Below are 115,343 nucleotides of genomic sequence, written 5' to 3' on the forward strand. Positions count from 1 at the left end.
CCGACATGTTCCTAGACAAAGAATTCTACCAGGATGTCCTTCGCAGGATTCCATTGGGGAAACTCGCCCAACCCTCCGATGTGACAGGAGCAGTCTTGTTTCTTGCATCTGACATGGCAAACTTTATAACAGGTGAAACCATTAAGGTGGATGGTGGTTGGACGTCTATCTAAAATTTTCAAAAAAGGAGGTATGTAACATGACGAAAACAGAAGAGCGATCAAAAGAAGAAGTGAAAAGTCCATTTCATCAGCCAACACATCATGATAAGGTTTTTTACGGTGATTCAAACCTCGTCAACTCTGTAGGATATGCTGATTACAACGAATACTCTAAGCATACAGCCCGAAAGCAAAGAATGAATGGTTTTGACGATGAATATCTTGATTTTGTGGATTATATCATTAAAATTACCCACCGAATTTGGGAAGAAAAAGGCATAGGTGTCATCTATCAAACGTATCATAACGACGTCACGATGCACACGGGGACAGACCACATTAAGGGAGTGAATGCGGTTGTATCCGGGACATTGCAGGCATTGCACGCGTTTCCAGACCGAAGGCTCATCGGTGAGAATGTGATTTGGTCCGGAAATGATGAGGAGGGGTTCCTATCTTCGCACCGTGTGGCTTCTAATGCGACCAACCTAGGAGATTCAGCGTTCGGACCGGCCACAGGGAAGAAGGTCTTCTTTAGAACGATGGTGGATTGCTTCGTTCATTCTAACCGAATTGTAGAGGAGTGGCTTGTGAGGGACAATCTTTCACTGGTGAAGCAGCTGGGCTTTAATCCTGTTGAGGTGGCAAAGAAGTTGGGACGATCCCCTGTCACCCAAACCCACTTTGGATTAAGCGAAACGATGAACGGCCAGTTGATGCCGACGGTGTATTCGCCTAAGTCAAAAGACTTTGAAATCGGTGATTTCATTCTGGAGATGTACAACAAACTGTGGGAATGGAGATTGTTTAATCACGTGAAGGACTTTTATTCTGATCATGCCGTCGTCCACTACATTTGCAACCAGGATCTGATTGGATCGAGTCAGATTCAAGGGATGCTCGTCAGTTTGTTCGCCTCCTTCCCGAGTGCCAAGTTCATCGTTGAAAGAGTTACGTGTAACGAGGGTATCCAGCATAATGGATGGGATGTTGCTGTTAGATGGAGACTACAGGGCATTCATGAAGGCATCGGATATTTTGGGAGCCCGAGCGGAAAGCCGGTTGAGATTTTGGGTATTAACCACCTAAAGGTGAGAAATAGAAAAATAATTGAAGAGTGGATCACATTTGACGGATTGGATGTGCTGAGACAGATTTATCTCGGAGAACAACATGAAGAGGAAAAAAATTATAAAACTTTTTGAATGCGCATTCAAAAACAGAGGAGTGAAACTGATGTCAACAAGTACAACGTTAGAAAATCGTTCAATTATAAGCTTTCAAGATTTTCAAATGCCCGGAAATGTACGTTTCGGAATGGATACCTTTTACTCTCTTCCAGACGAAATCAACAAATTAAACGTGAAAAAAGTGGTCATCATTAGCGATAAGGGACTGGAGCGAGAAGGGCTCGTTCAGCGCGCCCTGGAATTAGTTGAATCCTCTGGTGTTGAGCCGGACGTGTTCTCCGATATCGAGGGGGAACCTACATTTTCACTCGTCAAAAAAGCGGTTGCGTATGTGAAGCAGGTAGAAGGCGAGCTCGTTATAGGCATTGGAGGTGGCAGCGCACTTGATGTGGCTAAAGCAACGGCGGCTCTTGTAGATAAAGAGGATATTAATCCTTATTTAAGTGGTGTGTCCTCCATTGAATCGAGGTCAGTGAAATGCATCTTGCTTCCAACTACGTCAGGAACAGGATCAGAAGTCACGATGAACGCCATTTTCGGGGATGAAGAAAAGGAATTGAAACGAGGGATTGTCAGCAAATACCTTCTTCCAGACGTGGCCATCATCGACCCAGCTCTGACACTTTCATGCCCGCCAAGGGTGACCGCTGCTTCTGGAGTGGATGCCTTCACGCACGCAATTGAATCGTATGTCGCCTCAAAAGCAACCCCTCTTACGAGAATGTATGCAGAGAAGGCGATGAAGTTGTTCGTTCCGTCGATTACGAAGGCCGTTCATAATGGCAAGGATTTAGAGGGACGCATCGGTATGAGTTGGGTCAGCGTATTGGCCGGTGTGTCGCTCGCTAACGCTGGAGTGGGAGCCGTTCATGCACTGGCTTATCCACTCGGCGGAAGATATCAGATTGAACATGGTGTAGCAAATGCCTTACTCATGCCATATGTGTTCAAAGTGACTGGAGTAACGTGCACGAAAGAGATGGTCGAGGTAGCACGCTATCTAAATCTCGGGGATTACACGGACCGGCCGCATCAGGCCCTCCAGGCAGTCGTAGGATACTTGTTTGATTTGCTTAAAACACTGGAGCTTCCTATATCGCTCTGTGAACTTGGGGTGAGAGAAGAGGACTTACCAACCCTTGCCAAACAATCGTCGCAAATCGATCGACTCTTATCCAATACACCGTATCAACTCACCGAATCAAAAATTCTTGAGATTTACCAACATGCATGGAAGGGAGTTGAAGCATGATGTTAAAGCAATCTTCTAAAAAGAACCTTTTTATAAATGGCAAGTGGCAAGAAGCAGGAGATTACTACCAATTGACATCCCCTTATAACGGAAAGTTCCTCGCCAGTGTCCCACTGGCGAACAAAAGGGAAGTGGAAGATGCATTAGCAAGTGCTGAAATCGGTGCTATGAAAATGAAAGAGCTGACCTCGTTGGAACGGTCAAATGTCCTTGAACGCGTTTCTAAGCTTTTTGAAGAACGATCAGAAGAAGCAGCGGAGATTCTAGCTCTTGAATGTGCAAAACCTATCAAAGCGGCACGTGCAGAAATTGCAAGAACCATAGAAACGTATAAGTTCGCTAGTGAAGAGGCGAAGCGCATCCATGGCGAAACGATTCCGATGGATGCGGCCAAAAGTGGGAAGGGTCGCTTCGCCTACACCATCCGTGAGCCATTAGGGGTAATTGCCGCGATTACACCGTTTAATTTTCCATTCAACTTGGTCGCTCATAAGCTTGGACCGGCTTTTGCAGCGGGGAATTCAATCGTTCTAAAGCCTGCGAATCAAACACCACTCAGTACCCTATTTACAGCGGAATTATTTGAGCAAGCAGGCTTGCCGGATGGAGCATTGAACGTTGTGACGGGTAGAGGAAGCGTCATAGGAGATCAGCTCGTGAGGGATCCCAGAGTCAAAATGGTGACATTTACAGGAAGCGTGGAGGTCGGTCTTGGCATTAAAGAAAAAGCTGGACTGAAAAAAATCACCCTTGAACTCGGATCGAACTCAGCTGTCATCATCGATGGGACAGATGATCTTGACGCTGTCGTCGACCGATGTGTGGAAGGCGCTTACGCATTTTCCGGTCAAGTCTGCATCTCCGTTCAACGAATTTATGTCCAAGAAGAACTCTATGAAACATTTGTAGAACGCTTCGCCGAAAAAGTAAAGCAGCTTGTTATAGGGGATCCTCTATCTGAAGGAACTGACCTCTCAGCGATGATCAACGAAACCGAAGCAGAGAGAGTCGAGCGCTGGATTGAGGAAGCAGCAGAGTCAGGTGCCAACATCACACTTGGTGGAAAACGAATAGGAGCGATTTTTGAGCCTACCATCATCACAGGTGCTTCGTCCACATTATCCATCAGCTGTAAAGAAGCCTTTGCCCCGGTCGTTACAATTACACCTTACGATTTTTTGAAAGATGTGGTTACCTGTGTGAATGACTCTCAATATGGATTGCAGGCAGGCGTTTATACGACCTCCATTCATAAAGCGTTTGACGCGATAGCCGCCCTACAGGTTGGAGGCGTTATGGTCAACGATGTTCCGACATTCCGTGTCGATCACATGCCCTATGGCGGCGTGAAAAACAGCGGGACCGGTAGAGAAGGCATCAAATATTCAATCGAAGAAATGACCGAACTGAAGCTCGTCACCATCAAATTTTAAAGATAGAAAGGGAGATTATCTATGCCTACTCAACAACCGAAAGTTAAAAGACACGTTTCAAATGAAAAGATGGAGGAAAACTGGATTGTCCGTTTCAATGACCTAAAGTCAAAAGCCATTCCACTCATGTTCATAGACAGTATCATCCCCGGGCACCAACGTCTTAATTATGCACTCATTGGGGACACGGCAAGTGAAAACGACAAATATTCCCCTGAGATAACAGAGCCTCACGGCTTTCAAATTGGAATGGTCAAGGCACCTCCAGGCAACGGCCCGGCCTACCATACACATGATTATATTGAAGTGTTCCTTCCGCTTTCTGGGAAATGGAGATTCTATTGGGGGAATAGCGAAGATGAAATTGAAGGAGAAACCATTATTGAAGAATGGGATCTGATTTCTCTCCCACCCGGCCTATGGAGAGGGTTTGAAAACATTAGCGATGAGGATGCGTGGATATTTGCTGTATTAGAGCAGCATGAAGTATTTGATGGAAAAGATCCATACTGGTCGCCTCAGGTCGTTAAAAAAGCGGCAGAGCACGGTTTTCATGCAGATGAGTTTGGAAAAATGGTTAAACCAGACAACTTTGCGAGCCTTGAGAAACAAATGGCTGAGAAACTCAGAGCAGGAGAAAAATAGATGGAAAAGGAAGCACTCGTCTTACTGCCTGGTACGTTATGCGACGAGAAACTGTGGAAACATCAGTTAGAACATCTAACTGATGTTTCCAACCCCATAGTATGTGTTCTGAACAAAGAAGCAACGATTGAAGAAATGGCTGAGAGGGTCTTAGACGAAGCCCCACACCGCTTTGCCCTCGCTGGATTGTCACTCGGTGGAATTGTGGCGATGGAAATCATACGCCAGCAACCGGAAAGAGTAACAAGGCTAGGACTCTTAGACTCTAACCCCACCAGACCGAGACCGGAACAAAGGAAAAGTTGGGCAGAACTCCGTGCAATGGTTGAGGCGGGACACTTTCAACAAGTGGTACAACAACGTCTGCTGCCGAACCTCATCCATCCGAGCAGACAAGGAGATCATATGCTCGTATCAACAATCATGGATATGGCAGAAACGATAGGTCCAAACTACTATCTTAAGCAGCTACATGCTGTAGCATTGCGGTCAGATTATCGGGAAGGTTTACGGGATATTACTGTTCCCACGCTATTATTGGTAGGGAAAGACGACACCGTTTGTCCCCCGTATCTGCATGAAGAAATGAGTGCGCTCATTAAAAAATCACAATTAGTAGTGGTGGATGAATGTGGACATTTAAGTACCCTAGAGCAGCCTGAAGCCGTTACGGATGCCCTTCAAAATTGGCTGAGGAGGAAATGCCATGCATAATCGTGTAAAGGAAAAACTTAAGAGCGGAAAAAAAGTCCTTGGTAGTTTCATAGGATTCTATTCTCCAAATCTAGTCGAAATCATGGGCTATGCTGGATTCGACTTCATCGTCATAGACGACGAGCATGGCGCATTCAGCCAAACCGAACTGGAGAACTTGATTAGGACTGCCGAATCAGTTGACCTGGTCCCCATCGTCCGCGTCTCATATGACCCATCCAGTATCCAGAAAGCACTGGACCGTGGAGCGAAGGGAGTGCAAATTCCGATGGTCAACACAAAGGAAGATGCCATCACCGCTGTCAAACGGGCCAAATTTCCGCCATTGGGAACGAGGGGCGTCGCATACTCACACAGAGCCGCCCACTATGGACATCAAGGAGGGGAGTCATTCCTGAATCAATCAGACGAAAACATCCTAGTCATCCCTCATATCGAAACCCATCATGCAGTGGAAAACATCGAGGATATCATGAGTGTCGACGGCATCGATGCCATCTTTATCGGAACTACAGACCTATCTGTCGACATGGGCTACAAACAACAAGGCGCCCAACACCCAAACGTTCAACAAACATTGCAACACCTATACCAAAAAGTTCTAGTCAAAGGAATGCCCATCGGAACGGTAGCTGCCGATAGCAAAGGAACACAGCAAGCCTTTGAAAAAGGTAACACCTATGTTTGCGTAGTGGGGAACAACGTGATATTGAATGCATTTAAGGGAGTTGTTGAACGGAAAGAAGTACTTCGTTAAAAAACAGACTACTAAAAATCACCCATCCATTTTTGGTAAGAAATATGGATAGGTGATTTTTTTACTTTATACCGAAGCTTTCTCTAAGTCTGACTTTATTTCTTGAAGCCATTTTAGGTTTACTAAATGGTGAGAACGAGAATTTTCGTTCATACGGTGAAAATAATCAATCTTGCCAGGTGATTCCTTATGGTTCGCTAAGTATTCATCAAGAAGGGCAATTCTGGCTTCAGTTTGTTCAATCTGAGATTGGATACATTGCAATAATTTATTTTTATCGAATACATCTGCAAATAATAACGTCCCATAGATTGGTAATTTTACATATTCGGTTTTCGTTCCATATTTGGTCATTAACTTATTAAATTCTTCTAAGCCCAATGACGTGATTTTAAAGGTATGAATGTCACGACCGTTGTTTGGACGTATGTGTTGTGTTTGTTCAATCCAACCTTTTTCTTCAAGTTGTTGCAAATTGTAATAAAAGGATCCTTTCGTAAAGTTAACGATATATTGATAATGTCGTTTTTCCATTAAACTTAAGAGTTCATATCCATGAGCGCCAGGTTTTTGTATAAGTAATCCAAGGATTAGTAAGGGAATCAAGATTGCATCACCACCGCCATATTTGCTTCAAATTCAGCGTATGTGATTTTACCTAGAGCTAAATCCATACTATGAATATACATTTGTTCGGTTTTCGAATAGTTATTGTTTATTTTTAGGGATTGATCCTCATCCTTTAGGGGCTCTAAGATATGACACTTTTTCGAAAATGCGGCGTAATAACGAAAGCCAAATTTTCGTTGTGAAACAGCGTTCAAATGAATACCATCCGGATTAGAAGTTAAACCTTTTGCCGATACAAAATAACAATTCTGCTGCTCATGAGCGAATCGCCGTAATTGTTTGTTGATCTCCTGAAACTCTGATGAGTACTTTCCGAAGCCTGTTTTTCCTAAGAAATCCCCTAGCTCACCAATCATTAATGGGACATGCTGAAGTTTTAATTCTTTACGTAAAGTTTCAATGATCAGAGATAGCTTTTCGTAGTACGTTTCATGTAGAGAATTTTGGCTATCACTTTCTCCTTGATGCCAAAGTAAGCCACAAATTTGACTGCTTTCAAGAGCAAATTGAGCTTCTGACAAAGCATGTTGAAAAAGAGTACCTTGTGGATGCCAATCGTCCAAGGAACTGCCACCTTCCGCACATGGTATCAAACCAATTTGTTCATCCTGGTTGGCTTTTGCAAATGCCTCTGCAAAGGATGCTGCTAGACTTACACCAGCAACAGGACGGTCATAATTAATGGGTTCTGTCATCATTTGCCACTGTCCGTTGCGCAACATTTTTATTTTTTCATCATAGATCGGTTCTACTTCATGCAAGAAGCCACGACCTGCCATATTTGATTGCCCTAACATTAAAAAAGATTTAATCATTTCATCTTCATTCCTTTACCTAAATAGTCTAATTAGACTTGTTTATTATAATAAAGTCTAATTAGACTATCGTCAACTTGCTATTGCTTGTCATTTTTTAATATAGAATTTCAGTGAGTATATTAATATCTACCAGTCAATACTTTTGTTATTACCTTATAAGCTAGTAGCAATTAATTTACATGAGTATAATTTTTTGAGAAAGTAGAGTTACTATGTAGAGGATTATAAAAATAATGAGGTAGGATAAAAATATGATTGCAAAAACAGAAGAAGATTTTAATGGTTTGAAGGAAATTGGCAGAATTATTGCCTCAATTAGAGATGAATTAGTACAAAGAACAATTCCTGGCATAACGACGAAAGAACTTGATGAAATAGCCGGAGAACTTTTAGAAAAAGCAGGTGCAGTTTCAGCTCCTAAAGGTGAATATGACTTTCCAGGGTTTACGTGCATCAGTATCAATGATGAAGTGGCTCATGGTATTCCCGGTCATCGGGTTATTCAAGAAGGCGATCTTGTAAATATCGATGTATCTGCTTCAAAGAACGGTTATTTCGCTGATACTGGAATCTCATTTGTAGTAGGACAAGGAAATGAAGTATTAACGAGATTATGCGATGTTGCGAAAAAGGCATTTGAAGCAGGTCTGAAGAAAGCAAAACCCGGTTCCAAAAAAAGTAGAATCGGAAAAGCAGTATATGAAACAGCGAAACAGCATGGATTCACGGTTATCAAAAACCTTACAGGACATGGTGTGGGACGTAGAATACATGAAGAACCAGACCATATTTTAAACTATAACGATCCATGGGATCATGAATTATTAAAAGATGGAATGGTTATCGCATTCGAACCATTTATATCAACCTTGGAAGAAGAAGTTTTCCAAAAAGAAGACGGTTGGACTTATGCTACCGAAAAAAGCTATGTGGCACAAGTAGAACATACAATTATCCTTACTAAAGAAGGCCCGATCATTATCACACTTTAATTCAGCCATGAAGTTTTAAATTTAAAACTTTCGTGTGCAGGAAACATGTTAGTTAAATTTTAAAAATCCACCATCAACACACTGTTATTTTTAAGTAATCAGTGTGTTTTCTTATGGGAAAGGTAAAACTTTTTCATACTTTAGCGAGATTGTGGAATAAGAAAGGATTTGAATTTGTGCATCTAGAACTTATTAAGTTATTCAGCAATCGTATGAGAAAATAGATATCGACAGTACAGAATCAAAGAACGATACAAAAAATTAGACTTTGAAAAACAGATAGCAAACAAAAAAATATATTGTTGTTATAGGAACAATTAGTACGTAAAATGATGTTTGGAAGAAAGACAGGGGATATTTTCGTGTTAGTATTTTCACTTCATATTTTGATAAGTTTCATGGTGTTAGGGATAACATTGGTTCCAGCTCAAATAGTAGAATTTAAAAGAATTGGTTTAAATAACATGGTTGCGATAATTGGATTATCAGGCATTTTTTTAGTGGGTACAGGGATTTTCATTGGGATAGGAGAGTCTTTACATACTTATATTTATATAACGTTGTTTTTACAATTACTTATCCTATGTCTTTTCTATATACTCTATCGCCTTTTTAAAAAAGTGGGGTATTCAAGTTTAATAAATAGCTGTTCCATTAGCTTAACTATAATTAGTTATTTAACTTATGTTTACTATATTATAGGGAGCTTTTTATATTAATTGTTGTTTTTATGGAGCCTATACAACGGAAGTTATCGTACATAATACTAACGCCACTTATTCGACGTAATCGGCAAGTAAAATGTCGTCCTTTGCTAGTTACAGAGCGACATTGGATAGGTAATGTTATAACTGTACCTTAGTCAAAGCGAAAAATAGTGTAGAAAGCAATAGGAAGGACCTATATGAATGACGTCTCATTCTCGAGTAAAAATTCCAGCAGGATTTTGGATTGGATTAAAACAACTGGGGATTGCCGCCCAGGATGTGGTTAGAAAAGCACGACTTCCGCTCACCATTATTACTGAACCAGATGTCACCTCTGCTCAATATTTGGCGATCTGGCAAGCTTATTCCGATCTCATTGATGATAATGCAAAAGGAATTATCAAGCTTACGACTGGTTTTGAAACAGCGCATTACCCTCCTAGTATTTTAGCTACTTACCACGCTCGTGACTACCGTGATGCTCTAAAGCGAATGGCCAGGTACAAACAACTTTGCCCACCTGAAAGTTTACGTATCATCGAGGAAGGTGAGCACTGTACAATCGAACTGGATTGGTTGGATCTTGATCAACCCGTTCCGCCTCTGCTGGTTGGTATTACGCTAGCATTTCTTCTGGAACTTGGCCGCAGGGGCACAGGTCAACCTTTGACGGCGAGGTCCGTCGAATTTTCACACGTTATAGGCGATGTACAGTTACTTGAAGCTTACTTTGGCTGTCGTATCCGGTTAGGTGCAAATTGTAACAGGTTGACCTTATATAGAGGAGATCTGGATCGCCCCTTTGTTTCGTACAACGCGGAGTTACTGGAGATTCTGACTCCCGTACTAGACCAATCGTTGAATGAGCAGAAACGCAGTCACTCAACCACCGATATGGTTAAGTGGATTACGAAACGGAACTTAACAGGAGGGCGTCCCGATATTCAGGCTGTCGCTAGCGAGTTGGGGATGAGTGATCGTACCTTACAGCGCAGACTGTCTGAAGAAGGGACGAACTTCAAGCATCTGTTGACACAAGTGCGACACGAGCAGGCACGAGAGTACTTGGCAGATCCCTCGCTCGATATTAAGGAAGTGGCTTTCCTGATTGGCTATGAAGACCAGAACTCATTCTACCGCGCCTTTCGCCTTTGGGAAGGTGATACTCCTTCAAATTGGCGTAATGAACATTTGGCGATAAATTAATTCTAGTATTAGCACGAAGTAAGTAAGAGGAGAAATATATCATGGATATGAAATTGAAAAATAAAACAGCATTAGTTACTGGGTCGACGAAAGGTATAGGTAAAGCAATTGCTATTGAACTTGCTAAAGAAGGTGTTAATGTTCTAATTAATGGACGAACTTATGAAGAGGTAGAACGAGTTGTAAATGAAATTAAATCAGATTTCCCAGCTACCTCTCCTCAAAATGCTGCAGCCGATCTAGTTGATATTCAACAGAGAGAAGCTTTATTTGAGAGATACCCCAATATTGATATTTTAGTTAACAGTATGGGGATATATGAAATCATGCAATATGAGGACGTAGACGATGAAGTATGGGAAAGATATTTCCGCACTAATTTTCTTGCTGCAAATGGATTATCTAAATTTTATTTACCTAGAATGCTGAACAATGATTATGGCCGCATTATCTTCATTGCGAGTGAAGAAGCAATGATGCCTTCAGGACAAATGCCTCAGTATTGTACAACCAAATCAATGTTATTATCATTATCAAAAAGCTTATCTAAATTAACAAAAGGAACAGAAGTTACAGTTAATACAATCCTACCAGGACCAACGCTCTCTGAAAATGTATATCAAATCATTGAGGGGATCTACCCAAACGAAGACATGAATTTTTCAGAGAAAGAGAAAGAATTTATGGCTACAAACCTACCTCAATCTGAAATTCAGCGATTTATCAGACCTTCTGAAATAGGTAGATTAACTACATTTGTATGCAGTCCCTATGCATCCGCGTTTAAAGGAGCTCCCATACGTATGGATGGGGGAATGGTACCAACTATTTTTTAATTTCTATAACTAAAAGTAATTCTGTGAGTTTGCAGACACCTATATGTCTGCAAACTCTTCTTTATTATTAAGCTCTGTTAAAGGTATATTGCTAATCTTAATAATGTAAAAATCACATTTAAAAAGAACACTAAATACAGAAAATATCCTTTTGTTATGAGCTATACTAGAAATTGTATATATAGAATATGATTTAAATAGAAGTGGAGTTTTCTTATGCCTAAAATTGACAATATGCTAGCCGTTTTATGGATGCTTCGGTCAAGTGAAAAAGTCACTGCCAAACAGATCTCAGAGAAGTTAGAGCTCAATATTAGGACGGTGTATCGGTATATCGATACCCTTTCAACAAGTGGTGTACCTATCATTTCAGATTCTGGACATAATGGTGGATACTCTCTATTGAACCATTTTATAGAGGCTCCTCTTTTCTTTGATATTGAAGAGCAAACGTCACTGTTTCACGCAGCCGTTTTTGCAAGTGAAGCGGGCTATTATGGAGGGGAAGCACTCAATAGAGCGGTATCCAAACTAGGTAGATACTCAAATCCAGAGCAGGAAACACAGAGAAACCAACATTTATCAAGTCTTGAAGTAATCAGTCGATTACATTCATCCTCTGTAGAATCTACATTAAAAGAGCTGGAGACTTCAGTAGCTGAAGGGAACTCCGTAAAGATTACTTACCAAAATAATAAAGAGAACCAAACAAGTGATAGATTGATCGATCCGTACAGAATCATCTATTGGAATAGGAAATGGTATGTGATTGGCTTTTGTCATCTTAGGAAGGAAGTACGGAGTTTTAGAATAGATCGCATCGAAAGGCTAATTCAAACCGAAGACAAGTTTATTCGGCCAGAAGACTTTTCAGCTTCTGACTTTTTTTTGAAGAACCTACTGCCAACTCTTGAAGATAAAGATAAAAGCACAACTTTAGTTATTAATGGGAGTACAACAGCCTTGGTAGATATTTGCCAACATTGGTTTTTAGGACATTATTTACAGAGTCAATCATCAAATCAAGCAACATTTCTTCTGGAAAAAGATATATTACATACATATGTTCCTCACATGCTTTTCCCATACGGTACATCTATTCAAGTGATTGAGCCTATAAGTCTTAAGAAAAGGATTATTGAGGTCCTGTCAGATCTAATAAACTTTCATCAAGTATGATAACTTCCCTGACGTTAGCTGTCAGGGAAGTTATTTTATAATTGTCTATATTACATGTGATGAGGAGTGTTATTGGATGGAAACAAGAAGAGTGTATCTATATGTATTTAATACAATGTCAGACTGGGAGTATGGTTATTTGATTGCTGAGTTACATACAAGGAGGTACTTTAAAAAAGATACAGCACCTTTAAAAGTAGTAACTGTAGGGGCTGATAAAGAAATGGTCACTTCGATGGGTGGATTAAGTATACAACCAGATATATCAATAGAGGAGTGCAGCCTGAAGAGTAAAGATCTTTTAATTTTACCTGGGGGAAATACATGGAGAGAAGATATTCATCAACCCATTATGGAAAAAACAGGCGACGCTTTACAGCAGGGTACGATTGTTGCGGCAATTTGTGGTGCAACAATAGCACTTGCGAATAGGGGATACCTAGATAAGAGAATGCATACGAGTAATAACTTAGATTACTTGAAAATGGTCTGTCCGAATTATAAAGGAGAAAAGTTATATGAGGAGGGACCTGCGGTTGCTGACGAGAATTTGGTTACGGCATCAGGAGTAGCTCCTCTCGAATTTGCGAGGGAAGTGATTAAAAGATTAGATGTATTTGCACCAGATACTTTACATTCATGGTACAAGCTCAATAAGACTCAAGAGCCTGAACACTTTTTTCACTTAATGAACTCTATGGAATAGATGAGTTTGAGAGATTACTGTAGGATAGGACTGCTTGAAAACGTAAAAGTGCATAACTTTTATAAAGGAATACGGTAAGACCTAGAGATACGTCTTATTTAGGAGTGTCGTTCTAAATGAATCCATGTGTATAGGTGATTGATTCTCTACTTTTTCTTTCCTGTGACTTTTTAATTCTCATGACCCATTCACTGCTGTAGTGAAATCAAGTATGATGGTTTTCAGGAATCACGGGGGTGTCATCTTGGTTATATACACAAATAAAGTCTATGAAAATAAGAAAGGATACCTGTACATACCAGTTATCTGGAGAGAAGAGTTTAACATTCATAATGGTTTAGAGATAGGAATCGACTGTTATCATGATTCTATCATTGTCATTGATAAGTCTTTAAAAAGAGAATATAAACAGATAATTTCCAATAAAGGATATCTTACCATTCCTTACGTGTTAAGGCAGAAGTTGATCTGTAATACCTTTCAGATCATTATTGAACAGAAAGATGAAAGAATTATATTGGCTCCAAAATAAAAAAAAACCTCCATCAAAAAAATCTCTGCAATCAAGTGCATTTCTTTAACTAAAGGAATGCGCTCTTTTTTATTGAAATATATAAAGGCTTCATCTTAACTCATTAAGGAGAACACAATATGTTAACAAAACAACAACTTCAAGACATAAAAAAATTACAAAAAGAGTGTGAGGTTCATGATGATATTCAGCTGAAACTGAACTGGAGTATGCTGGAGAATCGTGACTCTGATCAACTCGACTTTTTTTACTATGAAAATGATAAACTAGTGGCGTTTCTAGGCTTGTATCCTTTTGGTTCTACAGTAGAAGTTTGTGGGATGGTGAATCCGAGCAAACGACGTAAGAGGCATTTTCACCGTTTGTTTCAGCAAGGAATGGAAGCAGTTAAACAATACAAATACAATAAAATTTTGTTAAACACTCCAGCTGAATCAAGTGCAGCAAAAGAGTTCTTATTTAAGATAGGAGCTAATTATTCATTTTCAGAACATCAAATGGTTTGTCAAAAAAGTTTAGTAGTACCAGTAGAAGGTATAACACTCCGACAGGCAAAAGTAGATGATGTAGACATGTCTATTCGTATATCTATTGAAGCATTCGGAATGACAAGAGAAGAAGCTACGTCTATGGAACGTTCGTTTCATAAAGAAAGACAAACGGATATGTTAATGATCGATGTGAACGGAAAAACAGTAGGGAAAATTCGTGTTTCACGAAAGGAAGGGGAAGTGTGGATTTATGGCTTTTCCATCTTGCCAGAACATCAAGGTCAAGGATTTGGAAGGAAAGTGCTGGGTCAGGTCATTAAGGAGCAAAGTTCAGCTGGATATTCGGTGTATCTTGAGGTTGAAACTAAGAATGACCAAGCACTTGGATTATATAAAGCAGTTGGGTTTAAAGTAGTACATTCGCAGGATTATTACACATATCTACTTTGAATATTTAGTATGTCATCATTTTGTAATTTGCAATTTGCATAACCTCATGTACTTTCACTAACAAACTACCTTTATGCATCAGAAGGTTGTTTTTATTATGCTAAAAAATCATTCATGGGTAAATTTGATTACGTTAAATAAAAATTTACTTTATTTACTAAATAAGGACTTTCGGTGCAGGTACTAAGAATTATTATTAACTAAATATAAAAAATATTCTGAAAATGAATTGTAATTCTATTTAAAGTAACTATAATCAAATATAGAATAGATGAGAGGAATGATCTTCATGAAAAGTAAAATTATGGCCAGTGCACTTGCCCTAACGCTTGGAGCATCTGTCGTATTAGGTGGTAGCCCGTTCTCTGCTAAGGCGGAAGTTGGTAAGGAAAAGAAATACATAGTTATTTTCAAAGATCAAGCAAAGTTACCTACAGATTTCGGTAGGGAAATTTCAAAAGCTGGTGGTCAAATCGAAGCAAAATTGGACAAGTTAGGTGCGGTTGAGGTCGTTTCTACTAATCCAAACTTCCTATCTCAAATAAAAAAATCGAGCACAGTACTAGATGCAGGAATTCAAAACATCGTGCAGCCTGATACAGCTGCAATCGAAGCTGAGGCACTCGTGACCAATGCTGGTCCTTCTGCAGATTTGTACAATAGTTTACAATGGGACATAAAGCAAGTGACAAATAATGGAGCGTCTTGGAACCTCCCCGGAGGCACTGGAAAGTCAGTCGACGGAAATGACATCGTAGTGGGAGTTATTGATACAGGTATCGATTATACGCATCCTGATTTAAAAGATAACTACGCTTACGGCAAATCATTTGTACCAGGATATCCAGATGCGATGGACCAGAACTCTCATGGTACACACGTTGCAGGATCGATTGCTGCTAAAGGTCGTACGATGGGTGTAGGTCCAGATTTGAAAGTAGCAGCTTATCGCGTATTTGGCCCTACAGGCGGAGCGGAAACTTCTCATATTGCAGAAGCATTAATGACAGCAGCAGACGACAATGTGGATGTTGTAAACATGTCTCTTGGTGGTTATGACTGGTTCCAAAATCCAGATTATGCAACAAAAGATACGGTAGCGGATGTTCGTTTGTTTAACAGAGCCATTCAATATGCGATCAAAAAAGGTGTAACAGTAGTAGGATCTGCTGGAAACAATGCACTAGACATTAGCTCTCCAGGCAAATTATCAGGAGATGATAATGGTGCAACACACCGCAGTCCTAGCAGCCAATCAATGATAAGAGTTTCTGCTGGTGGACAACTGAAGAATCTGGCATTCTACTCTAACTATGGAGTAGGGAAGATTGATGTAATAGCGCCAGGTGGCGATCTTGGTCCTAATTATGACCCTACAACTGGGACAGGTCGAGACAATACGTATCTCTGCTTAGCTACTGTTCCTGGTGGCTATGGTTATAAAGCGGGTACCTCAATGGCAGCTCCAAAAACTGCTGCTCTTGCAGGAGTTATTATCGCACAGCATGGTAAAGATAACCTTTCACCATCACAAGTCAAACATATTATTCAATCTTCATCTGACGATATTTTCAAACGTGGTTATGATGGTGAAGCAGGATTTGGTTTGATTAATGCGGTTAATGCTTTGAAATAAAAGTTGATTTATGAAAAATGGAGCTATCCCGATAGTTCCATTTTTCTTTTTGTTTAGGAAATACTAACGAATCTTATGAGTTGAGGTAAAGATGAGTACATTCAGTTTGTTGTTGCTTGATTTAGATGACACTTTGTTAAAAAATTCTTCATGGTTTGATGATGGATTCACTATTTCATAAGGAATCATCCACTTACGAATTATTTACATGCACCGAAGCTCTTAGAATTATTTAAACAACCACCAAGAAACTTAATAGAAAAGTTGATATCTAATGAGTACAGTCCATCAGCCTTTAAGAGAGCAAGATGGGAGTATGTACTGAAGCATTTTAACTTATCAATGGATATGGAATCATTAGATGGTTTGGACAATCTTTTTCTGAAAACGAGCATGGATTTTATAACAGTTAATGATGCAATAACGAGTTTAATAATAGATTTGAGTAGAAATTTTGAGCTAGGTATTGTCACGAATGGTCTATATGATCCAAAGCAAAAGCTGATCAATATGGGATTAGGAGAAATATTTAGTGACGATAAAGTTTTTCACGCAGAGCAATTAGGTTATAGAAAACCTAACCCTAATATCTATTTGAAAGCTCTAGAATATTTTGATAGAAAACCAAGTGAAACTTTATTTATTGGGGATTCATGGACACATGACGTAATCGCTCCGATGGAAGTGGGTATGGAAGCCATATGGGTAAATGTTAATAATGTATTACCGCCAACTTCACATAAGCCATTTGCGATTGTTTCGTATATAGCGGAGATTCGAGATGTGCTTTTAAGTAAATAAGTTTAGCGCTAGAAATTGAAAATATTGTCAAATAGGTGTGCTATTTCTGTTACTTGGAGAATTCTGCGCGGTGCTTTGTTAGCACTACTGAAGATTAAAGGTTATACAAAAAAATATTAGCATCCTGTCGATTATACAGATTCTTAATCGTTATAGTAGTGGATACAAAATTTAGTAATCGAGGAGAGATGATCATGATATTTTTATGTATGGGCTATTACAACCCTGAAAAAATGGATGCCCGTCCAAGGGCGGAGATTGAAGCCATCATGAGTGAATGTCAGCCGCACATTGAGAATTTTTATGATAGCGGTGAGGTTTTGCTTGATGCAGGTCTCGAAACAGAGTCCAAAAGTTTGCGCCGTGTAGACGGAAGGGTAATCGTAACAGATGGACCGTTCACAGAAACTAAAGAAATGATAGGGAGCATTTTTATGTTTGAAGCAGAAAACATGAATGAGGCGATCAAACTTGCTTCTTTACATCCAACAACACAAGTTAACCGAGGGGAAGAATTTGACTGGCGCATAGAAGTTCGTCCTGTGCATTACTTGATTAACAATAAATGAATAGGGTAGAATATCATATTCAAGTGAGACACGATAACACAGTTGATTTGCTCAACAAATAATTATAAGGTTTCTTTTAGCAAACTAAGGTATAGTATATAAGATGATTGAAGAAGAAAAAGTAGGTGAACATTTTGGGGAAATATCAATTGGATGACAAAGCTCAGGTAGCCGTGACAAAGTTTCATGAGAAACAGACGCCTGCCAGATTTGATAAAAAGAAGCATCTTGAAAAACTACGTATGGAGTTTTTGAAAAAGAAGCAAAAACAAACAGATAAATAATAAGAATGAAAACATAGGAAGAGCGAATGCTTCCTATGTTTTTTTATTCGATTAAACAGGTTATGCTATTCTGTTTTTCTAATTATGACTGGAAGCTTGAAGCTGTTCTTTCTCAGAATAATACTCTTTTTTAGTCGGTTGCGTATTAAAGATAAATAATATCAATGTTACTGCAAACATCGACATAGTTCCTAATATGACCACAAACCGAATGGATATTAACTCTGCTAAGATTCCGAAAATCATAGTTCCAATAATAATGAAAAACGCTTCGATGAAACCATATAAACTACCAACCCGACCCATTACTTCGACAGGAACATTATTTTGATAAAATGTGTAAAATCCTGTGTTAATAAAAGCCATCGAAAATGATAGAACGAAAAAACCAACTGCGGCCATTAAAAAAGTACTTGAAAATGCATAGATTAGATAACCGCTGGAAACCAATATGGAACCAAGACCAATTAGCCAAGAGGTAGCTACTTTTTCAACAACTATCAAGTTTATTGAGGCTCCTACAATGATTCCAACACCAGCAATACTTACAAGTAATCCATAATCTCCCTCGGATAACGACAGAACTTCTGTAGCAAACGCTGCTTCCAATGAATCTACAGCAGTTGCCAAAACCATTACTGCGCTAAATAGTAAATAAATGATCATAACATAAATATGTTTACGACTAAAATCAACAACTAATCTCCAGTCTTTTTTCAATACTTGTAAGGTTATTCTTTCATATTCTGTTTCAATAGCATCATTCTTTTCGATATTGGGCATGAACAATAAAATCATTGCTGATAAAAAGAGAGCGATGGCATTTAGGTATATCGCGAAATTTGGAGTGCCAATCATAAAAATCATTCCAGCCATTGCGGGTCCAGTAACAAATGCTCCAGAATCAATTAAGCTACGGAGAGAATTAAATCGTTTTCTTTTATCAACGGGAATTAGCTTCGTAATGTAAGACATTGATGTCGGCTCATAAATAGAACTAGCCACACTGATGAAAAAGACAATACCATACGTTCCCCAAAGAGAGGATAGTAAAGGCAATAAGCCAATAAGCACCGCCTGGAATAGAGTTAGCCCAATCATGAGATGTTTTTTGTTCATGCGATCAATTATGCTGCCACACCAAATGTTAGTAAATAATGTCGATAGAGCTCTAAGTATATAGAGTCCTGAAACAGCAAGGACACCCATCCTATCAAGAACGATTAAATTGAGTGCTATAAAATACACCCACGCTCCAATACTCGAAATACCAATACTGAACAATAAAATGGTAGGATATTTCCACGACCTAATAGACTTGTTTATACGCATTTTTATTTTCACTCCTCAATGATCTAAACTTGGACAATAAAAAAAACTCACCCCCAAGACATTTGTCTTGAGGACGAGTTATTGCGCGTCGTGGTGCCACCTCAGTTTGGAAATATGTCACCATATTCCCCTTTTTAGGTACATTAAAAATTCCATACAAATACCCTAGCTCTATAACAGGAGCTCCTGTCACACTATCACCTTCAAGGATCCAATGCGCTGCTCAGAGGCTTGCTTCCAATCATTAATTCTTACTCCTTTTCACCAACTGGAGCTCTCTTTGAAGAATTGCTGATTATACTCTTCTCTTCATAGCATTTCATTTAATTGTGGATAATGTTACCAAATTCTTACTGGTAAAGTAAAGACATTTTAAATTAAGTTGTTGGAAATTAAATATAGAGAGGATTTAAAATGACAGGTTGCTACTTTTCTTTAATGACTTATACGGGAATATAAAAAAGATGATCTGGATGTAACCAAATCATCTTAAAACATGCAAAATCATTCTTTCTACTTTAATTATACTCCGAATGCTAGATAAATAATAGACTACTCTTTCTTGGATTTTACTCATATACTGTTGTAAACAAATCAAAAAAAGTTAGAGGTGTCTATGGATGAATGATAAAAAAGAAGTCTTAGATAAAGGTCCTTTCTTTCATGGTACAAAAGCTGAATTGAAAATTGGAGACCTGTTAGAACCATTATACCTATCAAATTATCAAGACAAAAAATCTAACTTTATCTACTTCACTGCTACATTAGATGCTGCTAAATGGGGTGCTGAATTGGCACGATCTCAATCGAAAGAGAGAATCTATATCGTAGAGCCTCTAGGTGAATTTGAAAACGACCCGAACTTGACCGATAAAAGATTCCCCGGAAACCCAACAAGATCATACAGATCCAAATCCCCTTTAAAAATCATAGCTGAATTAAAATCATGGGAAAGGCATTCAGAGCAAGAAATCAATCAAATGCTTACACACTTGAAAACTTTAACAGAACAAGGTAAGAATGTAATATACGATTAACCACTGTTTAAATGTATTAATTAGATACAGTAATTTCCCTATAAAATCTTAGACAACCTCATTTCAATTCTAATTGAAATGGGGTTTGTCTTACACTCTGGCATCCTAACCGATAAAGTTAGGGTGTTTGTTTTAAAGGTTTAAAATGTAAAAGTTGACATAATTTTAAGGTTTATGTAATATATAAATTGCATATGTAAACTATATCTAACATCCAGCTGGGGTGAGAAATGAAGAATAACGTTAAAATGACAAGAATGAATGCCTCCATTACTCAGGAACAATTAGCTATAAAAGTTGGTGTGACTAGACAAACGATCGGTCTTATAGAAAAGGGCGAATTTAATCCTAGTCTTCAATTGTGTATTGCAATAGCTAAAGAACTGCAGAAAACGTTGGATGAATTATTTTGGGAGGTCGATGCGAAATGAAATCTTGGATGTCCTTTTTACTACCGGATGATGAATACAAAGAAAGAAAGATGTTATATTTTTTCTCTGAGGGTGCAATCCTTCTTTTTCTTTCCCTTTTTGTCATGCTTATTGGCAACAAGTCTTTACATCTGGATGCACAAACAATCTTACTAGTAGCTATGGGTATCTTCCTTTTTTATGTGTCAGGCAGATATATCTTATCTGGCATTGAATACACAGATATTTCAACAGAGAGAGCCTATAAAAAAGAGTTAAAAGCAACAATCATGAAAACGGTTGGTTTTATTATTATCTTTTTAACAATCTATCTAATAATTATTGGTGTACCTACGAGTCTGAACAAATGGCTAGAAATATCAGGGTTGTTAGTAAGTGTTAGTGTAGTAAAGTTTTTATCTACATATATTTCATTAAAGCGATCTTATCAGAAGAATAAGGAACTAATGTAAATTTCTTTTGTACTAACAAATGCAATGATTACGGATTTCCAAACCTTATGAGATCATGGTTTCGTAAGGTTTTTTCTTGTTGTGTTACTAATTATAAGCAGGAAATTTCTAATTATTTCCTTCAGTGATTATAATCTGAGTTAGAGAGATAGAAGGGGGAAATATCGTGCATAAATATATTTGTAAGACGTGTGGGGTTCAATATGAAGCAACTTTACATGAACCAACGTCATGTTCCATTTGTAAGGAAGAAAGACAGTATGTGAGCTCAAAAGGGCAATCGTGGACAACATTAGAAGCGATGGTGGAAAGCGGCAACTATAAAACAGAAGTTAGTGTTGAAGAAGAGAATCTGTATCGGGTTCAGACGAGTCCAAGTTTTGGAATTGGCCAGACGGCATACCTTGTAAAGGGTATTGGATATAACGTGTTATGGGATTGTGTAAGTTACATAGATGAAGATACGATTGAAGCCATTCAGCAGCTCGGTGGTATTGATGCGATCGCGTTATCACATCCTCATTATTATTCCACTCAAGTGGAATGGGCTGAAACATTTGACGCTGCACTTTATATTCACGAAGATGATAAGAAGTGGGTAACGAGAATGAGTGAAAGAATCGTGTTCTGGTCGGGGGACACGCTCGAACTCAGTGAAGGCATCGTCCTTCAAAGAATCGGTGGTCATTTTAAGGGAGGCACCATCCTTGAATGGAAAGATGGGAACCAGAAACAAGGTGTTCTTCTTTGTGGTGATATTGTACGTATTGTAGCGGACCGGGATTGGGTCAGTTTTATGTATAGTTATCCTAACTTTATTCCTTTACCAGGTGCCACGGTTGAGAGGATCGCACGGCGTATGGAAGAACTAAACTTTAATCGTATCTATGATGCTTTTAACCGAGTTATAAAAGAAGATGCTGCAGAGACCGTTCAACAATCAGCGAAGAGGTACGTTGATGCGCTGAATGGGGTGTTGTTCCAAACTTAATTTTTTACAATACCGTTCTCAGTAAGTTGAACGATGCCTGTACATTATCGGCTAACAAAAAGATAGGTTTCCAAATTTGTTATAAATTGAATCAAATAATTCTACTAGGCAAGTCATCCGCTAGGAAAAAAGGTGGAAAATGTTAAAATAAATAGACTTTGGAAGCTCAGGTTGATGAAAATTTTGCTTTTAATGTATTTTTTTTGCATTAAATTATTCTTTATTTCTTTCAGTTTATTAATAAATTGGTTCAAAAACGTCTAACAGGTCGTTGTACAATTTGTTAGACGTTTAAGCTTGCATTATTAGTGTTTGCGATAGGTAGCGTAACATTTTATTGTAGGGGACATTTTATGCCGGGTTTTGCCCAGGTCTCTGTGATCTCATGGTGAAAACATTAATTGGAATCCTTTTCTATAACCACATCACCATTTTCGTCTAATAATGGTGTAAGGGAAGTTCCCTGTGCAGACCAGGTATGCAGGTAATGGACATTTGTTGCTGTATCGACGAGTACTAAGATCATTCCGTACTGATAATGTTGCACGGATTTTTCAACAAACCTTTTATCATTGTCATTTTTTTTTCCGAACATTATTATCACTCCCTGAATTAATTATCCGATACTCACCTGTCACGTGCGTTCAGTAAACTAGCAAAAGCAGTCAAATTCGTTTAGACCGTTAATACTTCATATACCCGCTGTTACCTTTTACAACTCCTATTTTTTCATAGATACTTTTTTCAGAACACCTCCATTAAATTGAGTTGTACCAACCTTACAATGGATTAATCATTAATTCAGTCATAACAAGCTCTAATGTACATATTTAGAGCTGAATTGTACTGATATGAACTTAAATGTATGAATAACGATAACCAGCCAAACTTACCCGATTAGTCATCCGTCATGACTTTTCGAAAACAAACATACGTAAACAATGCTGCTCCGATTATCCATATAGCGATTATACATAATGGTAGCCAAAAGCTTTTTTGGTACAATTCGATTGCTTGCATGATGGGAAACGTATTAGTGACTCTAACTATCATACTGTCTTCCGCAAACTGAAATGTAGCAATCATTGGCGTGAAACCAAACAGGAACATGACTGGCATCAGATAACCGGATGTGGCAGCAAGCGATTTTGAAAATAGTCCAATTCCGATACCTAACAAAAGAAAGAATAGGAACAACAAGATTAGTCCAATGATCGCCCTGAAGTTCAAAAACGGTTCAATGCCCACGATCATTAGTGAAATCATTAGTGAAATAACTGTGATGATCCCTGTAACAAGACTTTTCCCAATAATGATATCTAATAGCGAAGCAGGAGATTGTATCAAACCTCTCATTGTGTTCTTCTCATTTTCTTCGGCTATCATGCTCATCATGATGCCTGAAGTAACCATTGATAAAGTTGCCCCAATAATTACATATAGAAGTTTAATTGGAAGTTCTCCGTCAAAAGTTAGGGAGTAAATTAATGCGAGTAACGCATTACTTACTGGCAACATCAACAGCGCCATATTTTTTGGAAAATCTTTTATGTCTTTTTCAAAAATTGCAAGTATTCGTTGAACACTCATTATTCTAACTCCTTTCCAGTAACTTTTAGAAAGATCTGACCAAGTGTCGGATTATCCGTATGCATGGTTTTAATTTCTCCATTTGCGATCAGTTCCCTGATTTGCTCTGCCTTATCTGGTTGATTACTGATGACCAACCGATTGCCTTTAAAGGTTTCCACATGAAATGCGTGCGTGGAATATTTATAGCGGAGTGAATTCGGGCTGTCTAATTCCTGCAGTTCTCCATTATGCAAAAACGCAACCCGGTCACATAACTCTGTCGCTTCCTCCATATTATGAGTAGTCAAGAAAATGGTTGTACCTGCTTCATTCAGCTTTTGAAGTCCACGGTGAATATGTGCCATATTTCCAGGATCCAGAGCAGATGTTGGTTCATCTAGAAATACTAATTTTGGATTGTGAATAAGCGCTTTGGCCAGCAGTACACGCTGTTTCATTCCTTTTGACAACATCGAAACTGTTTTGGATCGTTCATCATGCAAATTAACTTCTCGCAGTACCACATCGATTTGCTTCAGTGGTGCACGATATAATTTACAAAATAATCTCAGATTATCGTAGATCGTCAGTCGCTCATATAACGAGCTGTTATCTGATAATATTCCGACCTGGGATTTGAACTCTGCCGTTCCAAAATTTGCTGAATCAATACCAAGTACTTTAACATCACCAACAGTTTGTTTCAGCTCTCCGGTCAATACTTTAACAGTCGTTGTTTTACCGGATCCACTTGGACCAAGAAATCCGAAAATCTCCCCTTGCTTCACATTAAAACTCACTTTTTTAATGGCGGTATGTGCGCCAAAAATTTTCTTCATTCCTTTTACTTCAATGACATGTTCCAACTAAAACACTCCTTTCAACGATTTCCTTCATCGTAATGGAGTGAATTACTGAGTGCAGTCATATCAAGCTGAAATGTACGAAAAGGAGATTGAACTGTACCTATATCAAGTTAAAGTATTTTTAAAAAGACCTTCAAGGTATGGTGAACTGTGTTTATTTGAGGATTAATTTTTCCTGGATATCTTGAATTTTAGAACGAGACAGGGGAATAGTTGACTGAACCTTATTGCTAATTCTGAGTGAATACGTGTTTTTTGACCATGTAATAATCTCACGTACCTTTTGCAGATTTACTATATAGGACCGGTGACAACGATAAAAACCGAAAACCTCTAATTTCTTGTCTACTTCAGCCAGTGTGTATTCCATCGCAAAAGATTCCTCATTAATAATAATCATTGTCTTTCCATCCTGACTTTCAATATAATCGATCTCTGTCGGATCAAATAGAATAATTTTATCTCCTACCCGTGCAGAAATTTTGAATAGATTTGCAACAACTGGTTCTCTGGAACTTTCCATTTCAGGCTGTAATGTGGCCATTTCATCAACTTCAACTTCTTGCAACCCATTTTGTTGAAGCTTGTACACACTATCTCCAAGTAAAACTGCATGTTCCATGCCGGATACTAAAATAAGCACAGGTATCTTTAGATGCTTTATTTTTTGAAGCATATTAATAAACGTATTAACTGTTATAACATCAACACCGTGTATCGGCTCCAGGAATGCCATTTTCTTGTATCCGCTTATATAATATTTAGCAAAGTAGACTCGTCGAATTTCAGATTCGGAGCATTTGTCCAAAGCTTTCTTTGCACATGTATGCAGTTCAAACTCCACCAGAATTTGAGGTAATGGCATTTTACATTCGAACCATTTTTTAAAAAAAGCGATATTGTCTTCTACTGACAGGCGCATGTATAATCCCTCCTGTAGATCAAGAACTGGGATGCTAGTATTGCTGCGTAGGATTTTCACCAACTTAGCCTGCACATCAGCATCACTGTAAACTGATGTTACCTGCGAATCGTTTACGGTAAGGGAAAATAAGGGAAGCGACTCGCCATTAATCACTTGTTCATCGATTGTAAAACATGCCATTTTTCTCATCCTTTCTATTACTTTTAATTACATTTTCGTAAGATGGTTTAAACATTATCATTCCCTCATAACATTATCATTTAGAAGTTTGGTAATATAGAAGGAATTAGCACATAGATTACATTTTTTAGCTTCATAGCAGTCATGATTGCCGCATCTCTTAATTCTACTCTCTGGAAATTAAATACTCAATCTATTTCAAAAGGAAAGCCTTTTCTTCATATTTACTTACCGACCTTTCTGAAAAAGACACCTTATAATCCGAAACCTAGGCTAATATATTTCTGCGTGTCAATTGGGTCATATAAGACGGTTCTTCATGGTAAGGTATTGTTCAGTGAGGTGAATGACCTTTTTGGTCTCCACCTGAGTGATGAAGATGTAGATACGATTGGTGGATGAATTCTATCAGAAAACCTGGACATTGCAATAGGAGACGAGGCAGTCGTAGAAAATTACTGCTTTAAGATCCTGGAACTTGAAGGCTATCATGTTAAATCACTAGAGGGCATTAAAATGCTCCTTGGACAAGATAGATAAACAAGATAGTGTTAGTTAAAAGGTTGTGGTTAAATAAACCACAGCCTTTTTTCGTTGTTGTGGGTAATTAATCAACATCTATTTCAACATACGGCAAATGAAGTTAGGCGTACTTTATATGGATACATGGGAAATCAATATATAACTTAATGTACTAATGTTTCTTTCAGGGTTTTTATAATAGAGATTTTCATTAAAATCAAAGTAATTTGAATAAAAATAAAAGTAATTTAAAACAAAGTATAAGTTTACTTTACTTTTTGTAAGAAATTAGTTTATAATTAAATAGAAGAGGTGATGTCATGAAGAAAGACTTTGGTGATTCCATTTCAAATAAGGTTTATGAATATCGCGTACTTGCCAGATTGTCGCAGCAAGAATTAGCAGAAAAAGTCGGGGTCTCCAAACAAACCATTTTTGTAATGGAAAAGGGAAATTATGTACCCACTCTGTTGTTAGCTTTTCGAATTGCCGAATTCTTTAAAGTTGATGTAAACGATGTTTTTACTTATATGAAAGGAAATGATGAAAATGGAAATTAAGTCGATCTCAGATATCCCTGGTGCAGCTTTTTACCCTTTGAAGTCATGGGCGGAACAGTCTACTGATAATTGGAACATCCTCTTAGGAATTGGTTTTTTATTGTTGATGGCTAGTATCGTATTAGCTTATGTGTTCTATAAAAAGATGGGTAATGAAGATGAACGTACAAAAAATATTCATTTGAAGAGCAGTTACTTTATGCTGATGACGATCATTCTATGTGACATTGTTTTTCCTACAGAATATATGGCGAACATATTCTTCTTATACAAATACGCCTTAGCCATTTTAGCAAGTGGTATATATTTAGCGGTTCAATATAAGAGAGATTTTCTGTGAGTTTGATAGTTTAATGACTTCGCAACGTAAATCGTTGCGTTTTTTTTTTTTTTTTTATGAATCTAAATCTCCCATTCTACAATTTGTCCAGATTATGGAATTAATGGTATCGTAAATTTATGTTAATTATTAATATTGGAATGGAGAGACAGAGTGACATTGTTAAATAAATGTATACATCTAATCATAATGATACTACTTCTGATATTGTTTCCTTTAGCTTCCTTTTTGCATATGTTGTACGGTGAGGGACTTCCAACGAATATAGAGATAAATGTTTTTATTGGAATTGCAATACTAATTGTTGTCCTTTCCTTTGCAAAGAGGTTATTGGGTGGAACGAATTCTATGGTTTTTGTTTGTTCATACTCTTTTTTATTTCTAATCTTTTGGATTGGCACTCTAGCAGATTCGGTCAATTATGAAAGATCACAAACGCTTGATCATATTAGATTTATTGGATTTACCACGTCATTACTCTCTACTCTTTTTCTTTTAAAGATCAATCAATTTAGACTTAGCGATCACCATAAATAATATGATTTCTAAGTATAAAACAGCAATTAGGATTTAAGTATCTCTTATTCAGCTGTTTGTGTTCATTTCTTTAAATAGAAATGGGGGAGTAGATATTATAGTCAAAGGAGATTTCTTTATGTTCGTTGTAAATGTAGAAGGTGCTATCCACCGAAACGGTAAATGGCTGTTAATCCTTAGAAATGAAAAGGAGTACGCTGGTGGATCACTTTCACTAGTTGGTGGAAAGTGTGAAATTGAAGGTGTTTCTTCTGATATTCTTGAAAGGACTTTAAGACGAGAAATTCTCGAAGAAGTAGGTATCGAAGTTGAAGATCTAAGATATGTGAATAGTTCTTCCTTTGTTACTGAATCAGGGATAAATGTCATTGATATTGTTTTCCTTTGTCAACATAAATTGGGTGAACCTTATGCAAAAAGCAAAGAAGAGGTAGACGAAGTTATTTGGATGACTACTGATGAAATTTTAGCACACACAAACTTACCAGCATTTTTAAAGGAAAACATCAGACTAGCTGATAAAATGCTACAAGATAATATGAATTTGAAACATTAGTAGTACATAATCATTGATGGGTGTATGTATTGAAGTAAGTTAAGGGATGTAGAGTAGGTTCTTATTCAACTACCGGGTTATTTTTTTAACATTTTTTAAACAAAGGGGGTTGAATCAAATAAAAATACTTTTAAGAAGTCTTATTTTTTCAACTGGTTTATATTGTGTAGTACATATAATATTCGGCTTAAGATTTAACTTCATCATTAACTTGGCTACTAATATGATTCAAGCTTTATTTTTCGGATTTTCTTTTTTATACGTAAGTTTATATTGGAAAGAAGCTAAAAAAGAAAACTAATTTGTAGCTGCCTCACTGTTTTATGTGTTTATTCTTCAACAATTGAGTGGCTTAAAGGAAGAATATGTTTAACTTAACAAGGAGTATACCAATGAATGATTATATTAAACGTATCAAAGCAGTCTATCCTGAACTTATGATTGAAGATGTTTATCCTAATGATAATGGTCAAAATAACGATGTTTTAATAATAAACAATTCTCTTGTATTCAGATTTCCAAAGTACAACAAAGGAATTGTAAGTTTAATAGAAGAAACTAAAATCTTAGAACATATTAGGGGCACAATATCCATCCCAATTCCATGTCCAACATATAAGTCATTTGAACGGTTAGAACCTGGTAAAGTATTTACCGGTTATAAAAGAATTGAAGGCAAACCTTTTTGGAATGAACATTTAATAAAGAGGATTCCATAAAACTTGCAAAACAACTCGTAACATTTTTAATCGAAATTCATTCCATATCAAAAGAGCAGTTGGATAAGTATCTAGAATTAAAAGATCGTAACCCTTATAAAGAAATGAAAGAACTATTTAATAATATACAGGACAAGCTCTTTCCATTTATCAATGAGACAGCTCAAAAGGATATTATTTATTCATTTGAGAGTTTCCTTAATAATGATGAACATTTAAAAACAACCCTCATACATGGAGATTTTGGAGCTTCGAATATCTTATGGAACCCCCAAAAATGTGATATTTCAGGAATTATAGACTTTGGTGGTACTCGTATTGGTGATCCGGCCTATGATTTTGCAGGAATACTATCGAGTTACGGTGAGGATTTCTTTAACAAATGTATTGATCTTTATCCAAATGGTTCAGAAATAGCTAAGCGTGTTACATTTTATAAAAGCACATTTGCTTTACAAGCATTGCATGGTTTAATAAATAACGACACTCGTGCATTTGAAAACGGAATTATAGTGTATCGCTAGGATATCAAACTAATAACCTCTATTCAGCTCTATTATCCGTTCGACTTGATACCCATCCCTTACCAGAGTATCCTAACTTAGCCTGGTTGTTTGAACACCCAACTAGGGATTCTCAAAAACCATCTTGTTTAAAGCCTTTATGAAATGTGTTTATTAAAAGAAATACGCCTTTAGACTTAGAACAATTAGCGCTGAGGCCAGAGTTCATTTAACAACATAAACGGTATGCTGAGAGTACAAAACAAGAAGGCGGCGTTATAAGTGATAAAGAAACGATGGTGGGTTGTTCTTTGTACAATAATAGGGATTGGTGTTTATTTGAATTATGGAAAACCTAATGTGGTATTTAAAGAACCCTCAAAAATAAATGAGTTAACGTTCTATCAACCTAAAGTGCTTTGGCCGAACAAAAAAGAGTCAGTAGAAGCTGGAGAAGGAAGTGGAATAGCTGTTAGTTCAGAAGGGGACATCTACTATCTCCACCGAGCAAGTGGGAAATATAGCGGTGACAACATTATCAAAGAGTCGACGATCGTTGTATTGGACGGTAAAACGAGAACAGTTAAAAAAACGTGGGGAGCAGGGCTGTTCAAATCTCCCCATGGACTTGAAATCGACCATGAAGATAAAATCTGGATCACAGATATCTCAATGAATAAGATTTTTAAGTTTAATCAGGATGGAACTCTTCTTAAAACGTACGGTGAGGATTATCCTAAGGGTTTAGAGTTTCGTTTACGCATTCGAAACGTACTACCGAATTTCCCGACCTTTATCAATGAGAATACGTTTGCTCGACCTACAGATCTTACAGTCTTAAAGGATGGTTCTTTTGTGGTTGCTGATGGTTATAGAAATCATCGGATAGCAAAGTTTAATCCAGACGGAAAGTTAGAGTGGCAAGTCAATAAGTTAGGAAACGACTTAGGAGAATTTAACCTTCCCCATGGAATCAGTAGTGATAGTAAAGGGAATATTTATGTTGCAGACCGAAATAATGCTAGGATTCAAATATTTGATCATCGTGGAAAACCGATTTCGGTTTGGAATCACAAAGATATAGGAAGACCATACGGCATTGAAGTGGGGATTGATCAAAAGATATATGTCGTAGATGGTGGTGATTATTTAAACGGTAATAGGGGAAAACTTACAAGTCAGGTTTTAGTTTTGAATAAGAAGGGTGAGATCTTAGAACGCTTCGGTTCATGGGGGAACGGTGAGGGACAATTGAAAATTCCACATGACATCGCTGTCGATAACAAGGGAACAATTTATGTCGCAGAACTTTTGAATAAAAGACTGCAATCTTTTGATAGGAATCGATAAATTATAGTTTATTCAAAAAAAAGAGTTAAACTTTAACTCATTAATTATAAAGTTTGCTGCTTTAATTCTGTTTTCGTTAGGGTCCAAAGAAAAGAGCTTGTTGTAACAACAATAAGCTCTTTTTTTATGTCGTTCTAAAAACCCTTAGTAAATTCTCCGGATAATCAAATCATTGGTAGATTATTATTCCTCATGACATTTACGATAGTTAAGGTTGTTTAAGCTTTGTTTGGTTTAGTTTTTTATCTTACTTTGTAAAATTATACTTAAAAGTCGTAAGATGATAAAACGACAATGTTGTCTTTTTTATTGACTACGAAAAATTTATGGTTTACATTAATAACGACAATGTTGTCGTTTATATTTTAATTATTTGGAGGGACCATAAATGTTAATAACCATGCTATCAACAGGTACACGAGGAGATACTCAACCGTTTATTGCTTTAGGTATAGAATTAAAAAAGAAAGGGTATCGAGTGCGAATTGCAGCTTCTCAATCATATCGACAACTTGTCGAAGAGTATGGGTTTGAGTTTGCACCAATGCGAGGTGATGTCACCAAGATTTTAGAGAGTGGGCTTGTAAGGGATGCTGACAGCCCTTTGAAATTTTTTACGAGCTTAAACTTTAAAAATGATGATCTTACTGAGTTGATGATTGCTGGTCAACATGATATGCATAAAGCCTGTGAGGGTGCGGATGCAATTGTTTACCATCCAGGTGCAACCCTGGGCTATTATGTAGCAAAAGAAATGCGTATTCCAAGCATCCTTGCTTCACCTTTTCCTATGACACCAACAAAAGAATACCCTGCAATCATTTTTTATGACCGAATTCGACTCGGTAAGACTGTTAATAAACTAACTCATCACATCTTTGAAAAAGGGTTTTGGAAGATGGCAAACATGGGTGTTAAGAAATTTTATGTTCAGCGGTATGGCATGCTCCCAAAAGGTTTTGCGAATCCCTACCCGAAACAACGTACAGTCAGTCACCCTACAATAACATCACTCAGTCCGAGCGTATTTCCTGTTCCTGAAGATTGGCCACAAAATGTTTACGCTTTTGGTTATTGGTTTATTGAAGATCAATCAGATTATAAACCTTCAACAGAGGTGGAAGCGTTCCTATCAGCGGGAGAACGACCTGTATATATTGGTTTTGGAAGTGTGGGAGATAAAGCAAATGCTGCTGAATCCACAGAAATGGTATTACAAGCATTGAAAAAGAGCGGAAAACGCGGAATCATTAACGCAGGTTCAGGCATGCAGGAAAGAGAGAATACGGAAGACGTACTTTTTATAAAAAGTGTTCCACACGAATGGCTTTTTCCTCAGTTGACTGCCGTTGTCCATCATGGAGGAGCAGGAACTACCGCTGCTGCACTCCGATCAGGTGTACCTCAGGTTGTTATTCCGTATGGAAACGACCAATTCGCTTGGGGGAGAAGGATGGTAGAGCTTGGTGTTAGTGGAGGTTCGATTCCACGTAAAGAATTGACGACTGATAAGCTGGCAGATGCTATTAAATTAACGCGATCTAGTGCAGTTAGAGAGAAGGCGAAGGAATTAGGTGTGAAGGTAAGAGCAGAAAAGGGTGCTCAGAAGAGTGCAGAACTTATTCATAAAACAATTGAAAGCTTCTATAGAAAAGAGAGGAATTGATAAGTATGCCAAAAGTAAGTGAAAATCACGCTCTATTGAAAAGGCAAGAAATATTAGATGCAGCTAAAAGAGTCTGCATCCGAAAACCAATCTTTGAAGTTTCGATGAGAGATATTGTTTTAGAAGCAGGTATGAGTCAGGGTGGAGTGTATAAATATTTCTCTAATATTGATGAAGTGTTTGGAGCATTAATTAACGAAGAAAGCGTAAAGGGAGAAGTAAAAGAGGAAATCAACGCCATATTTAGTGGCAGTGATGAATCACTTCACAAGCTTGAAATGATTCTTATGTATATTTCTGAATATATGCAAAAATCTTTAGTAGACAAAGGGCCAGTCTACTACAACTTAATGGCACTCTACTCTAGAGACCCTGAACGGTATGCGAAGGTACAAAGTATTGTTAATGACGTCTCGAATCTTCAATACCTTCATGAAAAATTCTGTTCATTTCTAGAAGAGCAGATCAATCTTAAAAATTTTAATCCTACCCTACCAACGGCAGATATCATCATGTTCATTGAAACTTATATGTCCGGTATCACGAATCAGGTGAGTATCGAAAATGAATCGAAGCAAGAACTATTAAATATGATTCAAAAGAAATTAAAAATCTTATTTGTTACCCTTAAAAGTGTACTGGTGAATTAACCATGAGAGGCTTTAACCATGATTTTAAAATATTGGTATTCGGTCAGAATATATCAATCATCGGCGGGTATGTCTTACGTTTTTGCTCTGTCTTTTTATGAGTAGCTTCTCTTCATCCTACAACACAAATAAGTAGAGCAGAAGAGATTGGATGAGTATCGAGATCCCCGTCCTGTTAATTTCTTTAAAAATGATAAATTTTAAATGACAAATGAGCTAAAGAGTAAACTTGAGTTTTTTTAGTTTCTATTCGTATAATTTAATATAGTAGGAAGTAAGAGCGTAGATACTTTTTAACATGGAATTTAAGGGAGAGTTAGTGGTTTTAAAATAAACGACTTTTATAAAGGAGATGTTAATATGATGACTGCAATTAGTAAAGTTCAAGACGTTCTTGAAAATTACAAATCTGCTGTATATGAAAAAGATGTTGATCAATTTTTATCTACCTATGCTACTGATGTACATATCTATGATTGCTGGGGAAACTGGGAGTGTAAAGGTATTTCTTCATGGAGAGAGAATGTGGTGATGTGGTTTAATAGTTTGAGTGAAGACAGAAACTTACTAAAAGTAGGTTTTAATGATGTAACCATTGAGGAAAATACGAGTGTTGCATTTGTTCATTGTGCCGTTTCGTTCGTCGCCTACAGCGAACAATCTGGTGAGAAACTACGTCAAATGACAAACCGTTTTACATTCGGCTTAAAAAAAGTAAATGAGTCTTGGGTCATAACACACGAACATTCATCGTTGCCAATAGATATGAATACGGGAAAAGGTATCTTTAACCTAAGATAAATAACTGAGAATAGTAACCAAGAGCGTACAAATGATTGCGCAGCTCCTACCGTCTTAGATCAAGTAGCTCATCAGAATACAACACAGTCTTATATTCTTAAACCGAAGAGTTAGACGAGACAATCATTACTCCAAGGAGGTACCTAATGAATTTTATTGGAGAAAATAATAAATGGATCTCTAAACCTAATAAATTTGAGATTCAAGATAACGATATAACCATTACAACAGAACCTCATACGGATTTATGGCAACGGACTTATTATGGTTTTCAAAATGATAATGCTCCTGCTTTACTATTACCCGTTCAAGATAGGTATTTTACATTCACAGTGCGTACTGAATTTGATACTAAAAGGCGTTTTGATCAATGTGGCGTTATTATATATCAATCGAGTGATAACTGGTTCAAAGCTTCTATAGAATATGAAAATGAAGAATTTCAACGTCTTGGTAGTGTCGTAACAAACAATGGATATTCCGATTGGGCAACCACTGATATTCCTGCAAAACAAAAACACATGTATTATAGATTAAGCCGTCGTGAGAGTGATTTTTGCATTGAATGTTCCAATGATGGTAAACACTATAAGCAAATGCGAATCTTTCATCTATTCTCTGCAGATCACACAGTAAATATTGGTATTTATGCATGTAGTCCTGAACAATCTAGCTTTACAGCTGAATTTTCTAATATAAAAATATCGGAGTGTTTATGGCAAAAGCATGAATAGCAAAGCAAATCATTTAATAAGAATCTTCAGCGGTTGCCTGGGACTTTTATTTATTCACTCAATATGCTTTAGCGTTATGTTTAAGAGTAAAATTGATGCGAATCTCACAGCTATTTTTAAAACCGTACTTAACTGATTAAAGAAGAATATGACAAAGCAGAAAGTGGAGCATAACAGAGAAATTTGAAAGTCAAATGAACTCTTCTATTCGTACAACACAGTTTAAAAGGCAAAGAAAAATGCAAGATAAAAGTTATCCTGCATTTTATATAGCGCTTATCTACTTCATCTATTGGACGTAACCTTTATTATTTATTGCCTTTGAGAATCTTTATTACTTGTTTAGTTGCTTCAGCAATAAGCTTGTCGTTATAATCAGCATCTTTTTGATCACGACTGGAAAGTACAGCAAGAACTATAGGGTCTCTTTTTGGCGTCCAAATGATCGCAATGTCATTTCGCGTACCATACGATCCTGCCCCAGTCTTATCAGCTACTTCCCAACCTTTTGGCACTCCTGCACGAATTAAGGCATCTCCAGTAGTATTTCTCTTCATCCAATCAATTAATAGTTCGCGTTTTTCAATCGGGAGTATCTCTCCTAGTGTGAAGGCTTGAAGACTGGTAGCAAGTGCTCTTGGTGTGCTAGTATCATGAATTTCACCTGGATTAACTTCATTTAAATCTGGCTCATATCGCTCTGGAGTGGTAACATAATCACCAATTTCCTCCAGTGATTCTTTAAAACCGACCGGTCCTCCCAGTTGTTTAAGAATAAGGTTTCCAGCAGTATTGTCACTGTAACGAAGAGAAGCATCCGCTATCTCACTAAGAGTCATCCCCGTATCAACATGCTTTTCTGTAATCGGACTATAAGTGACAAGATCGTCGCGTGTATAGGTAATTGTTTGATTAAGATCTTCTATTGAAATTTGTTGTAAAAGCGCTCCTACAGCTAGAGCCTTATGAGTAGATGTATAAGCAAAACGCTCATCTGATTGATAGTTTACTGTTTGGTTTGTACCAGTATCCAAAGCATAGATTCCGAGTTTAGCATCATATTTCTCCTCAAGTTTGGAAAAAACATGATGATTCGCAGTTCCTTGTTCATTGGGTCTTGTTACTTTAGCATCAACATGACTGATTGAACCTACAAGAGTTGCACTAGACAGAAAAAGCACAGGCACAATTTTTCTAAAAGCAGATGAACGAAAAATGTTGCTCAACGATCTCATTATAATTCAACCTCTTTCTTTGATGTATTTTCTTTCAAATAACAAATCTATGATACCTAATATACCAACAATGAACATTAAATGAATCAAACTTATGTAGTATATAGTTAAATAAGAATTCATAGGTTTTTTGTCGGACGAGGGACTCTAAAAGTTTATGTCTGGCAAGTTTTTAAACCAACGCCAGCATTCATCTAAAAAGGATTAACACTCATTTTATCGAAATAAATTATACGAAGAGTATGAATTCTTGCTGGATTTATATATTTAAAGACAAATGAAATATATGGAGAGAATTTTTTTTACCAAACATCATAAATGAAGGCTGTAACTACAATTATGTTCATTTGACATTACATTTAAAGTAGGTGAACTACATTTTATTATTTTTTGTAATGTTTGTTTTCAACATCATTTTTGGATATTTACTTCACTATTTGTTCGTTTTGTTTGTGTTACTTTATCTGTATGTTGCAGAAGCACTTGGGAGGACTTTAGATTCTACATTAGATGAAGGATTATTAATTCCAGTGCTATTTATTACTATAGCTGCAAGTGTAGTTTACTTCTCAATAATCGTTTTAACAAACAAATATATATGGAAGAAAACTAAAATAAAAAAATTCTACTTCATATTAATAATCTTCCTTTCATTTCATTCGGAATCATTTCCAATCAAAAGCGGATTGATATCCTTTTTAATTAAAATAGTAAAAGTGAAGGATTTGAACGATGAACATGACAAAAAGCGTAATCTTTCTAGCAACACTGATTCTTGCACCTTTTTTATTAACAGGCTGTATAGGCGAAGAATATTACGAAAGTCCACCAGAAGCGTTTCTTCAGGTTGGCGATGAGTTATACAAACTTAAAGAAGGAAACCGAAAGTGGAATTTTACTGACGAAGATTATGATAAAGAATATATTGATCTAAAAGAACTTGCTGCTAAGGAAAAGCAAATTACCGTTAAACCTGGAAGTAGCGGTTTTTTAATTATTGAACAAGATGAGATCGAAGGAATGAATCCATACTCGGGAGTTCGCATTGGTGTGGTAGCTCGAAAAGGGGACGATCTTAACATGCTAAGTGAAGCTGACAAAACTTTCTTTTTTCCAAAAGAAAAAGGTAATTATGTGCTAGAGATAGACTTCGATTCTGATCAAGGAGATACAGAGTTCGTTGCTAACATCCAGGTAAAATAATTAGAGAATTCCATGCTCAATACAGGTGCAGCATTCCGTTTGTGAGGGCTATATCGCTAGTATATTAAAAAATATCCGTGTATTCAGTAAAAATTCCAAGTGGATTAACGTAGAGGGTTTGTTATAATGGTCAGCATAATCTACTAAAAGCGAGTGATTGATTTGAATTCTACAGAACGCGAATTATTGCAACTCATTGAAAAAAATGGACGTCTTGAAACAGGTACGATCGCAAAGTTAATGGGAATAACAGAGGATGAAACTAAACAAATACTAGAAAAGCTTGAAAAAGAAAAAGTGATTCTAGGCTATTCAGCCATAATTGACTGGACAAAAGGTACCGAAGACGGTGCTGTAACAGCTATGATCGATGTAAAGGTCACACCAAAACGAGGTGTTGGCTTTGATAAAGTGGCAGAGCGCATTTACCGGTTCCCAGAAGTTAAAGCAGTATATCTCATGTCTGGCGTTTACGATTTGTCGGTATCGATCGAAGGTAAAACGATGGCAGAAGTGGGACGTTTTGTATCGGAAAAACTCTCAACTATAGATTCAGTCATCTCAACAACAACTCATTTTATCTTAAAAAAATACAAGCATGACGGTCTTGTGTTTAGTGATAATGATGAAGATAAACGAATTGTGGTGTCACCATGATTACTGAACCGACTTCAAAATATTTATCTAATACCGTGCAATCGATTAAGCCGTCTGGTATCCGTCGTTTCTTTGACCTCGCTTCCTCGATGGAAAACGTCATTTCTCTAGGAGTCGGGGAGCCGGATTTTGTTACACCTTGGAATGTGATCGAAGCGAGTTATCATTCATTGGAACAAGGCTATACGGCTTATACAGCCAATGCCGGTTTATTTGAGCTCCGAAAAGAGATCTCTCGCTATATGAAACGACGGTTCGGTGTTACGTATAGTGCTGAAGATGAAATGGTGGTTACAGTTGGTGCTTCACAGGCGATTGATATTGCTTTGCGTGCGGTCCTTAATCCTGGGGAAGAAGTTATTGTTGTTGAGCCAAGCTTTGTTTCCTATGCACCAACAGTAACACTGGCTGGCGGAGTTCCTGTTCCGGTAAATACGTATAGCGAGGATGATTTCAAGCTTCAGCCTGAACAAATAGAAGCGGCGATCACTGACAAAACGAAAGTGCTTATGTTATGCAGTCCAAATAATCCAACAGGCACTGTGCTGTCAAAAGGCGATTTGGAACGTATAGCGGAGGTAGTAGAGAAGCATGACTTGCTCGTGATTTCAGATGAAATTTATGCTGAACTAACATACGATGAACCGTATACGAGTTTTCCTGCAGTGAAGAATATGCGTGACCGCACGATTTTGATTTCTGGATTTTCAAAAGCATTTGCCATGACAGGCTGGCGATTAGGCTTTGCTTGTGGACCAAAAGCCATTTTGCAAGCTATGCTAAAAATCCATCAATATACGATGATGTGCGCTCCTACAATGGCTCAGCACGCTGCCCTGGAAGCGCTCGTTAACGGGCAGAAGGATGTAGTGAAAATGAAGGAAAGCTATCGGCAGCGCCGTAGTTTAGTCATTCATGCTCTTGAGGAGATGGGCTTATCGTGCCATGTTCCAGGCGGCGCTTTTTATGTATTTCCTTCAATCGAAAAGACTGGATTGTCATCTGAAGAGTTTGCAGAACAGCTTCTGATGAAAGAACAGGTTGCGGTTGTACCGGGTAGTGTTTTTGGTGAGAGTGGAGAGGGACATGTCCGTTGCTCGTATGCAACCTCTGTTCAGAAGCTGGAAGAGGCTATGCGCCGGATTGACCGGTTTTTACAAACGTTATAAGCATTTCTTTATTGAAGATGCATTCCTAGCACAAGGAATGCATCTTTTTTTAAAATAGTTTAAGGATGAATATTTTTATACCATACAAGAAGGAAATCTTCTTAAAGATGGGGAAGTATTCGTGAGTTCAAAAAGGAGATGAGAGTATGAAGTTGTTCAGAACTCAGTATGATTGGGTACGTCTAACGAGAGAGACTCTTTTTCAATATTGCGAGACATTATCCCCAACCGACTATGCAAAGAAACTTGAAGGTTTCAGTGGTGAATCTATTCTAAGCTTACATGCTCATGTAGCGGGTTGTTACCAAGGATGGCTCGGTAATCGTGCTCTTGGAAAGTCACTTCCTGATATTACTCCTGAGTCCATACATAACGTTCAAGAGATGCGTGAGCTTTTCAGAAAAACAGATGAGTTGGTTTATGAATTTCTCGATAAATTTGAAAACAATTGGGATCACACGGTAGAAGTGACGTTTAGAAATGGAAGTCAAGCAGACTTTACGGCTTTGTGGTTATTTACACACACCATGACTCATGAATTTCATCACAAAGGACAGATTGTGAAGATCGGCAGGCAATTAGGATATGCTCCGCCAGATACAGATCTCATAGAGCCGATGATAAAGAATCCGACAAACCATTAGGAGGGTTAGTAACATGAGCCGAGCCGAATTCTTACTAAAAGTGTTAGACTCCACGTTTGATAAAGAGAGCTGGTACGCGCCGCTCAAACCAGCTATAGAAGGATTAACGGCTAAGCAAGCAAGCTTTAGACCACCGGGCGATGCAACGAAATCCATCTGGGAGAACGTCAATCATCTCACTTATTACAAAGAACGACTTGTTGCCACTTTAGAAGGACAAGAGTGGACGCGAATTGATGGAAACGATACCTTCTTTATCACCAAACAAACAGAAGATGACGATGACTGGTATCTTACCATCGATCGCGCAGAAAACGTACACAACAAACTAAAAGGATTACTAAGTGAGATGAGTTCTGAAGAAATAAATGAGAGCGGATTAGAAAGTGATCTTATTGATATCTTTCTTCATGATGCCTATCATACCGGTCAGATTATTATGTTAAGAAAAATACAGGGATCTTGGCCATCTCATCGTTAAATCAGAAGAATATTCCTTAAAGCAAGCACATTTATTTAACTAATAAATGTGCTTATTTTTATTGAACACATTTTACTAAAATGATTGACACAAATGGAAAATAAACATATTATGTAATTAGATAGTTAGACACTTATCTAAATATCTAATTATGGAAATCATCCTGAGGTGACAAAATGTCTCTTAATGAAGCGTTTAAAGCATTATCTGATCCGACTCGAAGACAAATCTTAACGCTGTTAAAAGAAGATGAACTAACAGCAGGAGAGATCGCTTCACATTTTGACATGCAAAAACCGAGTGTGTCTCATCATCTAAAAATTTTAAAGCATGCTTCGCTAATCGATGATGAGAGAAGAGGACAGCATATTTATTATTCTTTGAACACAACGGTGTTTCATGAACTAATGAGCTGGTATTTTACATTTACAACGAAGGAGGAAAAATGATGAAAAAGTATGGATGGAGTTATCTTCTTATTGCACTTAGTGTACTGATCGGTGTATTTGCTTATCCTTACCTGCCTGATCAAATGCCGATGCATTGGAACATCCACGGTAAAGTGGATAGGTATTGGGATAAACAATATGCTGCATTCTTTCCACCAATGTTAATGATTGTTTTGATGGTGTTGTTTATCTTCATGCCAAGAATTGATCCAAAGAAAGAGAACTACAAGAAATTTTCTGGCAGTTATACGATTTTTATTACGATTATGAACGTTTTCTTCTTACTTCTACAATCCATGACTATTAGCTATGGTTTAGGTGTTAATATAAACATCTCACTAATCGTTAATTTAGGAATCGGTTTACTTTTTATCGTACTCGGAAACTACTTGCCGCGAATCAAACACAACTACTTTATCGGAGTGCGCACACCGTGGACGCTTGCGAACGAAAAGACTTGGAGAAAGACACATCAGCTTAGCGGAAAGCTCTTTGTAATGGCAGGAATTTTGCTTGTTGCAATATCATTCTTGCCAGGCATTTATAAATTTACGGGCATGCTCGTTGTGGTTCTATCAACCGTTCTCATCGCAACCATTGCTTCTTATGTTTTTTTCAATCGGTATAAGAATGTAGATAACAACTAAAAATTTTGATCGGACACCTCACGTAGGTGTCCTTTTTTGTCACCCAAACAAGCCAAGAGGTACATGCATAGACTATACCAATATATGTACGGATTTATAATCGTTATAAAAGGAGAAGAAAGATGGATTACCATGAAAATCAAGATGATTGTACATGCGGTATATTCGAACAATTAAAGGCTGGTAAGGTGATTTCCATCCTTCTGAAAAATACAGCGGTACCAATTCAGTTAACTTTTCAAACGTTTGATAAAAATTCAGGATGTATCTCTGGATTTTTACGAGATGGAAGAGTATTCGTCGTCAGCTGTGATTGTGTAGCTGGTGTTTTCCTAAGTCCTGTTCCGCCACTTGCTTGCCGTGTGCTAGCTTATGTAACCAATACCGGGGACAATACCGTTTCTGTTGTAGATACAGCAACAAATACAACAATTGACACAATTTCAGTGGGGGAATTTCCTGTCTTTGTTGCATTGACACCTAATGGGAGAAGAGCTTATGTAACGAATTTAAATAGTAACACGGTTTCAGTTATTGATACACTCACGAATAATGTGATCCAAACGATAAATGTACCAAGTCCATCAGGAGTCGCCGTTACTCCGGATGGTACTACGGCATATGTAACGAATGTAAATGATGGAACACTAACCGCAATCAATACCTTAACGAACACGATAACTAATGTCTTCCCAGTTGGAAACCTCGCTAGCACACCTGTTAACATCGCTATATCTCCAGATGGCTTAACGGCTTATGTAACAGATCAAACTCAAGGAACACTCTCTATCGTTGACCTTGTGACTACCACACAGACAGTACTTACTCTTGGTAATACACCGCCTGCGGGTGCTTTTGGTGTAGCAGTGACTCCAGATGGTACAGAAGTCTATGTTACGAATAGTTTTGAGGGTACTGTTTCGGCAGTTAACACAACCACACTTAATGAAATCATCATCCCGGTTGGATTAGTGCCAGGTACTAGTTTTCCTTTTGGAGTAGCGATTACCCCTGATGGAACCAGTGCTTATGTTGTTAATTTAAGTGATCCATCCGTTTCAGTTATTGATACAGCTCTGAAAATTGAAACAACTATTATCACTAGTCCACTATTGGATGTTTCTGCAAATATCGCGATTACTCCGGACGGAAGGTTTGGTTACGTGACGAATAACCAAGCTGGAAGTAACACTGTTTCTATTATTGATATTACGACAGATACAGTGATTGGTAACGTAACAGTAGGATTAGAACCATTTGGCATTGCAATTGGTACGGTATGTCCAAATCAACTTTAAAAGAAAGCCTGAGATAACTACTCAGGCTTTAACTATGCAGATGTCCCTGCAGTCTCGGGTGTGGCCGATAGTATCCGATCGGTATTTGGAGTAAGCTGGTTCTACCCATTTGTTGCAGGTTGAATAGTTCATCATAATAAGGGACATCAAAGCCTAAAATTGGGTGACCGTTCATATGCAGTGCTGATGCAGCTAATAAAAGTTTGTGAGACAGTATGCCGACCTCCATGTGCTGTATGCGATGACCTCTATAACCAAACATTTTCCTATAGTGGTCCTTACTTCCGCTGATGTTAAAGGAAAGTGGAATCTGTGGCATGTTAACAAAATCAGATAACAGTCCATCTTGAAGAGCAGTGCGAAAATCACCTAGTTTTATTTGTTTTAATTGAAAGCAGGAACTGTCCATTTCATACATACCATTCTGTAATCCTACTACAGAATTAGTGGCGAATCGGATTGAAATACGAGAAGTTAAACTCTTCTTATTTTGATCGAGATCATTTCGATAGAAACTAGTTGCAGCTGTTTCGTTCAGTAGGTAAGCAAGCGGTTCAGTCGTTAATGGTTTCAAGGCAAAATCTAGTCCTGGGGAATAACGCTTCTCGCAGGCAGTATTGAAAGGATAAGTTAGTGGTTCCACTAATGGTAACGTTAGTACAGGCCCATCAACATCTTTTTGAACATCTTCATTGTAGACGTTTATTGAAGAAAAAGATCGTAATTTACATGCGGAGTTTAAATTCAGAAGCATATGATAGGGACGTATTTCCTTAGAGCGAACGTAATGCTTGTGATGAAGAGATTTGAGCTCACTACTTAATTGTTCCGTTGTCAGGGACTGATCAGCTATAGTATCGAACCACTTCATGTTTTGATCTTTTGCTAGTGGCATAATTGCATAAACACTTTCTTCGCTCTCATTTAAACCTAGCAGATGATTAATGGCAGAATCTAAAAAGTGATAGTAGACGCACGTTTCAAAACCATTACGCTTGCCAACTTCCAACATTTGACCGATTAAAAAGCCTGCGTCAAGGCTCTGCAGCCGATAAGAGAAGTTATTGTACTTAAAGAAGTTCTTCCAAAAGAAGGTAGAAACAAAGACAGCAGCAAAACAAGAAGTGATGTCGCAACGTTCACCTAAAGAGCGCTCCAAGTAAGAATCAAAATTCCCCTCTCGTAAACAAACAAGACGATGATGAGCAGCGTCATAATGATAAATGCCTGTGGGGAAATCCTCCAACCTTACATACAGATATAGTTCGTTAGGATAAAGGGCACCGCCTGACGGAACAAACCGACGATATGTTGTCCATGATTCCGAAGTTTCCATCGAAGGAAACGTCTGACTGACTTGTGTAATTCGATAGGAATACGAAAGAAAATGGCTAAGATCGGTTAGTGTCGGTTTATTTTTTTGTGAAAATGAGACTGGCAGCCCAGAATCTAAATGAATCACAGGCAATCCTTCGTACAATTTATAGGGAAGCGGGGCATCTTCCCAGTTCACCTGCCAGTCGGGTGGCGTAATCTGGTCGGTCTCGTAATGAAGTTTGTATAAAAACTCATCGAGGTTCATCAACAATGCCCCTTTCATACTTCTTTTTTAAGGAAACGGATGAGGATGTGGGTTCAGGTCTTTCGGTGATAAAGGTTGTTTGACATATCCGAGCTTCATCGGAACAGTGAACACCCGATTCAATCCTTGCAAGCGTGTCAGGTGATGCCCGAACGTCATTGGCAGCATGCCAGGTATGATTACTTTTACACAATGTAGACCGTTCCGTTTTAATTCTGGTCCGGTTTGATCAACAACGATCACTTCAAGATTTAGTTTCTTAAAGATATCTAGCACACCATTTAGGTCCTCTAACAAATCGGCAGTATGGTGAATTGGCTTGAATTCTTCTTCAAAGTCTCTAACTTTCCGCTTATCTAACAAAAAGTACAACCGTTTCTCTGCATCTTTTAAGCCGTAAACCATTGAGTGATCTTCCATATGACGCACTAGGTTAGAATCTCTATACATTTTTTCGTATTTTTTGCGGTCTTTAACAAAACTTTCTTCCATATTAAGAAGCATGCCAGATAGCTCCTGAACCGCACCTTTAGCTGCTCTAAGTGGATCAAGATGTGCACCTGCTGCAGAAAGCAGATTCAAACCATCTTCTTTTGTATTCTTTGCCATCGCCCAAATACTTGGAATTCCGTTTTCCATTGTTGCATTGAATAAATGAATCTCAAAACCTGTCACATGCTGGATGCGCTGAACCATTAGCTGAAGCTCCGAATCATCTATCGATTTCATGTCAATCCGGGGGATAGGCAGTTCACCATACCAAGTCATGAGGAAAGCGTCGCGTTCCACAATCTCAAAAATCCCGTATAGAATGGCTTCTTCTAAACTTCCACCTACTGCACATCCGTTTGAGGTTTCATAAACGAATCCCTCTCCGCCACCCATGCTGTAATAGGCGAACGTTTCAGGAACTAAGATCGGCCGGTCCTCAGATAAGGAATAGCCCCACACCCAATGGATCGGTCGGTCTGGATCAAACGGTTGAAAAGGATAATGTGGCTGGTGATATTGTTCATGTGAATGAGTTCCAATCGATAGAGGATTGATCGCTACATTTTTCACTTTGTTGTAAGGTTCGTAGACGATCGTCCGTTTGCCTCGTGGCGCGTAACCGCAATAACGCTCAAGACCTTCTAAAATGCCTGATTGCTCGCTATGCAGGTATGAATGTGTCCTTCCTGCATTCAGTTCGTTACCAGAGAGCAGTGGAAGATTGACGACCGTGTCTGCGAAAGGAGAGATTAAGTCATATCTTTTAAAATTAAGAAGACCTGTGCGGTTATCTAAATAATCACGGCTTAACACGTTTTGTAGTTCGTCTATCGAACGGCAACGATAGTTATCCCTTGAAATCTTTGGACTGGGTTGGAGCGAGATCTTGGCATGATCATCGGTATCAAGCGTTATGTCGCCGCATGTTTCACAATACGGATCTGGTAAAAAGAAGTGCTTTGTAACTTTAAATGTTCGTAGATGCATCATAAAGACGTGTTCAATTGCAAGTGCTGTACCATGGTTCATGAAACGCTCTACCACATCACAAACTAGAGTAGCTGTTTGACAGAGTGCTAGATTTGTTGCCCAAGGATCTCGTGATAATCCTTGCTGTGACTTCTGATAGTCTTTCATATGAAAATGCTCTCTACGATCTTGGCCGGTCATGAAAAAGCGAAGGTCTGCACATTGCGTGCATCCCGGTTGATCTGGACGAACGAAAGGTCCAACATGAGCTTCACCGAAAAAAACAAAACCACGCAGCCATGGAATGTTGCTGGCACGAAAAAAATCTTCTGCCTTCCCATGTTGATCTGGATTCCAGCTATCATGAAGAACTAACGCTAGCTTTTCATGATTCGCAACTACATCTTCTACTGTTTTGTACCGAGAGATATTATACGTTTCATTTAGTTGTTGGTAGACATCGCTTGCAAGACTACCATTTCCTATAAGAATAATTTTTTGAGTCATGATTGGACCTCCGAAGAGAGTGTGATTCCGAATAGGCCAGAGGTGTTGTCGTTTAAAATTGATTCTGCACTAAGGGTATAGAATTTTACGTTGGTCTTGTTGTTTTTTAATGTTTCTAGTGCTGATATTAGTGTTTCTATTGGTGGTACTTCTTCTGGTTCTGGAAGATTAATCGCTTTTAGTCTGCTGTGCGGGAGGATAGTAGATGCGATTACGCAGTTCATGCTAGAAACGTTTTCGTTATTTTGTCGGTGCATAAGAACTCCTTGGAGTGCATACTGTAATGCTAGTTTCTCATTAAGACCGACACTTCCGTAGAACTTTTCATTTTGCTTCACCCAAACAACAGGAAAACCCCGAACTTTTCCTCCAAGATAGAGTGTAACTTCATCACCTAATGTTGAGAGAGATTGAATCATAAACAAGGAATACGAGTCTTTTATTGAAGAAAGATCAATTTTCGCAGTAACTTGATAATTGTTTTGAGATTGCATGAAAATTTCTTGCAGCCTGTTTTGAAGTGCTCTACTCAATCCTTCTGCTGCAGTACGTCCTGTTCCAACATTCATAGCTTCTGGTGTTTCTTGAAATAATCTTTTCACATATGTTTCGATTCCAGATAGACCGGCTTCTAGACGAGCATCTTCGTGTGTTCTGCCAGAGCATGTGATGATTGTTGGCGTGCTTTCCCCGAAAGGATCGGCCACTTTTACTTTGCATTGTGACAATGGTAGTTGGATTAAGTCTTGTTCTTCAAATATGTGAAAAATCCCAGTCTCACTAGAGGTAATTTGATAGAACAACGAATGAAGGTCAAGCTCTCGGTTTGCTGACTCTTTTAAAAACGAAAGAGGGTTATCCATATGCTCAACCTTCATTTTTTTGTTCACTAGAGGATGAGGAGAAACGTGATGCCAGCTTCCTTCCAACGTCTTCACGTTCAGATGATAGATGGCGTTTTCGTGATTTTCCTCCACACCGGTTATCTTCTTAAATAGCTCGAAAACAGCGACGTTCGCGAGCAACATAGAAACTGTACTTGAAGATGATGACGCAGAATTCTCACTGTTATCTCTATTCCTTAACCGTAAGAAAGCGGATCTCCAGCAGGCTGCAGAATCAGATATGATGAAAGGACCGACAAAAGCTTGATTGTTACGTAACGTTACGGGTAAAAACGATTTTGATTGGCTGCTGCAGATGTTTTGTATCATGGAAAGCTGTTCTGAATCTTCATTTTCATGGCCGTACAATACGTAATCAAAGTTCTTCAGATCATTTAAACATGTGTCAGGTTTTAACGGTGCGAGAGTAATGTTAGTTTCCGGATTTCTAGTTGTTGCGGTTTTTATAAAATCCTGAAGTTTCTTGATTTCACTTTGTTTCAAGTTCGTGTGAAGTATGGTGAACGCAGGAACCCCTGATTGTATGAGTGATTGTGTGAGTGAATAAAGAAGTGGACCGCAACCAATTACAGCGATCTTGGACTCCCGATAGTTTTGAAATCGGTGCGCACCCGAATGACTGAGATGGTCAATAAACTCAATCTGTGAAGCATATTTTTCTAAGACTGCAGTAGAAAGCTGGTGTGGAAGGTCCTGGCTCGTATCGCGAACAAAACCATTCGTGTATAACACCTCAGCAATCTTAAAGACTTGTTCTTTATAAGGATCTGGCAGGCCGTCCGTAATTTCCTCCAGAGATCGGTTGCCATCTAGCATGGGAATTAATTTTTCAAGCCATTGCTCTATCGTATTACCTTCCATTTGAATAGAAGTGATGTTATTACGGAGATATACGCCTCCATTATTTTGCGGATACACGAACGTGTCTCTGTTCATTTTCAAACACATTGAGAGAGTGACGCCTGGCATGATACCCCTCCTTAACCTAATGCTCATCATCTATGTCTATGGATTTTGCTTGTTCATTATGTCAATTCATCAATAGAGGATTGAATTCATGTGAATAAAAATGGACCTACCGTGAATATAAAACAAATTACCGTGAATATATTTTGGTTTACCGTGAAATTAATCGCAGTTACCGTGAATATAATTCGATATGTATTTATTGAAAATACATATTGCTATAGTTGTACGCTAGGGAGAAACGTTCGTATTTCCAACTGCTAGCAGAAACAACAAAATAGAGGACTGATGCTCAAAAACTTGAGCAAAGCCCCCTGAAATTTCTTCGAACAATGCATTAATCTGATTATCTGCCTCCGCAACGTCCGCCGCATCCACCGCAACGTCCAGCACAACCGCCGCAACCGCCACAACGTCCAGCGCAGCCTCCACAACCGCCACAGCCTCCGCAACGACCAGCACAACCACCGCATCCGCCACAACCTGCGCAACCTCCACAAAAGTTAAAACAAATTCCGATTACACAGCCTGGAACGATAAGGCGAGGGTCTTGTGCTTGCTGTTCTTGGGGATGATGTGGCTGACCGCCACTAACTTGAAAGTCTCCAGTACTTAATCCATCCAAATTCCATTGGTGTTTATTGTCCAATACAAACACCTCCTTGTTTTTTGTCAGATCTAGAACGAGTAGAGAGTCTCTGCTCAAATTCCTCATAATAAAATATGGATACAGTTTGTCCGCCGTTACAGGATTGGGTGCTGGAAATAGAAACAGCCTGTGTTTGAGGTTAAACACAAGCTGAGAGCGAAGATATATGATTATAATGTGATGGTGAACGACTATTTTTGAGAAAAAGAGTTGCAGAAAGTCATTTTTTGCGTTTGAAAGAGAACAGTGAGTTGTAACTAGAAGAAAATGTGTAATTATGCTCCATTTTAGTGGCTTGTTCTTATCAACAATACATACCGTATAGGGTATTCAACCACTTTATTCAAAAAATTTATAGCGTGAATCCATAAATTTCGTCAATAATTCCACGAGTTTGAATAATAATTCCACAAATTTCTATCGTTTATCGACGAGTTGCTATATCTCGACAAATTCTGCATGGGATATACCCCTTAGCTAAACCACTTAGTCACTCTATTCCCAACCTTTGCGATTGGAGAAAGTTTCATAATCACAACCAGTTTCATATTCGAACTCTTTACCAGTGCGAAGCTCATACGCTTCAGAAGCTAGATCCAATATGGGTTCACATGTATCGTTCCCAGGCATATGAATAGGGTTCTGTAATACCAATTCATAAAAGTCTCTACCATTAGTAATGACAGCGCATCGAAAGTATAAAAATAAATCAACCGAAAAATGCTTATTTTCGTCCTTATAGGAATAAACTCCAATGTTTCGTGCGTGTTCTTCTGTATCTAATTGAAAGAGTTTATAAGACAAGGTTTCTTCAAACTGCTTAATATTCCGTACACCTAGTCCTGCTAACTTCTGAATGGCAGCTTCTATATCTTCATCATCTACTAAAGAGATGATAGACCAAAACATTTCTTCACTCATCATTTTCTTAGGTACTTGAACTTTAGCGAGTGATTCTCTCGCCATTCGTTCTTCATCTTCCTGCATCTCTTTTTCAAAGTTTTCTCGATCATGTTCCCAGCGCCATTCATAATAAGCTTCTATTCCAGTTTCTTTATCCCAAACGCCACTATAACTGGGAAAGCGGCGTTCTTCTTTCATCTGAATATTACCAATAAAAATTAACTCTTTAGGTGGTTTACCATCAACGATAGATCCCGCCTTTTGCCCATCAAAGAAAAATCGATTTTGGACTAGCGTTTGTTTTAATTTTTCATCATCAATGTTAGGAAGTCTATCACTAATATAAGGAGTGGTTACGAGAGTTGTAGATGGATTCTGTTTATCAATAATTCTGATTGCTCCATAGCGGCTATCAGGCAACTTGACGGCATACACATTGCCAACAGTCATCGGAATATTTTTATTAGATTTAAACATACAAACCTCCTAATTAAACACATTTTATGGTTAAGCCTATTATATATTCATTTCTTCAATTTTGTGGGGGCCATGATTTGTAAAATCTCTCAATCATTACTCTCACATAACATTTACAACTCAATCACACTACCTAAAAATTCTCTTGCTACTCTTAATCTTGTAACAATTCAACATACAGAAATAACGGAGGGGTAGCAAAATGAGCTCTAAACAAGTAAATCGTCGCGATTTTATTAAGATTGGAGGAGCGAGCACGTTGGCATTAACACTAGGTTCGCTCGGTGATACATCCAACTTATTTACCGAAAAAGTGCATGCAGATCGAAAGGAAGAGAAGGTGTTAAAGTTTCATTCCGATGGCACTTTCAAGGTCGTGCAGTTTAATGATACGCAAGACGATGAGCGCATTGACCGTCGTACGATTGAGTTAATGGAAAAAGTGCTAGATGCTGAGAAGCCTGACTTTGTGGTACTGAACGGAGACGTAATTACGGGTGGATGTGATTCGGAACTCGAAATGAAACAGGCGATGAACAATGTTGCTGGGCCGATGGAAAAGAGAGGCATTAAGTGGGCCATTACATTCGGAAATCATGATGAAGATTCTACCCCAAAAAGCGGTGTGGATGAGAGTAAGATGCTAGCTTTCTACCAATCTTACAAACACAATGTGAACGATAAGGGAGCGAAACACATTACAGGAACTGGGAACATGAACCTTCTTGTTTGGGACACGAAAGGGAAGAAGCCCGCTTTTAATTTCTGGTTGATGGATAGTGGAAGATACGCACCAAAAGAGATTGCGGGTCAAAATTTTGAGGGTTATCCAACATGGGACTGGGTTCGTTTTGATCAAGTCAGCTGGTACAATGAAACGTCTCAAAAGATCGAAAATCGTTTTGGATTTAAGGTGCCTTCTCTTATGTTCATACATATCCCGTTATGGGAGCACCGTTATATGTGGTATTCGAGTGTAGATGGGCGAACAGAAGCTGATCATGCACGTGCTAAAAACAAACATCAGATTACAGGTGAGAGAAACGAAGATGAATGTCCGGGTCCGATCAATTCTGGCTTATTCTCAGCCATGCAGCATCGAGGCGATGTAAAAGGAGTCTTCTGTGGACATGACCACATTAACACGTATGCAGGAAACTATTATGGCATTATGCTCGGATATGGCGGAAGTGCTGGATTTGGAGCGTACGGACTTCCTGGTGACGAGAAGAATCGACTTCGTGGAGCTCGTGTTTTTAACTTGGACCTAAACCACGAAAATGTTTTAAAAGAAACACATATGGTGTTTGCGAAAGATTATGGCATCGATCTATCACCAAACGATCAAAGCATGGATCCTGCTCCTCTCCCAGGAGAAAAACAGCCTGTGAAGCAATAGTAGAGTCACAAAAACAAATAATTATATTGTACTATAATGGTTTTCGAGAAGGAATTTAGACTTAAAAAACTAGACTATCCACCTATATCAATGGTCTAGATTATGTTTAATTACTAAATTGGTAATGCCAATCCGTAAAGACATGTTATAAAATTATAACGATTCAAAAAACTACATATTGGAGGATTTAAGCATGTTGAAGAAATCGATGTTGTGTTCGTTTGTTTTTACTCTGGTAATATCTTTTGTCGTCGTTTCATCTGATGATAACCAAAAGGCATGGGCGCTACCGCCAGGAACCCCTACTAAATCTGCTGCACAATCTCAGTTGAACGCATTAGTGGTTAAGACAGAAGGTACAATGACAGGCTATTCTCGCGATCTATTTCCACACTGGTCTAGTCAAGGCGGAGGATGTGATACACGTCAAGTTGTTCTTAAGCGTGATGCAGATTCGTTTAGCGGAAATTGTCCTGTGACATCAGGTAATTGGTACAGCTATTATGACGGTGTAACGATTACAAATCCATCTGATCTTGATATTGATCATGTCGTGCCATTAGCTGAAGCTTGGCGTTCTGGAGCAAGCAGTTGGACGACTACAAAGCGTGAGGCTTTTGCAAACGACCTTACAGGACCACAACTTATTGCCGTAACGGCAAGTTCGAATCGATCAAAGGGGGACCAAGATCCATCGACTTGGAAGCCTACTCGTACTGCAGCTAATTGTGGATATGCAAAATGGTGGATTCAAACAAAGTACAACTGGGGTTTAAATCTTCAATCAGCGGAAAAAACACAACTTCAAAGCATGCTTAACACTTGCACGTATTAATAGAATTAGAGTATAAACATTGTATGAACTTGTTTAAAAGAAGGGAGCTGCTCCAATGGAAGAGAAATCAACGGTCTTTACGGCAACTCATGGTGTAATGACTACAGAGGTAGGCGTGATCAGCGGGGAGCTCGAGCTTAAGACAAGTTGTAATGAAGAAGGTATTTTGAAGCTTGCTATCACTTATGCTGGAGCGGCAGAGTGGTATACGCTTCCTGGTGAAGAATATCGATTGCACGATCCACGCGATCACGAGGTTATTCACCATATGCTGGCCAAAGTATTGGAACGCGCTTAACACATTTAATAGACAACAGTGGACCGTCTGAAAACAGGCGGTTCTTTTTTATTGATAGCGAGAATGGTATATTAATATTTTGAAAAGTAATATGACGTACTTAAAGGATAAAAAAGGGAGGTTAGAGATGGTCACGAGAGAAGGTCTTGAAAATCAACAAATATGGATTTACTGTATCTCTTTGCTATTAGGTGGCTTTATCGGCCTCACGTTTGGAAGTTTAGGACCTAGACTCCAATTTACGATTTCTCCGCTAATCGCTATCCTTCTGTATGGAATGTTTGCACAAATTCCTTTTTTAAAGCTCAGAGAAGCTGCTTCAAACATAAGATTCATGCTCGCTTTATTAATCGGTAATTTTGTATGTGTTCCCATTGTTGTATGGATCCTTACTTCTATTTTTCCGCAGTCCCCACCAATACTATTAGGAATATGCTTAGTTCTTCTCACTCCGTGTATTGATTATGTAATTATTTTTACTCAGTTGGGAAAAGGAAATGAAAAATTGATGCTTGCGGCAACGCCACTTTTATTTGTAGTTCAAATGGTCTTGCTTCCTCTATATTTGTGGTTATTCATTGGGGAAGAGATGATAACGGTCGTGCATATACAACCATTTTTAGAAGCATTCTTTCTTTTGATTGTAATTCCCTTACTACTAGCAGTCCTAACACAATTGTGGGCGAAAAAACATCCGCTAGGTGTTCAAACATTAGAACTTACAGCTTGGTTACCTGTTCCGTTCATGGCTTTCGTCTTGATTGTAGTCGTTGCTTCGCAAATTGGAAAGGTCTACAGTGATTTTGATATCATCATTAACGTTGTTCCGATCTACGTCTTATTCTTAATCGTTATGCCAATTGTTTCTCGCTTGATCGCACGGGCATTTTCTTTAGATAATCGTGCAGGAAGAGCATTGATTTTTAGTATGGGAACAAGAAATTCACTAGTCGTTCTCCCACTAGCCCTTGCATTACCAGAGTCTTGGCGAACATTAGCTGCAGCGGTAATCGTAACGCAGACGATAGTTGAATTGATTGGTGAATTAATCTATATAAAAGTAGTGCCAAAAATGGATATTTAAAGATTCTTAGTAAAATGAGCACAGAAAAAAGGCAGGGAGTATATCCCTGCCTTTTTCACGGTTTCATCTTGCTAACAATTAGGGGTTAAGGTCTTGCATTATAAGTTTCGCGCGTTGAATGATAAAAGTGTATGTAGCTCTGCATTCTTTTTTTAGTTAGAAGTAAGTATGAGCAGGCGGTTGTACAAGCGGATTGGGAGCGAACGAATAAGATATGAAAGGCATGTCATGTAAATAGAAAAGGTGATCGTAAAAAATGAGTAAAGCAATAAGTCCTTTTTTCTTTAATTCGTTTCCTAAGAGCGGAACACATTTAATGTTTCAAATATTAACAGGAATTCATTCCATCACATTTGATCAAAATCTGCATCTTTATGAAGGTGTCTCAACACAGTTAGCAGAACATCAGCGTGAGTTAGAGAAGCTAAAAGAGAGCGAATTTTTGTCTGGACATATTTATTATTCCACATCATGGGAGAAGCTTCTTCAAGATCTCGATATGAAGCAAATCTTCCTCTACCGGGATTTGCGTGATGTGGTAGTTTCTTATAACTACTATATTGAGAAAGTAGATGCACCACTTCATCAATATTATCAAAAAAAGCAACTGTCTAAAAAAGAACGAATGTTATCAATCATAAGAGGGATTCCTGAATTAGGTCATCAAGATATTCATGATTGGTTTTCGGAATTTAAAGGGTGGTTAACGGCACCTAACGTGCTTTCGGTTAAATTTGAAGATTTATTAAGAAGTGAAGAATCTCTAGACCAATCGGTTCAGAAGATTGTAAAGTTTATTACAGAAGAGGAATCCGAAAACCTCGATCAAAATGTAATCGAACGTGCGAAAGAAAACATTTCGACTAAAGGCTCAGCTACTTTCAGAAAAGGTACGATCGGCAACTGGAAAGAAGAGTTCGACGATGAGATTACCACAGCTTTTAAAGAGACAGCTGGACCATTGCTTATTGAGTTAGGATATGAGAAGGATTTACTTTGGTAAAAAAGTATTTCTGCTATAACTTTAAAAAAATCGTAACGAAATTTGTTGCGGTTTTTTCTTTTTTTAAAAAACGAGAGTACTTACTTAAGTTATAAAACAGTTTTAAATACAAAATTTTTTATACCATCTATTTTTTAAGTGGTACAATAGTACAAAAGTAGGTAAAAATTTCAAAAAGGAGTGAACACGATGGGTTTAGTCTTGGAAAAGGATTATATAGAATACTTTACTAATAACAGAGAAGAGTTCCAAGAATCTTTATTAGCTGAAGCCCGAAATGTTCGTGGGAAAATCGAAGAAATATTGTTGGTAGGTAATATCGATTTATTGTCAAATGCTCATAAACTTGTGATGTACACCATCCAAGGTAAAGACCGTGAATTAGAAGAATTTGCAAAATTTGAAGGTGTATCGTGGGCATCCCATAGCCTGACGCTTGCATTTAAACTAGAATGGGTTCAAGCGATTCGAAGAACGGTCTGGAAGTACTTGCAAGAATTTAATAAATTGAACCAAATTGATTTAGAGGCTGAAAGTTTTTTTAATACGGAAAGACAAATTAATGACCGCATTGATAAATTTTTAAATGAACTATTCTTAAGTTATTCAGAGTACAAAGATAAGCTGATCGAGTCTCAGAAAACACTCGTTGATAATCTTTCTGTTCCAATTATTCCGATCACATCGAAGGTATGTGTGCTCCCGCTAATAGGAAATATTGATACATATCGATCAGATACGATTGAAGAGAAAGTTCTTTCGGAAATCAGCAGACTTCGCATTGGAACGTTAATTATAGATTTATCTGGTATTGCTCAAATGGAGACGGATGCGATTGAACGGATCATGAAAGTTATGGAAGGTGCGAACATGATGGGGTGTGAATCTGTAATTACTGGTCTGCGTCCAGAAGTTGTAAGCAAAATAACAAATATCGGATTATCTTTCGAAAGCAAAGCTCAGACAAAAGCTACACTTCAGCAAGCTTTAGAAGATTATTTAAGATAGAAAATTATTAGATGCATAGTTGTAAAGAGTGTACATTAGTGTACACCCTTTTTTGTATTATCTATTTTGATAGCGGGACTAGCTCTTTACGAAAATGAATGTCAGCAGCATCAGGAGTAGGTAATCCTTCCCAACGGAACAGTTCTTGGTATCCGTGACGTTCATAGAAGCCTGGTGCTTGAAAGGTGAAAGACGTAGTGAAGACGTGTGTGCAACCTCGTGTCAGAGCTTCAACTTCGAAATCTTGGAGTAGTTGTGAACCTAGTCCGTCTTTTCTAACATCTTCACGAACCCATGTCATTGCAATACCAGCAGCTACGCCCCAAGTCCAACCACTCATACCGGCAGCGAGTTCACCATGTTTATCTAAAATTTGCACTGTCAATTCTCGGGCAGCTGGAGTGCCAATCGTCGCTGCATGGTTCACCTTGTCTAATTCATCAGAAAGTCGCTGATCTAACTCGGCATTTCCTTCACCAATTAACACCTCGTAATGATTTTTCATTTGTATCCTCAACTCCTCGATTAGGTTTGATATAAGAGAACGTTTATGTATGTAAACAGTATATCAAATGGATAAATCAAGTGGTTGATTAGATACGTTTTGTGAAAAAGGAGATTGGGTTAGACAGTCTAATCATACTGTTAGCCATATTTATGCTCATTTTAAGTAAAATGTACGACCAGCGGTAGTTATTTTCAAATTTTAGGTGGTGCAACTTCATTTATCGGTGGAAAATCATTAAACATAGGTGGTAAACATATCTTTACAGGTGGAAATCACTTATTTAGCGGCGAACGTGTAAGAAATATAAAAACACGTACCGTGAATAAACATATCAAGTCTTAAAACAATAGCAAAACCCCCGATCACGATGGTCGGGGGTTCATATAAAAAGAGTAATTATCCTTTGAAATTACTTCTTTTTGCTTTTTTTCTTAGATTTCTTGTGCTTTTTATTGCAATCACATTTAGTTGGAGCACCAGGATCAATCACTTCTTTGATTACTTTCTCCTCATACACGTCACGGCGAACATATTTAATGTGTTCACGTTTTACACGAATGATCGGATGAACGAATGTGACTTCTTTCTCTGTGTATTTATCCTCAATGATATATACAGGATCACAACAGATTACTTTTTTCTTCTTTTTCTTACAATGCTTGTCTTTACCCAAGATAGCACCTCCTACATTTCATACTTTAGTAGATGCAGATAGAGGGTAAAATGATCTAGACAAGTCACTATTTTTATAAATTATAAGGGTAAAGTCCTATTTTTAAACATCCCAAAAATCACTTAATTTCGCTGTGTCTTCTTTCTTTTTTACGATACTTAATACAATTCTCATTGTTGTGCCATCAGGTTTATAGGAAGGATCATCTAGCAGTTTCTGAACTTGGTAGGAAGGAAACTTACTGGCTTCTTGCAGCCATTGTAAATCTAAATTGTGTTTTTGAATCCACGTATTTAATTTTGTGTTCATCATTTTCTCTCCCATAGAATCTTTCTGTTTATAATATACCATTCCTTTAATTAAACTTCTACATATTTTGTACACAAGTTGAACAATTGATATTTAACTCTGTCTAGAGAGGTTTTAAACGTATTAAGTTGAATTTCTAATAAGGAATTTACCGAGTGTGGAGGACAAGTAACGATGAAGAATATTTATATTAAACTTCTAGAGAGACGTGATCTGCAAACATTATTTGATATTGAAATAAGAAACAAGGCGTTTTTTCAGCAATATGCACCTGAGAGAGATTCGGATTTTTATTCTTTAGATGGTCAAGCAAGAAGATTGAAAGAGATAGAAGAGCGAAAAGAAAAAGGGTTAGGATACTCTTTTGGTATTTATCTTCATGACACACATGAATTAATCGGACAGATTGGTCTGTTCAAGATCGAAAGAGGACCGGCACAAAAAGGGATGGTTGGTTATTCTCTAGACAAAGACTATAAAGGCAAAGGATATATGACCGAAGCTCTTCCCCTAATAATAGAGTTTGCGTTCAATGAGCTTAAACTTCATCGAATCGAAGCAGAAGTAATGCCTCATAATATCGGATCTATAAAATTATTAATAAAAGCTGGATTTCATAAAGAAGGAATTTCAAAGAAAAATGTGAAGATCAATGGCAGGTGGGAAGATCATCAGGTTCTTGCCATTCTTAATGAAGAGGATATAGATATTTAAAATGTAAGAAGAGCAGGCTGTAATCGTCGTTCGTTATAGCCTGCGTCATACTTAATTATTGAGATGCTTGAGAATCGTTACGTTTATTCATTTCAATTTCGCCATTTTCGGCCATCATTAACTTATTTACATATGCGGCGTGCGCTAGTTCATATCTTACTCGTTTGCTTGCATCCACAAAATGAGCTTCTCTTACGATTCCTGAGACAGAATACCTGTGTCCTTTGTAATCGACGTTTAATTCGGTAATTTGATTAAATTTAAAACTTTCCACAGGCTTACCGTCTAGATCTGTTAAGAGGTACCCACTATATTTCTCGTTGCACGTTTTCGCCACTTCCTCCATAACTTTAAACGCCTCGTCGGGGTTTTGTCTGTAGTTAAGGATAAGACTTTCGTTCACTCGCCGCATCCCACGGTTTCCGTTTTGAAGCTCGTTGATGCTTCCATAAGAAACAGTGTATAGATAACCGTCGTATTGACGAATCTTCAGGTGACGCACACTTATTTCCTCAATTTTCCCCTGCTTGTTACCGTTGATAATTACATAATCACCGAGGTTGATCTGCCGTTCAAACAAGTAGGCTAGTCCCATAATATAATCACGAATGATATGTTGGAAGATCAATGCGAGCGCACCGGCTACAACAACTGAACCTGTAACAAGTCTTGTTAGATCGAAGAAATGGCTTAATACGTAAATGAAGAAGAACACCAAACCGAGCACCTTGAGAACTTGATCTGTAAAATGCATCAACGTCTCTTCACGATTTTCATCTAGAAAACTTGTCTTATCAAAGAAAAGCTGAACAGATTTTCTAATAAAATACACGGTGACTACAATTAATAAAGCTACGATTAAAATTTTTACAGGTAATTTGTTAAATAATTCTAAGTTAAACATTCTTTCAACTCCCACTCTTACTATACCAATAGAATACGAAAAATAAGCAAATTTATTTTATAATATCCAATGGATTTTAAAAGGTTAGGGGAGAAAGGTCAAACAAGGAATTTATGAAGTCAACAATGTGTATACAAAAAGACTTCAAGCGGGAAGTCTTTTTGCTGGTTAAATATTTATTTCTAAGCAGGAGTTAAAATAAATTGTTCGGTTTCTTGGATTGCGATTAATTGATAGATATGGCTTTTCAATTCTTGTCTGATTTCAATGGGAATAGTTAGTCTTCCTTTTACACCTATAATGGGAGTAAATTGTCTTTCGCGCATCTTATCAATGATGATTATTCCATCTTTAACATCAACGCCTACTTTTTCTCCAACCTGAAACTGAAATTCTTCTCGCCATACAACAGGGATGTGAAAATATCCTTTCTTGTTGTCATAAAATTTATTTAGTACAACTGACATCATGTCACCCCAATAATAAATTCCAAATTATGTATACTTATACTAACTTGTTTATTTTTATAAATATTACCATAATATCTCTGTAATCTTCAATATTTTTTGATTTAACAGAATATGTTTAGGGAGGGGGTAGAGAGATAGCAGGGAGTATTTTAATATGCAAAAAGTGGATGATTATGATGTCCATCCACTTTCCTAGAATAGAGTAGAAATAATAAAAATCCAAAATATTTAAATATCTTTTAAAGAAGTTACAACATCACCTTGTATCGGTTCATAATCACCATGAAAACGAATACGAATAGATTTTCCGTTGTAGTGGTTGGGTGAATTCATGACTTGAAAATGAATATGTGGCTCAGATGAATTTCCTGAATTTCCACAGTATCCTACTAACTGACTTTGTTTGATCATTTGGCCATCCTTTACAACAATTGAATTTTGCTTGAAGTGAGCAATGAGGCTATACTCGTCGTTTGCATGTTGAATGATTACATAGTTACCTTCTGGATTAGAAACATTCGTTGATCCAAATTCGTTATCCACGATAGAATTTACAACTTTTACGACTCTTCCGTCACATGGAGCTACTACTTCTTTATTAAACGCGTAAAAATCTTCATTTAATGTTGGAGTGCCTCTATAGGATTGTCCATCCTTTACAATTACAAGATCATAAGCATATCGCTGCTCTTCGATCTCATAGTGATAATTGATGAAATGATTGGCACCTCCCCAAAATACAAACCATTCATCTTGTATTGGCATCATGTAAGTATTCTTCGAAAGCTGATTGTCTGTTTCAGGATAGGTTTCAAATGGGGCAAGTAAGAGGCTTTGAATAACATCTTCTGAATCGAAAGTGACACTGATTGCTTTTATCTTTTCGTTATCTAGCCATAAATAATGTCTTAAATGATCTGTAAGCCGTGTTTCCGATTCCAACGAATAATGCTGAACGCCAGAATTAAAGGAAGAAGATAACTCCATAAATTGTTCGATCGTAATCATATCTTTAAAATTACTCGCAGTGTGATTATAAATCGCTTGAAATTCTCCTTTTAAGAATTTAGCACCAAACGTTTCCCCTGTTATACACCGTTGTAAGTTGTTCACTGAACCATCCTTTCAGTAAATGAATACTTTTGTTAATAGTAGTACATTTATTTTAACACTTAATACCAATTAATGTTAATTTAGAGAAGGATCTACAAAAACTTTCAACCGATAAAGGAGAGGGAAATTTGAAGAATATTCATAAGGGAAGACATGTGGCAGCGGTTGAGGGAGACTTTGTTGTTTTTGTAATTGGTATGCGAGTGAATAAGCTGCTTTCATTTTCTAAGTGGATACCTGTTTTTAAAGCTATGGGTCCCATGATAAGAGAACTTTATCAAAACCATGAGATCGGCTTTTTACATACAGAATTTCATTTTAGTTGGAGAAGAGTAACACTGATTCAATATTGGAAAAGCTTTGATCAACTCGAAGCGTATGCACACGGTAGAACTCACTTGGTAGCTTGGAAAGCTTTCAACAAGAATATAGGTGACGATGGAAGTGTTGGTATCTTTCATGAAAGCTACAAAATTGAAAAAAGGAGTGCAGAAGCCATTTATAACAATATGCCAAGAATTGGACTTGGAAAAGCTTATTCGTTGGCCTCCGTAACGAAAAACACTCAAAGTGCTAGAGAAAGAATGAACAGTTAATAGTGTAGATCTATCCATACAGGGTAGATCTTTTTTTATTTTTCTAATAAACACTTGAAACTGACGTTACGTCATTTTGTATACTTTTAATTAATGACTTATACGTAGAGGATGATGAGATGAAACGTGAGGATGTTGTGATCTATGGGTGTGTTATCATCGGAGCAGGTGTTGGTTTGATGATGGATCAAGCATTGATAGGTGTGCTTATCGGTCTAGGAACTGGATACTTGCTGAGTTTATTTTCCAATAAATAAAAAATGTTAGTTGTAGATATGTATCTTGAAAGGAGGGAGATTCATTGCTTCATATTCATAAGGTAAGTGAAATGACTGGTGTTACTGTAAGAACACTTCGTCACTATGATCACATCGGCTTATTGCAATCATCATCCAAAACAGAAGGTGGTCACCGTTTATATAACCATACTGACTTGAAGAAGCTACAGCAAATTCAATTCATGAAGAAAATCGGTTTTCGTTTGAACGAGATTAAGAATATGTTGAATTCTAGTGACTGGGATTGGTCAGATAGTTTAAAGAAGCAACTCTCTTATGTAAAAAAAGAACAAGAAAGTTTAAGTAAGATAGAGAGTACTCTAAGAGAATTGATTCACGGAATGGCGATGGAAGATGAGAGTAATGAAATCGCCATCCAAAAAGTCATGCAATTAGCTAATAATGATAAAGAACTACAAGAAAGATATAGAAAATCTATGTTTGAAGAAAGAGAATTAAAGCTTTGGAAGAAGGTCCCGAATATGACTAGCGACCAACCAGATACTTTAGAATGGATTGCTCTTATTGGACAGTTGAAGCGGTTTATTCATGAGGATCCAGGCTGTTCAAATGTTCAAAATATCATTAGAAGAATGGATGAAAAAAGAGCAGAAACATTTGGTGGTGAAACAGAGTTTCTAGATAAGCTGTGGGACGTGCGTATGTCTGAAAAACAGTCAGAACAATTAGGCTTATACCCCATTGATCAAGATGTACTGGAATATATGAACGCTGCTTATGAGATCTTTATAGGGAAAAAGGGGTAAGCTCAATCTGAATAGAGGGGGAATTTGGTGACTGTAGATCTACTTCTTTTAATTGGCGGATTGGCTGTATTAGATATGCTAAGTCCTGCGACAATAGGGGTTACGGTTTATCTCCTGTTAAACGAGAAAGAGAAACGAACATCCCGTATTTTCTTCTACTTATTAACCGTTGCTGGTTTTTATTTTATAGTGGGTGTTTCACTTATGTTAGGAATATCAACTTTGCTTGAAAGTGTATCTAACATTTTTCAAAATCAAACCATAAGCTGGATCATTTTTATCATTGGGGCCATTTTGTTTATTGCTAGTTTCTATGTTCCTACAAAGAAAAATGCGGATTTGCCTTCTCCAAAGTCTAAAAGTTTAATTTCAATCATAATCCTTGGATTGTCAACATCTCTTATTGAAGTAGGAACCGCTTTTCCTTACTTTGCAGCGATCGGTATTTTATCTACTAGTGATCTTTCAAGCATGGAATGGGTTTCTATATTAGCTGGATACAATTTAATCATGGTATTGCCACCGGTCTTGTTGTATTTCATTTATCTTTTATTAGGTAGATGGATGGATAAACCTTTAATAAATCTACGTGAAAGAATGGTTAAGAATTCAGATTCAGCTCTTTCATGGATCATGTGTATCGTTGGAATCATACTGATTTTTAATAGTTTGGATTATTTGTAAGTAATTTTAGATATCTGGATGTATTAACCGTTGTGTGCAAATTGCTATTTTGGGAGTGTGTTCTACAAATGATAAAAGCTGTTATGTTTGATTTAGATGGGACCCTATTAGATCGGGATCAGTCTGTGAAACTATTTATTGATGAACAATACAACAGATTTGCGCAGCTAAAGGATAATGTAACGAAGGAGATTATGTTAAACGATATATGGAATTAGATAACCGAGGATATGTTTGGAAGGATAAAGTATATCAACAAATTGTTAATGAGTTTTCATTACCTGAACCTTCGTGGGAAGACCTTTTTGCTGATTACATAAATGAATTTAAGAACTACTGCATTCCTTTTCCTCATCTTATTGAAATGTTAGAGGACTTAAAAAGTAAAAACTACAAACTTGGAATCATTTCAAACGGATTTGGACAATTTCAGATTGATAATATTCATGCTTTAGGTATTAAAGAATATTTCGATGTTATATTCATTTCTGAATGGGAAGGAATAAAGAAACCAGATCGTCGCATTTTCAATAGAGCATTAAAGCAACTCCAAGTTGCTCCTTATGAGTGTATTTTTGTAGGGGATCATCCTGAGAATGACGTAAAAGCTGCCCAAAATGTTGGAATGAGAGGGATTTGGAAGAGAGATGCCCATTGGGAAGCTGTTAAAGCAGATTATATTGTGGATGATTTATTGGAGATTCCTTTAATCATTGAAAAAATGAATAGAACATGTGTTACTTAAAGCGATTTTCCATACAGGAAAATCGTTTTTGTTTAGATGGTGTTTTCTACATTCACCTCTAATTCGTAAAGTACTATTTACTCCTTTATAATAATGCTAATAAGGTTCTTTATAGGAGGAACAACCATGAGCGCTGAAAAAATTCTAATTGTTGAAGATGAGAAGAAGATAGCAAGAATCATCCAACTGGAACTAGAACATGAAGGATACGAAACGGAGACAGCTACTACGGGTACGGATGGATTAGAAAAGTTTAAATCTGGTAAGTGGGATCTCATTCTGCTAGATGTGATGCTGCCTGAATTAAGCGGGCTAGAGGTGTTAAGACGAATCAGAGCGACAGGTAGTCATATTCCAATCATTTTATTAACGGCCAGAGATGCTTTGCCAGATAAAGTGAGCGGGCTTGATCTTGGGGCAAACGATTATGTGACTAAACCGTTTGAAATTGAAGAACTGTTAGCTAGAATTCGGGCATTTCTTCGCATGAATCAACACTTCACAGAAGATCAAGATAGCGAAATTTATGAACTAGGTGATCTGACAGTTAATTTAAAAACGAGGGATGTTAAGCGTGACTCTACTCTAATTGAATTAACACCGAGGGAATTTGATCTTCTTGTTTACTTGATACGAAATAAAAACCAGGTATTGAACCGTGATCAAATATTATCAAAGGTATGGGGTTACGATTATTATGGCGATACCAATGTTGTAGATGTCTACATACGTTATCTGCGTAAAAAGATAGATTCCACTTTTTCGCACCCCTATATTCATACGATTCGTGGAGTAGGCTACACGATGAAGGAGTAACCCATGAACATAAAAAATCGGATAACTTTGTTTTCAACGGTATGGCTTCTAATCATTTTACTTGTCACGAATAGTGGCATTTATCTTCTGTTTCAGAAGAATCTACATGATAATGCTCTTGAAGGTACAGAGACAAGGATGGAAAGTTTGACCGAAGCTGTAAAAACATCTACTGAGACAAAAATGAATATGACACAACTTTTGCGCGCCTACCTTCCTGGAGATTCAATGATTCGAATTATCACTGTTGATAACCGTGTAGCTGCTACCTCGTCGAGAATTACAGAGGATGATATGCTCCATGAAATCAAACCGATCTTTAGAACCAATCAATACAGTGAGATTAAGACGCTAGACGGAATGGTTTACACTGTTTCTCAACACCCGGTTATTTGGACGGATGGGGAGGTTGTGTCTTTACAGTTGATTGAAAAAGAATCTTCTATTCCAAACACGTTGCAGATTTTAAGAATCGTCTTAATTATAGCAACCTTACTCATTTTAATTCCTTCTTACATGGGAGGGCGATTCTTGAGCCGGTTGATCTTAGTACCCATCAGCAACTTAACGAAAACAATGGAAGAAAACCAGAGACGTGGGACGTATAAGCGGATTACGATTAATAAGAAATCGAATGATGAACTGAATAAGATGGCAAGAACGTTTAACCATATGATGGACTTGCTTGAAAACAACTACAAAAAGCAAGAACAGTTCGTATCTGATGCTTCCCATGAACTGAGAACACCGCTTACTGTTATTGAAAGCTATGCAAAAATGCTTAAACGGTGGGGAGGTAATCGACCAGAAATTTTAGAAGAAGCTGTAGAAGCGATCCACTCAGAATCCATTAGAATGAAAGAATTAACACAACAAATGCTCATTCTAGCAAGGGATGAATCGCAAGTAGATCTTCAACTCGAACAATCCGATTTGGTTGAAATGGCTAAAAATGCCGCTAAGAATATGAACAAGGCATACGACCGTGACATTCAAGTTCATTCCAACTTAGACAAAATTCATGTTGAGTGTGATTTATTAAAAATAAAGCAAGTTCTAATCATCCTTTTAGATAACGCCATTAAGTATAGTTCGGCAGCTATTAATGTGGAGTTAACTAAACAAGGAAACTCTGTCAGATTTTCCGTAACAGACTATGGAATCGGAATTCCAAAGGAAAATCTAGATAAAGTCTATGATCGATTCTTTCGTGTAGACCAAGCTAGGAGCCGTGATACGGGAGGAGCAGGTTTAGGACTGTCCATCGCAAAACAAATCGTTTCTGCTCACCAAGGGAAGCTTCATTTGGTGAGTGAAGAAGGAAAGGGAACAACGGTTACAATGGAGATTCCTGTGAAACAGAGTTAATTCTCATCATTTTCTCATCTGATTCTTATGGAGCTTTCATTCTAACATGAGAAAATCCATGTAAAGGGGGAATACGTATGAACAAAAAAACAGCTGTGATTTCTGGAATAATAGTCGTTATTCTCCTTCTTGTCTTCGGATCAAGAGAGTGGGTGAACGGAAACCAAGGCCGTACATTAGAAAAAGAGAAAATGAACAGAATCGTAAGCGCAAAATATCCAGGAGAGATTCTATCTACAGAACTAACGAATAGAGAAGATAAACAACAATACAAAACAGTGTTGAAAAGTGAACAAGGTGTTTATGTAATATGGTCTGATGCGGTTTCTGGAGAAATTCTCGACATGAATCGAACAGAAAATGAACAAGTTCAAGAGGTGGGTATTACAAAAGATGAAGCTGAAAAAATAGCTGCCAAACACGGAAAAGTAAAATCTGCCGAAATTAATGAAGAGAACAAAGTCTATCTTGTTCATGTCAGTAGCGAAGGTAAAACATATCGTTTAGAAATTAACAGTGCCACTGGGACCATCAATAGTAAAAACGAGGTTGAATCTGTAGATGAACCTGCTCAGCCAAACACAAAAATTACACAAGATGAAGCCAAACAAATCGCACTAAATGAAGTAAAAGGTACCGTTACGGATATTGAGTTAGATGATGAAGACGGTGTGATCGTTTATGAAGTTGAGATTGAAACGAAAACGAAAGAAGCACAAGTGATCATAAATGCGTTTTCTGGCGAAGTAAACTCCGTAACGATGGAGACAAAAGATAGTGACTAAGAATGCTCTAATTTAGAGCGTTCTTATTTTTTTGAGAAAAATCACCAAAGCTTCTCATCGTTTTCTAATCTTCTCTTCCCTTTGTTCTCATTTTACCTGTCTATTATAAGGATATAGTTAAAAACAAGGAGGAAACAACAAATGAAAAAACTAACAAAAATTATTGCAGGTACAGTATTAGTCTGTGGTATTGGAGTAGGAACATATACTTATGTAGAAAACACACCTAGCGCGTTTGCAGCTAAGAATGTAATTTCAGAAAAACAAGCAAAAGACATTGCATTGGAAAAAACAAAAGGCGGAACTGTTACTGAGATGGAACTAGATCGCGATGGTCTAAAGGACAAATATGAAATTGAGGTTCTTAACGGAGATAAAGAATATGATCTTGATATCGTTGCAGAAACTGGTAAGGTTTCCAAAGTGGAAGAAGGTATGAAAGATCAAGATGATAATGACAACGACGATGACAATGATAATGGTGTTGACGAAAAAGAAAGTTCAGAGCGCGATGATCAGATAGATCCTTCAAAGATTAAGATCACGGCTGAACAAGCTCAGTCTATCGCACTAAAAAAGGTTTCAGGAACAGTAAAAGAGATGAGTCTAGATGATGATTATGTGTATGAATTCGAAATTCAAAAAAACGGAAAAGATATTGATGTTAACGTAGATGCAGTGACAGGTGAGGTGATCGTTGATCAGAATGATAACGACTAATCAGTCTTAAACAATAAGAAATGAGGTCTCCAAACGATGGAGCCTCGTTTCTTTTTAAATTAAGGATTTATTTTATATTCCTTTTCACTACCGTCCTCAAATTGAACTTCCAAATCAAATGCTGTAAAGTCTTCATCTAAGTTAAATTTATCAATAATCTGTTTCGTAACTTCACCATCTTTTAACTCCGCTTGATTGGAATTGTTTTCTTTCGGGCATCTTTTGGAGGGTTTTTCACTTCTTCTTTGTTGCCGCAACCTGAAAGTGCAAGTACAAAAGTCAATGCAGAAGAGCAAATCATTAGATGATTTTTGTACAAGGTAGACCTCTCCTTTAATGTATTTTCTAGTGTAATACCTCATTAAAATGGATTTGAACCTTCACTTAGAAAGAGTATATAAACCCTTTAAATATCTAACTTTGTTAAGTTTTAAATGATATTAAATAAGGTAAAAATCTAAAAAATAATATATAATCTTGTAAGTATAGAGTCGTTCATCATAGTGCAAGTAACTTTTTGAAGAGTATCTTGCGGCTAAAATGGTCATTCTATGGATATTACATATTATTTTTATGAGATTTGAAAGGAGATTCATGGATGGATTCAATTTGGTTAGAGTACGGGTGGGCATTATTAATTCTAATTGGTCTTGAAGGTTTGTTATCCGCTGACAATGCCCTAGTACTAGCGGTTATCGCAAAACATTTACCTGAGGATCAGAAAAAACGAGCGATCAGCTATGGAATTATAATGGCATTCGTTTTCCGCTTCGGTGCACTTTTTGCCATTTCATTTATTGCGAATGTTTGGCAGATTCAGGCGATCGGAGCAGCGTATCTGTTATACCTTGGATTGAAACATGTGATTCAAGCAAAATTCGGTAAAGAAAATGAGAAGATTCAAGAAGAAGTTGAAGAAGAAGCAAAAGGAAAAGGATTTTGGCCGACAGTTGGTAAGATTGCTATCGCTGACTTAGCGTTTGCAATCGATTCGATTCTAGCTGCAGTTGCTCTTGCTCTAGGTCTTCCAGATTCACCACTTGGTGACTTTGGAGGGATGGACGGTGGACAATTCATCGTAGTTGTTCTTGGAGGGGTTGCGGGTCTGATCTTGATCAAGTTTGCAGCAACTTGGTTTGTTCAGTTGTTAGATCAAAGACCTGCTTTAGAAACAACTGCTTATGCAATCGTTGCTTGGGTAGGTGTGAAGCTTGCGGTCATTACACTTGCTCATAATGATATTGGAGTGTTAGATCACGATTTTCCACATAGTACGGTTTGGACAATCATCTTCTATGGTGTGTTAGTTGGTATTGCGGTAATCGGATGGTTTGCACCGGCTAAATCGAAGAAAAATGAAACATCTTTATAAACAAACAAAATGGAGTCAGCAGAAAATGATCTGCTGACTTTTTTGTTGCTTTTTTACTTTAATTACATAGAAGGTTTATTCCGATTTTTTAAATTGGTATACAAATGATATATAGTAAGTATGAAACAAATAATTAATCCAAATCCAAGTCCGAGAAATCCCTGCATCCTTACCCATCCAATTGTAAAAGACATGAAAATCCAAAGGTACCAAAAGCCCCCCAATAGAATGAAAATAGGTCCAGCGAACACCTGTAATCTTTTGTGTAATTTGAAAGCTAAAAAAGATGCACTAATCATTAGGAAAGTGAAAATGGGTTGAACATGTAGTTCAAATCGAGATTGCGCATCTTCCGGTGTCTCATACGGTTGATTTAATTCTATAAACGTAAAAGCAATGGTTATTAGTGATAGGATTGCATAGCTCCATATAGCTCCTCTATTTATCGAATGCATATAAAAACTCCTCTCAAATATACGTTTTATTTCTTAATCTCAATTCCATTATATGTTAAATTTATCAATGAAAGTTAAAGAAAGTCTCACTTAATAATTTCTTTTATTCACATTGATTCTTAAGAGTCAAGAAGGATTAACGTGATTGAATATGGAAATATGGCTCTTACTCAAAATTAATTACTGTCTGCCAACTGTGAAAAATATGGTCATAAGGACGTGGAACTTGTGGAAGCAACTGAAATTTTAAAAATGAATAAACAAAGGTGGGAGGTATCAGCCGAACGCTTTTTTGGTAGAACGGCACTTCCTGAATACGGACCTTTTGCTTTTAATGAAGAGCAACTAAAGTTATTTGGTTCAATAAGAGGTAATAAGGTTTTGGATATCGGGTGTGGTAGTGGTCATTCTTTGCAGTATATGGGTAGAGAAGGTGCTAAAGAATTATGGGGATTAGATCTCTGCACGAAGCAGATTGAGACTGCGAGAAACGTTTTACAAGATCAACAAGTAGAGGTTACATTAGTTGAATCACCTATGGAGGAGAACCCAGGATTACCAAGCAGTTATTTTGATATTGTTTATTCAATTTATGCTTTGGGTTGGACAACAAATTTAAATCTTACGTTCTCAAATATATATAGTTATCTCAAACCAGGCGGCGTTTTTATTTTCAGCTGGGAGCATCCTCTTCATGATCGGTTGAAATACGAACAAGAACAGTCTAGGTTCATTTTTAACAAGTCTTATGTGAATGAAGGTCCGGAATATAACGAAGGTTGGCAGAATTTAGCCGTCATTCATCATAGAAAATTAAGCACTTACATAAACGCTTTAATCGAAGAAGGTTTTGTGATAGAAAAAGTAATAGATGATGTTTGCCTACCGGATGAACAATCGGAGAATCCCGCGAGATGGTATTCCACTCAAAAAGCAAACTTTGTTCCAGCCACATTTATTATAAAAGCATCAAAAAAGTAAAAAACGATTCAAAGGAGTTCAATAATGAGTAGTTGGAAACCTCAAGAATTTACTAGAGATGACAGATTATATGTTGCAAATGTTTGGAACCCTGATTGGGAAATTTCAGATTGAAAAAGTAAATGTTGAATGAAGAAATAAAATGAATGTGACATCTTGGAAAGGAGAACGCATATGACTAGTTTTGTAGATATCCCCAACGGTGTTTTTCCATCGGTTTGTTCTTTAGACTGTCCGGATCAATGTGGATTACTTATCAAAAAAGAAAACGGAAAAATTGTAAAAGTGGAAGGTGATCCGGATCATCCGGTCACGAAGGGCTTTATTTGTAATAAAGTTCGAAACATGACTGAACGTCTATATGATGAAAAGCGTTTAAAATATCCGATGAAGCGTGTTGGTGCGAAAGGTGAAGGGCATTTTGAACAAATAAGCTGGGATGAAGCAATTAAGACCATCACTGCGAATTGGAAGGATTTGCTTCAAAACGACGGCGCCGAGAGCATTCTACCTTATAGCTTTTATGGAAATATGGGTAATCTTGCTGCTGAAGGAATGGACCGTCGTTTTTTTCATAGACTAGGAGCTTCCAAGCTGGATCGAAGCATCTGTAACTCTGCAGGTGCAGCGGGCTACAAATATACGATGGGTGCGAGTTTCGGAATCGATCCTGAAGATACGATTCACTCCAAACTGTTCATTTTCTGGGGGATCAATGCAGTTAGTACGAATATGCATCAAGTATCACTTGCACAACAAGCACGTAAACAAAATGGAGCGAAGATCGTCGTTATTGACGTTCATAAAAATCAGACTGCTAAATTTGCAGACTGGTTCATTCCTATCTTACCAGGAACAGATACAGCTCTAGCTTTAGGATTGATGCATATTTTATTTGCTGAAAACATGGTGGATCATTCATTTTTGGAACAGTACACCGTTGGATTTGAACAGCTCCGTGAACATGTTGAACAATATGACCCTATTACGGTTTCAAGCATTACTGGTATTCCGGTAGAGGATATACTGAAGCTTGCTCGGATGTATGGCCAAACGTCTCCTGCGTTTCTCCGGATTGGGAACGGTCCACAGCATCACGATAATGGTGGTATGTTTGTGAGAACGGTTTCTTGTTTGCCAGCATTAACCGGACAATGGGCTGTAAAAGGTGGAGGAGCGATCAAAGGGAATTCCGCTTATCTTGCGTTTAATACTGCTAACCTACAACGGCCTGATCTGCAGCAAAATAAGAATACACGTGTGATAAACATGAATCTACTTGGAGAAGCGTTGCTTACTTTAGATCCTCCCATCAAATCTCTTTTTGTATATGGGACGAATCCAGCTGTTGTAGCACCTGCAGGGAATAAGGTTCGTAAAGGCTTGGAGCGAGAAGACCTCTTTACAGTCGTACATGATTTGTTTTTAACAGAGACGGCATTGTATGCAGACATTGTATTACCAGCTACGTCTTCTTTTGAGAACACAGATTTTTATACGTCGTACTGGCATCATTACATTCAGATTCAACAGCCCGTGATTGAAGCTTACGGAGAATCGAAGTCTAATGTAGAGGTGTTTCGATTACTTGCTAAAGGTATGAATTTTTCAGAGACGGCATTTGATGATACAGAAGCAGAATTAATTGATCAGGCACTAGAAACTCCAACAAATCCATATATTCATGAGATTAATTTTGACGTATTGAGTAAAAAACAATATGTAAAGGCTGAGGTGGAATTTCCAACTAAGCTCCCAACACCGAGCGGAAAAATAGAATTGTATTCTGAGAAGATGAAGCAGGATGGCTATCCAGCACTGCCTATATACATCCCTTTGATTAATGATTCTGACCATCCTCTTAGATTTATCGCAGGACCGAACCATAACTTTCTAAACTCAACGTTTGCGAATCAAAACAAACATGTTGAACTTGAAAAAGAACCGGTAATTGTTTTGAATCAGTTTGACGCTGATCTAGCCGGAGTGGAAGATGGTGAAAAGGTACGGGTGTGGAATGAGCAAGGAGAATGTGTACTAAAAGCGAGCGTTGGTGAGAATGTTCTACGTGGGGTAGCCGTCACTCAAGGTCTTTGGGGAGCAGATGATGATACGAAACATCTAGTCAATTCTCTTACCCCAGATCGCATAGCCGACATGGGTGGGGGCGCAACCTTCTTTTCTGGAAGAGTTAGCGTTAATAAACTCTGATAATAAGACTGTCTAAAATTAAGAAAGCTTTCGACTTTATTAAAGAGTGAATTTAATCATCACAATCTTCAATCTCTGTTTCTGATGAAATACCGGATGTAAAGGTAGTACTGAAGGAATCACCTGCTTGATTGGTAGCAAGAATATTCCACGTTGCTGTGCTGCCAGAGCGAGTAAAACCAATGAACACGTCAAAGAGACCTTGAATGGTAGACGAACCTGTAGCATTAGCTGTTCCTTCCAATGTAGCACCTCTTTCACCGATACAAGAGAAACGAATTCTTCTGCCCTGAGCTAAATTGAAGGTAAACGTTGCGCCTGAGAATGAGATACTAAAGTTGTCAACCGTCGGATCACATCTCTCACCTCTGCCATAACATTGGTTCGCTGTAACATTTATGTTACCGGACACTGTAGAAGGAACGCCTTGATTCACTACATTTGCAGTGGCCGGAGCGCTAGATCCTCGTACACCAAGTCTAAATTTACATGGACAAGTTGTTGCCCGGCAGCTGAAGTCAATGTCAATTGATGATGAAACGGTTTGGCCACCAACAATTGCTGTTCCGCTGACTACAGTTGATGTTAAAGCAGTACCAGCTGGAACGGTAATGTTGGTCGTGAAATTGCCGGTAGCGTCTGTAGTTGCCGCTGGAATTGTGGCAACAGCTTCAGGGAATTGCGTAAAGGTAACAGTTAAACCAGACTGAGGCTGACCGCCGCATACTATTCTACCAGATAGTACACCAGAACAATCAATCTCAGATGCAGCTGCTAAAGTTAGAGAACAAGTATTCGCACATTGGCCGCTAACTAATAATGTTGTACTTAATGTTTGAGTGCCTATAGTTGCTGAAGCTGTAATATTTGCATCTTGGGTAGGAGTATTAGGTGCGATATTTAAGCCGGCTGCCACATCACCTTGTGAATCAGTAACGTCAGATGTTGGGTTGAGAGTAAAGTTTGGATTATCACTATTAAAGTCAACCGTTACACCTTCGACAGGTACACCACCACATGTAACTACTGCAAAGACGTTTCCAGTACAATCAATGCTTTCACCAGATGAAGTTAATTCGATCGAACATTGTGAAGAAGGACACATGACCATGCAAGTATCGACAGCTGAAACGGTCTCACCATTTATAACAGTTGTACCAATAATATTGGCGGGAATTTCAGGTGTACCTTCTGGAATATTAACTTCTACAAGAATTCTTCCAGATGAGTCTGTAATTGCTGGATTTGGGGTATATGTTAAGCCAGCAGCGACATCATCGGTAAAAGTAACTGGAGCTCCGGCTACTGGGATGCCATTGCATGTTACCGTCCCATTAATAAAACCATTACAAACAATAACTGCTTCAGATTGAAGAGTTAAGTTACCGCCTGCACTTGGTCTAAGATCAATACCTGCTATACAATCACAATCTATTATTATGGGTCTTCCTAACGGATCAATTCCTCTAACGCAATGATCAATAACTTCTATAAAAGTTAAATTTAAAAGACCTCCTCGATCTGTAACAACAATTATGTTTCGTCCACTAGGAATCTCTTTTAAACACGCACATATGCAATGTCCTTTGTTTGTCTTCAGAATATTCCTTTCGAATTTATTAGCATTTTAGTATATGAAGGGAAATTTTTCATGTATAGGTGAATATCTCAAAATGCTGCCAAGTGAAAAACTCTTTCTAGGTTGGGAAAAACAACAAGTGACACCTATCTTTACAAGGCCTTTTTGACTACAATTTTCCCAAGTTCACAATCAAAAATTATAGGTATAATTAACCATATAAGGGTGATTTGTATAGTCCTTTTTTATTACTTGATTTGTATTTACAGAGAAAGGGTTGAAGAGTTTGAAGCAATTGTTATTACCGGATAAGCTATTATCACAATGGCATCCTACAAAAAATCAGGGTATTGAACCGTGCCAGACTAGTTTTGGCAGTTATGAATACATATGGTGGGTCTGTTCAAAAGGGCATGAATGGGGAGCGACTATTCGGGAGCGCTATAAGAAGAACCTGGAATGTTCGGATTGTGTAAGAGAAGAAAGAGCGTTAAAACGATCGTATCAGTTTGAAGAGGTAAAAAGTGAAACGTTAGCGGAGGCAGATCCTGAGCTATGTCTGCAATGGCATCCCTCGCGTAACAAAAATCTTGCCCCTGCTGATGTAAACAGTAAGGAGGATTGGCCACAAAGATGGTGGGTGTGTCAAAGGGGACATGAGTGGGAAGAAACCGTGAAAGATCGCGTACATAACCTTAAAAGTGTATGTGTATATTGCTCGGACAAAAAAGCATACGAAAAGAACAGTTTGGCTGCAGTTTATCCCGAACTAGTAAATGAATGGTCTACCGTTAATAATGATAAAAGTCCACATGATGTGGTTTACAACTCTAATGAAGAAGTGGCATGGGTGTGTGAAAAAGGACATGTATGGCGGGAAAGAATTCGAAAAAGGATTAAGAACAATTCTCGTTGTCCCGAGTGTATAAAATTTGAGCAATCCCTATTCAGTATGTATCCAGAAATTGCAGCAGAATGGCATCCCGATCGCAATGGTACATTGTTCGGGATTCATAAAACACCTAAAGATGTTTCCGTTACTTCATACAATAATGTTTGGTGGCTGTGTAGAAATTGCGGAGAAGAATACACCGCTAGGGTGAAGGATCGTGTGAAGGGAGTAGGCTGCATTTCTTGTTCTTCTTAAAAATACCTAATATTAGTGATACTAACTATCGAAAACAGTTAACCAACAGTGTGATTTACTAGAATGGAATCTTCATATAAACTGATAAGTAATGAGACTCTGTAAATTTTATCAGTGATAAGGAGATACAATATGGAAATCTTTTCGCAATACCTAGCTGGCATTGATAACCCCCATCACAGACATCGAATGGAGGAAGTTTTGGAATGGATCGCACAAAAATATCCTAATCTAGAACCGCAATTCAAGTGGAACACACCGATGTATACTGATCACGGTACATTTATCATCGGTATTTCAATGGCTAAGCAACACATGAGCATTGCTCCTGAAGAAATTGCAATGGTAAGGTTTGCTGAAAGTATTGAAGAGGCTGGTTATAGCTCAACAAAAGGCTTGTTCCGTATTCGTTGGAAAGATGAAGTGAATTATGAACTGCTTGAGAATATAATTGAATTTAATATACAGGATAAAGCAGAATACACGAAATTTTGGCGTGAGTAATGATCGTAAGCATGATGTAGAAAAAACATTCTGAATTACATCTTTAACCTTCGTAAACCTGAACGGAACATCCAAAAGAAGGATATATGTTTCTTTTGGATGTCGTTTGTCATAGAAGGATATTTGAAATGAATAGTCACGGTGGGAAGCTCCAACAGGAAAAAGTATTTCTGAGCAACCAAACGCAAATATTCATAGTCTTCTTGAAGCATAGATTAAAGGTGAAATTAAGTTAGAAGATTATATTTCACAGATTAATAACCTCGCTAATGCAAAGTATCAAGAAGCTAAGAAAGCCATTGAATAAGGAAGAATACTTTTATTCTTGCTTTGATGCATTTCATGTAGCAGGGAAATGCATCTTTTTTGTTGAAAATATAGCTGTGCAAAAAGTAATCAAATGTTGATCAACGGAAAGGTGGTTTATTTTATGGAAACAAGTAATAATGTAATTATCACGGTGGAAACAACCGTAAACAAACCGATTGAAGAAGTTTGGAAATGTTGGACGGAACCACAGCATATTACAGGGTGGAGCTTTGCTTCTGACGAGTGGCACGCACCGAAAGCGGAAAATGATTTGAGAGATGGCGGAAGGTTTCTTACAAGGATGGAAGCGAAAGATGGCAGCTTTGGATTTGATTTTAGCGGGACATATGATGAAGTCAAAACAAATGAATACATCGCTTATACGTTAGATGATGAAAGAAAAGTAACGATTACTTTCTTCAGCTTAGAAAATGAAACGAGAATTGTAGAAACGTTTGAAGCAGAAGCGTCGAATCCAGTTGAAATGCAAGAAGCGGGATGGCAAGCGTTCATGGATAATTTTAAAAAGTACTGTGAATCTCAAAACTAATACTGTTTTAAAAGAGAGTGTATTTCTTTAAGTAGAAATGCACTTTTTTGTTTGCCTATATTTTCAGCTACGAAACTTAAGAAAGTCTTAAGATTTTTGCTAACTAAATGTAAAGGATTGCTGTGTAGAATAAAGATAATTTCAAATATATGCCATGCTATAATGCAGAAGGGAGTGTGAGAAAATGAATGAATTTAACGTACTTGTTGTAGATGATGAAAAAGAAATTCGAGATGCGATAGAGATCTATCTGAAAAATGAAGGAATCACAGTTGTTCAAGCTGGAGATGGCATTGAAGCAATAGAGAAATTAGACGAACATCCGATCTATCTAATTGTCATGGATATTATGATGCCAAAATTAGATGGTATCTCGACCACCTTTAAAATACGAGAACAAAAAAACATACCGATTATTATCTTAAGCGCGAAGAGTGAAGATACCGATAAAGTTCTAGGATTGCAGATCGGAGCGGATGATTATGTGACGAAGCCATTCAATCCTTTGGAGTTGATTGCACGGGTTAAATCTCAGCTAAGGCGTTACGTGACTCTGGGTACATATGAGGGAAAGACAAATCTAATCGATCTGAACGGTCTGACACTTGATAAGGAAGCAAAGGAAGTCGCGATAAACGGGGACTCTGTAAAATTAACACCTATCGAATACAAGATCGTGGAGTTGCTCATGTCTTACCCTGGAAGAGTTTTTTCCATTAATGATATATATGAGCGAGTTTGGAAAGAACCCAGTTACAATGCTGAAAACACAGTGGCTGTTCATATCCGAAAGATTAGAGAGAAGATTGAGATTGATCCGAAAAATCCTAGATATTTAAAGGTGGTATGGGGAATTGGATACAAAATGGAAAAATAGAAGCAAGTGGATTGTTTGGGTCATGCTGTTGACCTTTGGAATCAGTGGAATCGTTTCAATACTCGAAAATGGTCATTGGTATTTTAAAAAGGACTACTTTCATACAGAAGAATTCAACTCACAATTTGAGGAATTTATCAATTATATAAGTATTTCTGAAATCAATTATCTTTCTGAAGATGAGCTTAAGGACAATATAAAAGTTTCTAAAGAAGAGATTGAAGAACATCGCACGCGCTATGGAAGTCTATCAGAGCAAATAGCCGATATCAAAAGTCAGTATGACGGCCAGATTGATGAAGCGAAGGCTGCTAAGAACGATGATGTTGTTAAACTTTATGAAGAACAAAGAGATGCAAAAGTTAAAGATATCATGGAGAACTTCAAAAGTGACGATCATATCAAAGCTAAGATCGTGAAGGAAAAAGAAAAAGAAGTAGAGACACTTGTTAAAGAAAGACAAAGTTATATTTCTGATTATGATCCTGACCTTTTGGGTTTCAACTACTATTTGGTGGATATGAACTCAAAAGAGGTATTTACTAATCTTTCTTCAGCAGAAAGCCCTGAAGATCTTAAGAATAAAACAAATTTGTTCTCTAGAGAGTATTCATCGTCATCTGAAAACGGCAACTTACGTATTAGTGGACCAAATCCTTTCATAGAATATCATTACGAATATTTTCCTCAAAAGTCAAATACACTTCAGGGCATAATTACTCTACCTGAACAAGGAAGTTGGCTACAAAAACAAGTAGATGATTTTGAAAAAAGACAAACGGTGTTTTACATTATTTCGATTTGCAGTATTGTGATTCTAATCCTTGTCTTTTTATGGGGCAGAAGACTTCATCCACTACAGATGACCTCTTCTTCAGACAAAGTAAAGATCTATCGTAGAATACCTATTGATATTCGATTGGGATTCTTATTGATCAGTTTGTTTTTTGCAATCATGGCAATTGTAATGAACGCACAAAACTACGATAACTTGGTATTTTCATTCACGTATAGTGACGGTCTATTCGAATTTCTGATCACAACGCTTATGGTGAGTATTACTCTTATTCAAACCACTTGGATCTACCGTGATGTGAGAAACAAACAGTTATATCGAGATGCGTTTATCTCTAAGTCAGCCCAATGGTTTTACATGTTAGTTTCTGATGCATTCTACAATAGAAGTGTTGCTATACAAATCATGCTGCTCCTTATCGTTATTTTCTTATCAGGTTTCGGGGCTGCAGTCGTATTCTTTCATCCCATGGCTTTCGTCGTTTATTTCATTCTGTTTTTATTCTTTACTGTACCGGTATTCCTCTACCTTTTTAAAAGAATAGGGTACTTTAATAGAATTATCCAGCACACGAACGAACTTGCGGCGGGACAGATGGAACAAGATCTTCCTCACAAAGGAAAATCGGCACTAGCCATGTTAGCTGGAAATCTGAACGTATTAAAACATGGTGTGAAAACGTCTAAGCGTGCTGAAGCAAAAAGTGAGAGGCTTAAAACGGAGTTGATCACCAATGTCAGTCATGATTTACGAACTCCTTTGACATCGATCATTACGTATACGGAACTCTTAAAGTCACAAGAAGTAACAAAAGAGGATCAGAATGCTTATTTAGAAATTATAGATCGCAAGTCCAAGCGTCTAAAGGTTCTGATTGATGATCTGTTCGAAGTATCTAAGATGGCAAGCGGGAATCTGGAGCTGATTAAACATAAAGTCGATATCGTCCAGTTGCTTCAACAAGCCATGGCTGAATACAACGAAACCATCAAAGAATCTTCACTTACTTTCAGGGTAGCAACGCCAAATGCTCCAATCCTTGCTAATGTGGACGGACAAAAGATGTGGCGCGTCTTTGATAACTTGATCGGCAATGCATTAAAGTATTCTATGGAGAATACTAGAGTATATGTGTCGGTTACAGAAGAAAATCGAAAGGTCATCGTTTCTTTTAAAAATGTCTCGAAGTATGAACTAGGTGGAAACTTTGAAGAACTATTTGAACGGTTTAAACGCGGAGACACATCACGTCATACTGATGGTTCTGGCCTCGGTCTCGCCATCGCAAAATCCATTGTAGATCTTCATGAGGGCAGCATGGACATCGATGTTGACGGCGATCTGTTTAAAGCTACAATTGAACTGGACTCGGTGAAATGATGAAAATAAACAAGAAATTCTTACTTGGTATGACGATTGTATTGTTTAGTATTTTCGGATTTGCGGATAACGCAGGAAGTCCTAAATTGAAGGAATCAGTTAATGTAACTAAGATACTTCAAACGAGTGAATAGATTGTGTTAGTTAGCACTTCTTCTAATGAGAGGAGTGCTTTTTATCTGTTTGCACATTGGAGTGGGGGTATGTTGAGGTGGTGTAAGTTAAGCAACTGATTGTTGATTTATAATAATTGAAAATGGACAGATTAATGAGGGAAATGGACAGATTAAGAACAAGATTGGACAGATTATGATCCCAAACGGACAGATTATGATTCCAAACGGACAGATTATGATCCCAAACGGACAGATTATGATTCCAAACGGACAGATTATGATCCCAAACGGACAGATTAACTGAAAACACCATTAAAAAACTCCATTGAAAAAAACAACGACCAGATTATTATCCGGTCGTTTTCCCAATTATTACGTTCATCTTCACCTTATTTACTGATCAATCTCAAACATATATCGATTCGTCTGCACACTTACTCCGAGTACAATCCCCATTAACATCATATTAGACAAAAGTGAGCTGCCTCCATAACTCAAAAAAGGGAGCGTAACCCCTGTTACCGGCAACAAACCAATATTCATGCCTACATTCTGAAAAATCTGGAACGAAAGAAGTCCGATTATGCCAGAACACATATACCCGCCAAACGAGTAATTAGACTTTACGCCTAATATTACGATTTTATAGATTAATAAGAAGAATAGACTTACTACGATGGATGTACCGAGAAAACCTGTGTCTTCACCAATAATGGAAAAGATAAAATCAGTGTGAGCTTCAGGTACATACATGATTCCTTCCATCCATCCCTTACCGGAATACCAACCTGAACCGATCGCTGTAATCGCTTGTTTCGTTTGGTATCCTTGGTCGGTGTATTCAAACGGATTTAACCAGCCGTTTATCCTACTTCGTTGGTGAGGAAGAAGTAAGACGAGCAGTTTCGTCTGAAAAAAGTCATTGAATTTAAAATAGATGACGATTAATGCTGTCAAGACGATAGATGGCAGTGAGATGACAGCCAAAATGATCTTCCAGCTTACTCCTGATATGAATATGATGGACAGAATGATGGAAAGGTAGAGCATGATCATTCCTGAATCTGGCTGTATGGCAACAAAGATAATAGGAGCTAAACTAGCTAGTCCCATTTTGTAAATTAGATATAGATCCGATTTTATCGTTCGTTGAATATATTGGTAATTGTGAGATTCAACGATATTACTAAGAACTAAGATTAAAGCGATCTTCATGAATTCTGATGGCTGAAAAGAGCCAAGGAAAGGTAATTGATACCACGCTTTTGAACCGTTGATCGGCTTTGCAATACTTTCTGGTGCAAAAATTAACATCACAATAAAAAATAAAACAATGCCATAAAAATACCAAGACATTCTTTTAAGTTGCTCAAAATCAAGCCTCGCTATAGCTAACATCAAAATGGTACTTAATGTGTACCAAAATATCTGCTTTGGAACAAAATTATCATTATACTGACCTGATTGTTGGCCGCTATAGATGAACATTAAGCTAATAATTGATAATAAGAAGAGTATAAATAGAATTCCGTAATCCAATTTATCTATAAATGTTTTACTGTTGGGAGTCTCCATGTACCGCACTCATTCCTGTTTTTCATTATTTTACCAAAAATAATGATACCACATTTTGGCACCCATGAGGCAAGTTTAAACCGTTACGAAAAATTGACTTTATAAAATAGTGTGATATGATTAACTAACGACCGTTCGGAAGGTGGTTTACTAATGACTTATGATCAATTAAAACAAACAGCGCTCGTCCAGTTTGCACAACTCGGTTATGAGGGTGCTTCTTTGGCAATAATCGCAAATGAGGTAGGGATTAAAAAGCAATCGATCTACACGCACTTTAAGAGTAAGGACGATCTTTATATACAAATATTTAAAGATGCAACAGATTGTGAAATAGATTTTATTAAACAATTTGTACAAGATCAGCAATCTCAAACACTGAAAGATGTTTTATTTAGATTTTTAACAGAGTATCTAAATCGATTCGAACAAAACAACAACATGAAGTTTTTTATGCGAACGTCTTTTTACCCGCCAGTGCAGCATGAAGAAGTGATAAAAGCGGGAAGTAACAAATTTGTTGATCATTTGGAGCATTTATTTACGTCATTTAACGAACAACATTTGGATGAATTACGACCGGATGTTACACCCGAATCAGCAGCTCTTGCGTTTCTTACGATGTTAGACGGACTTCTTGTTGAGTTAATCTATGGAATTCCAGAAAGACTGCAAAAAAGATCGAAACAGTCATGGTCCGTTTTCTGGCGGGGTATTAGTAGTGAAAGTGGTGAATAGTAATGAATCGTGCGTGGGCTTATGTTTTATTAGGATCAGTGTTTGAAGTGTGTTGGGTAATTGGTTTAAAGCATTCATATAATTTCTTGACGTGGACAGGAACCACAATTGCCATCATCTTTTCCTTTGCACTTCTTATTTTGGCTACGAATAAACTTCCTGTGGGTACAGTTTATGCCGTATTTACTGGATTAGGAGCAAGTGGGACAGTTTTGATGGAAATGCTTGTTTTCGGTGAGCCTTTTAAAATGTTAAAAATTATACTCATTCTTGTTCTTCTTGCAGGAGTTATGGGACTTAAATTAGTAACAGGAAAACCAAAATCAGAAGGAGGGGTTCACTAATGGGCTGGATCTTTCTGGTGTTTGCAGGTCTGTTTGAGGTAGTGGGTGTTACAGGAATGAACCTTGTTGCAAAAAGAAGAAACATTCTTTCATTTCTTGTTCTTGTTATAGGATTTAGTAGCAGCTTTCTTTTGTTGAGTTTTGCAATGCAATCATTACCGATGGGTACCGCTTATGCGATCTGGACAGGTATCGGTACTGTAGGTTCGGGACTTGTAGGAATCTTATTTTATGGTGAATCAAAAAATGGTCTAAGAATTCTGTTCATGGCAATGGTGCTTAGTGCTGCAGTTGGACTTAAACTGATTAGCTAAGAAGGAGAACTTTGTTGTTAAGTAGAATTAACCTCACTATACAATATTAGTAGAAGAGGGATTCATTTGACGATTCATGATACGTTTCGATTTGGTTCTCATGCCATGATATTTAACGCAGAGAATAAGGTGCTATTGTTAAAACGAACTTACGGAAACAAAGGTTGGAGTTTGCCTGGAGGTGCTGTGGATTCAGGCGAAACGATTCATCAGGCATTGTCTCGCGAATGTAGAGAAGAACTTGGTATTGATGTGATAGATCCTGTTTTAACGGGATTTTATTTTCACAGTACAATTAACACTCAAGCAGCGATATTCCGATGTATGATCTCAGAAGATGCTGGAATTGTTCTCAGCTCAGAACACTCAGACTACAAATGGGTCGATATAGGTGAATTGAGTGAGAGTCAGCGTATTCGAGCACAGGATGCTTTACGTTTTCGAGGACAAGTTTTTAGTAGAGCTTTCTAATATTAATCTGAATTAGGTAAAAAACGTGCATTTCTTCCAAATGGGAGAAGTGCATTTTTTTATAAAAATTATAGATAGTAATACCTAGAAAATTCGTCGTTTTGACAAGGATATGCTTAGAAGTTGTCGAAAATCATGTAAGGTAGGTAATCAAGGAAGTAGGGAACTGTATGTTAGAGTCGATACAAAGCATGTGCTTACACGTGGTCTTTATCCTTTTTACAATCCTTATTTATCAAGTGTTCTTTAATGAAAGAGATGAAGAACGGAAGAAAGTTACTTCGAGATTCTTTTTGCTCATGCTTATCATTTTAGTTTTCACGATGAGCCAGCCAGTCGTTTATTCTGAAATCTATAAATATGATTTTAAATCGGTTGCCATCATATTGTCGTTCTTATACGGTGGGAAAAGGGTAGGGTATTTAAGCTTATTTGTCCTACTGGTGATGGGTTACTGTACAGATCAGAACTTAGCCGTTTTGCTAGGAAATTACATGGTCCTCTGTTTATTGTTATTGCCCATAACAAAGCTCTTTCATCGTTACGGCATTAAAGGCAAGATTACCGTTATTAGTTTGTTCTTTTCACTGATTCCCATAACAAGAGGAATCTCACTTTTAATAATAGGAGATGAGAAGGAACTCATTTTTGAATTAAGTTCTTCGTTAATCGTATTGGCAACGTTAATTGCAGTCGTGCATTTAATCGAGAACATGAACGAGCAGATGGAAATGAGACAAGAGCTTCTTCGAACGGAAAAGATGAACGTGGTCAGTCAGCTTGCGGCTTCTGTAGCACACGAAATTCGAAACCCTATGACGTCAGTAAGAGGGTTTATGCAGTTGATGCAAAAAGAAGATCTAACAAAGGAACAGCAAATGTACATAAGTATTTCGATTGAAGAACTTGATCGAGCACAGGAGATCATTAATCAATATTTAGCGCTGGCTAAACCACAAACAGATCAATACGAAATTATCGATCTCTCATCTACCATTCAACAATCAATAGATGTGATGCACTCTTATGCCATTTTGAATAGTATACATATTTCGCAACACGTAGAACCTTCTCTAAAAATTGAGGGGCTAAAACTGGAAATTCAACAAGTATTGATTAATATTATCAAGAACGCCATTGAAGCGATCAAGGAAAAAGGTGAAATTAGGGTATTAGCATTCAAGAATATCAACGGTTATGTATGTATCGAAATTAAAGATAACGGTATGGGCATGTCTAAGGAACAGCTGAAAAAACTAGGCAGTCCGTATTATTCTACTAAAGAAAAAGGAACGGGACTCGGTTTAACCGTATGCCACCAAATAATAAAACAGATGGGTGGACGAATTACGATTGATAGCGAGTTGAAGAAGGGGACATCTTTTACGATTAAACTTCCTTCTAAGTGAGGGTATGGATACGAGTTGGTAGGAACAGGAGTGAAATTTATTTTATCAAGAAAAATAGTAGCGGCTTCTTTGTCTGGCACAATTTTTGCCATCATTTTAGGCTTCTTTATACCCGATCCTTTTGGAGATGAATCTTTCAATTCATTTCTAAGCTATGTATTTGCCAGTATTGGAATAATCCCTGTTTATATGATGTATAGCTTTCCAGCAATATTAATCTATGGTGTATTAACATCAGTAGTTAGTGATAAAGTTGGAGAATTTATTTCTATTAAATCTTCAAATAAAAACGCAGAAATCATTATTTCTGCCGCATTACATATGATTTTCGGGTTAATCTTGCTTTGGTTTAGTCTAGGGGCCGCTGTCTTGTATTTTATAACTGATAGGATATTGAAAAGAAGAAATGAAAAAATAAAGTGGTATAATGCGTTAAATAGTCTAGCCATACCTTTTCTCACATGGATCGTTACAATGGGAATGAGTTGGTTAAAAGATCTATAAAAACAGTTAAAATTTCACGATATTAGATTAGAGTACGTTAATGGAAAGTAATTTAAATTAATAAATATTATTTATACTATAGTAAATATATTTTATGGGGGATAGCTAGTGAATAAGTATGGTAAACTTTCACTTTTGATGGTGGGTATATGTATCATTCTATCTTTTTTTATAAATGAAAATATCAAATACCCAGGGATCTTTTTACTGGTATTTGGAGTTTTATATCTATCAGGTGTAATATTCGCTATATTATCAAAAAAGTGGACCAATATTGTCCTAGGTATTTCGTTAAACAGCATCACATTTGTCTTCTTCTTTTTTTTGTTGCTAGCAATGAATATTGGAGAAGCATAAAGTAACCTATAAATTTAAGCACAAAAAAACGATCAGAAAATCTCTGATCGTTTTTTGTGCTAACAACCTGTATTATAATTTTTGAGAAAGGGAGAACGTTCTACCATGCTCAGCTTGCTCAACTGATTTTGTTGATAGTCCAACAAACACAGCCGTTAGTGCTAGTGAAGTGATGATGATACCTGCAGCGAATTTTTTCATTTTAGTGCCTCCTTTTTTTGTAAAGCGCGTTTTGCTTCGTAAGACTCTTTAAAATAATAACTAGCTTTATTGTGGTTCTCTTTGTTGAAAAAGACCTGTGCAAGTTCTCCAGCATAATCTTCTACGAAACCAAAGAGTTCGTGTTGTTTAAAATAGTCGTTTCCTTCTTTAACAATACGTTCAAGCTCGTTAATATCTGTTGCCTGATTTAAGGCGTTCAGAATTTTGAAGTGATGAAGATATTCTTCATTCGCGAGCTGGATTCCTTTATTGAAGAACGGTATTGCTTTTTCTTCATTATTCAATCGATAGAATTCTCGAGACAATAAGAAGTGTGTCTTATAAAAGGCTTCTTCTTCCTCAAATACCTCTAACAAATAGCGTACTGCCAGTTCGGACATGTTTTGTTCAGCATACAGATAACCGATGTTGTATTTGATCAGTGAGGTATATGACTGATCGATACGCTTGGCGAGATCAAGTGCGCACAGAAAATGTTCTTCTGCTTTTCCATATTGTTTTAAAGATAGAGAAGCGAGACCCAGAATATTTTCACAACCGGATTGAAGCAGTTCATAATCTTCCGCTTCGGATAACGTTTTCAAAGCTTCGTTCGCATAATCCAGTGCTGTGAGTGGCTGACGGATATGATAATACAACACAGCAGCTTTATGATAAAAGTCTGCTCGCACAATATCATCCGTCATGTTGTTCAATACGTTTAATAGGTTAAACGCCCGGATAAAACGCAATTCTGCTATTTCATAATTTCCTTCAGCTGTTAACAGCATTCCAGTAATTAAGTTCATATAGTACCCAAAAATATCTGTTCGATTAAGATGAACATCATTTAATGTATCTAGAATGGCGTGTGCAGAAGTTAGTTCTTTCTTCAAAATCAAGTAACGGCTGTTTAACAATTGATAATACAACTGTGTAGACGGGTCTTTAATCTGTGTAATTTCACTCTTAATCTCGTTATGTATACTCTCTGATTGTTGTATGTGATTTGTCCGGATGGCAGTATGCCACCGCTCGAGTGACTGTGTGATGGGCTCTCTAGTTCCGACGTTCATGGAAAACTCCTTTCTATAAGACTTGTAATTTAAATCTAACATAAAATGGAAAAATAATACTTGGGAAAATCCTATGCTAGAGGGCAGCATAAAGTGACAAGATCCTCATCAATTTTCCCAATAATCTGACACTGTTGGGGATACCTTATTATTTCGATTAATGAAAACATGATTATGAGGGTGGAAGGAGTATACTGGCTTTTATGGAATTAAAGTTCTTAGAGTCTAAATAGTAACGAAACAAAAAGAGAGAAGTGGGGAGTGAGAAAGCTGTGTTTTTGAAGAAAACCTCTCAGTATGGAGAAAAGCAGAATGTTTCTTACTTAAATGGAAAGATCCGTTTTCAAGGTGTCTCACTAAATGTTTACAGTTATCTCGTGGATGGTGTATTAATCGATACCGGTGCGCAGTCTTTACATCAGCATTTCAAACCATTTATTGATCAAGCAGATTTTGACCAAGTCTTTATAACGCACTTTCACGAAGATCATACAGGGTGTGCGAATTATATAGAGAAAACAAAAAAAGTCCCCATCTATTTAGATGAAAAAACAATTGATTATTGTGCGAAACGAGCACATTATCCCTTGTACAGACAGTTCTTTTGGGGAAGAAGAAAACCATTTCTTGCGCAAAAAATGCCAAGTGAATTTCGGTCTAGGAATGCGAGTTGGGATGCCATACCTACTCCAGGTCATGCACTGGATCATCATGCATTTCTAAATCGAGAAACAGGTCAGCTGTTCACAGGTGATCTATATGTAATGGAAAGGACGAAAGTGGTCCTCGAGGAAGAGAGCATTCCTACTATTATTCAATCATTGAAACGGGTTTTAACGTATGACTTTCAAGAAGTGTTTTGCAATCATGCGGGGTTTGTTAAAGATGGAAGGAAGGCACTTGAACGAAAACTAAATTATCTACTAGGTATACAGCATGAAGTATTGTTCTTACAAAAGCAAGGTAATACCCCTGAAGCCATTTGTGAGAAGCTTTTTCCAAAGCGATTCCCCATCATCAAATTTTCTCGTGGTGAGTGGGATTCAATTCATATTGTTCAATCCATCATGAAAGAGAATCATGTCATCAACTCATAACTATTTATGAAAAAGAGGTTAGACAATGTCGAGTAAACAAGATCATAAAGTAAGCATTCGTACGATTCGTGTTGAGGATGCAGAAGCTATTCTACAGATACAGCGTGAAGTGATTTCTGAACACGATTATTTTATTGCGGTTTCAAAAGAATTTAACAAGACCACAGAAGATCATCAAGAATGGATACGAAATATTCTAAAGCATGAACGTGAGACGATGCTTGTGGCCGAGTTTGACGGAAATGTAGTGGGATGGATCGTTTTTCGGTCACAAGAAAGGATGAGAATGCACCATACAGGATCGTTTGCCATCATGTTACAGAAAGAATGGAGAAATAAAGGGATAGGAAAATTAATGATTCACGAGCTCTTATCTTGGGCTGAAAAGCATCCGGTCATTGAAAAAGTTACGTTAGGTACGTTCTCTACCAATACTAGAGCAATAGAATTATATAAGAAACTAGGATTCATAGAGGAAGGTCGAAAAGTAAGAGAATTTAAGTTTGGCAACGGCGAGTATGTTGATGATGTGTTGATGTATAAGTGGGTAAATTAAAATTCAGTGAAGAGGGGGAACTTGCTTATAACGAAGTTCCCCTATGTTCGTCTAAATATTTCTCTCATTCACAAGCTTCCTTTTTGCTAATGCTAAAAGAATCATACCTCCTACAAGGATCGACGTATAAAGTATGAGCTTGCTATTTGTTATTGAAAAATCTTTTACGAGAAGTACAGAAAACGCAAGAGTCGTTGTTGTGAACAGTTTAGAGATTGCAGCAACGGTTAAGAATCTACTGAACCTGACTCCGCTTAATCCCGCTCCGATACAAATGATTTCATCAGGGAGAACTGGAATAACAAACATGAAGACTAAAAAGAGGACTTCGTTTCTTCGCACATAATTTTGGTACTTCGCGAGTTGTTCCTTTTTAATGAGTCGCGCGCAAATTCGTTGACCGCCAACTCGTGCAATAAAGTACATGACTACTATACCTGAAAGTGTTCCTATAAATCCCAAACAAATGGCAGTCATAGGTCCGAAAACGCTGCTAGCACCAGCAACGGTTAACACTTCAGGAAGCGGAAGAATAATTGGTTGTGCAAAACAGATCGCTATATAGATCCATGCTGTAGATTCATGAAGTTGTAACAATTTTTCAACGCCATACATGTCTGTTAATACCAACAACTTGGTAATATAGAAGGTTGCGAGTAGTAACATGCTTCCTGCAAATAGATAGATAAGTAATAGTCTAGTGATTTTTAAGAATTGCATGTTCATTTTAATTAAAAAAAGACAGTCAATCATGGCAAGGAACAAAACAAGTGCTAATCCAAACCATTGAAAGACTGGTGTAAGGGTTGGCAGCAACTTTAAGAGTATGACAAGTGTTAATGATGTTAATAATACGTGTGAAGTAATTTCAAGAGTTAATTGTTTTTTTGAAAGACTGTCAGTCATGGTTGGTTCTCCATTTTAATGTATTCTATAACGTAAGTTTAAACACTTGGAAAATGATGAGACAGTTTCTACAGATGTAAAAGGATTAAGCCTTAAGACGTATTTGGTATAAAAACACAAAATATTTCGACAAATTCCAAAGTATATATAGATGGTTTTATGTTTGAATGGTAAAATATTACTATGCAGTATAGATATTAGGGACATTTGTACTGTTGTTCATTTCCATGGGGTAAAAAATTTGGAGGAGGTTATGAATGAAGCGTAGAATTGTGCACGAAAAATTGGATAAGTATTTAATAACGAATAAGACCATTGCCATTCATCCTTTTATTAATCAATGGGGAAGAGTTTGTGCTGAAATTTATGAAAAAGACGCCGTCATCCTTGTTGAGAAAAAGCCTTTTCGAATCATCAAAGATTCCTGTCCGTACTATGGAAGTACATACGATGGCAAGAAAGATGCAACACAAATAATTTTGGGGAGGATGTGCTTTCCTCCGATTATGATTGATACGAAGCTTGATATATTCTTTTTTCCCACGAAATCACCACGAAAAGACTCCTGCATTTGGCTTTCACAGCCACACATTGACGATATTATATCCGTTGACCGGAAAAAGGTTAGAGTAATCTTCTCAAACGGAATGGACCTACCTATTGAAAGTACCTCCCGAGCCCTTAAAGGCAAACTCCATCGTGCAGCTCATTATAGAAGTGTACTAATCAATCGAACAAATCGAAGTCTAGAAAATGATAGAGAAGAAAGTTTAGAAAGCAGTGATTTAATTTTTACGTGAATCATTTTTTCGAACAGGAGCGCCTGATGAAGAATTACAGGCGTTTTTGTTGTGCAAATTTAGTTAGAAATACATATATACTTGTGCATTCTTCTGTAAAAAACTTTAACTAACACCTTTGTAAATACTGATGTCGAAAGAGTTTGGGCACACTATTCATATAATTATCACTTTTTATCGGCTTTCAAATAATTTATAATTATCATATAATAAAGATATTAAAGACTTAAATATTAGTAATACTAGTTGATACGGTTTTCATGAAAACAGGAAAAGCAGCTACCAAGTTGTCTCTATATGTATGAGACAATGGCTTTTTACTGTAAATTTTAGGTGAAAAGGTTGATAATGATGAGCAACAGAGAAACGAACACAGACGTCCTTTTAATCGGCGCTGGAATCATGAGTGCTACATTAGGGACGATCTTAAAAGAAATAGCTCCAGAAATGAAAATTAAGGTATTTGAGAAACTTGATAAAGCAGGAGAGGAAAGTTCAAACGAGTGGAACAATGCTGGAACAGGGCATGCTGCACTTTGTGAACTGAATTACACATCGGAAAAACCAGATGGCTCTATAGATATATCGAAAGCGATTGAAATTAACGAACAGTTTCAAGTGTCTATGCAGTTTTGGTCTTATCTTGTAGATCAAAAGTTGATTCGTAACCCAGAAGACTTCATCATGCCTTTGCCACATATGAGTATGGTTCAAGGGGAAAACAATGTAGCCTTTTTAAAGAAACGTATGGAAGCGCTAACAGAGAATCCTCTTTTCCAAGGGATGGAATTCTCAGATTCTCCAGAGAAATTGATGGAATGGATTCCTTTAATCATGGAAGGCCGTTCGTTAAACGAAAGTATCGCAGCTACTAAGATCGATTCAGGAACTGATGTGAATTTCGGCTCACTCACTCGCATGTTATTTAGTCATCTTCAAAGTAAGAATGTAGATGTTAAATACAAACATAGCGTGGAAAACTTAAAGCGTACTTCCGACGGCTTATGGGAACTAAAGGTGAAAAACCATAACTCAGGTTCTATTGAGCGCCACACAGCGAAGTTTGTTTTTATCGGCGGTGGAGGGGGAAGCCTTCATTTGCTTCAAAAATCCGGTATTCCTGAAGGAAAACATATCGGTGGATTCCCAGTAAGCGGAATCTTTATGGTATGTAAGAATCCTGAAGTGATTGACCAGCAGCACGCGAAAGTATACGGAAAAGCTAAAGTAGGGGCACCACCAATGTCTGTTCCTCACTTGGATACACGGTATATTGACAATAAGAAATCGTTATTGTTTGGACCATTTGCGGGATTCTCACCAAAGTTCTTAAAAACGGGATCTATGCTTGATCTCGTGACTTCTGTAAAACCTAATAACGTTTTAACGATGTTAGCTGCAGGTGCTAAAGAAATGTCACTAACGAAATACTTGATTCAACAAGTGTTGTTGTCAAAAGAACAGCGCATGGAAGAACTGCGAGAGTTTATCCCGACTGCCAAGAGTGAAGATTGGGATCTTGTTGTAGCTGGGCAACGTGTTCAGGTTATCAAGGATACAGAAACAGGTGGAAAAGGAACGCTTCAGTTCGGTACAGAAGTGATTACTTCCGCTGATGGTTCGATCGCTGCCTTGCTTGGTGCATCACCTGGTGCGTCCACTGCTGTTCACGTTATGCTTGAAGTGTTGAACAAATGTTTCCCAAAAGAGATCGGAAAATGGGAACCAAAGATTAAAGAGATGATTCCTTCTTATGGTCAGCGATTGATGAACAACCCTGATTTATTAAAGAAAGTACACGCTACTACAGCCAGAACTCTAAAACTTGATGCGAATGAACCTACTTTAGCTGATTTTTCTGAAATAGAACATACCGTTTTACATGAAAAGATTTAGCGTTACTGTTCAATAGAGCCTTAATTAAGGCTCTTTTTTGCTGTTCTTTTATCTATGACGAAGGGGTTACCTACCTTGTTATCGAATGTAAATAAGACTAAATTATGACTAGGAGTTTTAGAGATGAATACGGTTAAACACAATAGTAAGGCTTGGGATAAAAAGGTTGAAGATGGTGTGAGCTATACGAAGGCTGTCTCGAATGATGTAATTGAAAAAAGTAAATTAGGAGATTGGCGTATTACCGTTACAACAGAAAAACCAGTTCCTAGAGGTTGGTTTCCAGAGTTATTAAACGGGGTGAAGATTCTTTGTCTTGCTTCTGGAGGAGGTCAACAAGGTCCTGTGTTAGCTGCTGCTGGGGCAGATGTTACTGTTATCGATATATCTAAGAAACAGTTAGAAAATGATCAATTGGTAGCAGAAGCAAACAATTTGAGTTTAAGAGTAATACAAGGAGATATGTGTGATCTCTCCATGTTTGATGATGGGGAGTTCGACTTGATCGTTCATCCTGTGGCGAATGTGTTTGTGGAGGATATTTCTCCCGTATGGAAAGAAGCATCCCGTGTTTTAAAAGATAGAGGCGTACTTATCTCTGGTTTTACGAATCCATTGCTGTTTATTTTTGATGATGAAGAAGATCAAAAGGGAAATTTAGTGGTAAGTAACAGCATTCCTTATTCCACTCTCGATTCTATGACTGAAGAAGAGAAGTCTGCGTATCTTAAGGCTGATGAAACGATTGAATTCGGGCATACGTTAGAGGACCAAATACAAGGACAGATTGAAGCAGGTTTCGTGATTACAGGATTATATGAAGATGATTTTGGTGGAATCAGAGCGATTGATACCTATATTAAAAGTTTTGTAGCAACACGCGCGGTTAAAATGAAACTTAAGTAAAGAGGGGAGAAACTAGCCTAGAGGTATAAACTCAACTAAGCTAGTTTTTTTCTTTATTTTTGGATAGATAATTCTTGGCAAAAAAGTAGGCACTTACGGTAAACAATTGTGTGATTTTTTTGTCTTCTATTAGTTCTTCTATAGCATCAAAAGGGAAAATCTTAACCGTTACGTCTTCGTTATCATCTAAGTTTGGAGATGATGACTGGAAGGCATCTAAGATTAGAAACGTTATTACCTTGTTAGTTTGGGTAGCAGGGTTTACCGTAAATTCTCCAAGTAGGATTGGTTTTTTTAGAGAAGTGTAGCCTGTTTCCTCTTGAACCTCTCTTATGATCCCCTCCTCATAGGATTCACCTTCTTCAACTTTTCCAGCCGGAACTTCTAAAAAGAAGTCGTTGCCAGGATGACGGTATTGTTCAACAAGTATGATCTGTTTATCTTTAGTTAAGACGATTGCATTCACCCAGTCAGGATATTCATGAACATAATAGTCAATGGGTTCCTCTTTATTTTGCAGCTCGAAGCTGTCTTTTCTTAGATGACCGAAGGGAGTTTTGTAGATGTATTCTGATGTTATGGTGCTCCGTCTTGCCAAGAGATCATTCCTCCTCATGCTTTTCTGATTGGTTGCGTAACAGTTCAAACTCGTTTTTTATTGTAGATAGTTCATTCTTTATATGTGTAAGGTTTTTAGAGTCATTAATTCCGGTTCTCACCGCTAGATATATCACGAAGAATAAAATGACATAACCTGATAGTGCTAATAGAATCTCCATGCTCTTATCCTCCTAATGTGGATGATTTCCACTCTTCTCGAAGAATCCCCATCCTGATGGAATCATAATATTCTCCGTTGTAATAGCGGCATTTTCTCATTCTTCCTTCCATTTTCATGCCGATTTTTTCACCAACTTTAATCATCCGTTCATTTCCTGACCATGTTGTATATCCAACTCGGACGAGCGGAAGCGTGTTGAACAAGTGATTGATCCACAGAATAAATGCTCTAGTTCCATATCCACCGCTCCAATACTTGGGATTGTAGATTCCAATTCCCATCTCTAACCAGCGAGAAGGCTCGTGCTCCCAATAATAGCTCACGGTTCCAACCAACTCACCAGCGACTTCTATTGCCCACCGTTGATCATGATTCACATAGTGATCTTTGTTCCACATAAATTCATCAAAAGGAATTTGTTTGTGTTCAAAATATGGCGCATCCCATAGTTTCCATTCTGGTTCCTTCTCTTTATAAATGAGTTCCCAAAGCTTGGGGAGGTCTCCTTCTATGATGGGTCGAATACGTAATTCCTTATCGTGATATGACATTCTTTTCCTCCGTATTTTTTGAACATTTACTTTAATTTTATGATACCATTATTTGTAAAGGTAATCTTATATAATTTTGGGGGATTTATGAAGATAAAAATCATACATACAAACGATCTTCACAGTCATTTTGATAACTTTGCGAAAGCAGTAACCTTGATAAATCAGCATAAAGACGAAAACACTTTATTGGTGGATGCAGGTGATTTTGCTGATTTCAAAAGCATCGAACTACAAGGTACAAGAGGGTTGGCTGCGGTTGAGCTTCTCGGTGCCGCTGGTTATGATTTATTAACGGTCGGCAACAATGAGATGTTTAATGGGGCGAAGACGTTAGAACATATGGCCACTCAAAGTACAGTTCCATTCATCAGCAACAACCTTTTCAAGAAAGACAAGAAGACGATTCCTGGCGTTCATTCGAGTGTGCTCCTCACGAAAAATGGACTTCGTATTTTCGTAACTGGCGCTTCACCTGACTTAGGAGCTTTTAATGAGGGATTAGGATTTCATGGTGAAAACTACATTATCGCTATAGCTGAAGAACTGGAACGTAACCGTGGGAAATACGATCTGTGCATCCTTCTGAACCATGTTGGAACGCTAGCGGATACAGAATTAGCTAAAGAGATATCTGGTATCGATGTAATCGTTTCTTCGCATGATCACGTTCTATATAAAGAAGCACAAGTAGTTAATGATACGTTCATCGTAAGTGCCGGGAACTTTGGTGAACATATTGGTGTATTAGAACTTGAAATAAACGGAACACATAAAACCCTTTTACAATCTGCGGTTTATTGTACAAAAGATTCGAAACCAGACGAAGAGATCTTATCCATTCTTAAACGAAGTAAAGAAACCGCCATTGAGATTTTAGGGAAACCTTTGTATAGAATTGATGAACCGTTATGGCACGATGTGATTAGTGAGAATCCGATCACAAATCTTATCGCAGATGGTTTAAGGGATATGCTCAATACCGATATAGGTTTGATAAACAGTGGGATTGTTAACGCTGGAATCTTTTCTTATCTTTCTCATAAAAAAATGATAGAGATCTGCCCATCTCCTTTGAATCCAACCTCCTTCGAGATTCAAGGTAAATATATTATGGAAGCCGTTCAACAATCCCTTGATGTCCAACATTGCTTAAAAGATGGAAAAGGACCGGGTTTCAGAGGGAAGTATGTAGGGAGACTGCATATTTCAGGCGCAGAAGTTGTTTTTGATGGATTAAAAGTGGTTGAAATGAAGATAGGCGGTGAAACAATTGATGAAGGAAGATGGTACTCTGTTGCTTCATCAGATTATCTTCACCGAGGGTCAGGCTATCCTTCACTTGCTACCAACCGAAACGAATATTACCAACCAGAAGAGATCAAAGAAATTATCAAGATTTATGCCGACAAAACAGAGTTTGTAAGAAGAGCGTTTGATACAAGATTTACTGAACTACAAAAGATTAAGGGGTGAACACCTTGGAATGGTTAACTTTTTTTATGGCTGCGACAGCCTTCATTTTTGTGTTCCAAGAAATAGAAAAACGTAAGAAAATTGAAAAACGACTTCAGCAGTTAGAGGAACAACAGAAATAAGTTCAAATCTTGGACTAGGAGGTTGGATATAATGGAGAATTGTGTATATTTTAAAGATACCTTTTTCTCATCAGGAAAAACTGACATATTCAATGGCGAGCAACAGAAACTTGGAGTCCTAGATCTAAAAAGCGCATTTTCATCAGGAGTAAGTATAGAGGATGAATCCGGAAGGGTAATCGTTGAAGGTAGCTTTCCTTTTTTATTAGGAAAGTGGGTCGTTAAACAACCTGATGGCAAGGAACTCGGCATGGTAAAATCCTCATTTGCGTTATTTTCTAAAAAATATCGTTATATGACAAATGAACAAAATTATGAAATTGAAGCTCCTGCTTTTTCAAAAGAGTATATCCTTGTAGATGAGAATAAGGCGGAAGTGGCGACGTTTAAAAAAGTGAATGGATTTTTCCAAGCTTCTGCTTATGAGTTAAAACATAACTCGAATCATTTATTAACAGAAGAGCTGATTGCTGTAGTTATGGGTGTAAATGCGATCGAAAAACGCAACTCTTCATCTGCAAGTGCTGGTGTGGGAAGCTCTGGTAGCTGAAATTAATCAATAAAAGAAGCTTTTTACTCAATGGGAGGAGAAAGTTGAGGGAAAGCTTCTTTTTATTGAGTCATGTCCATTTGAGATGGAAATTGCAAATGAATGTGCGCACGAAACATACAAGTGAAATTGATAAACCATATATCCACGGTAATTCCAAATAATTTCACGGTAAATGGCAATATATTCACGTATAAGCTAGAAAATTTCACGGATAAAATAATATATCCGATTTTCGACAAATCTAAATTCGCCGCCTAACACCTCACTAACGCCATATATGTCCCTAGATACCATGCTACTCCGTAATCCCTGCCTGTATAATTTCCACATTCACTTTAACGTTGATTGGAATATCTGGATATTGATCGTCCCAATGTTTGAAATCAAATCCTCGTGTTCTGCTTCTCGCCAGATCGCCTAATCCAATCGTATCTACCTTTGCTTTTTGTAACTTCTTGACGATCTTATTGATCCGTTTATTCATTGCGATTTCTGTAGCGCGCTCAAGCTGCTCGATAAGAGATGGATCACTAACGGGGATTTTGGGTGCTTCACTTACGCGTCCTTTTACATGAACAAAAATGTCTACTGATGGCGATCGTTTTACGTCTTTGAATCGATATTCTACTTTAGACTTCAGATTTTGAATGGTGAAAAATTGATTATTTTTAAATTTCACTTCATAGATACCTTTTTCGAAGGGTTCCATGAGAAGCTTTAAAAGAAATGAATCTTCAAGTTTCAGCTGCCCAACCATTTTATCGTCTTTTAATAGAGCTGTTCCTACTACTCTAATTCGATCTCCTTGCTTCTCTATGAGTGGCAAGTTTGGATCCATCCCTTTTCCGTAATATCTATACAAAAAATCATGTATGTTTGACTTTGGTATGTTTGCTTTCATATTTTGATCTAAAAGCTGAAGCAGATACTTAGATGGCGTTTCACTAAGAGGATACTGCTGCTTTAATAATGTTTTCGTACTTCCATTAACGATGGCCATATAAAGATCGCGACCTAAGGAAGGGTCACGCTGAAGTGTGTCGACTAGATCGTAAATTCCTTTTTCAGCTAACCGATTATTATAAAGAGCAATTTCTAATCGTCCGATTTCAAAAGGTTTAGGAGATTCAGCTTGTTCCAACGCTCTTGCCATCTTGCTCGTATTTGTGGTTGCTGTAAACACTTGTGAAATTGGAGGTATATCTTCTCCTCGCTGAGGTATAGCTACCATCCCGTTCAACTCTACTTGGTTGTTTGATTTATAATCGTAACCAACTGCTGAGACGAGCTGTACATCTTCTAAGATTTTTTTGCTCGGAAAGCAGCCAGTTAATAGGATTAAAGTGAAAATGATGAGCAACTTTTTCTTAGCCATTTTTTGTTTTCCTCACTTTTCCTGAAATCAGCTGGATAACAAATAAAAACGGAATATATGCATACAGAATATAAAATCCAATCTGAGAAACTTTTGTATTCAGTATGTCTACTTGTTGGCGATCAACGACTAAGATGCAACATATAAAAATAACAAGAATCATTGTACGTAATGCACTTTTTTGCTTGATCTTATATAAACGGTGAATCCCGCGGCTAACTGACCACAAACCAATACAGAGGTTGGGCAGTATCACAAAAAGCCATAGCGCGATGCCTGCATACTCAAATCTCTGTGCGAAAGGGAGGTCAACAATTTTCCACAATGTTAAAGTCGCCCAAATTGTATGTTGAAGCTGTTCTTGATTAAAATAGACAAAGGACACAAAAACAGTGATAAGGTAAGTAAACATCGTGAATAGATTTCCAAAATGAGCCCACTTCTGTGATTTTTCTGGTTGTTTTAAAAAGGGCATGTATAGCAAAATGAGTTCTAACCCTAAATAATCAAGGGTGACTCCTCTTGTTGCAGCCATCAGTTCGCTAAAGGAATGATCTAAAATGGGTAAAAGATTAGTATAATGCGCGTTTTTTAACGCGTAATATTTTAGTAAAAATAAAGGAAGAGAGATAAAAAAGCCTAAAACGGATAGACCTGCAACAACCCTGATTCCTCCTATTACGTAGGAATATGCCAAGCCCAGCAGAATAATGGAAATTATCGGTGTACCTAGTTCAGGAAACACCCAGATTTGAATCACTTCAATATACGTCCTAAGTACTGTTAGAATCGTTGAACTAAAATAAATCAAGAGAAGAAAGCTTAACGCACCGCCGATCCATCTACCGAATAAGTTTCTGTGTACCCCAATGATATCAGCGTTCTCTTTCGTAAGGAGACGATAGATCATCCAGATCAACACATTAAATGAAAGACCTCCAATGATTACAGAAATCCATGCATCATGTCCTGCTGATTTAGCGATATAACGCTCGAACCCCAGAATACCTACTCCAATCTGCATCGTTGTGACCATATAAAAAGCCATGTAAGGTGATATCTGTTTGTTTACACTGATCTGAGACATACATACCCCTCATTTTTTAGTCCTCTATGTCATGCTTTGCTGTTGCTCGTTTTTTATTCATTCTTGCCTTATCTTGTGGTCTTAATAATGACGGACGGCTATTTTGCATACTGAACGGCATTCGTATTAGTGCATCTTTTAAGTCATTTGCACGAAGTGGGTATAGGGGTGCGATGTAAGGTCTTCCGAGAGAAGTAAGCTTTAATAGATGTGAAACAATAAATGCAAAACAGATCGCAACACCAAGTAGACCTAAGAACTGTGCAAATAATAAAAAGGGAAAGCGAAGTAAACGAATCGTGTTACTCATCTGATACACAGGTGTTGTAAAAGAAGCGAGTGCGGCTAGAGCTACAATAATCAACAGAACGTTACTTGTTAAACCAGCTTGAACCGCTGCCGTTCCGATAACGATACCTCCAACGATACCGATCGTTTGGCCGACTTTAGATGGTAATCTCGCACCAGCTTCACGAAGTAATTCAATCGAAAGCTCTAGTACGATAGCTTCTAATATAGGCGGGAACGGAATATCGTTACGTGAAGCCACAAGTGTAGCTAGAAGGTTTTCTGGAATCATCTCATAATGAAACGTTAAAACAGCTACATAAAGCGGCGAAGATAACACAGAGAACATAACCGCCATCAATCTGATCAATCGAATAACAGAAGCGAGCGTCCAATTGAGAAAATAATCTTCAAATGCCGAAAAGAACTCTACGATCGTTGTTGGACCAGTCAATGCATGTGGTGATCCGTCAGCCATAATCGCCACTTTTCCTTCAGATAGAACACTCGCCACTCGATCTGGTCGTTCTGTATCGATGAGCTGTGGAAAAGGAGAGTTCTCGTTGTCTGAAATCATTTGATTGATATAAGAACTATCTACGACATGGTCGTATTCGATATCGTTAACACGCTGAATAGCGGTATTCACATTTTCTTCATCAGCGATTCCGTCGATGTAGATAATTGCTACTCTCGTTTTTGAAAGTTTTCCAACCCTAACTTCTTTTACTGTAAATTCTGGAATGGGAAGTCGTTTGCGAATTAAATTTAGGTTGGTATCTAATGATTCAACGAATGCTTCCTTTGGGCCAACAACGCTAAATTCAGTTTCAGGAATCGAGATCTGTCTGTTTTCAGTTGATAGACTCGGAACGAGCAAACCTTCAGGGTCGTCTTTGTTCATTTGAATGAGAATGAAGCCTGCTGTTACTTTGTTCGCGATGTCATGAACATCATTCGTTTTGACCATTCCATCTAACGGTAGATGCTTCTGAATATCGTCTAAGTTTTTTAGAGGGATTTCTGTTATATACGGTAATAAATCACGATGAACAAATTCAGGATTTACAAGGGTTTTATAATAAGAGATATAAAATGTGCTGAGTGATGATTGCTTAACGGTAGAAAAGTCAGCGGAAGCCGTTAACTTTTTCATTAGCTCTGGGAATGTCAATGAACCTTTTGTAGAAACGCTATTTGATTCTTGTTGTTTTTTCTTTTTCTTCTTAAAAAATATCATTGATATCACCCGTTCGTTATTACGTCGTGAAACTACTACATTTGTTTAGCATTTCCTAGGTACATAAATATATTCTGTTAGGCGGAATGTGCCGTTATGGTATATAACATTGACAACCATTAACAATTAGCCTATGATTATCATTAAATTAATAACCAAACTCTTATTAAGAGCAGGCGGAGGGAATTAGCCCTATGAAGCCCGGCAACCATCGGATGAACTTTTTTTTGACCGAAACGGTGCTAAATCTAACAGCAGTTATTGCTGAGAGATGAGAGAACGAACGGATACTATGTATAAAGCCGTGTTCTCTAAATGAACACGGTTTTTTTTCGTCTATGATGCTTGATAAGTGAATTTCAATTAAGAAAAAAGGAGTGGGTGATATGGTTACGTCGGATTGTATATCGTGGAAAGGCAGAAAATTGGCTTACACCATTCATTTTCCTAAATGGAACGTTGAAGGTGAAAAGAAGTTCCCTTTGATCATCATTTGCCACGGTTTTACGAGTACACGAATTGGAGTAGACCGTCTGTTTGTAAAAACAGCTCAAGCACTTGTTAAACTTGGGTTTGCTGTACTGAGGTTTGATTATGCTGGCTGCGGTGAGAGTGAAGGCGAATATGGAGATAATGAGTTTGCTTGTTTTATTGATCAGACGAAGGAAGTGATTTCTTTTGGGAGCAGACTCCCAAATGTTGATCAAAATGCAATAACCTTAATCGGACATAGTTTAGGTGGTGCAGTAGCAGTTTGCACTGTAACAGATGATGAGCGAGTTCGTAATGTAATTACTTGGTCTGCTGTAGGTAATCCATTTGGAGATATTAAAGAAATAGTTGGCTATAACGGAGAGCACCCCGTGATCGATCATTTAGGTTATGCGATAACCGAAGAATTTTTACTTTCACTTCAAGCATATTCTCCCTTCGAAGACATCAAACAGTTTCGCGGAAACGCATTGTTTGTCCATGGCACAGATGATCTGGTAATATCTTCAAGTTATTGCTCTCGGTACTTTGAAAAATCAAGAAAAAGAAACAAAGGCGAGAGCTCAATAGTGCTGATAGAAGGTGCTAATCACACATATTCTTCTATTGACCACTTCGATAAACTTATTTCTGCCACTTCAGAATGGTTATTGAAGAATGTACATGTTTCTGTTCAGAATAATTTGAAAAAAAGTGTTTGACATTTCTTTGAATACCTGTAATAATACAAAGTAATTTGATAGGAATACTCTTATTGAGAGCAGGTGGAGGGAATTAGCCCTATGAAGCCCGGCAACCATTCATGTTGAATAGTCAATATGAAAACGGTGCTAAATCTAACAGTGGTCACACTGAGAGATGAGAGGATGATCGGAAACTTTTTTCGAGAAGCCTTCTGTCTCTTTTATGAGAACAGGAGGCTTTTTTTGTACCACCTCTTACAAGAGCTTTTATCAAAGAATATATAGAAACTAATGGATAGGGGATCAGAATATGAAAAGAATCATCCAAGTATTATTCGCAAGTTTGGCAGTATTCGTATTAGCAGCTTGTGGCTCATCTACAAGTGGTGGAGAAAAAACAGAAAAGCTTGTGGTTGGAGCATCAAACGTACCGCATGCTGAAATTTTGGAGGAAGCGAAGCCACTTTTAGAGGATAAAGGTATAGAATTAGAAATCGTTAAATTCCAGGACTACATCTTACCGAACAAGTCACTTTACGAAAAAGAAATAGATGCAAACTATTTTCAACATATTCCATATTTAACTCAGCAAGTAAAAGATAACCCAAAATACAAGTTTGAGAATGCTGGTGCTGTTCACTTAGAGCCGATGGGCGTTTATTCGAAAAGACATAAATCATTAAAAGACATTCCAGATGGAGGGAAGGTAATCTTAAGCAACTCAATTGCTGAGCACGGGCGTATCCTCTCAATCTTTGAAGCAGAAGGACTAATCAAACTAAAAGAAGGAAAAGGCTACGAAGCTCAGATAAGCGATATTATAGAAAATCCGAAAAACTTAGAGTTTGTAGCAGACATCGATCCAGGTCTATTAACGAAAGCGTACGAGAACGATGAAGGCGATGCGATTGTAATCAATACAAACTATGCAATTGATGCAGATTTGAATCCGAAGAAAGACTCAATCGCATTGGAAGGATCTGATTCACCATTTGCGAATATCATCACGGTTCGTGAAGGTGACAAAGATAAAAAGTCGATTAAGACATTATTAGAAGTACTTCATTCAAAAGAAATTACCGACTTTATTGATAAAGAGTACAAAGGTTCAGTGTTAGCTGTAAAAGAGTGAGTGTTATAACGCTGTCTAGATGAGATGATCGGGCTCATCTAGACAGCTTTTCTTATGAATAGAGGGTTTTGTAGAAAGTTTTGGGAGTCTCTTTTTATTAATTAAGTCTAAAATTGAAAAATTAAGTCTTACATAAGAAAATTAGGTCGTACTGGACATTAATTAAGTCGAACTAGACATAAATTAAGTCTAGATTCAAAAATAAAGGCCGTTCGACAAATCCGACTTCAACAAAACCCATCAAAGCGCGATATGATATGATGAAGACGGACAAATTCAGCTTACACAACATTTTATTAAGCGGGTGGAAAAGGAAAATGGCAATTGATTTTTGGTCACCTGTCAAATTATCACTCGGCATAGCGGTGACAGCTTCTTTGATCGTGATTCTTGCAGGGATTTTCTTTGGTAGGATCATGGCTCATAAAAAGTTCAAAGGGAAGAATTTCGTTGAAACAATTTTCTTACTTCCGCTTGTACTACCCCCGACGGTTGTAGGTTTCTTGTTGATCGTTCTATTCGGTCGAAATGGTCCAGGGGGACAGCTAGTAGAGTGGCTCTTTAACCAACCAATCATGTTTACATGGTGGGCAGCCGTTATTGCGTCTGCGGTTGTCGCATTTCCACTCATGTATCAATCCGCAAAAGCGGGGTTTGAATCGATCGACGCAGATATTGAAAACGCAGCGCGAGTTGATGGGGCAAACGAGTGGGATGTATTGCGGAAAATTTCTGTACCACTTTCTGTTAGGGCCATCACATCTGGTGCTATTCTAAGTTTTGCTCGCGCATTAGGTGAGTTTGGTGCAACACTTATGTTTGCTGGTAACATACCTGGAAAAACGCAGACAATATCCACTGCTATCTATATTGCGATAGAATCAGGAAATATGGAGCTTGCTTGGATGTGGGTATGTAGTGTTATCGGTATATCATTTATAATGCTCATTGCTGTTAATCGTATAAGGACTTAAATTGAGGAGGGACCCAACTGGGTTCTTTTTTACTTTTACATAATAAAAACCGTGTGAGCAGTATAAGACTCACACGGTTTTTCATTAAAATTCGTTTCTTACTAAAATTAGCTGACTTCTTGTTGATACTCTTGTGCTTTAATAGGATTGAATTTACCTTCCCATTTGGACATCACAACAGCAGCTAACGAGTTTCCTACTACGTTTACAGCTGTCCGCGCCATATCGAGGATTCGATCGATACCCGCAATGAACGCAAGACCTTCTAATGGAATTCCAACTGTACCAAGTGTTGCTAAAAGAACGACGAATGAAACACCTGGAACGCCTGCGATCCCTTTTGACGTTACCATCAATACGAGTAATAGCGAGATCTGTTCTGCAATTGTTATTTCAATCCCGTACATTTGCGCGATAAATAGTGCTGCAATGGCTTGATAGAGAGTGGATCCGTCTAGGTTGAACGAGTAACCAGTAGGAATGACGAAAGAAGTAATGGCTTTTGGACACCCGAACTTCTCCATCTTTTCCATGATTTTTGGTAATACTGTTTCTGAACTAGCTGTTGAGTAGGCTAAGATCAGTTCGTCTTTCAATATTTTGATCAACGTAAAGATATTTACCTTGACCATCGCTGCAACGCCACCTAAAACGACGATGACAAAGAAGAACATTGCCCCATAGACGACTAGAACGAGTTTACTTAAAGGTACGAGTGATTCAATACCAAACTTAGAAACAGTAACACCGATTAGTGCGAATACACCGAATGGAGCAAGCTTCATGATTTGATTCGTAATATAGAACATAGCGTCAGCTGTTCCTTGGAAAAAGGCCAATACTGGTTTACCTTTTTCACCGATCGCTGCAATTCCAAGTCCGAATAGTACGGAGAAGAAGATGATTGCCAACATATCTCCTTCAGCTAATGATTCAAAAAGGTTAGTCGGAACAATGTTTAAGAAAGTTTCTGCAAAGCCGTGACTTTCAACAGATTCTGTTGTCTCCACATAGCTCGAAATATCACCTTTTGTTAACGATTTCATATCCACTCCTGCTCCAGGTTGGAATATGTTTGCGATGAATAGACCAATTACGATTGCCAAAGTTGTTATAATTTCAAAATATAAAATCGTTTTTCCACCGAGACGTCCTAGTTGTTTGATGTCACCGACACTCGCTACACCAACGATAAGACTTGAAACAACAATAGGTACAACGATCATTTTAATCAATCGAATAAAGATATCACCGATCGGTTGTAAATATCCTTGAACCGTTTCATTTCCATAAAACAGTGCACCGATTAGAATACCGAATGCTAGTCCTATTAAAATCTGCCACGCAAGACTAATTCGTATTTTTTTCACATTAAGTCACCTTCTTCTTGATGTTAGTAATCTGAGTTGCCACATAAAAGACATTTTAGCGAGTAAAAGGAATGGTTGTCAAAGCAAAAAAATGGCAATGAATAAAGGATGGAACGAAGAAGAAGATCCTCATTTCAAATTAATAGAAATATTTGAAAATTTTAATGTTTACAAAAATAATAAATGCTTGTAAAATTACAAAAGCGTTATTCGACTTTAATCGACATTTATTGGAGGACTTATGAACTTATTTAGAAAAAAATTATTAACTACTAGTCAAAGCGGTGACCAATCTTTAAATCGTGTTCTTGGTGCAGTCGACCTTACGATGCTCGGAGTAGGGGCCATCATTGGAACGGGGGTCTTTGTACTGACTGGGGTCGCAGCTGCAAAATATGCGGGTCCAGCTCTAATTCTATCATTTATAATTGCAGGGCTTGCTTGCGTTTTTGCGGCACTTTGTTATTCCGAATTCGCATCTATGATTCCACAATCGGGTAGTGCTTACACTTACAGTTATGTAGCATTCGGAGAGATTTTTGCTTGGATTCTAGGCTGGGATCTCGTACTGGAATATGGGCTCGCTTCATCAGCTGTAGCGAGTGGATGGTCAGGGTATTTTCAAAGCCTTTTAACCGGCTTTGGAATACATCTTCCAACAGCTATAACAAGTGCTTTTGATCCTTCAAAAGGAACTTATATTGATTTACCTGCAGTTATGATAATTTTGCTCGTCACACTTCTTCTATCAAGAGGTGTAAAAGAATCAGCCAAATTTAATTCCATTATGGTTATTGTGAAAGTTGCTGTCATTCTCTTATTCATCGCTGTAGGCGTTTGGTATGTAGAACCTGCTAACTGGGAGCCGTTTGTTCCTTTTGGATTCTCGGGTGTAGTAACAGGGGCTGCAGTAGTTGTTTTTGCATATTTTGGTTTTGATGCAGTATCTACAGCTGCAGAGGAAGTAAAGAACCCACAACGAAACTTACCAATCGGTATTATCTCTGCATTGGCAATCTGTACAGTCATCTATATAGTAGTTTCACTCATTCTCACTGGAATTGTTCCTTATAACATGCTTAATGTAAAAGATCCTGTAGCTTTTGCTCTGCAATTTATCGGTCAAGATTGGGCAGCAGGTTTTATCTCATTGGGTGCAATTGTAGGTATTACAACGGTGTTAATTGTTATGATGTTCGGTCAGACTAGATTGTTTTATGCAATGAGCCGTGATGGGCTTCTTCCAAGTAAACTGTCCGCGGTACATCCAAGAACGAAAGTGCCACTACCGAGTACATGGACAACTGGATTGCTTGTGGCCTTATTTGCTGGATTCGTTCCATTAGACAAACTTGCAGAACTTACGAGTATTGGTACTTTGTTTGCTTTTGCAACAGTATCTTTAGGTGTTGCCGTTCTTAGAAAAACTCGGCCAGACATCGAACGAGGCTTTAAGACCCCTTGGGTTCCATTGATTCCAGCCTTAGCCATTATCTTCTGTGTTTATCTTATGCTTCAACTCTCAGCTTTCACTTGGAAAGGCTTCGTCGTTTGGCTTGTGATCGGACTTGTTCTTTATTTTAGTTACGGTTATCGTCACAGCCGTTTAAACACAACGAAATAGAAAGAGATTGATAGTGAGAAAAGCTGCCTTTCATATAGGTAGCTTTTTCACTTTACTTCAGAAACGCGTTGTTTCGTGTTATACTTGTAGTAGTAAAAAAGAAAGGGGGGAGTAAGAAATTGCGGAAATTTTCTTTATTGGGATTATTGTATGTATTTGCGTTTACATCACTTTTTCCTAACTACAATATGGAAAACCTGTTCTCGCCTCCACAAAATGACGTTTATGAATTGTCCTCAGCGTCAATCGATGAATCAACAATAATCGGCGAATATCCTACAAAAAGTAAAAAGTTAAAGAAGACTGTAAAAGCTGTTTATTCGGATGACCAGATACCTTTAGAAGAATCAAACGATTATTATGTATTCCCAGCATACAGCCAAGTGGAAAACAAAATTGTACGTCTTACCCCCTATCAATTTCAATCGAATTACCTCTGACGATCACAACAATCTCAAAACCTTTAAAAGCGCCTTCAATGTAAGGTTTATTTAACAGAACCATCTATTCATAAGCACGCTTCGAAAAAACATGTTTCCGAACGTTTATTTGCTGTGCTTAAAAATACAAAAAAAGGGAGATTGTTATGATCGTTAAAGAAACAGAATTACCTGGAATCGGCAGAAAGTTCGAAGTTGAAATAGCTAATAAAGATAAAGTTGTCGTAATTGTTCATGATGATGGAAGAAGAGAGATATATCATTTCGATAAGCACGATTATGAAGAAAGTCTCTCGTCGATTACGTTAAGTGATACGGAAGCAAGACAGTTTGCTGCCATTATTGGTGGAATGATTTATCGACCAAAAGCTCTTGAAACAATTGAAATGGCTTTTGATGAACTCATGATCGAGTGGTATCGAGTTGATTCCAATGCGTTTTCGGTTGGAAGGACAATCGGAGAACTGGATATTCGTCAAAAATACGAAGTGTCTGTCATTGCTATCATAAAAGGAAACGAAAAAGTCTTGAATCCTGGTCCTGAAACAATGATTGGCTCTGGAGATATGCTTGTTATTTCAGGTGAAAGACCTGGTGTTAAAAGAATTATTAAAGAGATGTTTTCAGCTGAGGTGAGCAGTGAATGACAAATCATCTTGTACTAGAAGTTGGTACAGCTCTAATCATCATCGCGTTTGCTGCTTTACTCGCAAATAAATTAAACTTCTCCATTATTCCGTTTCTCATCATATTCGGAATGATTGTAGGTCCTCATGCCCCTGTTATTGGCGTTTTGGATTTTACCTTTATTAACAGCAACGAGATCATTACCTTCTTTGGGAGGATAGGTGTCTTGTTTCTGCTGTTCTATCTCGGTTTAGAATTTTCGGTCGGTAAGTTAGTGCGCTCCGGCAAAAATATTGCTGTTGGCGGTAGCATCTATATTCTGATCAACTTCTCATTAGGATTGATCTACGCATATATAATGGGTTTTCCTCTATTAGAGGTTCTAATCATAGCTGGAATCATCACCATCTCTTCCAGTGCTATCGTCGCAAAGATCATCGTTGATCTGAGGCGTACAGCGAATCCTGAAACAGAACTGATCCTCGGAATCATTATGTTCGAAGATATATTCTTAGCTGTTTATCTATCGATCATTTCAGGGTTAGTGTTAGGAGATGCGACTTCTATTCTAGGAGTTACAAAATCCATTTTAATCGCATTTGGTTATATGATTTTGTTCTTTGTTATTGCAAGAACGTGTACGAAGCATTTGAATAGACTGCTCAATATAACATCTAACGAGATCTTTATTATCGTGATCTTCGCATCGTTGTTTTTTATTGCAGGATTTTCAGAAACGATTCATGTTGCTGAAGCGATTGGTGCTTTATTGTTAGGACTTGTTTTTTCTGAAACTGAACATAGTGAACGTATTGAGAAGATGGTCATACCGTTCAGAGATTTCTTTGGTGCAATCTTCTTTTTCAGCTTCGGATTAAGTATAGATCCGTTTACGTTAGGTGGAGCAGTTTGGTTGGCGTTAGGAGCTGTTCTCATTACGATCGTCGGGAACTTTATAGCCGGAATGATCGCAGGAAGAAAGGCTGGACTGTCACATAAAGCTTCGTCCAACATTGGACTAACGATTGTTTCAAGAGGAGAGTTCTCAATCATCGTAGCAAACATTGGTATGGCAGGCGGCTTGGCCTCTGTTTTAAAACCATTCTCCGCACTGTATGTGCTGATCTTGGCGATTCTTGGTCCATTGCTCACAAAAGAGTCGAAGAAAATCTATGGTGTATTAAATGGCATCTTTAAATGGAAAAAAGAAGAACAGCCTCAACTTAAAAAGAAGGCAAATTGAGTATGTGTAATGAAAACACAGCTTCTCTATCACAGGGGCTGTGTTTTTTATTGTTCAACTCAAATGCGAAAAAACTTAATTGGTTTTTTCTATAGTTACCGCAAACTTACTATGAGAAAGGTATTTTAGTCGAATAGATTCGTTTTCAAGATGATCTTCGTAGCGCTTTGCCGTTATATTCAAATGTGCGACGATAATTTTTTTATCATTAATTGTTATAGAAGAAACATAATCAGGACCATTTTTGGAACCATCATACGTTAAGGATGAGGGGATGCCTTCTACCAGGTTAAAGTTTCTAGCTTCATAGTCACTTATGTCTTTGTAAAGCTGAAACGTGGTTTGTGCAAAAGCAATCGAAAATGCAATGGAACCAAGGATTACTATCAGAATAAGAATGCGTTCTATCCAATTGTTCAATCTCAAATAACACGCAACAAAGCCAATAAATAATGAGAGCAGCGACATGGCTAAAAAAAGAAAAAGCTCGGACAAAACAAGGTGATCTTGAAATACTGACGAAGATAAAAATAAACTAAATGCAGACAATAGCAGAATCACTAAAAGTAGGATGAGAGGAAATGTATTCGGAGTCCTAAAGCTTCTAGATCCTGTGATTCTTTTCTTTTTGTAATTCAAAGTCATCCTCTCCTTTAGATAAAATATATTCAAGGATGCTAAATCACTATTCGTGAATATGAAGGTTTCCCTCGTTGCTTCTCGAATAACATTATTTGATGAAGGAAGAGGAGAGTATATTATGAAATTAACTCAAGCTCAACAATTAGCGATAGATCATATTGAACGGTATGCTGCACAACATAAACAAGATGCTCAAGCAACCATCCAACATCTATTAAAAATGACTAACATCTCAAATGATCTTTATCATAAGGCGGTCCATAAACTTAAAAAGCATTCCCAAATAGCACTTCACTTTCATCCAGATCGACCAAACTCATCAATGGTTAGTATTGCAGAAGCATTGTTTCTAGAGGGGATATACAAAAGTCAGTTTGAAACATTACTTTCAAACGGAAGTGTGTCTGCGTACCCTGGAGGATTTCGCGATCAGTGGGAAGAATTATTATTCGGAGGGGCTTACCAGATAAAAGGCACGAACCTTAATGAACGAGCAAAATATGGTGCGTTAAACATTTTGAATCATGCAGATGGACCAGCTCCTCGATTTGGATCATGTTATTTCTTACTTAAATCTGAAGTATCAAATCGAGCTACCTTTACATATCTTGATTCTCATCAAAATCCAAAAGAAAAGGGCACACTTCGAGAGTTCGATATGATACTTGCAGCATTATTTGAAGAAATTTTTACGAGAGATTTTGCGCTCGGGGAGCATAATCTTATGTTGGTTTCGTTAATCCAACACCTTTTTCATAAGATTGAAAAGCCCTTTGAAGATCCAGCTAAAAAACAAGTTTACCGAAACCTCAATCATTATATTGAAGCACAAGTTCACGGTGCTGTTTCATTAAAAGAAGATGTAGAGATTCTTGTTGCAGACCCTTCATTTATAGAAACGAAGGTAGGACAAACGCTAACAAAACTTTGTGCGAAATATCATATAAAGCTCTATTACCATGCAGGATTTCAATTGTCTGTTGATCATATCCCATCTGATTTTCGTGGACCGGAAATGCCATCATTAGCAAAAAGAATTTCTAAAGATCAGGTGATTCATGCACATCTTATAGGAGAAGCTGTAATGGATTTAATGAAGAATCCAGAAACCTGGGGCGACAGAGGTACGCAGAATGAAATATTACAAGAATTGAAGCTTCTATGGCATGTGTTGGTGAAGTATGGAAAACCACATACTAAAAGAAGATAAATATGTAGGAAAATAACAACTTGCATTTATGACTTTTATCTGTTAATATCGTTTCAATGCTAACGATTATGATAATTGATAAGGAGTGGATCATATCTATTCTTTTGATGAATATGGTGAGTTGTTGCCGGAAGAGAAGGATACCATCAATCAATTGACGAAAGCACCGATTGAATCACTCAATCTACACTCTATTACGGTCGTCACAAACCTTTATCGAGCGGCCCAAGGACTGCGTAATAAGATGGAGCGAGAAGTATTAGCAAAACATGGGCTATCGTGGACGTCATTTTCGATTCTTTATGATCTGTGGATATGGGAATCCGTTGAAACAAAAAAACTAGCATTATCCGCTGGTGTTTCAAAAGCAACCATAAGTAACATCACGAATACATTGGAAAGAAAAGAATTATGCTATCGTAAGGTTGATAATCGCGATCGACGCATCACATGTGTTGTTTTGACGGAAAAAGGCAGAAAAGTCATGGAAGAACTGTATCCAAAGTTTCACGAAGGTGAAGTCGAAGTCGTCTCTTCCTTGTCCGTTGAAGAACAGAAATTAATATCAAGCTTGTTGAGAAGAGTTATACGAGAGAATAACTTTTAAATTCATATAAAAATGTGATGACAGGAAACGCAGTAGCAAAGATCTCCCTGTTTTTAGAGAGCTGATGGTTGGTGTGAATCAGTACAAAGATCATGTGAATTACATTTCCAAGAGCTTTCTTCGTCTATTCTATTTGACGAAGAACGGGAATACCGTTATTAAGTTTGAGTGGAAGAATGTTTGTTCTTCAATTAGGGTGGTACCGCGTGTAAATAGTTAGACCACGTCCCTTGTGTTTTAGGGATGTGGTCTTTTTTATTTTTATAAACTAACATTTTGAAATTTTATAAGGAGGAAAAGAGGATGAATCAGGTTATAGAACAGCTTACAGAGAAACAACAAGTTGAAGTTAAGAGGCAGATGGCAATCTATAAACAAGGCGTTCAAGATATTATTCCTACAGAAGAGCTAGAAACCAAAGTAGCGAAGTCTATTTTAGAAAATCGACCTTTAAAAATAAAGCTGGGACTCGACCCCTCAGCTCCAGACGTACATCTAGGTCATACAGTGGTGTTGAACAAACTAAGACAGTTTCAACAAAATGGTCATGTCATTCAATTGATCATTGGAGATTTTACAGGAAAGATCGGTGATCCTACTGGAAAGTCGGTCGCTAGAAAACAATTGACGACAGAAGAAGTAGAGCACAATGCGAAAACGTATTTTGAACAGTTTGGAAAAATAATAGATATGGAAAAAGTAGAGCTACACTACAATTCTAAATGGCTTTCAAAGCTGGAATTTGAAGATGTCATCAATCTGGCAGGTAAAATTACTGTGGCCAGATTATTAGAGCGGGATGATTTTGATGAGCGCATCTCAACAGGAAAGCCGATTTCGCTTCATGAGTTCTTTTACCCTCTTATGCAAGGCTACGATTCCGTGATGCTGGAGTGTGATATTGAGCTAGGAGGGACCGATCAGCACTTTAACATTCTAATGGGAAGACATTACCAAGAGAAGTTTGGGAAAGAAAAGCAAGTTGCAATGTTGATGCCGCTCTTAGAAGGTTTAGATGGAGTTGAAAAGATGTCTAAGTCCAAGAAGAATTACATTGGAATCGATGAAGTACCTCAAGAAATGTATGGAAAGTCGATGTCGATTCCCGATTCGCTTATGACTAAGTACTTTGAACTCGTGACCGATTTTACGCCTGAAGAACTTCAACGTATGAAAGTGGAAATCGAGAGTGGGAAAATGCACCCGCGTGATGCAAAGATGCTTCTAGCAAAAACAATTGTACGGATGTACCATGGCAATCAAGCAGCTGAGGCGGCCGAACAGCATTTTATCACCGTTTTTCAGCAAGGGACCATGCCTGATGAGATCCCGGTGATGGAGTGGAGTGGTGCAGAGGAAGTATCTGTTATCGACTTGATTGTTGAGCTGAAGATGCTCTCGTCAAAAAGTGAAGCTCGCCGAATGATTGCCAACCGAGGCGTTAAAATTGTTGGCGAAAAAGTGGAAGATACGAATTTGCGAGTGATTGTAAAAGATGGCTTAATCATTCAAGTAGGCAAGCGGAAATTTGTGAAGATCCAAAAAAATTAAGTATGAAGATAGAAGGACCATATTGTATGGTTCTTCTTTTAAGTGTGACACTATTTCTTAAAAAACTTAGGTGTTTATCGTACCAAATGGGACACGAGGTGAATACGTTATAAGATAAGGCAGTAATTTTTTAAGTTTGTTGTTTCTAAAAGAATTCAGAAACGGAAATTAACTACTTACAAAAGTGCCAAGATAAGATCAAAGGAGTGCAAAACTTTTATATGCCATTTCCGAGTAATATTCAATTTTCTCCACTAAGTGTTGGCGGACAAACTTATTTTGACGTTGTAGGGGACGAGTCGCCTGCATCCACAGACTTAGTTGGTAATGCGCAATTCCCCTCATTTTATGTCGCTTATGACAGTACAAATGTTTATTTTAGACTTCGTTTAAACAGTGATCCAAGAAACAATGCTTTGACGGCTTTCCGTAATTTTGCCTGGGGTGTTTTAATCAATACAACGGGAGTGCCAGGAACATACAACTGGCTTTTAACGGTTAACGGAAACCTGCAACGACTCGAACTGATTCAAAATACGATCGTGCAGTTTAACTCATGGACAGATCAGGCTGAAGGTACAAACGGGCAAGGAGCACCAAACTTTACGCAGCCGATTGTAAACTTTGATTATGCAAGGGTAACGCCTGCGGATTCTAGTTTTAGCGGAGATCCAGACTTTTTCTTAGACTTTTTCATTCCAGTCTCTGTTTTGTTTTCATTTTTAGGAATTAATGCGAACAGTCCTCTTCAACTCATCTCTTTCACTTCAGCAAATGCCAACAACTACAACAAAGACTCTCTTCGAACCTCTGAAGGTTTTCAATTTCAAAATGCGCTATCAAACCCGGTTACACCAGAAGAGGTTAACGTACAAGCAAAACTAGTTGCCTCTAAGCAGTTAATTTCCGGACCGACTACCATTTTGGCAGGTCAATCTGCCACATACACGGCGAGAATAACGCTTTCGAATACGGGTAAAAGTACGGCAACTACCGTGTTTGTTCGAGATGTTTTAGGTCTCGACCTAATTTCGAATTTTACACTAATCAATGTGGCAAGCGGAACTGCTGCGTATGATTCACTTACGAAAACACTTAGCTGGAACGTTGGGAATCTGGCCGCAGGGACGCAAACGACGTTAACCTTCTCGATAACAGGTATTTTTACAACTACAGGTTCAAGAACTCTCGAGACAGCTACAACAAGCGGAATTGATAACTTTACAGGAAACACTCTGCCTGTTAGTACTGCAACAACGGTGATAACGGTTCAAACGACTGGTGGTATCGTAGGAACTGTAAAAGACGGTTCAACTGGTTTGCCATTAACAGGTGTAAACGTCCTTCTGCAACAAGGTGTTACCACAATCGCTACCACTACGACAAATGGTAACGGAGATTATAGCTTTACTGGACTAACTCCAGGATCGTATACATTAACATTCTCGTATCCTGATTATACTTCAGCTGTTCGAGGTGCAACGGTGACAAGCGGCAATATAAGCCGAGTAGAATTGCTGTTAAACCCACTTCCGGCAACAGTAAACGGGACAGTTATCGGTGCAGGGTTCGGCCCACTGCAAAATGCGGTTGTCAAACTGACGGACACATCAGGTATAGAAGTTGCCACTGCAACGACTAACGCATTTGGCCAATATAGCATCTCTGGCGTTATTCCTGGTTTCTATACAATCAGCGTGACAGCAACAAACTTCCAATCTGCTTCAAGAGGGATCGACCTTGCTCCTAATGAAACGGAGACCGATGATTTCACGCTTGCGTTAAATCCGGCTGGTATTCAAGGAACGGTAACCGATACAGACAGTAATCCAATTTCTGGTGCAACTGTAGAAGTGTTAAATGAAACGGGGATTGTTATAACAAGCACAACGACGAATGGTGCGGGTCAATATTCGTTGAACAATCTCGCAGGAGGAACCTATCGTGTCCGCTTTTCTGCACCAAACTTTGGAACACAGCTTCTCGGTACGACTTTAACAGCGGGTCAGACGACTACGCTGAATGCGGCTCTTACACCAAATCCAGGCATACTCACAGGTGCAGTTAGGGATGCTGGAACAAATGCGCCTCTTTCTGGGGCAAGTATTCGTGTGCTCAATTCAAGCGGCATTACAATTGCGCAAACAACCTCCAATGGAGGAGGGCAATATACGGTAGAACAGCTGCCTCCTGGGACTTATTCCGTTACGTTTACTGTTAATGGATACGGCACAGTTGTTTTAGGGGCAATGATTCAGTCGAATGCAACGAGCACGGTCAATGCAAGCTTAGGAAGAATCGTTGGATTATTAACCGGTACAGTTACGTCCAATGTGGGTACTCCACTTTCGGGTGCTATTGTAGAACTGTATCAAAATAATTTACTTGTAGGGTCTACCGTAACGGATGCTAACGGATCATATACAATTAACAATCTGATTCCTGGTTCTTATACTCAGGTGGTGACAGCACCAAACTTTTCGAGCAATACAGCAGGCGTCATCATTCAGGATAATGAAACGACATCTGTTCAAGTGCAGCTCGAACCGAATCCGGGAACGCTGACAGGGATAGTCGTAACAAATGGTACGCCGCTGGCAGGTGCCACGATTGTTGTGAGGGAGAGCAGTTCAGGAACTGTTATATCAAGAAACGTTGCAGATGACGAGGGGAGGTATACGGTTACGAACTTGGCACCAGGAACGTACACCGCAACAGCTTCTCAGGACAGTTATCAAACACTGTCACTTGGCGCTATCATCAACTCCAACCAAACTACGGTTGTGTCCTTTAATCTTGCACCTAACCCTGCAACTATAACAGGG

122 protein-coding genes, 1 pseudogene, 2 riboswitches and 2 other annotated features (2 of these 127 running past the window's edge) are annotated in these 115,343 nt (G+C 37.8%); of the genes and pseudogenes, 90 read left to right on the forward strand and 33 right to left on the reverse strand.

What is annotated here, in order from left to right; genetic code table 11:
- The 7 genes from FS458_RS09115 to FS458_RS09145 form a co-directional block, all read left to right on the forward strand.
- Nucleotides 1-173, forward strand: the 3' end of a protein-coding gene (locus FS458_RS09115) for an SDR family NAD(P)-dependent oxidoreductase (protein ID WP_144699689.1). 589 nt of this gene lie to the left of the window's left edge; only the last 173 of its 762 coding nucleotides appear in the window; the start codon falls outside the window, past its left edge; the stop codon is at nt 171-173.
- 26 nt (nt 174-199) lie between these two features.
- Complete coding sequence (locus FS458_RS09120; protein ID WP_144699691.1) at nt 200-1,366, forward strand: ester cyclase; 1,167 nt, start codon at nt 200-202, stop codon at nt 1,364-1,366.
- A gap of 88 nt (nt 1,367-1,454) precedes the next feature.
- Nucleotides 1,455-2,603: an iron-containing alcohol dehydrogenase gene (locus FS458_RS09125; protein ID WP_260858761.1), complete on the forward strand. Its 1,149-nt coding sequence runs from the start codon at nt 1,455-1,457 to the stop codon at nt 2,601-2,603.
- A complete protein-coding gene (locus FS458_RS09130) occupies nt 2,600-4,036 on the forward strand; it encodes an aldehyde dehydrogenase family protein (protein WP_144699695.1) in 1,437 nt (478 codons plus the stop codon). The genes FS458_RS09125 and FS458_RS09130 overlap by 4 nt, the downstream gene beginning before the upstream one ends.
- Nucleotides 4,037-4,057: 21 nt before the next feature.
- A complete protein-coding gene (locus FS458_RS09135) occupies nt 4,058-4,681 on the forward strand; it encodes a cupin domain-containing protein (protein WP_144699697.1) in 624 nt (207 codons plus the stop codon).
- The gene (locus FS458_RS09140; RefSeq protein WP_144699699.1) at nt 4,682-5,395 is read left to right on the forward strand and encodes an alpha/beta fold hydrolase; all 714 of its coding nucleotides are present in this window, start codon (nt 4,682-4,684) and stop codon (nt 5,393-5,395) included.
- The gene (locus tag FS458_RS09145) at nt 5,388-6,152 is read left to right on the forward strand and encodes an HpcH/HpaI aldolase family protein (RefSeq protein ID WP_137789226.1); all 765 of its coding nucleotides are present in this window, start codon (nt 5,388-5,390) and stop codon (nt 6,150-6,152) included. The genes FS458_RS09140 and FS458_RS09145 overlap by 8 nt, the downstream gene beginning before the upstream one ends.
- Before the next feature lie 66 nt (nt 6,153-6,218).
- Here FS458_RS09145 and FS458_RS09150 read toward each other — a convergent pair whose 3' ends face one another.
- Together FS458_RS09150 and FS458_RS09155 are read right to left on the reverse strand one after the other, a co-directional pair.
- Nucleotides 6,219-6,758, reverse strand: a complete 540-nt coding sequence (locus tag FS458_RS09150; protein ID WP_144699701.1) for a PadR family transcriptional regulator — start codon at nt 6,756-6,758, stop codon at nt 6,219-6,221.
- Nucleotides 6,755-7,597, reverse strand: a complete 843-nt coding sequence (locus FS458_RS09155; RefSeq protein ID WP_144699703.1) for a sialate O-acetylesterase — start codon at nt 7,595-7,597, stop codon at nt 6,755-6,757. The genes FS458_RS09150 and FS458_RS09155 overlap by 4 nt, the downstream gene beginning before the upstream one ends.
- Before the next feature lie 254 nt (nt 7,598-7,851).
- Here FS458_RS09155 and map point away from each other — a divergent pair, with 254 nt between their 5' ends.
- The 11 genes from map to FS458_RS20650 all read left to right on the forward strand — a co-directional run bounded on the left by map (nt 7,852) and on the right by FS458_RS20650 (nt 17,989).
- Complete coding sequence (map, locus tag FS458_RS09160; protein WP_144699705.1) at nt 7,852-8,592, forward strand: type I methionyl aminopeptidase; 741 nt, start codon at nt 7,852-7,854, stop codon at nt 8,590-8,592.
- Nucleotides 8,593-9,500: 908 nt separating this feature from the next.
- On the forward strand, nt 9,501-10,505 hold the full coding sequence (locus FS458_RS09165) for a helix-turn-helix transcriptional regulator (RefSeq protein ID WP_144699707.1): 1,005 nt from the start codon (nt 9,501-9,503) through the stop codon (nt 10,503-10,505).
- A 41-nt stretch (nt 10,506-10,546) separates the two neighbouring features.
- Nucleotides 10,547-11,341, forward strand: coding sequence for an SDR family NAD(P)-dependent oxidoreductase (locus tag FS458_RS09170; protein WP_144699709.1), 795 nt, complete (start codon nt 10,547-10,549; stop codon nt 11,339-11,341).
- 216 nt (nt 11,342-11,557) lie between these two features.
- Entirely contained in the window at nt 11,558-12,520 is a 963-nt protein-coding gene (locus tag FS458_RS09175; protein ID WP_144699711.1) for a helix-turn-helix transcriptional regulator, read from the forward strand.
- A gap of 76 nt (nt 12,521-12,596) precedes the next feature.
- Nucleotides 12,597-13,226, forward strand: a complete 630-nt coding sequence (locus tag FS458_RS09180) for a type 1 glutamine amidotransferase family protein (protein WP_144699713.1) — start codon at nt 12,597-12,599, stop codon at nt 13,224-13,226.
- 244 nt (nt 13,227-13,470) lie between these two features.
- Nucleotides 13,471-13,758 carry a hypothetical protein gene (locus tag FS458_RS09185; RefSeq protein ID WP_144699715.1) on the forward strand — a complete coding sequence of 96 codons (288 nt, stop codon included), beginning with the start codon at nt 13,471-13,473 and terminating at the stop codon, nt 13,756-13,758.
- 119 nt (nt 13,759-13,877) lie between these two features.
- Nucleotides 13,878-14,699, forward strand: coding sequence for a GNAT family N-acetyltransferase (locus tag FS458_RS09190; protein ID WP_144699717.1), 822 nt, complete (start codon nt 13,878-13,880; stop codon nt 14,697-14,699).
- Nucleotides 14,700-14,988: 289 nt separating this feature from the next.
- On the forward strand, nt 14,989-16,335 hold the full coding sequence (locus tag FS458_RS09195) for a S8 family serine peptidase (protein ID WP_144699719.1): 1,347 nt from the start codon (nt 14,989-14,991) through the stop codon (nt 16,333-16,335).
- A gap of 342 nt (nt 16,336-16,677) precedes the next feature.
- Nucleotides 16,678-17,136 (forward strand): HAD family hydrolase, encoded by a 459-nt coding sequence (locus FS458_RS09200; RefSeq protein ID WP_260858531.1) that lies wholly within the window; start codon nt 16,678-16,680, stop codon nt 17,134-17,136.
- A 194-nt stretch (nt 17,137-17,330) separates the two neighbouring features.
- Complete coding sequence (locus FS458_RS09205) at nt 17,331-17,705, forward strand: YciI family protein (RefSeq protein ID WP_144699723.1); 375 nt, start codon at nt 17,331-17,333, stop codon at nt 17,703-17,705.
- 134 nt (nt 17,706-17,839) lie between these two features.
- Complete coding sequence (locus tag FS458_RS20650) at nt 17,840-17,989, forward strand: hypothetical protein (RefSeq protein WP_186320498.1); 150 nt, start codon at nt 17,840-17,842, stop codon at nt 17,987-17,989.
- A gap of 78 nt (nt 17,990-18,067) precedes the next feature.
- Here FS458_RS20650 and FS458_RS09210 read toward each other — a convergent pair whose 3' ends face one another.
- A complete protein-coding gene (locus FS458_RS09210) occupies nt 18,068-19,321 on the reverse strand; it encodes an MFS transporter (protein ID WP_186320499.1) in 1,254 nt (417 codons plus the stop codon).
- Between the two features lie 66 nt (nt 19,322-19,387).
- Nucleotides 19,388-19,643 (reverse strand) — a binding site (T-box leader).
- Nucleotides 19,644-19,941: 298 nt separating this feature from the next.
- Here FS458_RS09210 and arr point away from each other — a divergent pair.
- The 4 genes from arr to FS458_RS09235 all read left to right on the forward strand — a co-directional run bounded on the left by arr (nt 19,942) and on the right by FS458_RS09235 (nt 22,232).
- The gene (gene arr / locus FS458_RS09220; protein ID WP_144699727.1) at nt 19,942-20,358 is read left to right on the forward strand and encodes an NAD(+)--rifampin ADP-ribosyltransferase; all 417 of its coding nucleotides are present in this window, start codon (nt 19,942-19,944) and stop codon (nt 20,356-20,358) included.
- Nucleotides 20,359-20,588: 230 nt separating this feature from the next.
- Entirely contained in the window at nt 20,589-20,789 is a 201-nt protein-coding gene (locus FS458_RS09225) for a helix-turn-helix transcriptional regulator (protein WP_144699730.1), read from the forward strand.
- Nucleotides 20,786-21,241, forward strand: a complete 456-nt coding sequence (locus FS458_RS09230) for a hypothetical protein (protein ID WP_144699732.1) — start codon at nt 20,786-20,788, stop codon at nt 21,239-21,241. Before FS458_RS09225 ends, FS458_RS09230 begins: the two co-directional genes overlap by 4 nt.
- A gap of 166 nt (nt 21,242-21,407) precedes the next feature.
- On the forward strand, nt 21,408-22,232 hold the full coding sequence (locus tag FS458_RS09235; RefSeq protein WP_144699734.1) for a hypothetical protein: 825 nt from the start codon (nt 21,408-21,410) through the stop codon (nt 22,230-22,232).
- Nucleotides 22,233-22,629: 397 nt separating this feature from the next.
- Here the strand turns inward: FS458_RS09235 and FS458_RS09240 are convergent, their stop codons facing one another.
- The 4 genes from FS458_RS09240 to FS458_RS09255 form a co-directional block, all read right to left on the reverse strand.
- Nucleotides 22,630-22,827, reverse strand: a complete 198-nt coding sequence (locus FS458_RS09240) for a DUF6440 family protein (protein ID WP_144699736.1) — start codon at nt 22,825-22,827, stop codon at nt 22,630-22,632.
- A gap of 302 nt (nt 22,828-23,129) precedes the next feature.
- Complete coding sequence (locus FS458_RS09245) at nt 23,130-23,822, reverse strand: ABC transporter permease (RefSeq protein ID WP_144699738.1); 693 nt, start codon at nt 23,820-23,822, stop codon at nt 23,130-23,132.
- On the reverse strand, nt 23,822-24,670 hold the full coding sequence (locus tag FS458_RS09250) for an ABC transporter ATP-binding protein (protein ID WP_144699740.1): 849 nt from the start codon (nt 24,668-24,670) through the stop codon (nt 23,822-23,824). Before FS458_RS09250 ends, FS458_RS09245 begins: the two co-directional genes overlap by 1 nt.
- Before the next feature lie 154 nt (nt 24,671-24,824).
- Nucleotides 24,825-25,775: a response regulator transcription factor gene (locus tag FS458_RS09255; RefSeq protein WP_144699742.1), complete on the reverse strand. Its 951-nt coding sequence runs from the start codon at nt 25,773-25,775 to the stop codon at nt 24,825-24,827.
- 842 nt (nt 25,776-26,617) lie between these two features.
- On the opposite strand from FS458_RS09255, the gene FS458_RS09265 reads away from it, so the two are divergent.
- From FS458_RS09265 to FS458_RS09305, 10 genes are all read left to right on the forward strand, one after another.
- Nucleotides 26,618-26,857: a helix-turn-helix transcriptional regulator gene (locus FS458_RS09265; RefSeq protein WP_144699746.1), complete on the forward strand. Its 240-nt coding sequence runs from the start codon at nt 26,618-26,620 to the stop codon at nt 26,855-26,857.
- A complete protein-coding gene (locus FS458_RS09270) occupies nt 26,847-27,197 on the forward strand; it encodes a DUF2178 domain-containing protein (protein ID WP_144699748.1) in 351 nt (116 codons plus the stop codon). The genes FS458_RS09265 and FS458_RS09270 overlap by 11 nt, the downstream gene beginning before the upstream one ends.
- Before the next feature lie 655 nt (nt 27,198-27,852).
- A complete protein-coding gene (locus tag FS458_RS09275; protein ID WP_144699750.1) occupies nt 27,853-28,290 on the forward strand; it encodes an NUDIX hydrolase in 438 nt (145 codons plus the stop codon).
- Nucleotides 28,291-28,682: 392 nt separating this feature from the next.
- Nucleotides 28,683-29,009 (forward strand): hypothetical protein, encoded by a 327-nt coding sequence (locus FS458_RS21190; RefSeq protein WP_313957521.1) that lies wholly within the window; start codon nt 28,683-28,685, stop codon nt 29,007-29,009.
- 44 nt (nt 29,010-29,053) lie between these two features.
- Nucleotides 29,054-29,533: a phosphotransferase gene (locus tag FS458_RS21195; RefSeq protein ID WP_391503406.1), complete on the forward strand. Its 480-nt coding sequence runs from the start codon at nt 29,054-29,056 to the stop codon at nt 29,531-29,533.
- Nucleotides 29,534-29,794: 261 nt separating this feature from the next.
- The gene (locus FS458_RS09285; protein ID WP_260858535.1) at nt 29,795-30,862 is read left to right on the forward strand and encodes a peptidyl-alpha-hydroxyglycine alpha-amidating lyase family protein; all 1,068 of its coding nucleotides are present in this window, start codon (nt 29,795-29,797) and stop codon (nt 30,860-30,862) included.
- Nucleotides 30,863-31,250: 388 nt separating this feature from the next.
- Nucleotides 31,251-32,528, forward strand: a complete 1,278-nt coding sequence (locus FS458_RS09290; protein WP_144699752.1) for a glycosyltransferase — start codon at nt 31,251-31,253, stop codon at nt 32,526-32,528.
- A gap of 5 nt (nt 32,529-32,533) precedes the next feature.
- Nucleotides 32,534-33,178: a TetR/AcrR family transcriptional regulator gene (locus FS458_RS09295; RefSeq protein WP_144699754.1), complete on the forward strand. Its 645-nt coding sequence runs from the start codon at nt 32,534-32,536 to the stop codon at nt 33,176-33,178.
- Nucleotides 33,179-33,538: 360 nt separating this feature from the next.
- Nucleotides 33,539-33,979 carry a YybH family protein gene (locus FS458_RS09300; RefSeq protein WP_144699756.1) on the forward strand — a complete coding sequence of 147 codons (441 nt, stop codon included), beginning with the start codon at nt 33,539-33,541 and terminating at the stop codon, nt 33,977-33,979.
- A 146-nt stretch (nt 33,980-34,125) separates the two neighbouring features.
- Nucleotides 34,126-34,713, forward strand: coding sequence for a DUF1349 domain-containing protein (locus FS458_RS09305; protein WP_144699758.1), 588 nt, complete (start codon nt 34,126-34,128; stop codon nt 34,711-34,713).
- 308 nt (nt 34,714-35,021) lie between these two features.
- Here FS458_RS09305 and bla read toward each other — a convergent pair whose 3' ends face one another.
- Nucleotides 35,022-35,948: a class A beta-lactamase gene (bla, locus tag FS458_RS09310; RefSeq protein WP_144699760.1), complete on the reverse strand. Its 927-nt coding sequence runs from the start codon at nt 35,946-35,948 to the stop codon at nt 35,022-35,024.
- A gap of 732 nt (nt 35,949-36,680) precedes the next feature.
- Between bla and FS458_RS09315 the strand changes: the two genes are divergently transcribed.
- The 8 genes from FS458_RS09315 (at nt 36,681) to FS458_RS09350 (ending at nt 42,496) form a co-directional block, all read left to right on the forward strand.
- A complete protein-coding gene (locus FS458_RS09315; protein WP_144699762.1) occupies nt 36,681-37,151 on the forward strand; it encodes a hypothetical protein in 471 nt (156 codons plus the stop codon).
- A gap of 162 nt (nt 37,152-37,313) precedes the next feature.
- Nucleotides 37,314-37,808, forward strand: coding sequence for an Lrp/AsnC family transcriptional regulator (locus FS458_RS09320; protein ID WP_144699764.1), 495 nt, complete (start codon nt 37,314-37,316; stop codon nt 37,806-37,808).
- Nucleotides 37,805-38,977 (forward strand): aminotransferase, encoded by a 1,173-nt coding sequence (locus tag FS458_RS09325; RefSeq protein WP_144699766.1) that lies wholly within the window; start codon nt 37,805-37,807, stop codon nt 38,975-38,977. The genes FS458_RS09320 and FS458_RS09325 overlap by 4 nt, the downstream gene beginning before the upstream one ends.
- Before the next feature lie 146 nt (nt 38,978-39,123).
- Nucleotides 39,124-39,621, forward strand: coding sequence for a DinB family protein (locus FS458_RS09330; protein WP_144699768.1), 498 nt, complete (start codon nt 39,124-39,126; stop codon nt 39,619-39,621).
- A 13-nt stretch (nt 39,622-39,634) separates the two neighbouring features.
- Nucleotides 39,635-40,102 carry a DinB family protein gene (locus FS458_RS09335; RefSeq protein WP_144699770.1) on the forward strand — a complete coding sequence of 156 codons (468 nt, stop codon included), beginning with the start codon at nt 39,635-39,637 and terminating at the stop codon, nt 40,100-40,102.
- Between the two features lie 176 nt (nt 40,103-40,278).
- Nucleotides 40,279-40,551, forward strand: a complete 273-nt coding sequence (locus FS458_RS09340; protein ID WP_066394788.1) for an autorepressor SdpR family transcription factor — start codon at nt 40,279-40,281, stop codon at nt 40,549-40,551.
- A complete protein-coding gene (locus FS458_RS09345; RefSeq protein ID WP_144699772.1) occupies nt 40,548-41,198 on the forward strand; it encodes an SdpI family protein in 651 nt (216 codons plus the stop codon). The genes FS458_RS09340 and FS458_RS09345 overlap by 4 nt, the downstream gene beginning before the upstream one ends.
- A 122-nt stretch (nt 41,199-41,320) precedes the next feature.
- Nucleotides 41,321-42,496: a beta-propeller fold lactonase family protein gene (locus FS458_RS09350; protein ID WP_144699774.1), complete on the forward strand. Its 1,176-nt coding sequence runs from the start codon at nt 41,321-41,323 to the stop codon at nt 42,494-42,496.
- Nucleotides 42,497-42,524: 28 nt separating this feature from the next.
- Here the strand turns inward: FS458_RS09350 and FS458_RS09355 are convergent, their stop codons facing one another.
- The 5 genes from FS458_RS09355 to FS458_RS09375 form a co-directional block, all read right to left on the reverse strand.
- Nucleotides 42,525-44,078: a SagB family peptide dehydrogenase gene (locus FS458_RS09355; RefSeq protein ID WP_144699776.1), complete on the reverse strand. Its 1,554-nt coding sequence runs from the start codon at nt 44,076-44,078 to the stop codon at nt 42,525-42,527.
- A gap of 27 nt (nt 44,079-44,105) precedes the next feature.
- Entirely contained in the window at nt 44,106-46,046 is a 1,941-nt protein-coding gene (locus tag FS458_RS09360; RefSeq protein ID WP_144699778.1) for a TOMM precursor leader peptide-binding protein, read from the reverse strand.
- On the reverse strand, nt 46,043-47,920 hold the full coding sequence (locus tag FS458_RS09365) for a bacteriocin maturation protein (RefSeq protein ID WP_144699780.1): 1,878 nt from the start codon (nt 47,918-47,920) through the stop codon (nt 46,043-46,045). Before FS458_RS09365 ends, FS458_RS09360 begins: the two co-directional genes overlap by 4 nt.
- A gap of 343 nt (nt 47,921-48,263) precedes the next feature.
- Nucleotides 48,264-48,566 carry a hypothetical protein gene (locus FS458_RS09370; protein ID WP_082861388.1) on the reverse strand — a complete coding sequence of 101 codons (303 nt, stop codon included), beginning with the start codon at nt 48,564-48,566 and terminating at the stop codon, nt 48,264-48,266.
- Nucleotides 48,567-49,061: 495 nt separating this feature from the next.
- Nucleotides 49,062-49,946, reverse strand: coding sequence for a DUF4240 domain-containing protein (locus FS458_RS09375; RefSeq protein ID WP_144699782.1), 885 nt, complete (start codon nt 49,944-49,946; stop codon nt 49,062-49,064).
- Between the two features lie 202 nt (nt 49,947-50,148).
- On the opposite strand from FS458_RS09375, the gene FS458_RS09380 reads away from it, so the two are divergent.
- The 6 genes from FS458_RS09380 to FS458_RS09405 all read left to right on the forward strand — a co-directional run bounded on the left by FS458_RS09380 (nt 50,149) and on the right by FS458_RS09405 (nt 55,573).
- Nucleotides 50,149-51,345: a metallophosphoesterase gene (locus FS458_RS09380; RefSeq protein ID WP_144699784.1), complete on the forward strand. Its 1,197-nt coding sequence runs from the start codon at nt 50,149-50,151 to the stop codon at nt 51,343-51,345.
- A 193-nt stretch (nt 51,346-51,538) separates the two neighbouring features.
- Nucleotides 51,539-52,180 carry an HNH endonuclease family protein gene (locus tag FS458_RS09385; RefSeq protein WP_144699786.1) on the forward strand — a complete coding sequence of 214 codons (642 nt, stop codon included), beginning with the start codon at nt 51,539-51,541 and terminating at the stop codon, nt 52,178-52,180.
- 55 nt (nt 52,181-52,235) lie between these two features.
- Entirely contained in the window at nt 52,236-52,478 is a 243-nt protein-coding gene (locus FS458_RS09390) for a hypothetical protein (protein WP_144699788.1), read from the forward strand.
- A gap of 127 nt (nt 52,479-52,605) precedes the next feature.
- Entirely contained in the window at nt 52,606-53,562 is a 957-nt protein-coding gene (locus FS458_RS09395) for an arsenic resistance protein (RefSeq protein ID WP_144699790.1), read from the forward strand.
- A gap of 256 nt (nt 53,563-53,818) precedes the next feature.
- Nucleotides 53,819-54,565: a sulfotransferase domain-containing protein gene (locus FS458_RS09400; protein ID WP_144699792.1), complete on the forward strand. Its 747-nt coding sequence runs from the start codon at nt 53,819-53,821 to the stop codon at nt 54,563-54,565.
- Nucleotides 54,566-54,754: 189 nt separating this feature from the next.
- Nucleotides 54,755-55,573: an STAS domain-containing protein gene (locus tag FS458_RS09405; protein ID WP_144699794.1), complete on the forward strand. Its 819-nt coding sequence runs from the start codon at nt 54,755-54,757 to the stop codon at nt 55,571-55,573.
- A gap of 61 nt (nt 55,574-55,634) precedes the next feature.
- Here the strand turns inward: FS458_RS09405 and FS458_RS09410 are convergent, their stop codons facing one another.
- The 3 genes from FS458_RS09410 to FS458_RS09420 all read right to left on the reverse strand — a co-directional run bounded on the left by FS458_RS09410 (nt 55,635) and on the right by FS458_RS09420 (nt 57,066).
- Nucleotides 55,635-56,078: a GNAT family N-acetyltransferase gene (locus FS458_RS09410; RefSeq protein ID WP_144699796.1), complete on the reverse strand. Its 444-nt coding sequence runs from the start codon at nt 56,076-56,078 to the stop codon at nt 55,635-55,637.
- A 412-nt stretch (nt 56,079-56,490) separates the two neighbouring features.
- Nucleotides 56,491-56,754, reverse strand: coding sequence for a hypothetical protein (locus tag FS458_RS09415; protein WP_144699798.1), 264 nt, complete (start codon nt 56,752-56,754; stop codon nt 56,491-56,493).
- A 102-nt stretch (nt 56,755-56,856) separates the two neighbouring features.
- Nucleotides 56,857-57,066 carry a hypothetical protein gene (locus FS458_RS09420; RefSeq protein WP_186320501.1) on the reverse strand — a complete coding sequence of 70 codons (210 nt, stop codon included), beginning with the start codon at nt 57,064-57,066 and terminating at the stop codon, nt 56,857-56,859.
- 171 nt (nt 57,067-57,237) lie between these two features.
- Here FS458_RS09420 and FS458_RS09425 point away from each other — a divergent pair, with 171 nt between their 5' ends.
- A complete protein-coding gene (locus FS458_RS09425) occupies nt 57,238-57,777 on the forward strand; it encodes a GNAT family N-acetyltransferase (RefSeq protein WP_144699800.1) in 540 nt (179 codons plus the stop codon).
- Nucleotides 57,778-57,832: 55 nt separating this feature from the next.
- Here the strand turns inward: FS458_RS09425 and FS458_RS09430 are convergent, their stop codons facing one another.
- The 3 genes from FS458_RS09430 to FS458_RS09440 all read right to left on the reverse strand — a co-directional run bounded on the left by FS458_RS09430 (nt 57,833) and on the right by FS458_RS09440 (nt 60,264).
- Nucleotides 57,833-58,681, reverse strand: a complete 849-nt coding sequence (locus FS458_RS09430) for a mechanosensitive ion channel family protein (protein WP_144699802.1) — start codon at nt 58,679-58,681, stop codon at nt 57,833-57,835.
- A gap of 182 nt (nt 58,682-58,863) precedes the next feature.
- Nucleotides 58,864-59,148, reverse strand: a complete 285-nt coding sequence (locus FS458_RS09435) for a hypothetical protein (protein ID WP_144699804.1) — start codon at nt 59,146-59,148, stop codon at nt 58,864-58,866.
- A 231-nt stretch (nt 59,149-59,379) separates the two neighbouring features.
- The gene (locus tag FS458_RS09440; RefSeq protein ID WP_260858538.1) at nt 59,380-60,264 is read right to left on the reverse strand and encodes a M23 family metallopeptidase; all 885 of its coding nucleotides are present in this window, start codon (nt 60,262-60,264) and stop codon (nt 59,380-59,382) included.
- A gap of 128 nt (nt 60,265-60,392) precedes the next feature.
- On the opposite strand from FS458_RS09440, the gene FS458_RS09445 reads away from it, so the two are divergent.
- From FS458_RS09445 to FS458_RS09480, 9 genes and pseudogenes are all read left to right on the forward strand, one after another.
- Entirely contained in the window at nt 60,393-60,860 is a 468-nt protein-coding gene (locus FS458_RS09445; RefSeq protein WP_144699806.1) for a DUF4188 domain-containing protein, read from the forward strand.
- Nucleotides 60,861-60,979: 119 nt separating this feature from the next.
- Nucleotides 60,980-61,117 carry a hypothetical protein gene (locus FS458_RS20660; RefSeq protein WP_186320502.1) on the forward strand — a complete coding sequence of 46 codons (138 nt, stop codon included), beginning with the start codon at nt 60,980-60,982 and terminating at the stop codon, nt 61,115-61,117.
- Between the two features lie 44 nt (nt 61,118-61,161).
- Nucleotides 61,162-61,905: a MerR family transcriptional regulator gene (locus FS458_RS09450; protein WP_144699808.1), complete on the forward strand. Its 744-nt coding sequence runs from the start codon at nt 61,162-61,164 to the stop codon at nt 61,903-61,905.
- Nucleotides 61,906-61,932: 27 nt separating this feature from the next.
- Nucleotides 61,933-62,589, forward strand: coding sequence for a GAP family protein (locus tag FS458_RS09455; RefSeq protein WP_144699810.1), 657 nt, complete (start codon nt 61,933-61,935; stop codon nt 62,587-62,589).
- 68 nt (nt 62,590-62,657) lie between these two features.
- Nucleotides 62,658-63,334: pseudogene (locus tag FS458_RS09460) on the forward strand (HAD family hydrolase).
- A gap of 126 nt (nt 63,335-63,460) precedes the next feature.
- Nucleotides 63,461-64,150: a response regulator transcription factor gene (locus tag FS458_RS09465; protein WP_144699812.1), complete on the forward strand. Its 690-nt coding sequence runs from the start codon at nt 63,461-63,463 to the stop codon at nt 64,148-64,150.
- A gap of 3 nt (nt 64,151-64,153) precedes the next feature.
- A complete protein-coding gene (locus FS458_RS09470; RefSeq protein WP_144699814.1) occupies nt 64,154-65,518 on the forward strand; it encodes a sensor histidine kinase in 1,365 nt (454 codons plus the stop codon).
- Between the two features lie 77 nt (nt 65,519-65,595).
- Nucleotides 65,596-66,303 carry a PepSY domain-containing protein gene (locus tag FS458_RS09475; RefSeq protein WP_144699816.1) on the forward strand — a complete coding sequence of 236 codons (708 nt, stop codon included), beginning with the start codon at nt 65,596-65,598 and terminating at the stop codon, nt 66,301-66,303.
- Nucleotides 66,304-66,444: 141 nt separating this feature from the next.
- Entirely contained in the window at nt 66,445-67,023 is a 579-nt protein-coding gene (locus FS458_RS09480) for a PepSY domain-containing protein (protein ID WP_144699818.1), read from the forward strand.
- 181 nt (nt 67,024-67,204) lie between these two features.
- On the opposite strand, the gene FS458_RS20665 is transcribed toward FS458_RS09480, so the two are convergent.
- On the reverse strand, nt 67,205-67,342 hold the full coding sequence (locus FS458_RS20665; protein ID WP_186320503.1) for a hypothetical protein: 138 nt from the start codon (nt 67,340-67,342) through the stop codon (nt 67,205-67,207).
- A gap of 279 nt (nt 67,343-67,621) precedes the next feature.
- Here FS458_RS20665 and FS458_RS09485 point away from each other — a divergent pair, with 279 nt between their 5' ends.
- The 3 genes from FS458_RS09485 (at nt 67,622) to FS458_RS09495 (ending at nt 72,042) form a co-directional block, all read left to right on the forward strand.
- Nucleotides 67,622-68,395 (forward strand): TerC family protein, encoded by a 774-nt coding sequence (locus FS458_RS09485; RefSeq protein WP_144699820.1) that lies wholly within the window; start codon nt 67,622-67,624, stop codon nt 68,393-68,395.
- 683 nt (nt 68,396-69,078) lie between these two features.
- Entirely contained in the window at nt 69,079-69,831 is a 753-nt protein-coding gene (locus FS458_RS09490; RefSeq protein ID WP_186320504.1) for a class I SAM-dependent methyltransferase, read from the forward strand.
- A gap of 174 nt (nt 69,832-70,005) precedes the next feature.
- Nucleotides 70,006-72,042: a molybdopterin-dependent oxidoreductase gene (locus FS458_RS09495; protein WP_144699822.1), complete on the forward strand. Its 2,037-nt coding sequence runs from the start codon at nt 70,006-70,008 to the stop codon at nt 72,040-72,042.
- Between the two features lie 52 nt (nt 72,043-72,094).
- Here the strand turns inward: FS458_RS09495 and FS458_RS09500 are convergent, their stop codons facing one another.
- Nucleotides 72,095-73,153 carry a hypothetical protein gene (locus FS458_RS09500; RefSeq protein ID WP_144699824.1) on the reverse strand — a complete coding sequence of 353 codons (1,059 nt, stop codon included), beginning with the start codon at nt 73,151-73,153 and terminating at the stop codon, nt 72,095-72,097.
- Between FS458_RS09500 and FS458_RS09505 the strand changes: the two genes are divergently transcribed.
- From FS458_RS09505 to FS458_RS20670, 7 genes are all read left to right on the forward strand, one after another.
- Nucleotides 73,146-73,415, forward strand: coding sequence for a hypothetical protein (locus FS458_RS09505; RefSeq protein ID WP_144699826.1), 270 nt, complete (start codon nt 73,146-73,148; stop codon nt 73,413-73,415). The two genes, FS458_RS09500 and FS458_RS09505, sit on opposite strands and share 8 nt — an antisense overlap.
- Nucleotides 73,416-73,907: 492 nt before the next feature.
- Entirely contained in the window at nt 73,908-74,768 is an 861-nt protein-coding gene (locus FS458_RS09510) for a zinc-ribbon domain-containing protein (protein WP_186320505.1), read from the forward strand.
- 132 nt (nt 74,769-74,900) lie between these two features.
- Nucleotides 74,901-75,272 carry an iron chaperone gene (locus FS458_RS09515; RefSeq protein ID WP_144699830.1) on the forward strand — a complete coding sequence of 124 codons (372 nt, stop codon included), beginning with the start codon at nt 74,901-74,903 and terminating at the stop codon, nt 75,270-75,272.
- A gap of 430 nt (nt 75,273-75,702) precedes the next feature.
- Nucleotides 75,703-76,131, forward strand: a complete 429-nt coding sequence (locus tag FS458_RS09520; RefSeq protein ID WP_144699832.1) for an SRPBCC family protein — start codon at nt 75,703-75,705, stop codon at nt 76,129-76,131.
- 184 nt (nt 76,132-76,315) lie between these two features.
- A complete protein-coding gene (locus tag FS458_RS09525) occupies nt 76,316-77,008 on the forward strand; it encodes a response regulator transcription factor (protein ID WP_144699834.1) in 693 nt (230 codons plus the stop codon).
- A complete protein-coding gene (locus tag FS458_RS09530; protein WP_144699836.1) occupies nt 76,986-79,184 on the forward strand; it encodes a histidine kinase dimerization/phospho-acceptor domain-containing protein in 2,199 nt (732 codons plus the stop codon). Before FS458_RS09525 ends, FS458_RS09530 begins: the two co-directional genes overlap by 23 nt.
- Nucleotides 79,181-79,318: a hypothetical protein gene (locus FS458_RS20670; RefSeq protein WP_186320506.1), complete on the forward strand. Its 138-nt coding sequence runs from the start codon at nt 79,181-79,183 to the stop codon at nt 79,316-79,318. The genes FS458_RS09530 and FS458_RS20670 overlap by 4 nt, the downstream gene beginning before the upstream one ends.
- Nucleotides 79,319-79,693: 375 nt before the next feature.
- Here the strand turns inward: FS458_RS20670 and FS458_RS09535 are convergent, their stop codons facing one another.
- Nucleotides 79,694-80,875: an FtsW/RodA/SpoVE family cell cycle protein gene (locus tag FS458_RS09535; protein WP_144699838.1), complete on the reverse strand. Its 1,182-nt coding sequence runs from the start codon at nt 80,873-80,875 to the stop codon at nt 79,694-79,696.
- Nucleotides 80,876-81,028: 153 nt separating this feature from the next.
- On the opposite strand from FS458_RS09535, the gene FS458_RS09540 reads away from it, so the two are divergent.
- The 6 genes from FS458_RS09540 (at nt 81,029) to FS458_RS09565 (ending at nt 84,655) form a co-directional block, all read left to right on the forward strand.
- Complete coding sequence (locus FS458_RS09540) at nt 81,029-81,613, forward strand: TetR/AcrR family transcriptional regulator (RefSeq protein ID WP_144699840.1); 585 nt, start codon at nt 81,029-81,031, stop codon at nt 81,611-81,613.
- A 2-nt stretch (nt 81,614-81,615) separates the two neighbouring features.
- Nucleotides 81,616-81,957 (forward strand): DMT family transporter, encoded by a 342-nt coding sequence (locus tag FS458_RS09545; RefSeq protein ID WP_144699842.1) that lies wholly within the window; start codon nt 81,616-81,618, stop codon nt 81,955-81,957.
- Nucleotides 81,957-82,271 (forward strand): DMT family transporter, encoded by a 315-nt coding sequence (locus tag FS458_RS09550; protein ID WP_144699844.1) that lies wholly within the window; start codon nt 81,957-81,959, stop codon nt 82,269-82,271. The genes FS458_RS09545 and FS458_RS09550 overlap by 1 nt, the downstream gene beginning before the upstream one ends.
- Nucleotides 82,272-82,337: 66 nt before the next feature.
- Nucleotides 82,338-82,742 (forward strand): NUDIX hydrolase, encoded by a 405-nt coding sequence (locus FS458_RS09555; protein ID WP_144699846.1) that lies wholly within the window; start codon nt 82,338-82,340, stop codon nt 82,740-82,742.
- Nucleotides 82,743-82,912: 170 nt separating this feature from the next.
- Nucleotides 82,913-84,151 (forward strand): ATP-binding protein, encoded by a 1,239-nt coding sequence (locus FS458_RS09560; protein WP_144699848.1) that lies wholly within the window; start codon nt 82,913-82,915, stop codon nt 84,149-84,151.
- 15 nt (nt 84,152-84,166) lie between these two features.
- The gene (locus tag FS458_RS09565; RefSeq protein WP_144699850.1) at nt 84,167-84,655 is read left to right on the forward strand and encodes a hypothetical protein; all 489 of its coding nucleotides are present in this window, start codon (nt 84,167-84,169) and stop codon (nt 84,653-84,655) included.
- Between the two features lie 429 nt (nt 84,656-85,084).
- Here the strand turns inward: FS458_RS09565 and FS458_RS21020 are convergent, their stop codons facing one another.
- Both FS458_RS21020 and FS458_RS09570 read right to left on the reverse strand, forming a co-directional pair.
- Nucleotides 85,085-85,213 carry a hypothetical protein gene (locus FS458_RS21020; protein ID WP_260858542.1) on the reverse strand — a complete coding sequence of 43 codons (129 nt, stop codon included), beginning with the start codon at nt 85,211-85,213 and terminating at the stop codon, nt 85,085-85,087.
- Nucleotides 85,210-86,289, reverse strand: coding sequence for a tetratricopeptide repeat protein (locus FS458_RS09570; RefSeq protein WP_186320507.1), 1,080 nt, complete (start codon nt 86,287-86,289; stop codon nt 85,210-85,212). The genes FS458_RS21020 and FS458_RS09570 overlap by 4 nt, the downstream gene beginning before the upstream one ends.
- A gap of 272 nt (nt 86,290-86,561) precedes the next feature.
- Here FS458_RS09570 and FS458_RS09575 point away from each other — a divergent pair, with 272 nt between their 5' ends.
- Together FS458_RS09575 and FS458_RS09580 are read left to right on the forward strand one after the other, a co-directional pair.
- Nucleotides 86,562-87,386, forward strand: coding sequence for an MBL fold metallo-hydrolase (locus FS458_RS09575; RefSeq protein ID WP_144699854.1), 825 nt, complete (start codon nt 86,562-86,564; stop codon nt 87,384-87,386).
- 25 nt (nt 87,387-87,411) lie between these two features.
- Nucleotides 87,412-87,942, forward strand: coding sequence for a GNAT family N-acetyltransferase (locus FS458_RS09580; protein ID WP_144699856.1), 531 nt, complete (start codon nt 87,412-87,414; stop codon nt 87,940-87,942).
- A gap of 51 nt (nt 87,943-87,993) precedes the next feature.
- Here the strand turns inward: FS458_RS09580 and FS458_RS09585 are convergent, their stop codons facing one another.
- Entirely contained in the window at nt 87,994-88,848 is an 855-nt protein-coding gene (locus tag FS458_RS09585) for a TVP38/TMEM64 family protein (protein WP_144699858.1), read from the reverse strand.
- A gap of 257 nt (nt 88,849-89,105) precedes the next feature.
- On the opposite strand from FS458_RS09585, the gene FS458_RS09590 reads away from it, so the two are divergent.
- From FS458_RS09590 to FS458_RS09600, 3 genes are all read left to right on the forward strand, one after another.
- Nucleotides 89,106-89,648, forward strand: a complete 543-nt coding sequence (locus FS458_RS09590) for a competence protein ComK (protein ID WP_144699860.1) — start codon at nt 89,106-89,108, stop codon at nt 89,646-89,648.
- 351 nt (nt 89,649-89,999) lie between these two features.
- Nucleotides 90,000-91,544, forward strand: a complete 1,545-nt coding sequence (locus tag FS458_RS09595; RefSeq protein WP_144703455.1) for a malate:quinone oxidoreductase — start codon at nt 90,000-90,002, stop codon at nt 91,542-91,544.
- A 123-nt stretch (nt 91,545-91,667) separates the two neighbouring features.
- Nucleotides 91,668-92,450, forward strand: coding sequence for a class I SAM-dependent methyltransferase (locus FS458_RS09600; RefSeq protein ID WP_144699862.1), 783 nt, complete (start codon nt 91,668-91,670; stop codon nt 92,448-92,450).
- 40 nt (nt 92,451-92,490) lie between these two features.
- Here FS458_RS09600 and FS458_RS09605 read toward each other — a convergent pair whose 3' ends face one another.
- The 3 genes from FS458_RS09605 to FS458_RS09610 are packed head-to-tail and all read right to left on the reverse strand — an operon-like array spanning nt 92,491 to nt 93,782.
- On the reverse strand, nt 92,491-93,048 hold the full coding sequence (locus FS458_RS09605; RefSeq protein WP_260858545.1) for an NUDIX hydrolase: 558 nt from the start codon (nt 93,046-93,048) through the stop codon (nt 92,491-92,493).
- 4 nt (nt 93,049-93,052) lie between these two features.
- Entirely contained in the window at nt 93,053-93,229 is a 177-nt protein-coding gene (locus FS458_RS20675) for a hypothetical protein (RefSeq protein ID WP_186320508.1), read from the reverse strand.
- Between the two features lie 4 nt (nt 93,230-93,233).
- Nucleotides 93,234-93,782 carry a GNAT family N-acetyltransferase gene (locus FS458_RS09610; RefSeq protein WP_144699866.1) on the reverse strand — a complete coding sequence of 183 codons (549 nt, stop codon included), beginning with the start codon at nt 93,780-93,782 and terminating at the stop codon, nt 93,234-93,236.
- An 87-nt stretch (nt 93,783-93,869) separates the two neighbouring features.
- Here FS458_RS09610 and FS458_RS09615 point away from each other — a divergent pair, with 87 nt between their 5' ends.
- Both FS458_RS09615 and FS458_RS09620 read left to right on the forward strand, forming a co-directional pair.
- Nucleotides 93,870-95,258 (forward strand): bifunctional metallophosphatase/5'-nucleotidase, encoded by a 1,389-nt coding sequence (locus tag FS458_RS09615; RefSeq protein ID WP_144699868.1) that lies wholly within the window; start codon nt 93,870-93,872, stop codon nt 95,256-95,258.
- A 153-nt stretch (nt 95,259-95,411) separates the two neighbouring features.
- On the forward strand, nt 95,412-95,930 hold the full coding sequence (locus FS458_RS09620) for a hypothetical protein (RefSeq protein WP_144699870.1): 519 nt from the start codon (nt 95,412-95,414) through the stop codon (nt 95,928-95,930).
- Nucleotides 95,931-96,228: 298 nt separating this feature from the next.
- Here the strand turns inward: FS458_RS09620 and FS458_RS09625 are convergent, their stop codons facing one another.
- Genes FS458_RS09625 through FS458_RS09635 form a run of 3 tightly spaced genes read right to left on the reverse strand, consistent with a single transcriptional unit; the run spans nt 96,229 to nt 99,923 of the window.
- Entirely contained in the window at nt 96,229-97,308 is a 1,080-nt protein-coding gene (locus FS458_RS09625) for a Ger(x)C family spore germination protein (protein ID WP_144699872.1), read from the reverse strand.
- On the reverse strand, nt 97,301-98,395 hold the full coding sequence (locus FS458_RS09630) for a GerAB/ArcD/ProY family transporter (RefSeq protein WP_144699874.1): 1,095 nt from the start codon (nt 98,393-98,395) through the stop codon (nt 97,301-97,303). Before FS458_RS09630 ends, FS458_RS09625 begins: the two co-directional genes overlap by 8 nt.
- A 16-nt stretch (nt 98,396-98,411) precedes the next feature.
- On the reverse strand, nt 98,412-99,923 hold the full coding sequence (locus FS458_RS09635; protein ID WP_144699876.1) for a spore germination protein: 1,512 nt from the start codon (nt 99,921-99,923) through the stop codon (nt 98,412-98,414).
- A 160-nt stretch (nt 99,924-100,083) separates the two neighbouring features.
- Nucleotides 100,084-100,201, forward strand: a riboswitch (SAM riboswitch).
- Nucleotides 100,202-100,309: 108 nt separating this feature from the next.
- Here FS458_RS09635 and FS458_RS09640 point away from each other — a divergent pair.
- The 3 genes from FS458_RS09640 (at nt 100,310) to modB (ending at nt 103,204) form a co-directional block, all read left to right on the forward strand.
- Nucleotides 100,310-101,116 carry an alpha/beta hydrolase gene (locus FS458_RS09640; RefSeq protein WP_144699878.1) on the forward strand — a complete coding sequence of 269 codons (807 nt, stop codon included), beginning with the start codon at nt 100,310-100,312 and terminating at the stop codon, nt 101,114-101,116.
- A 47-nt stretch (nt 101,117-101,163) separates the two neighbouring features.
- Nucleotides 101,164-101,280, forward strand: a riboswitch (SAM riboswitch).
- A 128-nt stretch (nt 101,281-101,408) separates the two neighbouring features.
- Nucleotides 101,409-102,230, forward strand: a complete 822-nt coding sequence (locus FS458_RS09645; protein ID WP_144699880.1) for a MetQ/NlpA family ABC transporter substrate-binding protein — start codon at nt 101,409-101,411, stop codon at nt 102,228-102,230.
- Between the two features lie 317 nt (nt 102,231-102,547).
- A complete protein-coding gene (modB, locus tag FS458_RS09650) occupies nt 102,548-103,204 on the forward strand; it encodes a molybdate ABC transporter permease subunit (protein WP_144699882.1) in 657 nt (218 codons plus the stop codon).
- 107 nt (nt 103,205-103,311) lie between these two features.
- On the opposite strand, the gene FS458_RS09655 is transcribed toward modB, so the two are convergent.
- Nucleotides 103,312-104,565: a cation:dicarboxylate symporter family transporter gene (locus FS458_RS09655; RefSeq protein ID WP_370630035.1), complete on the reverse strand. Its 1,254-nt coding sequence runs from the start codon at nt 104,563-104,565 to the stop codon at nt 103,312-103,314.
- Nucleotides 104,566-104,815: 250 nt separating this feature from the next.
- On the opposite strand from FS458_RS09655, the gene FS458_RS09660 reads away from it, so the two are divergent.
- From FS458_RS09660 to FS458_RS09675, 4 genes are all read left to right on the forward strand, one after another.
- Nucleotides 104,816-106,198 (forward strand): amino acid permease, encoded by a 1,383-nt coding sequence (locus FS458_RS09660; RefSeq protein ID WP_144699886.1) that lies wholly within the window; start codon nt 104,816-104,818, stop codon nt 106,196-106,198.
- 119 nt (nt 106,199-106,317) lie between these two features.
- Nucleotides 106,318-106,638: a hypothetical protein gene (locus FS458_RS09665; RefSeq protein WP_144699888.1), complete on the forward strand. Its 321-nt coding sequence runs from the start codon at nt 106,318-106,320 to the stop codon at nt 106,636-106,638.
- Nucleotides 106,639-106,784: 146 nt separating this feature from the next.
- Nucleotides 106,785-107,285: a cation:proton antiporter regulatory subunit gene (locus FS458_RS09670; RefSeq protein WP_144699890.1), complete on the forward strand. Its 501-nt coding sequence runs from the start codon at nt 106,785-106,787 to the stop codon at nt 107,283-107,285.
- Nucleotides 107,282-108,508 carry a cation:proton antiporter gene (locus FS458_RS09675; RefSeq protein WP_144699892.1) on the forward strand — a complete coding sequence of 409 codons (1,227 nt, stop codon included), beginning with the start codon at nt 107,282-107,284 and terminating at the stop codon, nt 108,506-108,508. The genes FS458_RS09670 and FS458_RS09675 overlap by 4 nt, the downstream gene beginning before the upstream one ends.
- A gap of 75 nt (nt 108,509-108,583) precedes the next feature.
- On the opposite strand, the gene FS458_RS09680 is transcribed toward FS458_RS09675, so the two are convergent.
- Nucleotides 108,584-109,147, reverse strand: a complete 564-nt coding sequence (locus tag FS458_RS09680; protein WP_144699894.1) for a hypothetical protein — start codon at nt 109,145-109,147, stop codon at nt 108,584-108,586.
- A gap of 121 nt (nt 109,148-109,268) precedes the next feature.
- Between FS458_RS09680 and FS458_RS09685 the strand changes: the two genes are divergently transcribed.
- The 4 genes from FS458_RS09685 to FS458_RS09700 all read left to right on the forward strand — a co-directional run.
- The gene (locus FS458_RS09685; RefSeq protein ID WP_144699896.1) at nt 109,269-110,360 is read left to right on the forward strand and encodes a DUF3626 domain-containing protein; all 1,092 of its coding nucleotides are present in this window, start codon (nt 109,269-109,271) and stop codon (nt 110,358-110,360) included.
- 85 nt (nt 110,361-110,445) lie between these two features.
- The gene (locus tag FS458_RS09690; protein WP_391503394.1) at nt 110,446-110,967 is read left to right on the forward strand and encodes a MarR family transcriptional regulator; all 522 of its coding nucleotides are present in this window, start codon (nt 110,446-110,448) and stop codon (nt 110,965-110,967) included.
- Nucleotides 110,968-110,975: 8 nt separating this feature from the next.
- Nucleotides 110,976-111,201: a binding site (T-box leader), on the forward strand.
- A gap of 69 nt (nt 111,202-111,270) precedes the next feature.
- Nucleotides 111,271-112,518, forward strand: a complete 1,248-nt coding sequence (tyrS, locus tag FS458_RS09695; protein WP_144699898.1) for a tyrosine--tRNA ligase — start codon at nt 111,271-111,273, stop codon at nt 112,516-112,518.
- A 221-nt stretch (nt 112,519-112,739) separates the two neighbouring features.
- On the forward strand, nt 112,740-115,343 hold the 5' portion of the coding sequence (locus FS458_RS09700; protein ID WP_144699900.1) for a carboxypeptidase regulatory-like domain-containing protein. Its footprint extends 5,589 nt past the window's final position; the window shows 2,604 of its 8,193 coding nt (coding positions 1-2,604); it begins with the start codon at nt 112,740-112,742; its stop codon lies off the right edge, out of view.

This window comes from Fictibacillus phosphorivorans (assembly GCF_007673525.1).
Taxonomy (GTDB): Bacteria; Bacillota; Bacilli; order Bacillales; family Fictibacillaceae; genus Fictibacillus; species Fictibacillus phosphorivorans_C.

Bases quoted from the DNA above. Each gene is read 5' to 3' on its own strand.
- FS458_RS09120 (WP_144699691.1), top strand. From the start codon at position 200: ATGACGAAAACAGAAGAGCGATCAAAAGAAGAAGTGAAAAGTCCATTT.
- FS458_RS09125 (WP_260858761.1), top strand. From the start codon at position 1,455: ATGCCCGGAAATGTACGTTTCGGAATGGATACCTTTTACTCTCTTCCA.
- FS458_RS09130 (WP_144699695.1), top strand. From the start codon at position 2,600: ATGATGTTAAAGCAATCTTCTAAAAAGAACCTTTTTATAAATGGCAAG.
- FS458_RS09135 (WP_144699697.1), top strand. From the start codon at position 4,058: ATGCCTACTCAACAACCGAAAGTTAAAAGACACGTTTCAAATGAAAAG.
- FS458_RS09140 (WP_144699699.1), top strand. From the start codon at position 4,682: ATGGAAAAGGAAGCACTCGTCTTACTGCCTGGTACGTTATGCGACGAG.
- FS458_RS09145 (WP_137789226.1), top strand. From the start codon at position 5,388: ATGCATAATCGTGTAAAGGAAAAACTTAAGAGCGGAAAAAAAGTCCTT.
- FS458_RS09155 (WP_144699703.1), bottom strand. From the start codon at position 7,597: ATGATTAAATCTTTTTTAATGTTAGGGCAATCAAATATGGCAGGTCGT.
- map (WP_144699705.1), top strand. From the start codon at position 7,852: ATGATTGCAAAAACAGAAGAAGATTTTAATGGTTTGAAGGAAATTGGC.
- FS458_RS09165 (WP_144699707.1), top strand. From the start codon at position 9,501: ATGACGTCTCATTCTCGAGTAAAAATTCCAGCAGGATTTTGGATTGGA.
- FS458_RS09170 (WP_144699709.1), top strand. From the start codon at position 10,547: ATGGATATGAAATTGAAAAATAAAACAGCATTAGTTACTGGGTCGACG.
- FS458_RS09175 (WP_144699711.1), top strand. From the start codon at position 11,558: ATGCCTAAAATTGACAATATGCTAGCCGTTTTATGGATGCTTCGGTCA.
- FS458_RS09180 (WP_144699713.1), top strand. From the start codon at position 12,597: ATGGAAACAAGAAGAGTGTATCTATATGTATTTAATACAATGTCAGAC.
- FS458_RS09190 (WP_144699717.1), top strand. From the start codon at position 13,878: ATGTTAACAAAACAACAACTTCAAGACATAAAAAAATTACAAAAAGAG.
- FS458_RS09195 (WP_144699719.1), top strand. From the start codon at position 14,989: ATGAAAAGTAAAATTATGGCCAGTGCACTTGCCCTAACGCTTGGAGCA.
- FS458_RS09200 (WP_260858531.1), top strand. From the start codon at position 16,678: ATGGATATGGAATCATTAGATGGTTTGGACAATCTTTTTCTGAAAACG.
- FS458_RS09205 (WP_144699723.1), top strand. From the start codon at position 17,331: ATGATATTTTTATGTATGGGCTATTACAACCCTGAAAAAATGGATGCC.
- FS458_RS09210 (WP_186320499.1), bottom strand. From the start codon at position 19,321: ATGCGTATAAACAAGTCTATTAGGTCGTGGAAATATCCTACCATTTTA.
- arr (WP_144699727.1), top strand. From the start codon at position 19,942: ATGAATGATAAAAAAGAAGTCTTAGATAAAGGTCCTTTCTTTCATGGT.
- FS458_RS09225 (WP_144699730.1), top strand. From the start codon at position 20,589: ATGAAGAATAACGTTAAAATGACAAGAATGAATGCCTCCATTACTCAG.
- FS458_RS09230 (WP_144699732.1), top strand. From the start codon at position 20,786: ATGAAATCTTGGATGTCCTTTTTACTACCGGATGATGAATACAAAGAA.
- FS458_RS09240 (WP_144699736.1), bottom strand. From the start codon at position 22,827: ATGTTCGGAAAAAAAAATGACAATGATAAAAGGTTTGTTGAAAAATCC.
- FS458_RS09245 (WP_144699738.1), bottom strand. From the start codon at position 23,822: ATGAGTGTTCAACGAATACTTGCAATTTTTGAAAAAGACATAAAAGAT.
- FS458_RS09255 (WP_144699742.1), bottom strand. From the start codon at position 25,775: ATGGCATGTTTTACAATCGATGAACAAGTGATTAATGGCGAGTCGCTT.
- FS458_RS09265 (WP_144699746.1), top strand. From the start codon at position 26,618: ATGAAGAAAGACTTTGGTGATTCCATTTCAAATAAGGTTTATGAATAT.
- FS458_RS09270 (WP_144699748.1), top strand. From the start codon at position 26,847: ATGGAAATTAAGTCGATCTCAGATATCCCTGGTGCAGCTTTTTACCCT.
- FS458_RS09275 (WP_144699750.1), top strand. From the start codon at position 27,853: ATGTTCGTTGTAAATGTAGAAGGTGCTATCCACCGAAACGGTAAATGG.
- FS458_RS21190 (WP_313957521.1), top strand. From the start codon at position 28,683: ATGAATGATTATATTAAACGTATCAAAGCAGTCTATCCTGAACTTATG.
- FS458_RS09290 (WP_144699752.1), top strand. From the start codon at position 31,251: ATGTTAATAACCATGCTATCAACAGGTACACGAGGAGATACTCAACCG.
- FS458_RS09295 (WP_144699754.1), top strand. From the start codon at position 32,534: ATGCCAAAAGTAAGTGAAAATCACGCTCTATTGAAAAGGCAAGAAATA.
- FS458_RS09300 (WP_144699756.1), top strand. From the start codon at position 33,539: ATGATGACTGCAATTAGTAAAGTTCAAGACGTTCTTGAAAATTACAAA.
- FS458_RS09305 (WP_144699758.1), top strand. From the start codon at position 34,126: ATGAATTTTATTGGAGAAAATAATAAATGGATCTCTAAACCTAATAAA.
- bla (WP_144699760.1), bottom strand. From the start codon at position 35,948: ATGAGATCGTTGAGCAACATTTTTCGTTCATCTGCTTTTAGAAAAATT.
- FS458_RS09315 (WP_144699762.1), top strand. From the start codon at position 36,681: ATGAACATGACAAAAAGCGTAATCTTTCTAGCAACACTGATTCTTGCA.
- FS458_RS09325 (WP_144699766.1), top strand. From the start codon at position 37,805: ATGATTACTGAACCGACTTCAAAATATTTATCTAATACCGTGCAATCG.
- FS458_RS09330 (WP_144699768.1), top strand. From the start codon at position 39,124: ATGAAGTTGTTCAGAACTCAGTATGATTGGGTACGTCTAACGAGAGAG.
- FS458_RS09335 (WP_144699770.1), top strand. From the start codon at position 39,635: ATGAGCCGAGCCGAATTCTTACTAAAAGTGTTAGACTCCACGTTTGAT.
- FS458_RS09340 (WP_066394788.1), top strand. From the start codon at position 40,279: ATGTCTCTTAATGAAGCGTTTAAAGCATTATCTGATCCGACTCGAAGA.
- FS458_RS09345 (WP_144699772.1), top strand. From the start codon at position 40,548: ATGATGAAAAAGTATGGATGGAGTTATCTTCTTATTGCACTTAGTGTA.
- FS458_RS09350 (WP_144699774.1), top strand. From the start codon at position 41,321: ATGGATTACCATGAAAATCAAGATGATTGTACATGCGGTATATTCGAA.
- FS458_RS09355 (WP_144699776.1), bottom strand. From the start codon at position 44,078: ATGAACCTCGATGAGTTTTTATACAAACTTCATTACGAGACCGACCAG.
- FS458_RS09360 (WP_144699778.1), bottom strand. From the start codon at position 46,046: ATGACTCAAAAAATTATTCTTATAGGAAATGGTAGTCTTGCAAGCGAT.
- FS458_RS09365 (WP_144699780.1), bottom strand. From the start codon at position 47,920: ATGCCAGGCGTCACTCTCTCAATGTGTTTGAAAATGAACAGAGACACG.
- FS458_RS09375 (WP_144699782.1), bottom strand. From the start codon at position 49,946: ATGTTTAAATCTAATAAAAATATTCCGATGACTGTTGGCAATGTGTAT.
- FS458_RS09380 (WP_144699784.1), top strand. From the start codon at position 50,149: ATGAGCTCTAAACAAGTAAATCGTCGCGATTTTATTAAGATTGGAGGA.
- FS458_RS09385 (WP_144699786.1), top strand. From the start codon at position 51,539: ATGTTGAAGAAATCGATGTTGTGTTCGTTTGTTTTTACTCTGGTAATA.
- FS458_RS09390 (WP_144699788.1), top strand. From the start codon at position 52,236: ATGGAAGAGAAATCAACGGTCTTTACGGCAACTCATGGTGTAATGACT.
- FS458_RS09395 (WP_144699790.1), top strand. From the start codon at position 52,606: ATGGTCACGAGAGAAGGTCTTGAAAATCAACAAATATGGATTTACTGT.
- FS458_RS09400 (WP_144699792.1), top strand. From the start codon at position 53,819: ATGAGTAAAGCAATAAGTCCTTTTTTCTTTAATTCGTTTCCTAAGAGC.
- FS458_RS09405 (WP_144699794.1), top strand. From the start codon at position 54,755: ATGGGTTTAGTCTTGGAAAAGGATTATATAGAATACTTTACTAATAAC.
- FS458_RS09410 (WP_144699796.1), bottom strand. From the start codon at position 56,078: ATGAAAAATCATTACGAGGTGTTAATTGGTGAAGGAAATGCCGAGTTA.
- FS458_RS09420 (WP_186320501.1), bottom strand. From the start codon at position 57,066: ATGATGAACACAAAATTAAATACGTGGATTCAAAAACACAATTTAGAT.
- FS458_RS09425 (WP_144699800.1), top strand. From the start codon at position 57,238: ATGAAGAATATTTATATTAAACTTCTAGAGAGACGTGATCTGCAAACA.
- FS458_RS09430 (WP_144699802.1), bottom strand. From the start codon at position 58,681: ATGTTTAACTTAGAATTATTTAACAAATTACCTGTAAAAATTTTAATC.
- FS458_RS09435 (WP_144699804.1), bottom strand. From the start codon at position 59,148: ATGTCAGTTGTACTAAATAAATTTTATGACAACAAGAAAGGATATTTT.
- FS458_RS20660 (WP_186320502.1), top strand. From the start codon at position 60,980: ATGAAACGTGAGGATGTTGTGATCTATGGGTGTGTTATCATCGGAGCA.
- FS458_RS09465 (WP_144699812.1), top strand. From the start codon at position 63,461: ATGAGCGCTGAAAAAATTCTAATTGTTGAAGATGAGAAGAAGATAGCA.
- FS458_RS09470 (WP_144699814.1), top strand. From the start codon at position 64,154: ATGAACATAAAAAATCGGATAACTTTGTTTTCAACGGTATGGCTTCTA.
- FS458_RS09475 (WP_144699816.1), top strand. From the start codon at position 65,596: ATGAACAAAAAAACAGCTGTGATTTCTGGAATAATAGTCGTTATTCTC.
- FS458_RS09480 (WP_144699818.1), top strand. From the start codon at position 66,445: ATGAAAAAACTAACAAAAATTATTGCAGGTACAGTATTAGTCTGTGGT.
- FS458_RS09485 (WP_144699820.1), top strand. From the start codon at position 67,622: ATGGATTCAATTTGGTTAGAGTACGGGTGGGCATTATTAATTCTAATT.
- FS458_RS09495 (WP_144699822.1), top strand. From the start codon at position 70,006: ATGACTAGTTTTGTAGATATCCCCAACGGTGTTTTTCCATCGGTTTGT.
- FS458_RS09505 (WP_144699826.1), top strand. From the start codon at position 73,146: ATGACCATGCAAGTATCGACAGCTGAAACGGTCTCACCATTTATAACA.
- FS458_RS09500 (WP_144699824.1), bottom strand. From the start codon at position 73,153: ATGGTCATGTGTCCTTCTTCACAATGTTCGATCGAATTAACTTCATCT.
- FS458_RS09515 (WP_144699830.1), top strand. From the start codon at position 74,901: ATGGAAATCTTTTCGCAATACCTAGCTGGCATTGATAACCCCCATCAC.
- FS458_RS09520 (WP_144699832.1), top strand. From the start codon at position 75,703: ATGGAAACAAGTAATAATGTAATTATCACGGTGGAAACAACCGTAAAC.
- FS458_RS09525 (WP_144699834.1), top strand. From the start codon at position 76,316: ATGAATGAATTTAACGTACTTGTTGTAGATGATGAAAAAGAAATTCGA.
- FS458_RS20670 (WP_186320506.1), top strand. From the start codon at position 79,181: ATGATGAAAATAAACAAGAAATTCTTACTTGGTATGACGATTGTATTG.
- FS458_RS09535 (WP_144699838.1), bottom strand. From the start codon at position 80,875: ATGGAGACTCCCAACAGTAAAACATTTATAGATAAATTGGATTACGGA.
- FS458_RS09540 (WP_144699840.1), top strand. From the start codon at position 81,029: ATGACTTATGATCAATTAAAACAAACAGCGCTCGTCCAGTTTGCACAA.
- FS458_RS09545 (WP_144699842.1), top strand. From the start codon at position 81,616: ATGAATCGTGCGTGGGCTTATGTTTTATTAGGATCAGTGTTTGAAGTG.
- FS458_RS09550 (WP_144699844.1), top strand. From the start codon at position 81,957: ATGGGCTGGATCTTTCTGGTGTTTGCAGGTCTGTTTGAGGTAGTGGGT.
- FS458_RS09560 (WP_144699848.1), top strand. From the start codon at position 82,913: ATGTTAGAGTCGATACAAAGCATGTGCTTACACGTGGTCTTTATCCTT.
- FS458_RS21020 (WP_260858542.1), bottom strand. From the start codon at position 85,213: ATGAAAAAATTCGCTGCAGGTATCATCATCACTTCACTAGCACTAACG.
- FS458_RS09570 (WP_186320507.1), bottom strand. From the start codon at position 86,289: ATGAACGTCGGAACTAGAGAGCCCATCACACAGTCACTCGAGCGGTGG.
- FS458_RS09580 (WP_144699856.1), top strand. From the start codon at position 87,412: ATGTCGAGTAAACAAGATCATAAAGTAAGCATTCGTACGATTCGTGTT.
- FS458_RS09585 (WP_144699858.1), bottom strand. From the start codon at position 88,848: ATGACTGACAGTCTTTCAAAAAAACAATTAACTCTTGAAATTACTTCA.
- FS458_RS09590 (WP_144699860.1), top strand. From the start codon at position 89,106: ATGAAGCGTAGAATTGTGCACGAAAAATTGGATAAGTATTTAATAACG.
- FS458_RS09595 (WP_144703455.1), top strand. From the start codon at position 90,000: ATGAGCAACAGAGAAACGAACACAGACGTCCTTTTAATCGGCGCTGGA.
- FS458_RS09600 (WP_144699862.1), top strand. From the start codon at position 91,668: ATGAATACGGTTAAACACAATAGTAAGGCTTGGGATAAAAAGGTTGAA.
- FS458_RS20675 (WP_186320508.1), bottom strand. From the start codon at position 93,229: ATGGAGATTCTATTAGCACTATCAGGTTATGTCATTTTATTCTTCGTG.
- FS458_RS09610 (WP_144699866.1), bottom strand. From the start codon at position 93,782: ATGTCATATCACGATAAGGAATTACGTATTCGACCCATCATAGAAGGA.
- FS458_RS09615 (WP_144699868.1), top strand. From the start codon at position 93,870: ATGAAGATAAAAATCATACATACAAACGATCTTCACAGTCATTTTGAT.
- FS458_RS09620 (WP_144699870.1), top strand. From the start codon at position 95,412: ATGGAGAATTGTGTATATTTTAAAGATACCTTTTTCTCATCAGGAAAA.
- FS458_RS09625 (WP_144699872.1), bottom strand. From the start codon at position 97,308: ATGGCTAAGAAAAAGTTGCTCATCATTTTCACTTTAATCCTATTAACT.
- FS458_RS09630 (WP_144699874.1), bottom strand. From the start codon at position 98,395: ATGTCTCAGATCAGTGTAAACAAACAGATATCACCTTACATGGCTTTT.
- FS458_RS09635 (WP_144699876.1), bottom strand. From the start codon at position 99,923: ATGATATTTTTTAAGAAGAAAAAGAAAAAACAACAAGAATCAAATAGC.
- FS458_RS09640 (WP_144699878.1), top strand. From the start codon at position 100,310: ATGGTTACGTCGGATTGTATATCGTGGAAAGGCAGAAAATTGGCTTAC.
- FS458_RS09645 (WP_144699880.1), top strand. From the start codon at position 101,409: ATGAAAAGAATCATCCAAGTATTATTCGCAAGTTTGGCAGTATTCGTA.
- modB (WP_144699882.1), top strand. From the start codon at position 102,548: ATGGCAATTGATTTTTGGTCACCTGTCAAATTATCACTCGGCATAGCG.
- FS458_RS09660 (WP_144699886.1), top strand. From the start codon at position 104,816: ATGAACTTATTTAGAAAAAAATTATTAACTACTAGTCAAAGCGGTGAC.
- FS458_RS09670 (WP_144699890.1), top strand. From the start codon at position 106,785: ATGATCGTTAAAGAAACAGAATTACCTGGAATCGGCAGAAAGTTCGAA.
- FS458_RS09675 (WP_144699892.1), top strand. From the start codon at position 107,282: ATGACAAATCATCTTGTACTAGAAGTTGGTACAGCTCTAATCATCATC.
- FS458_RS09685 (WP_144699896.1), top strand. From the start codon at position 109,269: ATGAAATTAACTCAAGCTCAACAATTAGCGATAGATCATATTGAACGG.
- tyrS (WP_144699898.1), top strand. From the start codon at position 111,271: ATGAATCAGGTTATAGAACAGCTTACAGAGAAACAACAAGTTGAAGTT.